General features: G+C 68.9%; 103 protein-coding genes and 4 tRNA genes (1 of these 107 running past the window's edge). 48 read left to right on the top strand and 59 right to left on the bottom strand.

The features are described from left to right. The 3 genes in view from secD to ABZV40_RS18230 are tightly spaced (at most 13 nt apart) and all read left to right on the top strand, a layout consistent with a single transcriptional unit that may run on beyond the window. Nucleotides 1–2,048: the 3' portion of a protein translocase subunit SecD gene (secD, locus tag ABZV40_RS18240; protein WP_355442285.1), read on the top strand. It extends 73 nt beyond the left edge of the window; 2,048 of the gene's 2,121 nt are visible here — the last part of the coding sequence; its start codon lies beyond the left edge, outside the window; the stop codon is at nucleotides 2,046–2,048. A 10-nt stretch (nucleotides 2,049–2,058) separates the two neighbouring features. Then, on the top strand, nucleotides 2,059–2,430 hold the full coding sequence (locus tag ABZV40_RS18235) for a VOC family protein (protein WP_355442282.1): 372 nt from the start codon (nucleotides 2,059–2,061) through the stop codon (nucleotides 2,428–2,430). A 13-nt stretch (nucleotides 2,431–2,443) separates the two neighbouring features. Further along, complete coding sequence (locus ABZV40_RS18230) at nucleotides 2,444–3,607, top strand: lactate 2-monooxygenase (RefSeq protein WP_355442279.1); 1,164 nt, start codon at nucleotides 2,444–2,446, stop codon at nucleotides 3,605–3,607. Here the strand turns inward: ABZV40_RS18230 and ABZV40_RS18225 are convergent. The 4 genes from ABZV40_RS18225 to ABZV40_RS18210 are packed head-to-tail and all read right to left on the bottom strand — an operon-like array spanning nucleotide 3,604 to nucleotide 6,680. After that, the gene (locus ABZV40_RS18225; RefSeq protein ID WP_355442276.1) at nucleotides 3,604–4,380 is read right to left on the bottom strand and encodes an ESX secretion-associated protein EspG; all 777 of its coding nucleotides are present in this window, start codon (nucleotides 4,378–4,380) and stop codon (nucleotides 3,604–3,606) included. The genes ABZV40_RS18230 and ABZV40_RS18225 overlap by 4 nt on opposite strands. A gap of 9 nt (nucleotides 4,381–4,389) precedes the next feature. Continuing rightward, nucleotides 4,390–5,643, bottom strand: a complete 1,254-nt coding sequence (locus ABZV40_RS18220; protein ID WP_355442273.1) for a PPE domain-containing protein — start codon at nucleotides 5,641–5,643, stop codon at nucleotides 4,390–4,392. A gap of 40 nt (nucleotides 5,644–5,683) precedes the next feature. Then, the gene (locus tag ABZV40_RS18215) at nucleotides 5,684–6,259 is read right to left on the bottom strand and encodes a DUF3558 domain-containing protein (RefSeq protein ID WP_355442270.1); all 576 of its coding nucleotides are present in this window, start codon (nucleotides 6,257–6,259) and stop codon (nucleotides 5,684–5,686) included. Nucleotides 6,260–6,275: 16 nt separating this feature from the next. Then, entirely contained in the window at nucleotides 6,276–6,680 is a 405-nt protein-coding gene (locus ABZV40_RS18210) for a hypothetical protein (RefSeq protein ID WP_355442267.1), read from the bottom strand. Between the two features lie 148 nt (nucleotides 6,681–6,828). On the opposite strand from ABZV40_RS18210, the gene ABZV40_RS18205 reads away from it, so the two are divergent. Beyond that, the gene (locus ABZV40_RS18205) at nucleotides 6,829–7,650 is read left to right on the top strand and encodes a hypothetical protein (RefSeq protein WP_355442264.1); all 822 of its coding nucleotides are present in this window, start codon (nucleotides 6,829–6,831) and stop codon (nucleotides 7,648–7,650) included. Here ABZV40_RS18205 and ABZV40_RS18200 read toward each other — a convergent pair. Next, nucleotides 7,632–8,273 (bottom strand): helix-turn-helix domain-containing protein, encoded by a 642-nt coding sequence (locus ABZV40_RS18200; protein WP_355442261.1) that lies wholly within the window; start codon nucleotides 8,271–8,273, stop codon nucleotides 7,632–7,634. The two genes, ABZV40_RS18205 and ABZV40_RS18200, sit on opposite strands and share 19 nt — an antisense overlap. Nucleotides 8,274–8,309: 36 nt before the next feature. Between ABZV40_RS18200 and ABZV40_RS18195 the strand changes: the two genes are divergently transcribed. Next, nucleotides 8,310–8,531: a hypothetical protein gene (locus tag ABZV40_RS18195; RefSeq protein WP_355442258.1), complete on the top strand. Its 222-nt coding sequence runs from the start codon at nucleotides 8,310–8,312 to the stop codon at nucleotides 8,529–8,531. A 57-nt stretch (nucleotides 8,532–8,588) separates the two neighbouring features. Here the strand turns inward: ABZV40_RS18195 and ABZV40_RS18190 are convergent. The 3 genes from ABZV40_RS18190 to ABZV40_RS18180 form a co-directional block, all read right to left on the bottom strand. Then, nucleotides 8,589–8,660 (bottom strand) — tRNA-Val (locus ABZV40_RS18190). Nucleotides 8,661–8,711: 51 nt separating this feature from the next. After that, nucleotides 8,712–10,079 carry a carbohydrate-binding protein gene (locus ABZV40_RS18185; protein ID WP_355442256.1) on the bottom strand — a complete coding sequence of 456 codons (1,368 nt, stop codon included), beginning with the start codon at nucleotides 10,077–10,079 and terminating at the stop codon, nucleotides 8,712–8,714. A gap of 124 nt (nucleotides 10,080–10,203) precedes the next feature. Then, a complete protein-coding gene (locus ABZV40_RS18180) occupies nucleotides 10,204–11,847 on the bottom strand; it encodes a bifunctional 3'-5' exonuclease/DNA polymerase (protein ID WP_355442253.1) in 1,644 nt (547 codons plus the stop codon). 182 nt (nucleotides 11,848–12,029) lie between these two features. On the opposite strand from ABZV40_RS18180, the gene ABZV40_RS18175 reads away from it, so the two are divergent. Then, nucleotides 12,030–14,453 (top strand): hypothetical protein, encoded by a 2,424-nt coding sequence (locus tag ABZV40_RS18175; RefSeq protein WP_355442250.1) that lies wholly within the window; start codon nucleotides 12,030–12,032, stop codon nucleotides 14,451–14,453. Here ABZV40_RS18175 and ABZV40_RS18170 read toward each other — a convergent pair. Next, nucleotides 14,440–15,363, bottom strand: coding sequence for a proline dehydrogenase family protein (locus ABZV40_RS18170; RefSeq protein WP_355442247.1), 924 nt, complete (start codon nucleotides 15,361–15,363; stop codon nucleotides 14,440–14,442). The genes ABZV40_RS18175 and ABZV40_RS18170 overlap by 14 nt on opposite strands. Nucleotides 15,364–15,451: 88 nt before the next feature. After that, nucleotides 15,452–17,077: an L-glutamate gamma-semialdehyde dehydrogenase gene (gene pruA / locus ABZV40_RS18165; protein WP_355442245.1), complete on the bottom strand. Its 1,626-nt coding sequence runs from the start codon at nucleotides 17,075–17,077 to the stop codon at nucleotides 15,452–15,454. 127 nt (nucleotides 17,078–17,204) lie between these two features. Here pruA and ABZV40_RS18160 point away from each other — a divergent pair, with 127 nt between their 5' ends. Next, nucleotides 17,205–18,713: a helix-turn-helix domain-containing protein gene (locus tag ABZV40_RS18160; protein ID WP_355442242.1), complete on the top strand. Its 1,509-nt coding sequence runs from the start codon at nucleotides 17,205–17,207 to the stop codon at nucleotides 18,711–18,713. Here ABZV40_RS18160 and yidC read toward each other — a convergent pair. The 8 genes from yidC to ABZV40_RS18120 form a co-directional block, all read right to left on the bottom strand. Further along, complete coding sequence (gene yidC, locus ABZV40_RS18155; RefSeq protein WP_355442239.1) at nucleotides 18,695–19,312, bottom strand: membrane protein insertase YidC; 618 nt, start codon at nucleotides 19,310–19,312, stop codon at nucleotides 18,695–18,697. The two genes, ABZV40_RS18160 and yidC, sit on opposite strands and share 19 nt — an antisense overlap. A gap of 39 nt (nucleotides 19,313–19,351) precedes the next feature. Beyond that, on the bottom strand, nucleotides 19,352–19,636 hold the full coding sequence (locus ABZV40_RS18150) for a DUF6412 domain-containing protein (RefSeq protein WP_355442236.1): 285 nt from the start codon (nucleotides 19,634–19,636) through the stop codon (nucleotides 19,352–19,354). A gap of 10 nt (nucleotides 19,637–19,646) precedes the next feature. Continuing rightward, nucleotides 19,647–20,354, bottom strand: coding sequence for a hypothetical protein (locus tag ABZV40_RS18145; RefSeq protein WP_355442233.1), 708 nt, complete (start codon nucleotides 20,352–20,354; stop codon nucleotides 19,647–19,649). After that, nucleotides 20,351–20,896 (bottom strand): RNA polymerase sigma factor, encoded by a 546-nt coding sequence (locus tag ABZV40_RS18140; protein ID WP_355442230.1) that lies wholly within the window; start codon nucleotides 20,894–20,896, stop codon nucleotides 20,351–20,353. Before ABZV40_RS18140 ends, ABZV40_RS18145 begins: the two co-directional genes overlap by 4 nt. A 46-nt stretch (nucleotides 20,897–20,942) precedes the next feature. Then, nucleotides 20,943–21,560 (bottom strand): uridine kinase, encoded by a 618-nt coding sequence (locus tag ABZV40_RS18135; RefSeq protein ID WP_355442228.1) that lies wholly within the window; start codon nucleotides 21,558–21,560, stop codon nucleotides 20,943–20,945. Beyond that, nucleotides 21,527–22,069, bottom strand: coding sequence for a DUF402 domain-containing protein (locus tag ABZV40_RS18130; RefSeq protein WP_355442225.1), 543 nt, complete (start codon nucleotides 22,067–22,069; stop codon nucleotides 21,527–21,529). The genes ABZV40_RS18135 and ABZV40_RS18130 overlap by 34 nt, the downstream gene beginning before the upstream one ends. Next, nucleotides 22,047–23,315: an NAD(P)/FAD-dependent oxidoreductase gene (locus ABZV40_RS18125; RefSeq protein WP_355442222.1), complete on the bottom strand. Its 1,269-nt coding sequence runs from the start codon at nucleotides 23,313–23,315 to the stop codon at nucleotides 22,047–22,049. Before ABZV40_RS18125 ends, ABZV40_RS18130 begins: the two co-directional genes overlap by 23 nt. A gap of 79 nt (nucleotides 23,316–23,394) precedes the next feature. Further along, nucleotides 23,395–24,768 (bottom strand): GAF domain-containing protein, encoded by a 1,374-nt coding sequence (locus ABZV40_RS18120; RefSeq protein ID WP_355442219.1) that lies wholly within the window; start codon nucleotides 24,766–24,768, stop codon nucleotides 23,395–23,397. 179 nt (nucleotides 24,769–24,947) lie between these two features. Between ABZV40_RS18120 and ABZV40_RS18115 the strand changes: the two genes are divergently transcribed. Beyond that, entirely contained in the window at nucleotides 24,948–26,285 is a 1,338-nt protein-coding gene (locus ABZV40_RS18115) for an aldehyde dehydrogenase family protein (RefSeq protein ID WP_355442216.1), read from the top strand. Here the strand turns inward: ABZV40_RS18115 and ABZV40_RS18110 are convergent, their stop codons facing one another. Both ABZV40_RS18110 and ABZV40_RS18105 read right to left on the bottom strand, forming a co-directional pair. Then, nucleotides 26,286–27,788 (bottom strand): beta-N-acetylhexosaminidase, encoded by a 1,503-nt coding sequence (locus ABZV40_RS18110; protein WP_355442213.1) that lies wholly within the window; start codon nucleotides 27,786–27,788, stop codon nucleotides 26,286–26,288. Nucleotides 27,789–27,981: 193 nt separating this feature from the next. Further along, the gene (locus ABZV40_RS18105; RefSeq protein WP_355442210.1) at nucleotides 27,982–29,454 is read right to left on the bottom strand and encodes a CYTH and CHAD domain-containing protein; all 1,473 of its coding nucleotides are present in this window, start codon (nucleotides 29,452–29,454) and stop codon (nucleotides 27,982–27,984) included. A gap of 153 nt (nucleotides 29,455–29,607) precedes the next feature. Between ABZV40_RS18105 and ABZV40_RS18100 the strand changes: the two genes are divergently transcribed. Continuing rightward, entirely contained in the window at nucleotides 29,608–30,417 is an 810-nt protein-coding gene (locus tag ABZV40_RS18100; RefSeq protein WP_355442207.1) for a hypothetical protein, read from the top strand. A 39-nt stretch (nucleotides 30,418–30,456) separates the two neighbouring features. Then, the gene (locus tag ABZV40_RS18095) at nucleotides 30,457–30,768 is read left to right on the top strand and encodes a metalloregulator ArsR/SmtB family transcription factor (protein ID WP_355442204.1); all 312 of its coding nucleotides are present in this window, start codon (nucleotides 30,457–30,459) and stop codon (nucleotides 30,766–30,768) included. Nucleotide 30,769: 1 nt separating this feature from the next. Here the strand turns inward: ABZV40_RS18095 and ABZV40_RS18090 are convergent, their stop codons facing one another. Both ABZV40_RS18090 and ABZV40_RS18085 read right to left on the bottom strand, forming a co-directional pair. Further along, entirely contained in the window at nucleotides 30,770–32,305 is a 1,536-nt protein-coding gene (locus ABZV40_RS18090; RefSeq protein WP_355442201.1) for an amidohydrolase, read from the bottom strand. Then, entirely contained in the window at nucleotides 32,302–33,570 is a 1,269-nt protein-coding gene (locus ABZV40_RS18085) for a SidA/IucD/PvdA family monooxygenase (RefSeq protein ID WP_355442199.1), read from the bottom strand. Before ABZV40_RS18085 ends, ABZV40_RS18090 begins: the two co-directional genes overlap by 4 nt. A 93-nt stretch (nucleotides 33,571–33,663) precedes the next feature. Between ABZV40_RS18085 and ABZV40_RS18080 the strand changes: the two genes are divergently transcribed. Beyond that, nucleotides 33,664–34,611 (top strand): methionyl-tRNA formyltransferase, encoded by a 948-nt coding sequence (locus ABZV40_RS18080; protein WP_355442196.1) that lies wholly within the window; start codon nucleotides 33,664–33,666, stop codon nucleotides 34,609–34,611. Nucleotides 34,612–34,674: 63 nt separating this feature from the next. Beyond that, the gene (locus ABZV40_RS18075; RefSeq protein ID WP_355442193.1) at nucleotides 34,675–35,322 is read left to right on the top strand and encodes an HNH endonuclease family protein; all 648 of its coding nucleotides are present in this window, start codon (nucleotides 34,675–34,677) and stop codon (nucleotides 35,320–35,322) included. Here ABZV40_RS18075 and ABZV40_RS18070 read toward each other — a convergent pair. Next, nucleotides 35,267–36,034, bottom strand: coding sequence for a class I SAM-dependent methyltransferase (locus tag ABZV40_RS18070; protein WP_355442190.1), 768 nt, complete (start codon nucleotides 36,032–36,034; stop codon nucleotides 35,267–35,269). The two genes, ABZV40_RS18075 and ABZV40_RS18070, sit on opposite strands and share 56 nt — an antisense overlap. Nucleotides 36,035–36,135: 101 nt before the next feature. Beyond that, nucleotides 36,136–36,816 (bottom strand): hypothetical protein, encoded by a 681-nt coding sequence (locus ABZV40_RS18065; RefSeq protein ID WP_355442187.1) that lies wholly within the window; start codon nucleotides 36,814–36,816, stop codon nucleotides 36,136–36,138. Between the two features lie 327 nt (nucleotides 36,817–37,143). Here ABZV40_RS18065 and ABZV40_RS18060 point away from each other — a divergent pair, with 327 nt between their 5' ends. Further along, nucleotides 37,144–37,353 carry a hypothetical protein gene (locus ABZV40_RS18060; RefSeq protein WP_355442184.1) on the top strand — a complete coding sequence of 70 codons (210 nt, stop codon included), beginning with the start codon at nucleotides 37,144–37,146 and terminating at the stop codon, nucleotides 37,351–37,353. Here ABZV40_RS18060 and ABZV40_RS18055 read toward each other — a convergent pair. After that, a complete protein-coding gene (locus ABZV40_RS18055) occupies nucleotides 37,350–37,619 on the bottom strand; it encodes a DUF2277 domain-containing protein (RefSeq protein ID WP_109640747.1) in 270 nt (89 codons plus the stop codon). The genes ABZV40_RS18060 and ABZV40_RS18055 overlap by 4 nt on opposite strands. 7 nt (nucleotides 37,620–37,626) lie before the next feature. Beyond that, nucleotides 37,627–38,187, bottom strand: a complete 561-nt coding sequence (locus tag ABZV40_RS18050; RefSeq protein ID WP_355442181.1) for a helix-turn-helix domain-containing protein — start codon at nucleotides 38,185–38,187, stop codon at nucleotides 37,627–37,629. Between the two features lie 50 nt (nucleotides 38,188–38,237). Here ABZV40_RS18050 and ABZV40_RS18045 point away from each other — a divergent pair, with 50 nt between their 5' ends. Next, nucleotides 38,238–39,044 carry an NAD(P)/FAD-dependent oxidoreductase gene (locus ABZV40_RS18045; protein WP_355442178.1) on the top strand — a complete coding sequence of 269 codons (807 nt, stop codon included), beginning with the start codon at nucleotides 38,238–38,240 and terminating at the stop codon, nucleotides 39,042–39,044. A 33-nt stretch (nucleotides 39,045–39,077) separates the two neighbouring features. Here ABZV40_RS18045 and ABZV40_RS18040 read toward each other — a convergent pair whose 3' ends face one another. From ABZV40_RS18040 to ABZV40_RS18030, 3 genes are read right to left on the bottom strand one after another with little or no spacing between them, the layout of a single operon-like run. Further along, a complete protein-coding gene (locus ABZV40_RS18040) occupies nucleotides 39,078–39,602 on the bottom strand; it encodes a dihydrofolate reductase family protein (protein ID WP_355442175.1) in 525 nt (174 codons plus the stop codon). After that, nucleotides 39,599–41,377, bottom strand: coding sequence for a HAMP domain-containing sensor histidine kinase (locus ABZV40_RS18035; protein WP_355442172.1), 1,779 nt, complete (start codon nucleotides 41,375–41,377; stop codon nucleotides 39,599–39,601). Before ABZV40_RS18035 ends, ABZV40_RS18040 begins: the two co-directional genes overlap by 4 nt. Further along, nucleotides 41,374–42,039, bottom strand: a complete 666-nt coding sequence (locus ABZV40_RS18030; RefSeq protein ID WP_355442170.1) for a response regulator transcription factor — start codon at nucleotides 42,037–42,039, stop codon at nucleotides 41,374–41,376. The genes ABZV40_RS18035 and ABZV40_RS18030 overlap by 4 nt, the downstream gene beginning before the upstream one ends. A 79-nt stretch (nucleotides 42,040–42,118) precedes the next feature. On the opposite strand from ABZV40_RS18030, the gene ABZV40_RS18025 reads away from it, so the two are divergent. Then, on the top strand, nucleotides 42,119–42,901 hold the full coding sequence (locus ABZV40_RS18025) for a DUF3152 domain-containing protein (protein ID WP_355442167.1): 783 nt from the start codon (nucleotides 42,119–42,121) through the stop codon (nucleotides 42,899–42,901). On the opposite strand, the gene ABZV40_RS18020 is transcribed toward ABZV40_RS18025, so the two are convergent. Then, nucleotides 42,849–43,487 carry a class I SAM-dependent methyltransferase gene (locus ABZV40_RS18020; RefSeq protein ID WP_355442164.1) on the bottom strand — a complete coding sequence of 213 codons (639 nt, stop codon included), beginning with the start codon at nucleotides 43,485–43,487 and terminating at the stop codon, nucleotides 42,849–42,851. The two genes, ABZV40_RS18025 and ABZV40_RS18020, sit on opposite strands and share 53 nt — an antisense overlap. A 79-nt stretch (nucleotides 43,488–43,566) precedes the next feature. Between ABZV40_RS18020 and ABZV40_RS18015 the strand changes: the two genes are divergently transcribed. Then, a complete protein-coding gene (locus ABZV40_RS18015; RefSeq protein WP_355442161.1) occupies nucleotides 43,567–44,133 on the top strand; it encodes a TetR/AcrR family transcriptional regulator in 567 nt (188 codons plus the stop codon). A 1,549-nt stretch (nucleotides 44,134–45,682) separates the two neighbouring features. Here the strand turns inward: ABZV40_RS18015 and ABZV40_RS18010 are convergent. Both ABZV40_RS18010 and ABZV40_RS18005 read right to left on the bottom strand, forming a co-directional pair. After that, nucleotides 45,683–45,755 (bottom strand) — tRNA-Arg (locus ABZV40_RS18010). A gap of 127 nt (nucleotides 45,756–45,882) precedes the next feature. Next, the gene (locus ABZV40_RS18005; protein WP_355442158.1) at nucleotides 45,883–46,962 is read right to left on the bottom strand and encodes a LacI family DNA-binding transcriptional regulator; all 1,080 of its coding nucleotides are present in this window, start codon (nucleotides 46,960–46,962) and stop codon (nucleotides 45,883–45,885) included. Between the two features lie 73 nt (nucleotides 46,963–47,035). On the opposite strand from ABZV40_RS18005, the gene ABZV40_RS18000 reads away from it, so the two are divergent. Then, nucleotides 47,036–48,208, top strand: a complete 1,173-nt coding sequence (locus tag ABZV40_RS18000; protein ID WP_355442155.1) for an MFS transporter — start codon at nucleotides 47,036–47,038, stop codon at nucleotides 48,206–48,208. Nucleotides 48,209–48,218: 10 nt separating this feature from the next. Beyond that, nucleotides 48,219–50,150 (top strand): cytochrome c oxidase assembly protein, encoded by a 1,932-nt coding sequence (locus ABZV40_RS17995; protein ID WP_355442152.1) that lies wholly within the window; start codon nucleotides 48,219–48,221, stop codon nucleotides 50,148–50,150. Here ABZV40_RS17995 and ABZV40_RS17990 read toward each other — a convergent pair. From ABZV40_RS17990 to ABZV40_RS17980, 3 genes are read right to left on the bottom strand one after another with little or no spacing between them, the layout of a single operon-like run. After that, a complete protein-coding gene (locus ABZV40_RS17990; protein WP_355442150.1) occupies nucleotides 50,147–50,944 on the bottom strand; it encodes an ABC transporter permease in 798 nt (265 codons plus the stop codon). The genes ABZV40_RS17995 and ABZV40_RS17990 overlap by 4 nt on opposite strands. 8 nt (nucleotides 50,945–50,952) lie before the next feature. Then, nucleotides 50,953–51,876: an ATP-binding cassette domain-containing protein gene (locus tag ABZV40_RS17985; RefSeq protein WP_355442148.1), complete on the bottom strand. Its 924-nt coding sequence runs from the start codon at nucleotides 51,874–51,876 to the stop codon at nucleotides 50,953–50,955. Further along, nucleotides 51,869–52,483: a TetR/AcrR family transcriptional regulator gene (locus tag ABZV40_RS17980; RefSeq protein ID WP_355442145.1), complete on the bottom strand. Its 615-nt coding sequence runs from the start codon at nucleotides 52,481–52,483 to the stop codon at nucleotides 51,869–51,871. Before ABZV40_RS17980 ends, ABZV40_RS17985 begins: the two co-directional genes overlap by 8 nt. A 253-nt stretch (nucleotides 52,484–52,736) precedes the next feature. Between ABZV40_RS17980 and ssb the strand changes: the two genes are divergently transcribed. The 4 genes from ssb to ABZV40_RS17960 all read left to right on the top strand — a co-directional run bounded on the left by ssb (nucleotide 52,737) and on the right by ABZV40_RS17960 (nucleotide 64,192). Then, nucleotides 52,737–53,132, top strand: a complete 396-nt coding sequence (gene ssb, locus ABZV40_RS17975) for a single-stranded DNA-binding protein (RefSeq protein WP_355442142.1) — start codon at nucleotides 52,737–52,739, stop codon at nucleotides 53,130–53,132. A 270-nt stretch (nucleotides 53,133–53,402) separates the two neighbouring features. Further along, on the top strand, nucleotides 53,403–55,079 hold the full coding sequence (gene ettA, locus ABZV40_RS17970; RefSeq protein ID WP_355442139.1) for an energy-dependent translational throttle protein EttA: 1,677 nt from the start codon (nucleotides 53,403–53,405) through the stop codon (nucleotides 55,077–55,079). A gap of 18 nt (nucleotides 55,080–55,097) precedes the next feature. Then, a complete protein-coding gene (locus ABZV40_RS17965; protein ID WP_355442136.1) occupies nucleotides 55,098–58,976 on the top strand; it encodes a hypothetical protein in 3,879 nt (1,292 codons plus the stop codon). Between the two features lie 272 nt (nucleotides 58,977–59,248). Continuing rightward, the gene (locus tag ABZV40_RS17960) at nucleotides 59,249–64,192 is read left to right on the top strand and encodes an NAD-glutamate dehydrogenase (RefSeq protein ID WP_355442134.1); all 4,944 of its coding nucleotides are present in this window, start codon (nucleotides 59,249–59,251) and stop codon (nucleotides 64,190–64,192) included. A gap of 20 nt (nucleotides 64,193–64,212) precedes the next feature. Here ABZV40_RS17960 and ABZV40_RS17955 read toward each other — a convergent pair whose 3' ends face one another. Further along, nucleotides 64,213–64,710 (bottom strand): DUF2975 domain-containing protein, encoded by a 498-nt coding sequence (locus ABZV40_RS17955; protein ID WP_355442131.1) that lies wholly within the window; start codon nucleotides 64,708–64,710, stop codon nucleotides 64,213–64,215. A gap of 85 nt (nucleotides 64,711–64,795) precedes the next feature. On the opposite strand from ABZV40_RS17955, the gene ABZV40_RS17950 reads away from it, so the two are divergent. From ABZV40_RS17950 to ABZV40_RS17940, 3 genes are all read left to right on the top strand, one after another. Further along, nucleotides 64,796–65,224: a thioesterase family protein gene (locus ABZV40_RS17950; protein ID WP_355442128.1), complete on the top strand. Its 429-nt coding sequence runs from the start codon at nucleotides 64,796–64,798 to the stop codon at nucleotides 65,222–65,224. Continuing rightward, the gene (locus tag ABZV40_RS17945) at nucleotides 65,217–65,843 is read left to right on the top strand and encodes a hypothetical protein (protein ID WP_355442412.1); all 627 of its coding nucleotides are present in this window, start codon (nucleotides 65,217–65,219) and stop codon (nucleotides 65,841–65,843) included. The genes ABZV40_RS17950 and ABZV40_RS17945 overlap by 8 nt, the downstream gene beginning before the upstream one ends. A 75-nt stretch (nucleotides 65,844–65,918) precedes the next feature. Further along, nucleotides 65,919–67,052 carry a low temperature requirement protein A gene (locus ABZV40_RS17940; protein ID WP_355442125.1) on the top strand — a complete coding sequence of 378 codons (1,134 nt, stop codon included), beginning with the start codon at nucleotides 65,919–65,921 and terminating at the stop codon, nucleotides 67,050–67,052. A 77-nt stretch (nucleotides 67,053–67,129) separates the two neighbouring features. Here ABZV40_RS17940 and ABZV40_RS17935 read toward each other — a convergent pair whose 3' ends face one another. The 4 genes from ABZV40_RS17935 to ABZV40_RS17920 form a co-directional block, all read right to left on the bottom strand. After that, the gene (locus tag ABZV40_RS17935) at nucleotides 67,130–68,722 is read right to left on the bottom strand and encodes a glycoside hydrolase family 13 protein (RefSeq protein WP_355442122.1); all 1,593 of its coding nucleotides are present in this window, start codon (nucleotides 68,720–68,722) and stop codon (nucleotides 67,130–67,132) included. Nucleotides 68,723–68,779: 57 nt separating this feature from the next. Beyond that, nucleotides 68,780–69,163 (bottom strand): globin, encoded by a 384-nt coding sequence (locus ABZV40_RS17930; RefSeq protein WP_355442120.1) that lies wholly within the window; start codon nucleotides 69,161–69,163, stop codon nucleotides 68,780–68,782. A 76-nt stretch (nucleotides 69,164–69,239) separates the two neighbouring features. After that, entirely contained in the window at nucleotides 69,240–70,070 is an 831-nt protein-coding gene (locus tag ABZV40_RS17925) for a mechanosensitive ion channel family protein (RefSeq protein ID WP_355442409.1), read from the bottom strand. 95 nt (nucleotides 70,071–70,165) lie between these two features. Further along, on the bottom strand, nucleotides 70,166–72,262 hold the full coding sequence (locus ABZV40_RS17920; RefSeq protein ID WP_355442118.1) for a prolyl oligopeptidase family serine peptidase: 2,097 nt from the start codon (nucleotides 72,260–72,262) through the stop codon (nucleotides 70,166–70,168). Between the two features lie 151 nt (nucleotides 72,263–72,413). Here ABZV40_RS17920 and ABZV40_RS17915 point away from each other — a divergent pair, with 151 nt between their 5' ends. Further along, nucleotides 72,414–73,082 (top strand): HNH endonuclease, encoded by a 669-nt coding sequence (locus tag ABZV40_RS17915; protein ID WP_355442116.1) that lies wholly within the window; start codon nucleotides 72,414–72,416, stop codon nucleotides 73,080–73,082. A gap of 17 nt (nucleotides 73,083–73,099) precedes the next feature. Here the strand turns inward: ABZV40_RS17915 and ABZV40_RS17910 are convergent, their stop codons facing one another. After that, nucleotides 73,100–73,603 (bottom strand): DUF2345 domain-containing protein, encoded by a 504-nt coding sequence (locus ABZV40_RS17910; RefSeq protein WP_355442407.1) that lies wholly within the window; start codon nucleotides 73,601–73,603, stop codon nucleotides 73,100–73,102. A gap of 228 nt (nucleotides 73,604–73,831) precedes the next feature. Here ABZV40_RS17910 and ABZV40_RS17905 point away from each other — a divergent pair, with 228 nt between their 5' ends. From ABZV40_RS17905 to ABZV40_RS17895, 3 genes are read left to right on the top strand one after another with little or no spacing between them, the layout of a single operon-like run. Further along, on the top strand, nucleotides 73,832–75,022 hold the full coding sequence (locus ABZV40_RS17905) for an MFS transporter (protein WP_355442113.1): 1,191 nt from the start codon (nucleotides 73,832–73,834) through the stop codon (nucleotides 75,020–75,022). Nucleotides 75,023–75,042: 20 nt separating this feature from the next. Further along, nucleotides 75,043–75,288, top strand: a complete 246-nt coding sequence (locus ABZV40_RS17900) for a hypothetical protein (protein WP_355442110.1) — start codon at nucleotides 75,043–75,045, stop codon at nucleotides 75,286–75,288. Beyond that, nucleotides 75,275–75,754, top strand: coding sequence for a DUF5130 family protein (locus tag ABZV40_RS17895; RefSeq protein WP_355442107.1), 480 nt, complete (start codon nucleotides 75,275–75,277; stop codon nucleotides 75,752–75,754). The genes ABZV40_RS17900 and ABZV40_RS17895 overlap by 14 nt, the downstream gene beginning before the upstream one ends. Nucleotide 75,755: 1 nt before the next feature. Here ABZV40_RS17895 and ABZV40_RS17890 read toward each other — a convergent pair whose 3' ends face one another. The 3 genes from ABZV40_RS17890 to pepN all read right to left on the bottom strand — a co-directional run bounded on the left by ABZV40_RS17890 (nucleotide 75,756) and on the right by pepN (nucleotide 80,786). Further along, complete coding sequence (locus ABZV40_RS17890; protein ID WP_355442104.1) at nucleotides 75,756–76,421, bottom strand: GNAT family N-acetyltransferase; 666 nt, start codon at nucleotides 76,419–76,421, stop codon at nucleotides 75,756–75,758. Beyond that, nucleotides 76,418–78,151 (bottom strand): GNAT family N-acetyltransferase, encoded by a 1,734-nt coding sequence (locus tag ABZV40_RS17885; RefSeq protein ID WP_355442101.1) that lies wholly within the window; start codon nucleotides 78,149–78,151, stop codon nucleotides 76,418–76,420. Before ABZV40_RS17885 ends, ABZV40_RS17890 begins: the two co-directional genes overlap by 4 nt. A 73-nt stretch (nucleotides 78,152–78,224) precedes the next feature. Next, on the bottom strand, nucleotides 78,225–80,786 hold the full coding sequence (pepN, locus tag ABZV40_RS17880) for an aminopeptidase N (protein ID WP_355442098.1): 2,562 nt from the start codon (nucleotides 80,784–80,786) through the stop codon (nucleotides 78,225–78,227). Between the two features lie 163 nt (nucleotides 80,787–80,949). Here pepN and ABZV40_RS17875 point away from each other — a divergent pair, with 163 nt between their 5' ends. The 5 genes from ABZV40_RS17875 to ABZV40_RS17855 all read left to right on the top strand — a co-directional run bounded on the left by ABZV40_RS17875 (nucleotide 80,950) and on the right by ABZV40_RS17855 (nucleotide 86,053). After that, on the top strand, nucleotides 80,950–81,558 hold the full coding sequence (locus ABZV40_RS17875; RefSeq protein WP_355442095.1) for a DsbA family protein: 609 nt from the start codon (nucleotides 80,950–80,952) through the stop codon (nucleotides 81,556–81,558). 37 nt (nucleotides 81,559–81,595) lie between these two features. Further along, nucleotides 81,596–82,441, top strand: a complete 846-nt coding sequence (locus tag ABZV40_RS17870; RefSeq protein ID WP_355442092.1) for a DNA-3-methyladenine glycosylase 2 family protein — start codon at nucleotides 81,596–81,598, stop codon at nucleotides 82,439–82,441. A gap of 181 nt (nucleotides 82,442–82,622) precedes the next feature. After that, the gene (locus ABZV40_RS17865) at nucleotides 82,623–83,975 is read left to right on the top strand and encodes an aldehyde dehydrogenase family protein (RefSeq protein ID WP_355442089.1); all 1,353 of its coding nucleotides are present in this window, start codon (nucleotides 82,623–82,625) and stop codon (nucleotides 83,973–83,975) included. Nucleotides 83,976–84,017: 42 nt separating this feature from the next. Continuing rightward, the gene (locus ABZV40_RS17860; RefSeq protein ID WP_355442086.1) at nucleotides 84,018–85,232 is read left to right on the top strand and encodes a GNAT family N-acetyltransferase; all 1,215 of its coding nucleotides are present in this window, start codon (nucleotides 84,018–84,020) and stop codon (nucleotides 85,230–85,232) included. Nucleotides 85,233–85,288: 56 nt separating this feature from the next. Next, a complete protein-coding gene (locus tag ABZV40_RS17855; protein WP_355442084.1) occupies nucleotides 85,289–86,053 on the top strand; it encodes a hypothetical protein in 765 nt (254 codons plus the stop codon). A 65-nt stretch (nucleotides 86,054–86,118) separates the two neighbouring features. On the opposite strand, the gene ABZV40_RS17850 is transcribed toward ABZV40_RS17855, so the two are convergent. Together ABZV40_RS17850 and ABZV40_RS17845 are read right to left on the bottom strand one after the other, a co-directional pair. Next, nucleotides 86,119–86,919 (bottom strand): zinc finger domain-containing protein, encoded by an 801-nt coding sequence (locus ABZV40_RS17850; protein WP_355442081.1) that lies wholly within the window; start codon nucleotides 86,917–86,919, stop codon nucleotides 86,119–86,121. Beyond that, nucleotides 86,912–87,364, bottom strand: coding sequence for a ribose-5-phosphate isomerase (locus tag ABZV40_RS17845; RefSeq protein ID WP_355442078.1), 453 nt, complete (start codon nucleotides 87,362–87,364; stop codon nucleotides 86,912–86,914). Before ABZV40_RS17845 ends, ABZV40_RS17850 begins: the two co-directional genes overlap by 8 nt. Before the next feature lie 26 nt (nucleotides 87,365–87,390). Between ABZV40_RS17845 and ABZV40_RS17840 the strand changes: the two genes are divergently transcribed. Beyond that, a complete protein-coding gene (locus tag ABZV40_RS17840; protein ID WP_355442076.1) occupies nucleotides 87,391–88,050 on the top strand; it encodes a 2-phosphosulfolactate phosphatase in 660 nt (219 codons plus the stop codon). Next, the gene (locus tag ABZV40_RS17835; protein WP_355442073.1) at nucleotides 88,047–88,697 is read left to right on the top strand and encodes an MBL fold metallo-hydrolase; all 651 of its coding nucleotides are present in this window, start codon (nucleotides 88,047–88,049) and stop codon (nucleotides 88,695–88,697) included. Before ABZV40_RS17840 ends, ABZV40_RS17835 begins: the two co-directional genes overlap by 4 nt. Here the strand turns inward: ABZV40_RS17835 and ABZV40_RS17830 are convergent. The 3 genes from ABZV40_RS17830 to ABZV40_RS17820 all read right to left on the bottom strand — a co-directional run bounded on the left by ABZV40_RS17830 (nucleotide 88,678) and on the right by ABZV40_RS17820 (nucleotide 89,880). Next, nucleotides 88,678–89,025, bottom strand: coding sequence for a histidine triad nucleotide-binding protein (locus ABZV40_RS17830; protein WP_355442070.1), 348 nt, complete (start codon nucleotides 89,023–89,025; stop codon nucleotides 88,678–88,680). The two genes, ABZV40_RS17835 and ABZV40_RS17830, sit on opposite strands and share 20 nt — an antisense overlap. Before the next feature lie 220 nt (nucleotides 89,026–89,245). Then, complete coding sequence (locus ABZV40_RS17825; RefSeq protein ID WP_355442068.1) at nucleotides 89,246–89,581, bottom strand: VOC family protein; 336 nt, start codon at nucleotides 89,579–89,581, stop codon at nucleotides 89,246–89,248. After that, nucleotides 89,578–89,880, bottom strand: coding sequence for a helix-turn-helix domain-containing protein (locus ABZV40_RS17820; RefSeq protein WP_355442065.1), 303 nt, complete (start codon nucleotides 89,878–89,880; stop codon nucleotides 89,578–89,580). The genes ABZV40_RS17825 and ABZV40_RS17820 overlap by 4 nt, the downstream gene beginning before the upstream one ends. A 57-nt stretch (nucleotides 89,881–89,937) precedes the next feature. Between ABZV40_RS17820 and ABZV40_RS17815 the strand changes: the two genes are divergently transcribed. Further along, complete coding sequence (locus tag ABZV40_RS17815) at nucleotides 89,938–90,492, top strand: NAD(P)H-binding protein (RefSeq protein ID WP_355442062.1); 555 nt, start codon at nucleotides 89,938–89,940, stop codon at nucleotides 90,490–90,492. 608 nt (nucleotides 90,493–91,100) lie between these two features. On the opposite strand, the gene ABZV40_RS17810 is transcribed toward ABZV40_RS17815, so the two are convergent. Further along, nucleotides 91,101–91,171: transfer RNA gene (locus ABZV40_RS17810), tRNA-Gly, on the bottom strand. 63 nt (nucleotides 91,172–91,234) lie between these two features. Here ABZV40_RS17810 and ABZV40_RS17805 point away from each other — a divergent pair. Beyond that, nucleotides 91,235–91,308 (top strand) — tRNA-Pro (locus ABZV40_RS17805). Here the strand turns inward: ABZV40_RS17805 and ABZV40_RS17800 are convergent. Continuing rightward, the gene (locus ABZV40_RS17800; RefSeq protein ID WP_355442060.1) at nucleotides 91,290–91,868 is read right to left on the bottom strand and encodes a hypothetical protein; all 579 of its coding nucleotides are present in this window, start codon (nucleotides 91,866–91,868) and stop codon (nucleotides 91,290–91,292) included. The two genes, ABZV40_RS17805 and ABZV40_RS17800, sit on opposite strands and share 19 nt — an antisense overlap. A 114-nt stretch (nucleotides 91,869–91,982) precedes the next feature. Here ABZV40_RS17800 and ABZV40_RS17795 point away from each other — a divergent pair, with 114 nt between their 5' ends. Beyond that, complete coding sequence (locus tag ABZV40_RS17795) at nucleotides 91,983–93,749, top strand: hypothetical protein (RefSeq protein ID WP_355442058.1); 1,767 nt, start codon at nucleotides 91,983–91,985, stop codon at nucleotides 93,747–93,749. Between the two features lie 60 nt (nucleotides 93,750–93,809). Here the strand turns inward: ABZV40_RS17795 and ABZV40_RS17790 are convergent, their stop codons facing one another. Continuing rightward, complete coding sequence (locus ABZV40_RS17790) at nucleotides 93,810–94,754, bottom strand: ABC transporter substrate-binding protein (protein ID WP_355442056.1); 945 nt, start codon at nucleotides 94,752–94,754, stop codon at nucleotides 93,810–93,812. Between the two features lie 363 nt (nucleotides 94,755–95,117). On the opposite strand from ABZV40_RS17790, the gene ABZV40_RS17785 reads away from it, so the two are divergent. The 3 genes from ABZV40_RS17785 to ABZV40_RS17775 are packed head-to-tail and all read left to right on the top strand — an operon-like array spanning nucleotide 95,118 to nucleotide 98,943. Next, complete coding sequence (locus ABZV40_RS17785) at nucleotides 95,118–96,035, top strand: betaine/proline/choline family ABC transporter ATP-binding protein (protein ID WP_355442054.1); 918 nt, start codon at nucleotides 95,118–95,120, stop codon at nucleotides 96,033–96,035. A 1-nt stretch (nucleotide 96,036) separates the two neighbouring features. Beyond that, on the top strand, nucleotides 96,037–97,977 hold the full coding sequence (locus tag ABZV40_RS17780; RefSeq protein WP_355442051.1) for an ABC transporter permease subunit: 1,941 nt from the start codon (nucleotides 96,037–96,039) through the stop codon (nucleotides 97,975–97,977). A gap of 12 nt (nucleotides 97,978–97,989) precedes the next feature. Continuing rightward, the gene (locus ABZV40_RS17775) at nucleotides 97,990–98,943 is read left to right on the top strand and encodes an ABC transporter substrate-binding protein (RefSeq protein WP_355442048.1); all 954 of its coding nucleotides are present in this window, start codon (nucleotides 97,990–97,992) and stop codon (nucleotides 98,941–98,943) included. A gap of 126 nt (nucleotides 98,944–99,069) precedes the next feature. On the opposite strand, the gene ABZV40_RS17770 is transcribed toward ABZV40_RS17775, so the two are convergent. From ABZV40_RS17770 to ABZV40_RS17745, 6 genes are all read right to left on the bottom strand, one after another. Beyond that, nucleotides 99,070–99,246, bottom strand: a complete 177-nt coding sequence (locus tag ABZV40_RS17770) for a hypothetical protein (RefSeq protein ID WP_158102606.1) — start codon at nucleotides 99,244–99,246, stop codon at nucleotides 99,070–99,072. 238 nt (nucleotides 99,247–99,484) lie between these two features. Next, entirely contained in the window at nucleotides 99,485–102,394 is a 2,910-nt protein-coding gene (locus tag ABZV40_RS17765; RefSeq protein WP_355442045.1) for a glycoside hydrolase family 38 C-terminal domain-containing protein, read from the bottom strand. Between the two features lie 4 nt (nucleotides 102,395–102,398). After that, the gene (locus tag ABZV40_RS17760) at nucleotides 102,399–103,517 is read right to left on the bottom strand and encodes a cellulase family glycosylhydrolase (protein WP_355442042.1); all 1,119 of its coding nucleotides are present in this window, start codon (nucleotides 103,515–103,517) and stop codon (nucleotides 102,399–102,401) included. Between the two features lie 4 nt (nucleotides 103,518–103,521). Continuing rightward, nucleotides 103,522–104,328 carry a carbohydrate ABC transporter permease gene (locus tag ABZV40_RS17755; RefSeq protein WP_355442039.1) on the bottom strand — a complete coding sequence of 269 codons (807 nt, stop codon included), beginning with the start codon at nucleotides 104,326–104,328 and terminating at the stop codon, nucleotides 103,522–103,524. Further along, nucleotides 104,325–105,194: a sugar ABC transporter permease gene (locus ABZV40_RS17750; RefSeq protein ID WP_355442036.1), complete on the bottom strand. Its 870-nt coding sequence runs from the start codon at nucleotides 105,192–105,194 to the stop codon at nucleotides 104,325–104,327. The genes ABZV40_RS17755 and ABZV40_RS17750 overlap by 4 nt, the downstream gene beginning before the upstream one ends. Then, nucleotides 105,191–106,456 (bottom strand): sugar ABC transporter substrate-binding protein, encoded by a 1,266-nt coding sequence (locus tag ABZV40_RS17745; protein ID WP_355442033.1) that lies wholly within the window; start codon nucleotides 106,454–106,456, stop codon nucleotides 105,191–105,193. The genes ABZV40_RS17750 and ABZV40_RS17745 overlap by 4 nt, the downstream gene beginning before the upstream one ends. Nucleotides 106,457–106,575: 119 nt before the next feature. Between ABZV40_RS17745 and ABZV40_RS17740 the strand changes: the two genes are divergently transcribed. Continuing rightward, complete coding sequence (locus ABZV40_RS17740) at nucleotides 106,576–107,559, top strand: LacI family DNA-binding transcriptional regulator (protein ID WP_355442030.1); 984 nt, start codon at nucleotides 106,576–106,578, stop codon at nucleotides 107,557–107,559. Between the two features lie 76 nt (nucleotides 107,560–107,635). On the opposite strand, the gene ABZV40_RS17735 is transcribed toward ABZV40_RS17740, so the two are convergent. Continuing rightward, a complete protein-coding gene (locus ABZV40_RS17735; RefSeq protein WP_355442028.1) occupies nucleotides 107,636–108,535 on the bottom strand; it encodes a LysR family transcriptional regulator in 900 nt (299 codons plus the stop codon). Nucleotides 108,536–109,108: 573 nt separating this feature from the next. Between ABZV40_RS17735 and tig the strand changes: the two genes are divergently transcribed. From tig to ABZV40_RS17710, 5 genes are all read left to right on the top strand, one after another. Then, nucleotides 109,109–110,458 (top strand): trigger factor, encoded by a 1,350-nt coding sequence (gene tig, locus ABZV40_RS17730; protein ID WP_355442025.1) that lies wholly within the window; start codon nucleotides 109,109–109,111, stop codon nucleotides 110,456–110,458. A gap of 186 nt (nucleotides 110,459–110,644) precedes the next feature. After that, nucleotides 110,645–111,229: an ATP-dependent Clp protease proteolytic subunit gene (locus ABZV40_RS17725; RefSeq protein WP_189258933.1), complete on the top strand. Its 585-nt coding sequence runs from the start codon at nucleotides 110,645–110,647 to the stop codon at nucleotides 111,227–111,229. A 19-nt stretch (nucleotides 111,230–111,248) separates the two neighbouring features. Next, nucleotides 111,249–111,878, top strand: coding sequence for an ATP-dependent Clp protease proteolytic subunit (locus ABZV40_RS17720; RefSeq protein ID WP_030468157.1), 630 nt, complete (start codon nucleotides 111,249–111,251; stop codon nucleotides 111,876–111,878). A 333-nt stretch (nucleotides 111,879–112,211) separates the two neighbouring features. Continuing rightward, nucleotides 112,212–113,492, top strand: a complete 1,281-nt coding sequence (gene clpX, locus ABZV40_RS17715; protein ID WP_355442022.1) for an ATP-dependent Clp protease ATP-binding subunit ClpX — start codon at nucleotides 112,212–112,214, stop codon at nucleotides 113,490–113,492. A gap of 72 nt (nucleotides 113,493–113,564) precedes the next feature. Continuing rightward, nucleotides 113,565–114,143, top strand: coding sequence for an alpha/beta fold hydrolase (locus tag ABZV40_RS17710; RefSeq protein WP_355442019.1), 579 nt, complete (start codon nucleotides 113,565–113,567; stop codon nucleotides 114,141–114,143). The last annotated feature ends 129 nt before the right edge of the window (nucleotides 114,144–114,272 follow it).

Raw genomic sequence — 114,272 nt, 5'->3', positions numbered from 1 at the left:
GACTCGACCTCCGCGGCGGCACCCAGATCGTCCTGGAGGCCAAGGGCGACTCCGACGCCGCCGACCGTTCGCTCGAAGTCCTGCGCCGCCGGGTCGACGCGCTCGGCGTCGCCGAACCGGTCATCGCCCGCTCCGGCGAGAACCGCATCGTCGTGGAGCTCCCCGGCGTGCAGGACCCCGCCGAAGCCGTGCAGGTCCTCGGCCGCACCGCCCAGCTCACCGTGCAGCGCAACAACGAGACCGTCCTGACCGGCGAAGGCATCTCGGACGCGTCCGCCGTCCGCAACCCGCAGGGCGCGGGCTTCGTCGTGAACATCCAGTTCCGCGGCGACGCTCCGGGCAAGTGGCAGAAGGTGACCGGTGAGGCGGCCTGCGAGCCGTCCGGCACGCCCGGCCGTCAGATCGCGTTCGTGCTGGACGGCAAACCGATCTCGTCCCCGGAGGTCAGCCTCGACACGCCGTGCGGCGGCGGCCAGGCGGGCGGCGCCACCACGATCACCGGACGGTTCTCCCAGGCAGAGGCCGGGGAGCTGGCCCTGGTGATCCGCTCCGGCGCGTTGCCGGTACCGGTCCAGGTGATCGAACAGCGCACCGTCGGCGCGACGCTGGGTGCGGAGGCGATCGAGGCCAGCACCAGGGCCGCGATCATCGGCATCGCGCTGACCTCGGTGTTCCTCGTCGTCGCGTACCGGCTCGCCGGGTTCCTCGCCGTCGTCGCCCTGGTCGGTTACGCGGGCGTCGCCTACGCGGGCCTGCTGGCCGTGGGCGCGACGCTGACGTTGCCCGGTCTGGCCGGGTTCGTGCTGGCGATCGGCATGGCGGTCGACGCCAACGTGCTGATCTTCGAACGGGCGCGCGAGGAGTACGCCCGGAAACCGAACCTGCGCCGTGCCGCGGAGGGCGGCTTCCGCGGGGCGCTGAGCGCGATCGCCGACTCGAACGTCACGACCCTGCTGGCCGCGGGACTGCTGTTCTGGCTGGCCACCGGCCCGGTGCGCGGCTTCGGCGTCACGCTCACCATCGGTGTGCTGGCGTCGATGTTCAGCGCACTGGTGTTGTCGCGCGTGCTGGTGCTGTGGGTGCTGGGCACGCGGTTCGTGGCCAAGCGCCCGCGGTTGAGCGGCCTGCACACGCTGGGCTGGGTGCGGCAGCGCCTGTCCGTCGTCCTCTACCGGCGGCCGTCGTTGTGGCTGATCAGCGCCGGTGCCGTGGTGCTCGTCGCCATCACCGGGCTGTTCGTGCGCGGCCTGAACCTGGGCGTCGAGTTCACCGGCGGCCGCATGCTCGACTTCACCACCGGCGGTGCCGTCGACCCCGGCCGCGTACGCACCGCGCTGGCCGACGCGGGCTTCCCGGACGTCGTCGTGTCGTCGTCGGGCCACGAGATCTCGTTGCGCACCGGCCCGATCGACGACGCCCAGTCGTCCCGGATCGGCGCGGCCGTGAACGCGGCCGTCGACGGCGGCGCCCGCCAGTCGAGCAACGAGCTGATCGGCCCGTCGCTGTCGTCGGAGCTGCGCCGCAACGCGGTGATCGGCCTGGCCATCGCCGTGGCCGCGCAGCTGGGCTACCTGGCGGTGCGGTTCGACTGGCGCCTCGGCGTGGCGACCGTGGCCGCGCTGCTCAGCGACGTCCTGGTGCTGATCGGTGTGTTCGCGTGGCTCGGCAACACCGCGGACGGCGTCTTCCTCGCCGCGCTGCTGACCGTGATCGGCTACTCGGTCAACGACTCCGTGGTGGTCTTCGACCGGCTGCGCTCGCTGCGCGGCTCCCGGTTGAAGGCCCCGTACCCGGACGTGGTGTCGGGAGCCGTCGTGGAAACCGTGCCGCGCACCGTGAACACCGGCATCGGCGTGCTCTTCGTGCTGTCGGCGCTGCTGGTCCTCGGCGACGGGTCACTCGCCAACTTCGCGACGGCGTTGCTGATCGGCCTCGTCGCCGGCACCGCGTCCACAGTGGTCACCGCCGCACCGGTGGCGATCTGGCTGGAGTCCCACCGGCCGCGCAAAGCAGTTTCGAAGAAGCGCCCGGTGGGAGCGCGGGCCTAGCGTTGCCCGCATGATCACTCACACGCACTCGATCACGATCAACGTCCGCGACCTCGACGAGGCGGTCGCGTTCTACGTCGACGTGCTGGGCTGGGAGAAGCGACAGGACAGCAACGAGGCGGGCATGCGCTGGCTGACCGTCGCCCCTCCCGGCGCCCAGACGGCATTCGCGCTGTCGGTGAACGACTCGCCCAACGTGTCGTTCGCGACGGGCTGCGGCATCTCGCTGATCACCGACGACATCGACGGCGACGTCACCGCGTTCGAACAGAAGGGAGTGCAGGTCAAGGCGGCACCGGAGACCATGCCGTGGGGTGACCGGGCCACCTGGTTCAGCGACCCGTTCGGCAACGAGTTCTTCCTCGTGCAGCCCGCTTCGTAGCAAGCTGAGCGGCATGACCTCATTCGCCGCGTACCAGAACGAGATCTACCTGCAGGGGCTCGGCGGCGCGGTGCCGCCGTTCACCACCGACCCGGACGCGCTGGAGCAGTCCGCGCGAGACCGGCTGGGACCGGGCCCGTTCTGGTACGTGGCGGGAGGTGCCGGCTCCGGTGCCACCGTGCGGGCCAACCGCGAGGCGTTCGACCGGGTGCGAATCGTGCCGCGGATGCTCACCAACGCGACCGAACGGCACCTCGGCGTCTCCGTGCTCGGCACCGGCCTGCCCGCCCCGGTGCTGCTCGCACCCGTTGGCGTGCAATCGATCCTGCACCCGGACGGCGAACTGGCGACCGCACGTGCCGCCGCCGAGCTCGGTGTGCCGATGGTGCTGTCGACGGCCTCCTCGCACACCATCGAGGAGGTCGCCGAGGCCTCCGGCGACGGCCCGCGCTGGTACCAGCTGTACTGGCCCAACGACCCGGACGTGTGCGCGTCGCTGCTGGAGCGGGCGCGCAAGGCCGGGTACACCGCGCTGGTCGTCACGCTCGACACGTGGACCCTGGCGTGGCGCCCGCACGATCTCGACCAGGCGTACCTGCCGTTCCTGCGCGGGGTGGGCACGGCGATCCCGTTCAGCGACCCGGTCTTCCGCGCCGGCCTGCAGAAGTCGCCGGAGGAGGACCTGCCGATGGCGATCCTGCGGTGGGTGCAGCTGTTCACCGGCACCGACAAGTCGTGGGAGCAGCTGGCGTTCCTGCGCGAGCACTGGGACGGACCGATCGTCCTCAAAGGAATCCAGCACGCGGACGACGCGCGCAAGGCCGTCGAGTCCGGAATGGACGGAGTCGTCGTGTCGAACCACGGCGGCCGCCAGGTCGACGGCGCGGTCGGGTCGCTGGACGTGCTGCCGTCGATCGTCGAGGCGGTGGGGGAGCAGGTCGACGTGCTGTTCGACTCCGGCATCCGCACCGGCGCGGACATCGTGAAGGCGCTGGCGCTGGGCGCCAAGGCCGTGATGGTCGGACGCCCGTACGCGTACGGGCTGGCGCACGGAGGCCAGGTCGGGGTGCGGCACGTGCTGCGCAGCCTGCTCGCGGACTTCGACCTGACGCTCGGGCTGTCGGGGCACCGCAGCCCGGCCGAGCTGAGCCCGGACGCGCTGCGGTTCGTTCCCTAGGGCATCGTCGCGGTCATCCGCGCGAGCATGCCGAAGTCGGCCGGCTGCACCCGCAGCCAGCCCTGGTCCCTCGCCGCGAGGTAGCGCCCGCTCGGCGTGTCGATGAACGTGAGCGGGTTGGCGCAGCGCTGCTTGCGGCCGAGATGGTCGCGCTTGGCCGAGTAGACCTGGCCACCACCGGTGCGCGGCTCGCTCATGATCTGCTTGAGCTGCGCGACCAGCTGGTCGTTCGGTGTGCTGGTCGGACGGCTCTGCTGCAGGAAGGAGCCGGTGTCCTCGTAGGACCGCGGCTTCTGCTTCAACGCGTCCTCCGGCAGCGTGATCGGGCTGCCCTTGCCGGCCGGCACCGGCGGCAGCGCGCCGACCAGCGCCTGCGGTGCCTCGTCCGGCCGCACCGGTTCCAGCACGAACTGCTGGTCCTGCGTCAGCACGATCCGCAGCGCGTCCTGACCGTTCGACACGACCAGGACGCTCTGCTGCGGGCCGTCCTTCAGGCTGAAGAACGCCCAGTACTCCACCCCGGCCTCGACCACGAGCCGCAGCGCGGCGGCCAGGTCCGGGTGGATCTGGCCACCGCGCGCCAGCCCGTACTGCTCCAGCTGCGCCCACGCCGTGCGCTGCAACCGTTCGAGCTCGCTCAGGTCACCCGACTCGAGGAGGTCCTCGTCGAAGTCGACCTGGGTGAGCAACGCCCGGTGCAGCGACGGCAGGCCCGCCGCCTGCCACGCCTGGTAGAGCGCCGTGACGGGAATGGCGACCTTGGTTCTCAGCACCATTCCCCCTTATCCGCCGATGACCGGCGGAGCCACCATCGTGCCGTCACCGAAGATGTCCTCGGTCTCCTGCAGGTACGACGCGGACTTGTGTTCCTTGTCCTCGTCCCCCTCACCCTTGGCGCCGTGGCCCATGCCCCCGGCACCCATACCGGCAGCGCCACCACGACCCGCCGCACCCCCGGCCCCCGCGGGCCCGAAGCCGCCGGCACCGCCGCGCCCCTGCTCACTGACACCGGCCGCGCCACCGAACCCGCTGCCCATGCCGCCCGGCCCACCGGCCCGAGCCGCCGCGGCACCACCGAGGCCACCCGCACCGCCGCCCATGCCACCACCGCGACCGCCCGCGCCACCGCCACCGCCGCCGGGCCCGCCGAGGCCTCGTCCACCGGGCCCTCCCGGCCCACCGGGACGGTTGCGCGGATCGTTGGGGTTGAGCCGGCCGCGGTTGCGCGGGTCGTTCGGGTTGTTCGGATCCCACCGGCCACCGGGCGGGATGGCGGTGTCGCCGGGAGGCCGGTTGCGCGGGTCGCTCGGGTCGCTGCCGGGAGGCGGGTTGCCGGGGGTGGGAGCGCCCGGCTCCATCCACGACGGGTTGGTGTTGTCGCTCGGTGGCTTCCACCCGGACAGGTTGGTGTTGTCACCCGGCCTGCTCGTGCCGGGAGGCTGGCTGGTGCCGGGCGGCGTGTAGCCGTCCGACGTCCCGGGCTTGTCGACCTTGCTGATGTTCTTCTGACCGGTGCCCTGCTCCTGCATGCCCGCGTCGCTCGCGTCCGGCGAGATGAACGTCGGCATGCTGCTGGTGCTCGCGGTGACGGCGTCCCCGTACTGGGTGAACGCCCGCATGTTGGCCTCACTGACCTGCTGGTTCTTCTCGACCGCCTTGTCGTAGTCGGTGTCCCAGGGCCACACGTCGTTGAGGAACGGCTTGTCGGGGACCTCGGGCGGCTTCTGCATCGCGTACTTGGCGTTGACGTACGCCTCACCGATCGAGTCCGCAGTCCTGCCGGCATCACTGGCGGACTGCCCGGTCACGTCTGCCCAGGTGGCAAGTGGTGAGGTCTTGCTGCGCGCGGTGTCGGCGGCTGCGCCCTCCCAGGACGCGCCAGAGTCGCTCACGGCCTTGTTGATCAGGTCGGCGACCTGTGTGTGGCCTGCTGACAGATCGCGCCAAGCCTGTGCGGTCGGCGCCGTGCTCTGGCTCGGGCCCTTGCCGGACTCGAACCACTTGTAGACAGTTTCACCGCCCGCGAAGGGAAGCACGGCAAAGCCTGTGATGTTCGGCTCATCCCCAGCCATCTCGCTACCCCTTCAGGTTGCTGATGATCAATTGTGCGACCCTCTCGCCTTCCGGGCAGGCCTTCTTGGTCGCGCGCTCGTCCGCAGCTGTGGAGACCTGGATCGTGACCGAATCGGTCTTGGAAGCCTGGAGAGACGTCAGACAACCGGTCGACGCATCGGTTCGGTCAGTGGAGATGACGCGAACCCCATCGATCTTCTTGTCAGTGAAGACCGGGTTGTCCTTGACGTTGCTGACCATCGCGTCGAAGTCCTTGCCTTGGGTCACAGCGATGACGTAGCCCGAGTTCTTGATCACGTCCTGGCCTCGCCAGGTGCAGTTGGGGCCGAGCTCGCCGGCCCCCTTGACCGGTGCGCGCACAGAGCCGAGTGTGCTCACCTGGGCAGCCGTGAGGATGCTGCACGGGTCGGCCACGTACTTCGCGATGCTGAGACCCGGACCAGAACTGCCGCTGGGGGGCTCGCTGCTGGTCTTTCCGGTGCCGGACGCGGGCGGCGTCGTGGGGGTCCCACCGGTCTTGTTGTCAGAGCAGCCCGCCAGAGCGCCGAGAGCAAGCACGGCGGTGAGCAGGACAGTCATGCGCTTCAAGATCGTGTCAGCCCTTCATCGCGGTCTTCGCCGCCTCGTCGGTGCCCCGGTACTCGGCCAGGGCCTTTTCGATGTTCTTGACGGTCTGTTCCAGCGCCTTCTGGGCTGCGTCGTTCGCCCAGAGGTAGCCACCGGGGTCTCCGCCCGCCGTTTTGCGCATGGAGAGCGTCGCGTAGCCGCTGTACGGGTCGGGGCCTGGAGTGCCGGCGTACTGGATTTCGCCGCTCTTCTCCCTCAGCTCCATCAACCGCTCGATCGCGGCCTTGAGGCCGTCGATCATCTTCTGGGCTTGGTCAGGATCGACGCTGAACTTCGCGGTACCCGCGCCACCGGCTCCAGCAGCGACCGCACCCGCCACGGCACCCGCTGCCGCGCCCGTGGCCCAAGGCACCACTGCGTCGAACATCAGCATCTTGGCCAGCTCCCCTCAGAACTCCACACCCCTGTTGGAGGATTTTCGCATAGGACCGGTTCCATCTGCGGGTGAACGAGTGACCCCGACCTGGTCACATGGCCGTTTCGTGCAAGACCGCGCACCGTCACCGGCCTAGGTTCGAGGCATGATCGAACGAGCGCGGAACTTCATCTGGCACAACGCCCGCACGCTGGAACAACGCTGGTTCGAGCACGCCTTCGACGGCGGCTCGGCACAGGCCGTGGTCCAGGCCGTGCTGGCCTATCGCAACGACGACGGCGGCTACGGGTACGCCCTCGAACCGGACCACCGCGGGCCCACCAGCCAGCCGCTGCACGCCCTGCGCGCGCTGCAGATGTTCGGCGAGGTCGGCGCGCCCGAGGCCGCCGGGTCCGTCGTGACCTGGCTCGAGAACACCTGCCCGGACGGGTCGGTGCCGTTCGGCCTGTCCACCTCGAAGGACCACCCCAAAGCACCGTGGGTCGAAGCCGACGACCAGGGCGGACTGCTCCTCACCGCCCAGATCGCCGCCGCCCTCTACGCGCTGGGCATCAGCGGCCCGTGGCTCGACAAGGCGACCGAGTACTGCTGGCGGAAGATCGACGAGCTCACCGAGACGCACCCGTACGAGCTCCGCGCCGCGGTGATGTTCCTGGACGAGGTGCCCGACCGGAAGCGCGCGGAACTGGCCGCCGAGAAGCTGAAGCACCTGACCCCGCACACGTACGAGGAAGACGAGGGCCTGGCCATGCACCACTACGCGGCCAAGCCCGCCGGTCTCGCCCGCGCCTGGTACACCGACGACGAGTTCGACAAGGGCCTCGACGAGCTCCAGCACGGTCAGCAAGCAGACGGCGGCTGGAACTTCGGCTTCCCCGCCTTCACCCCGATCACGCACTTCGAATGGCGGTCCATCGCCACCATCGACGCGTTGTTGACGTTGCGGCGTTACGGCCGGATCAGCTGACCGAGCGGCACTCCGGCGAGCGAGCGCACCTCGCGGGCCAGATGCGCCTGGTCGGCGTACCCGGCCTCGGCGGCGACTGCGGCGAACGGCAGGCCGTCCCACGCCAGGCGCACCGCGGCGTCGAACCGCAGCACCCGCTGCAGCACCTTCGGCGGGTACCCGAACGCGTCCAGGCACCGCCGCCGCAGCTGCCGTGAGCTGAGGCCGATCTCCCAGGCCGCGGAAGTCACGTCTCCGGACCGCAGCAGGGAAACCGTCGCGGCCAGCGCCGGATCCACGACCACCCGCGAGGCGCAGAACGACACCATGTCCGAGAACGACGTCAGCCGAACGCCGGGAACGAGCTCGGACAACGGCACCCGCAGGTCCCGGACGGCGTGCGCGGGCACCCCGAACACCGACGGGAACGCGCCGGGCGGCAGCCGCACGCCGTACAACGTGCCCGGTGCGACGGTGGCGAGCTGGGCTTGTGTGTCCGGCCCGGCCACGAACAGCGCGCCGGTGGCCGGAGTCCACATCAGATCCGTGCACCCGTCCGGCACCACGCGCTGCACGGTCGGTGAAGTGACCGTGCGCGTCCACAGGCAGACCAGGCCCGCGGGTGCGGGACGTTCGGCGTACACGGACCCATCATCGCAACCAGTGGCAAGCTGATCTTCATGAAGCGAACCCTGACCACGGCCGTGGTCGCTCTCGGCGTGCTGGTGGCCGGTGCGGGCACGGCGTCCGCGCAGGATCCCTACGCCAAGTACCCCACCGAGTCCGCCTGCCGGACCGCGGGCTTCCAGTACGTGTTGTCCGGCAAGGCTTTCCGCTACGAATGCTCCGGTCCGCACGCGGCCGGCCCGGCGAGCCAGAAGTGGTGGCTCTACCTCATCTGAGTGGAAAAGCCGGAAGCCCTGCCCCTCGTGATGAGGAGCAGGGCTTCCGCGTGCCGATGGACGATACTGGGATTGAACCAGTGACCCCTACCGTGTCAAGGTAGTGCTCTCCCGCTGAGCTAATCGTCCGCGTGGGACGAGATTCTAGCCCAGACGCCCGCACCACCGCGCATCCAGGGGTCAGGTTCCGAACTTCACCCAGTTCACGCTCACGTACGGCGCCGGCTGTCCCGAGGTGAACGTCATGTACACGTCGTGCACCCCGCTGATGTCCGAGATGTTGGCGGGAACGGTTCTCCACGCGTCCCACCCGCCGGTGTTGCCGACCGCGAACGTGCCCGCCGGCGCCGCCGTCCGCGAGTCCAGCCGGACCTCGACCAGCCCGCTCACGCCACTGCCGGCGCCAGAGGCCACGCGGGCGTAGAACTGCCGTGCCGGACCCGAGCCGAAGTCGACGCCGGAGAACTTCAGGTAGCCGCCGTTCGCGATCTGGTGCACGCCCGAACCGCCTTCGGCCGGTCCCACCGTCCCGCCGGAACGCTCGGACGCGTTCTCCGCCTGCAGCTCGGAGTAGGCCGAACCGCCGCCACCGGGCGGAGGAGTGGTTGTGGTCGGCGGTGTGCCGCCAGCCGTGTAGACGGCCACGTAGTCCACGACCAGCGAGTGACCGGACTGGGTGGCCGCGACAGGGGTCGGCTGGTTGTTGTTGAGCGCGTTCGGGAACGCGCCGCCCATCGCCAGGTTCAGCAGGATGAAGTACCCGGCGTGCGACGTCATCTGGTTCCACACGGTCGCGCCGACGCGGGCCTGGGTGACCTGGTGGAACGACTGGCCGTCGACGAACCACGTGAACGTCTTCGCGGCGTCGTCCCACTCGAAGCGGTAGGTGTGGAAGGCGGACTGGCAGGACGCGCCGGGGCACGCCCGCGAGTTGCCGATGCCGGTGAACTCGCCGCAGGCACCGCCGGGCGCGACGTCGCAGTGCAGCACGCCCCAGACGCTGTTGATGCCGTTGACGTTCTCCATGATGTCGAACTCGCCGATGCCCGGCCAGTTCCAGTAGTTGCCGCGGTACGGCGAACCGAGCGCCCAGAACGCGGGCCAGTAGCCCAGCGCGGCCTCGCCGGTGACGTCCGGCATCTGGATGCGGCCCTCGATGGCGAGCTTGCCGCCCGGCGCCGGCTTGAAGTTCGAGCGCTGGGTCTCGATGCGCGACGACGTCCAGTTGCCCGCGCTGTCCTTCAGCGCGGTGATGCGCAGGTTGCCCGCGCCGTCGAGGCGGATGTTCTGCGTGTTGTTCGTGTAGTTCTGGATCTCGCCGGTGCCCCAGTTCGCGGGACCGCCGGGGTAGGCGTGACCGAGGTCGAAGATCCAGTCGGAGCTCGACGGCAGCGATCCGTTCGGGCCGTTGAAGTCGTCACCCCACACCTGCGTCCATCCCGATGCAGGGGGTGGGATCGAAGCGTTGGCGGACATGGCGGCGATCGCCAGGGGTACCGCGGCAAGAAGAGCTGTCGTGGCCGCGAGGACGCGGCGGCGTGGCTTCATGCGCGAGTGACCTCCTTGTCACGGGTGCAGTCCATTTATGAGAGCGCTCTCACAAGGTCTGGACAAGCGGCCAATCGGAGTAACGACCCAAAACGCAGCAGGTCGTGCCACGTCTCGTTTGGACTTATTTGGCGTCGGCGTAGCACGTGACGGGCACGGCGTTCATCGGGAACCGCACGGCCGTGTCCCCGAACAGCAGCCGCGTGGCCTCGCGCCCGGCGTCCGCGATCGCCTGGATCACGGCGCCGGCGTCCTCGCGCGGGCAGTGCACGAGCACCTCGTCGTGCTGGAAGAACACCAGGTGCGCGTCAGTCGGCAACCGGTTGCGCAGCACGCCCAGCAACGCCGCCGTCCAGTCCGCCGCGCTGCCCTGCACGACGAAGTTGCGCGTGAACCGCCCCCAGTTGCGCGCCGCCTGCCGCGACGAGCTCGACACCTCGCCGGAGTCGTCCGCACCGCCGGTCAGCTCGCGCCACGCCTCGGACGGCGCGGGCGAGGTGCGCCCGAGCCGCGTGCGCACCATCCGGCCCTGTTCACCGGCCTGCGCCGCCGCCTCCACGTACCCGACGGCCTGCGGAAACCTCTTGCGCAGCACGGCGAGCAGCGGTCCCGCCTCGCCGGACGTGCCGCCGTACATGGCCGACAGCATCGCGATCTTCGCGCGCGGCCGCTCACCCTTGAACGAGTCCGCGGCCAGCGCGGAGTACAGGTCGTCGTCCCCGCACACCTCGATCAACCGCTGATCGCCTGACAGCGCAGCCAGAATCCGCGGTTCGAGCTGCGACGCGTCCGCCGCCACGAGACACCAGCCGTCGTCCGCGAGCACGGCTTTGCGCATCAGCCGCGGGATCTGCAGCGCCGCACCGCCTCGCGACGCCCACCGCCCCGACACCACGCCACCCACGACGTAGTCCGGCCGGAACCTCCCGTCCCGCACCCACGCGTCGAGCCACGTCCAGCCGTGCGCCACCCACAGCCGCGCACGCTCTTTGTACTCCAGCAACGGTTCCACGGCCGGATGGTCGATCTTCTTCAACACCCACCGCCGCGCCGACGGCACGTCGATGCCTTCGCGCGCAAAGGCCCGCACGATGCTCGCGGGCGCGTCCGGGTTGACCTCCTTGCCGCCGAACGCGTCCCGGATCTGGTCCGCCAAGGCCTGCAACAACTTCGGCCGCACGCCCGGCGCCGTGCGCGGCCCGAGCATCTCCTCCAGGATCTCGTTGTGCACGTCCGCCCGCCACGGCAGGCCGTGAAAGGTCATCTCCGCCGCCACCAGCGCCGACGCCGACTCGGCCGCGATCAGCAGGCCCAGCGCCGGATTCCGTTGCTGCGCCCGGTAAACCAGCGACAGCGCCGCCAGCTCATCGGTGTCGCCGGGCAACCGCGTGGGCTCCGGCTCGAACAACGTCAGCTCGACGTCCTTCTTGCGCGGCCCCAGATCCGCGGGCGCGGGCAGCCCCAGCTCGCGCGCCAGCGCCGCCGCGAGCTCGCGCGGCTCCCGGTGCCGTCCGTCCGCCCCGAGCAGCAACCCCTCGGTCAGGTGCAGGTCCCAGCACCAGTCGACCCGAACCCCGGCGGTCAGCAGCGCGGGGTAGATCTCGGCCGTGTCCGCCCACACCCACCGCGGTCTGTGGGCGCGCTCCAGCGACGCGACGGCGGAGGCCAGTGACGGAGCTGCCATCGGCGGGCCGGCGGGCGTCCCGTCGTCGTGCAGCTTCTGCCACCGCCCGGCACCGTCCGCTTCCGGGACGAGGGCGACCAGCACACCCAGATTGTGCAACGCAGGTCTGACACTTTCAGTCCAGGCTGAAGCCGAGCGGTCGCAGGAGCGCCTAACGGTTGGAGGATCTCCAAGCCAGTCAGCAAAGGAGTGAAGGAAAAACGGGAAAATTCCCCGATGGTGTGGTCTTGCTACCCCTGGCCTGATCGCCAGCCGACTATGAGGCTGTGGATCGAGCACTCAGCGTCGCCGCACTGCTGGACCCCACCCGTCAGGTGGTCCCCTTTCACGGCAGAGAATCCGAGCTGCACGCACTCACGCAGTGGCGCGACAGCCCCGCGCCCCGGGCGTCCCTGCTGCTGCACGCACCCGCCGGCGCGGGCAAGACCCGGCTGCTCCAGCACTTCCGGACCGAGCACTGGGACGACGACGCGCACGGCAGGCTGCTGCTGATCGACGACGCCGACCGCCTCACCTGGAACGACATCTTCCTGCGGCTGCAGGACACGCTCCGGCACGGACCGGCGCGCACGCGCGTGCTGCTGGCGGCGAGGACCACGGGCTGGTGGTGGTCCTCGACGCGCCAGCGCATCGCGGACTTCGACCACGAGGTCACCGCGCTGGAGCTCGCACCGAGCCTCGACGACCGCGCCGGGTCGTTCACCCTGGCCTGCCAGTGCTTCGCCAAGCAGCTCAACGTGACGGCGCCGGACGAGCCGCCGCCGAACATCGCCGACGAGACCGTCCTGGACCTGCACCTGGCCGCGCTGACGACGGTGCACGGCGACCCGTGCGACGTGAACCGCACCCAGCTCGTCCGCCAGCTCCTCAAGCGCGACAACGGCCCCAAGAGCGGCCGTGTCGCCGAGGACCACCTCGCCGTCGCGACCCCGGACACCCCCGACCCGGACCTGCTGGCCCGTGCCGCGCAACGCTGGCCGCACCTGCGCCCCGAGCTCGACGAGCTGATCGACGCCGACCCGGAGATCGTGCTCGACATGGCCCGCGACAGCCTGCGCATCGCCGTCGAGCTCGGCTCGTTCACCACCCTGGAGCACATCGCCCGGCAGGTCTTCCGCGACGAGCGGTTCGCCACCGACGCGATCCCCGCCATGCTCACCAGGCGTCTCATCGACCGCGCCCAGGACACCCTCGAACGCGCCGAGATGTACGGGATGCTCAGCGCCCGCACGGCACTCTGCGGCCTGCGGGAGGAAGCCGTCGAAGCCTCGCGCAACGAGGTCGAGTGCTACCGCGAGCTGGCTGAGCAGGACCGCGAGAACCGCCCGCTGCTCGCGGACTCGCTGGGAGACCTCGGCCTGCGGCTCATCGCCGTGCACCGGACCGCCGAGGTGCTCAGGGTCTCCGAGGAGGCGATCCGGCTCTGGCACGAGATCGCGATCGACGACCCGGAGACCATCCCGCAGCTCGCCTCGGCGCTGGAGCAGATCAGCTACCGCTACCAGGCCCTCGGCATGGCGGAGGCGTCGATGGACGCCATCAGCCGCGCGACCCTGATGTACCAGGAGCTGGCGAAGACGCACCCGGCGTTGTTCCGCGTCGACTTCGCCAGGGTCGCGGCCACGGTGGCCCGCAGGTACCACGCGGAGGGCGAGAACACCTACGCCGCCGACTCCATGCAGCTCTCGATCGCGAACTGGCGCATCCTCGCCCAGGAGGACCCGCGCTACGAACCGGAACTGGCCCGCAACCTCGCCGTGGCGGGCACCATGCTCGTCGAGCTCCGCCGTGCCGAGGCCGCGAACGAGACCCTCAAGGAGGCCGTCGAGGTCTTCCGCCGGCTCGCCGTGGTGAACCCGCAGACGTTCCAGCCGGAGCTGGCGGACGCGCTGATGCGGCACAGCCAGGCGTTGCACGAGCTGTGCGAGGATCCGGACGCCAAGCACACCGCGCAGGAAGCCGTGATGCTGTGGCGCGAGAACGGGGACAAGAAGGGCCTCGGCACGGCGTTGCTCAACGTCGTCAAGGTCGCCCACGACTTCGACGCCGAGCTGCTCGCCGCGCGGGAAGCCGTTGAGGTGTACCGGGAACTGGCCGCGGAGAACACCGTCTGGCACCAGGTCGACCTCGCGATCGCCCTCGCGGCGCTGACCGAGCAGCAGCTGATCCAGGACGACGTCGACCAGGCGCTGACCAGCGCGACGGAGGTGTTCGACATCGTGCGGCGGCTGCCGTCGCAGCTCGTCGACTTCTTCGGCGCCAAGCTCGCGGTCGCCATGCAGCCCATGACGTCCACGCTGTCCGAAATGGAGTACCACGCCCACGCGCTGGAGTCGTCCGAGCTGATGGTCGACATCTGGCGGGCGCTCAGGGACAAGTCGCCGGGCGCGTACATCGGGGCGATCCAGCAGCACGCGTGCAAGCTCCGCGGTGCGGAACGACGGGTGGAGGCCAGGAACACCGCGCACACCGCCGTCGTCCTGTGGCACCTGTCGGGCAAGGACCTCGACCGGGAGGTCGGGTACGCCGACGCGCTCACGATCTACGCACGGCTGTGCGCGGAGACGAAGCACGAGCTGCAGAAAGCACTCCGGCTCACCCACCGCGCGGTGCAGATCATGCGCGAGGCGGGTGAGCCGGTGAAGCTGGAGTTCGCCCTCGAAACGGTCGAGGCGCTCAGCTCGTCGTGAGCAGCGACCGGACGAAGAACGCCACGTTGGCCGGACGCTCCGCCAGACGACGCATGAAGTAGCCGTACCACTCGTCGCCGTACGGGACGTACACGCGCATCCGGTTGCCCTCGGCCGCGATCCGGCGCTGCTCCTCGGGCCGGATGCCGTACAGCATCTGGAACTCGTAGGAGTCCTTCGGCCGGGCCGAGGCCAGGTCGGCGGCGATCGCGATCAGGCGCGGGTCGTGTGAGGCCACCATCGGGTAGCCCTGGCCCTCCACGAGCACCTTGAGGCACCGCACGTACGACAGGTCGACGTCGTGCTTGTCCTGGTACGCAACGGAAGCAGGCTCCTGGTAGGCGCCCTTGCACAGCCGCACGCGCGAGCCGCTGTACGCGAGGTCGCGGCAGTCCTGCTCGGTGCGGCGCAGGTAGGCCTGCAGCACCGCGCCGACCCACGGGAAGTCCACCCGCAGCTCCCGCAGGATGCCCAGCGTGGAGTCCGTGGTGGTGTGGTCCTCCATGTCCAGCGTCACGGTCGTGCCGACGACCGCGGCCGCCGAGCAGATGCGCCGGGCGTTCTCCAGCGCGATCTTCTCGCCGTCCACCGGCAGCGACTGGCCGACGGCCGACAGCTTGACCGACACCTCGGCGCCCTCGGTGAGCCCGTGCGACTCCAGCCGCGCCAGCAGCGTCAGGTACGCCTCGACGGTGTCGTTGGCCTGCGACTCCTCGACGGTGTCCTCACCGAGGTGGTCCAGCGTCACGAGCCGGCCGTCGCCGAGCACCTCGGCGGTCGCGCGGATGGCGGCATCGACGTCGTCACCGGCGACGAACCGCTCGACGACGGGCCGGGTCAGCGGCGTCGACTCGACGAACTTGCGCGCGCCCGCACTCCGGGACGCCGCAAGAAGACTGGATCGCAACATCGTTCACGTCCTAGGGGTGTGGTGGATGAAGGGCGCCTTGTTCCACTTGTGGTGGATGAAGGCGCCCTTCATCCAGGGCGGGCCGGGTCTAGCCCTGGTGCGGGTGGAGGTGGGTGGTGGGCGCCGCGAAGGTCTCCTTGATGGAGCGCGGGCTGACCCAGCGGAGCAGGTTGTGCACCGACCCCGCCTTGTCGTTCGTGCCGGACGCGCGGCCGCCGCCGAACGGCTGCTGGCCCACGACGGCACCGGTCGGCTTGTCGTTGACGTAGAAGTTGCCGGCGGCGAACCGCAGCTCCTCCATCGCGTGCGCCACGGCGGCGCGGTCACGGGCGATGATCGAGCCGGTCAGACCGTACGGCGCCGCGCTCTCCATCTGCTTGAGCACGGTGTCGTAGTCGGCGTCGTCGAAGACGTGCACCGCGAGCACCGGACCGAAGAACTCGGTGGTGAACACGGAGTTCGACGGGTCGGAGCCGAGCAGCACGGTCGGGCGGACGAAGAAGCCGTCCGAGTCGTCCGCGGTGCCGCCGGCCGCGATCTCCAGCGACGAGTCGGCCCGCGCGGCCTGCAGCACGCCCGACAGCTTGTCGAACGAGCGGCGGTCGATCACCGCGCCGCCGAAGTTCGAGAAGTCGGTGACGTCGCCGTAGGTCAGCGCCTCGACCTCGGCCAGGAACCGGTCCTTGATCTTGTTCCACACCGAGCGCGGCACGTAGGCGCGCGACGCGGCGGAGCACTTCTGGCCCTGGTACTCGAACGCACCGCGGATCAGCGCGACGCGCAGCACGTCCGGGTCTGCCGACGGGTGCGCGAGCACGAAGTCCTTGCCGCCGGTCTCGCCGACGATCCGCGGGTAGGAGCGGTAGCCGGCGATGTTCGCGCCGACCTGGGCCCACAGCTTCTGGAACGTCGCGGTGGAGCCGGTGAAGTGGATGCCCGCGAGGTCGGGGGAGTTCAGCGCCACCTCGGACACGGCCAGGCCGTCACCGGGCAGCAGGTTGATCACACCGGGCGGCATGCCCGCCTCTTCCAGCAGCCGCATGGTGAGGTGCGCGGCGAACGACTGGGTCGGCGACGGCTTCCACAGCACCACGTTGCCCATCAGCGCGGGAGCGGTCGGCAGGTTGCCGGCGATCGCGGTGAAGTTGAACGGCGTGATCGCGTAGACGAAGCCCTCCAGCGGACGGTGGTCCGTGCGGTTCCACACGCCGGGGGAGGAGATCGGCTGCTCGGCCAGCAGGTTGCGGGCGAACTGCACGTTGAAGCGCCAGAAGTCGATCAGCTCGCACGCGGAGTCGATCTCGGCCTGGATCGCCGTCTTCGACTGGCCGAGCATCGTCGCGGCGTTGAGGGTCTGCCGCCACGGTCCGGAGAGCAGGTCGGCGGCACGCAGCAGGACGGCCGCGCGGTCGTCGAACGACATCGCGCGCCACGCCGGGGCGGCCTCGCGGGCCGCGCGCAGGGCGTCCTGGGTGTCCTGCTGGGTCGCGCCGGCCAGGGTGCCGAGGACCGAGCGGTGGTTGTGCGGCTGGACGACGTCGAACCGCGCGCCGCCACCCATGCGCTGCTCGCCACCGATGGTCAGCGTCAGCTCAAGCGGCTCCTTCTGCAGCTCGGCCAGCTTGGCCTGCAGTTCGGCGCGCTCCGGGGTACCGGGGGCGTACTGCAGCACCGGCTCGTTGACCGGGGCGGGAACCTGGGTGACAGCGTCCACTCGTCAACTCCTCTTCGAGACGTGGGTGCCCAAACCGTAAGTCCGCACGACCTGGCCTCCTTTGTGCAACAGGCCAAAATTCACCACGTCAGATGTACGATCGAACAGTGTTGAATGCCCTTCAGCTATGAGCCTCCGGCACATCCTGATCGCGCTCGGCGATCCACTCGTCGAACTGCAGGTCGCCCCCAACGGCCTGGAGGTCGACGTGCGCGACGTCGTGATCATGGATCCGGACGACTCGCCGGACGTGGCGGCCGGGGACTTCGCCCTCGTCATCGGCGCTCGTGGCCGCGCCGCACTGCCGCTGATCAGGGCCGCAGGGCGGGCGAAGGCCGCGGCCGTGGCGGTCAAGGAGTCGTCCCAGGCGCTCGAACAGGCCGCGATCGACGCGGGTGTGGCGTTGCTCGAAGTCCGCCCCGAGGTCCGCTGGGGGCATCTGGAGTCGCTCGCCAAGGGCGTGCTGACGACCACGACCGACGACGGCGAGGTCCTCGGTGACCTGTTCGCGTTGGCGCAAACGATTGCGACCCTGACCGGCGGCATCGTCAGCATCGAGGACACCGCCAGCCGCGTGCTCGCCTACTCCCGCTCGTCCGACGAGGTCGACGAACTGCGCCGGCTGTCGATCCTCGGCCGTCAGGGGCCTGAGCCGTACCTCAAGATGCTGCGAGAGTGGGGCGTCTACAACCTGCTGCGCTCCTCGGAGGAGGTCGTCCGCATCGACGAACGGCCCGAGCTCGGCATCCGCCGCCGCATCGCCGTCGGCATCCACGCGGGCGCCCAGCCGCTCGGCACGATCTGGGTGCAGGAGGGCGACCAGCCCCTCAACGACCAGGCCGAACGCGCGTTGCTCGGCGCCGCCCGCGTCACCGCGCCGCACCTGATCCAGCAGCGCAACCAGCCCACGTCGAGGTTCCGCGAGAACCTGCTCGCCGCGCTGCTCACCGGCCGGATGGACGCGGCCACCGCGGCCGGCCAGATCGGCGCGGACCCGTCCAAGCCCGCCGCGGTCGTGGTGTTCGCGCTTCGCGGCGGCGAGGGCGACCGCAGCGAGCACGAGCTGCGCCGAGCCGAGATGACCGGACTCATCTCGGTGCACGCGGCGGCGTACCGGCGCAGCGCGCTGGTGAGCGAGTCCGGTGGCCGCACCTACGTGTTGCTCCCGGACCTCGCCCCGAACGCGCAGCTCCTGAACCTGACCCGAGAAATCGTGCACACGGCTCGGCGGCACCTGCACACGCCCGTCCAGGCCGCGGTCGGTTCAACCGTGTCCACATTGGACGACGTGCGGATCTCCCGCCAGGAAGCCGAACGCGTGCTGGACGCGATGGCCCGCGACCTCGACGCCGAGGTCGCGACGCTGGCCGACGTCCGGTCCCAGGTGCTGGTGAGCGAGATTCTCGCGCTGCTGCAGGACAACCCCCGCATCCGCGACCCGCGGATCGACGCACTCGACCCCGAGCTCGCGAAGTCGTTGCTGGCCTACCTGGACGCGCTGGGTGACGTGCGGGCCGCCGCGGAACGGCTGCACGTCCACCCGAACACGTTGCGGTACCGGCTCAGGCGGATCGACCTCGACCTGGACGACCCGCTCGTCCGGCTCATCGCCCAGCTTCAGCTCAGGATGCGGTAGAGCAACGCCCGTTCCGCGATCGTCCACGTCGTCGTGGTGAGCAGGTAGAGCCCCGCGGCCAGCGGCAGGTACGCCGCGACCAGGATCGTCATGAACGGCATCACCTTGATCAGCCCGCTCATGAAGCCCGGCGTTGGAGTCGTCGTCATCCGGGACTGTTGCCAGCGCACGGTCAGATACGCGACCACGGCGAGCAGGCCGAACAGCACGAAGAAGATCCAGTTGAAAGTGCTCAAGAAATGAGCACTTAGCGGAAGGCCCAGAAAAGTACCCTCCAGAAGAGGGCTGGGAGTCGTGGCGACGCGGTACATGATCATGAAGAAGGGCATCGTCGCGAGCATCGGCAGCATGCCCGCGAACATCGAGACGCCGTTGGCCTTGTAGACCTTCTGCGACTCCTCCGAGAACCGCATCAGGTCCTTGCCGTACTTCTTCTGCAGCTTCTGGATCTCCGGGGCGAGCTCGGCCTTGGCCTTCTCGCCCTTCACGGCCGCGCGGGCCAGCGGGTGCAGCAGCAACCGCACCGCCATGGTGAACAGCACGATGGCGAGCGCGGGCATGCCGAAGCTCGCCAGGGCAGCGCCCAGGTCAGCGAACAAGGGATCTTTCTCCGTCTTGAGTTGGGGATGAGCGGGACGTCAGAACGTCCCGCATCCCGGTGCTCGAGGACGGGGCCTGCCTGCGGCGTCGGGGTTGCGCAGCCGCAGCTGAGCTGATCGTTGGGCTCGTTCCCGGATCGAGAGCGACCGCGCTGGTGCCACCGACAGCGGCACCAGCGAGACGATCACGATCAACGCGAGGGCGAGCGCGGTCACCGCCGCGACCACCTCGGTCGGTGACGAGAACAACGTGAAGGCGTAGAGGGCGGGCAGGAAGACCGCGAGCACCAGCAGTGCTCGGTTCCTGTTCTCCGGCCGCCACATGCCTTGCAGACTACCGACTCGGGAGAGGTTCTGTACCCAGCACGTTGCCCGCGTGGTCGTACAACGTGACGAGCGTCGCGTCCTCCCTGCTGGGCCACCACGCCAGGATCCAGCCCTTGCCGATGGTCGCGGTCACCTTCAGCCCGTCCTTGGTGCCGATGAGGACCTTCCCGACCTTCGGGCTCACCATGCCGCTCAGGATGCGCACGGGTTTGCTCCCGTCCCGCTGCGAGTGCAGGCTCGCCCCGAAGGAACGGAACAGCTCGTCGCCGAGCGGTTCGAACCCCTTCGCCGTTCCGGACCCGGCGAGGCCGTGGCCGTCCGGGGTGTGGAGGCACTCCATCTGTGCCTCCGGGCCGGTGAACAGCACCAGCGTCATGCTTCCTCGCTGGTCGACGACCGACACCTCGGTGGGCGTCGCCGGGGCGTTCGGCATGGTCGTGTGATGCTCGCCGAGCATCTCGCGGCAGTCGGCGATCGCGGCTTCGGTGTCCGCGCCGGGTGCTCGCGGCTCGGCGGTCCACGACGCGTAGGCGTTCGGGTTCGTCGGCGTCCACAGCACCAGCGTCGTCACAACCGCCGCGACGAGAGCGGTCGCGGGCACGGCGAACCGCCACCAGCGACGGAACGGCTTCGTGCTGATCTCGTTCACCAGAGCGTCCTTGCGGACCTGCAGCCGCATCGGGTCGAGCTGCGGAAGGTCAGGACTGATGTTCACAACGCCTCCTCAACCAATGCGCCGCGGACCGTCCGCTGCGCACGAGCGAGTCGGGACTTCACCGTGCCGACCGGGATGCCGAGCAACTCGGCGATCTGCGCCTGGCTCAGGTCGGACCACGCGGACATCTCCAGCACCTCCCGGTCCCCGGCGGGCAGCTTCTCCAGTTCCGCGATCACCGCCCTGGTCCTGGCCTCCGCGTCCACCCGCCGCGCCACGTCGTCGGCGTGGTCGTCGTCCGCGTGATGCGGCGGCACCTTGCCGAGCGCGGCTTTGTACCGCGTTCTCGACCGTTGGTGGTTGCGGGTGACACCGAGCGCGACGCTGTACAACCACGGCAGCAGTGACCCCTCGACGACCACTGACGTGCGTTTGCGCCACGTCTCCATGAAAACGACGGACACCAGATCCTCGGCCACCGCCCACGTGCCGGTGCGGCGCAGGCAGTAGGCGAACACGGCCTGGGCGTGGCGTTCGAACAGCCGCCCGAACGCCTCCCCGTTGCCGGCCCGGACCTGCCCCCGGAGTTCTTCGTCGGCCACGGACCCTCCTCTCTGCCCCGTCTACGTCCGCGGCGGGCAGAGCGGTTCACGACTCGACCAGACCTGGCCGATCCGGGTGGTCGTAGCGCACGAAGAGGTCCGCCTGAGGTTCGTAGTCGTCGAACGCGGGCAGCGTCCACTGCTCAGCGGTCTTGCGTTTCAAGGCGCCGGGGGAGAGCCACAGGTGGACCGTGAGCTCGGCAGGCAGCCAGCGGTCCAGCAACAAGGTGCCGTCCACGAGCACCACGCCGTTCTCCGGCACGTCCACGTACTCGGCACGGCTGGCGCGGTCGGTGGCGGCGTTCCACAACGACGGCAGCACCTTGCCGTCCAGGGCGGGATCGAGCACCTCGCGTTGCAGGCCGTGGAAGTCGAACCAGTCGTGCCGGTACGAGTACGGGTCGGTGCGGCCGTGTTCCAGCCGCACCGACGCCGGCCGCAGGAAGTCCTCAGTGGACACCCGCTGCACCGCACGGCCCAAGGCGCGCAACGGTTCCACGAGCGCGTCCGCGAGCTTGCCCGGTTCGGCGGCGGGTGCGCCGTCGATCAGCACCCGCACCCGGCCCGGCTGCGCCGAGACGCGGCCGACGATCTCGGCGACGAGCGTGCCGAACGTGAGCGGACGGACTTTCAAGGCTTCCAGTCCGCCCAGGCGGTGTCCCACCAGATGTCACCGGACGCCAGCATCTTCTCGATCTTGACGCCCTCCGCGCGGATCGCCTCGGCCTCCTGTGCGGAGTACTTGCCCGACGCCACCTGCTCCTCGAACTCGTCGAGGTCGCGCTGCTCCCACGTGCCGTCCGGCGCCAGCGTGTAGTCCAGCGCGTGGTCGAGCGTCTCGAACCCGTCGTCGGTGCGGCGGTAGGGCGCCTGCAGGTTCAGGTAGTAGTTGCCGAACACCCGGTCGTCGCCCTTCCAGAACAGGTCGACGGAGTAGGCGTCCTGCGGCCGGTGCAGCATGAGCTTGCCGTGACCGCGCCAGAACCCGCGGTCGGGCTTGTCCCACGGGTGCGGGTGGTGGTGGTCGGGATAGGTGAGCCGGGTGCCGGGTTCCACGAACACCGCGAGCAGCCCCGGCTCGTCGACGACCACCCTGGTCGGCATCTCGGACCAGACCTTGCCGTGCAGCACTTCCCGCCGCACGACCACCTCACCCGGCGTGAACCACCTCATGCGCCGAATCTACGTGATCACGGCGCGCGGCGTCGGTGGCCAGCATCTTCCGCTTGAGCGCGGGCACGGCGTTCGTGACGCGCAGGAACGTCCGCAGGAACGCCAGCACGATCCGGCCGATCACGGGCTTGTGGATCGCGCCGTTGCCGTCCATCTGCTCACGTGAGGCCAGCACCGCCTCGAAGCCGTACTTGATCATCTCCTGCTCGTACTCGGAGATCGCCTGGACGACGTCCTTGCCGTGGTGGGCCTCGGTGAGCTTGCGGCACAGCAGTTCCGCGTCGCGCAGCGCGGTGTTCGCGCCGATGCCGCGGCCCGGCGTCATCAGGTGCACCGAGTCGCCGATCAGCGTGACGTTGCTCGACTTCCACGGCTGCAGCGGCTCGGACGTGCGGACCTTGATCTGGAACACCGTCTCCGGGTCGGCCCGCCGGAAGAGCTCGCGCAGGTTCGGGTGGAACTTCGGCGTCAGGTCGAGGACGACCTGCTTGAGCTGCTCCTGGTCCAGGCCCTTCAGCTCGGGGAACTTGTCGTGTGAGGCCGCGTAACCCCACATGATGTAGTCGTCCTCGACGTCCTTGGCGTCGAACCGCATCACGTGGACGATCACGAACGCCCCCTTCGGCCCGTACAGCAGCGTTATGCCGCCGTCGGCCTTCGGCGGCAGCAGCTTCGCGTTCTCCGGCGTGAGCGGCAGCTTGCCCGCGATCGTCGTGATGCCGGTGTCGACGATCTTGGCGTGCGGCAGGTACTGCCTGCGGACCTTCGACTGCGCGCCGTCCGCGCCGATCAGCACGTCACCGGTGTCGGACGTGCCGTCGTCGAAGAACGCCGTGACCGAGCCGTCGTCGTTGCGGCTGAAGTGGGTGAACGTCTTGTCGAACCGGACGACGTCCTCCAGGCCGTTCAGCAACGCCGTGCGCATCGCGATGCGGCTGACCGACTTCTCGCTGCGGGTGTCGTCGAGCTGCTCTGGCAGTTCCCCGACCAGCAGCTCCTTGTACTTCTCGGTCCGCATGTTGATCCGCACCGGCGGCCGGGCGGTGGTGCGGACGAACTCGGCGAACACGTCCGCGGGCAGGCAGCTGTGCAGCGCCTTGCTGCCGTCCGGGCTGATCCCGACCCGGTAGCCGATCAACATGCTGCGCGGCGTGCGGTCGCGTTCGAACAACGCCACGTCCACGCCGGCCTTCTTCAGCCCGTGCGCCAGGCACAGGCCACCGGTCCCCGCTCCGATGATGAGCACCCTTAATTCTTTCTTGGGCATGACTACCCCCTCAACTAAGTCTCTTAGTGAGGAAGATATTCAGCTGACGAGACTCTTGTCAATCGTCCTGGTTGAGTCTCCTGAGGCGCGCCGAGCCGATCGCACGCCTGACGTCGTCGGCCGGAAGCAGCCTGACCAGCTGTTCCAGTGCCTCGGCGTCGTGCTCGCCGGAGTCGGTCTGGGTGAACTTCCACAGCGCGTTCGCGTCGCCCCGCGACAGGACGGCCTTGCGCACACCGGTCGCGAGGTCGTCCCGCTCGGCCAGCACGACGGGTGCTTCGGAGCGGCGCAGCAAGGAGCCGCGGTACCTGCACGCGGCCAGCGGCACGTCACCCTCCTGGAGCGCGGCCCGCACCGCGAGGAAGTCGGCCTCGACGTCCGCGGTGAGCCGGTAGGGCCTGGTCGACAGCACGTCGGCACCCAGCTGGGCGCGCAACCGGTGCAGCTCGGCGCGCACGGTCGTGGGGTTGCCGCGCTCGCCGTAGAGCCGCAGCGCGAGCTGGTCGGCGGACAGCCTGCCGTGCAACGCCAACGCGCAGAGGATCTCCGCGTGCCGCAACGAGATCGGTACCTCGCGCCCGTCCAGCACGACCTTGGGCTCCGGCAGCAGGAACGACAGCGACAGCACCGACCGCCGCACGTGCCGTTGCCGCGGGACCCTCAGCAGGTAGCCCTGGGCCAGGGTTTCCAGCACCGCTTCGCGGCCGTCCGGCAGCAGGAGGCGATCGCGGGAGACGTCGACGCGGGACGGCAGCAGCCCGTACGGCTCGACCGCGACGACCCGTCCGGTGGGGCTGAGCAGCGCGCCCGGCTCGCCTCTGAGGGCGATCAGGTGCCGCATGTTGCGCGCCCGCAGCTCCTCGTCCTGCGCGTGCATCCTGGCGAGCATCTCCGACTCGGCGAGCCGCGCCGACGCCGACACCAGCGCCACCATCGACGGGTGCACGGTCTCGATCGGGCCGCTCAGGTCGACCACCCCGATCGTCGTGCCGGTGTCGGGGTCGCGGATCGGGCTCGCCGCGCAGGTCCAGCGGTGGTAGGTCCGCACGAGGTGCTCGGCCGAGTGAACCGTGACGGGTGAGTTGGTCGCCAGCGCGGTCCCCATGCCGTTCGTGCCGGCCGCGTCCTCCGACCAGAGCGTTCCCTCGGCCAGGCCGACGTGCTCCGCGCTGGTGCGGGTGTGGTGGTCGCCCTCGCACCAGAGGATGTGGCCCTGCGCGTCCGCGACGATCATGATGTGCTTGGCCTCCTGCGCGAAGCCGAGCAGGGTCTCGCGCAGCAGGGGCAACGTCGGGTGCAGCGGATGCCGCTCCCGCAGGTCGGGCAGCTCGTCGGCGCCGAACACCGTGGGGGCCGTGTGCAGGTCGGGATCCACGTTGGCGGCGAGTGACCGTTGCCACGACGCGGAGATGACTGAGCGTGGCGAATCCACCGTGCGGGTACCACTCAACACGGCTTCTCTTACCCGACTCAGCAACAGTGCGTGTTGCACGGGGTCGTGGGCCACTGATCCATCCACGGCTTGCAACGAGCATGCAACGTTCTGCCGCTTACTTTCTCATTTCCCCCACCAGAGCAAGTCGGCGGGCCAGTCATCAGCGGGAGTCGAGAATGACGCAGTACGCGGCACCGGGTCAGCCCGGCAGCGTGGTCGCGTACCGGCCGAGGTACGACCACTTCATCGGCGGCGACTACGTGCCGCCCGTCTCCGGCGCGTACGTCGAGAACGTCACGCCGGTGACCGGTGAGGTCTTCACGGAGGTCGCGCGCGGCACGGACGCCGATCGTGCGCGTGCGCTGCACGCGGCCAGCGGTGCCGCACGCGCGTGGGGGAGCACCACGGCACGAGAGCGCGCCACGGTCCTGTGCGAGGTGGCCGACCGGGTGGAGGAGCACGCGACCGAGCTCGCGGTCGCCGAGACGTGGGACAACGGCAAGCCGGTCCGCGAGGCCCTGGTCGCCGACGTGCCGCTGCTGATCGAGCAGTTCCGGCAGTTCGCCGCGGTCATCCGCGCCGAGGCGGGCGAGGTCGAGCAGCTCGGCCGCAACACCTGCGACTACCGCTCGTTCCAGCCGCTCGGCGTGGTGCACGAACGGCTCCCGTGGACGTTCCCGCTGCTGAACGCGGCCCGCGTGCTCGCACCCGCGCTGGCCGCCGGCAACGCCGTGGTGCTCGAGCCCGCCCTGCAGACGCCGGCGTCGATCCACGTGCTGCTGGGCGTGATCGCCGACCTGCTGCCGCCCGGCGTGGTGAACGTGGTCACCGGGTCCGGCGACCACCCGGTGCGCTCCGGCCGTTGCCCCAACATCTTCTTCGCCGACGTCACCGCGCAACACGACGGCTTCCTGGACAAGGCGCTGGAAGGCTTCGCGATGTTCGCGGCCAACCAGGGCGAGGTCTGCACGGCCCCGTCCCGCGCGTTGATCCAGACCGCGGTCTACGAGGAGCTGCTGCACCTGGCGACCGCGCGCACCCAGCAGCTGCGGTTGGGCGACCCGCTCGACACCGACACGATGGTCGGCGCGGTGGTGTCGCTGGACCAGCGCGACCGGGTGCTCGCGTACGTCGAGCGCGGCAAGGCCGAGGGCGCGCGGCTGGTCACCGGCGGCGAGGCCTCCGGCCACTACGTCCAGCCCACGATCTTCGAGGGTGATCACCGCTCCGCCGTGTTCGCCGACGAGGTGCTCGGCCCGATCGTCTCCGTGACGAGGTTCGACGACCGCGCCGACGCGGTGAAGATCGCCAACGAGGCCACCGCCCAGCTCGGTGCCGGCGTCTGGTGCCGGGATGTCGCGCTGGCGCACAACGTCGGCCAGGAACTGCGCGCCGAACGGGTGTGGGTGAACAACTACTACGCGTACTCGGCGAACACCGCGGTGCTCGCCGAGTACCGGCGCGTGAAGCACCTGCTGGTCAGCTACTCCGACCGGGCGCAGGGCTACTTCTGATCACTTCTTCCAGGGCACCTGGCTGCTCGCGTAGTAGTTGATGCCCTGGACCTTCCAGCGCGGGGCCTGCGCGCCCAGGCGCGGCGCGAACCGGTCCCAGTTGTGCGTGGCGGCCGCCGCCCACCCGAGCTCGGCGGCCACCGCGAGGCGCGGGAACGCCATGTACTCGATGTCGGCGGACGTCCTGATGGTCTCCGTCCACAGTGGAGCCTCAACACCCCTGACGGAGGCTTCGCCCACCCCGTCGAGGTAGGCGCCGGGGTTCCAGTTGTAGGAGTCCTTGACCTCGATGAGCCCGGCCCAGTCCTGGCCGAGCTTGGTGTTCTTGTTGTACTTCATGTCGAGGTAGATCCGGTTGGCCGGCGACATCAGGATCTCGTTGCCCCGCTGCGCCGCCGCGGCCACGTTGGCGTCGGACGTCTCCGTGCCCCAGAACTGCGGGACGAGCGTGGTGTCCTTGGTGGTCTTGATGAACTCGTGCCAGCCGGTGGTCGTCTTGCCGTACTTCTTGACGATCGGCAGCACGCGGTTCATGAACTTCACGAAGTCCGCGTCCGACGTGGAGTGGGCCTCGTCACCGCCGATGTGGAAGTACTGGCCGGGCGTGATCGCCGAGACCTCCCTGACCACGTCGTCGACGAACTTGTAGGTGATGTCCTTGCTGATGCAGAGGCTGGAGAAGCCCACGTCGGTGCCGGTGTAGAGGGGCCGCTTCCTGCCGTCGCAGTTCAGTTCGGCGTAGCTCGCCAGGGCGGCGTTGGTGTGGCCCGGCATGTCGAACTCCGGAATCACCGTGATGCCGCGGTTCGCCGCGTACGCGACCAGGTCCTCGTACTGCTCCTGGGTGTAGTGGAGCTGGCCCTTGCGGCCGCCCACCTCGGTGCTGCCGCCGATCCTGGTCAGGTCCGGCCAGCTCTTGATCTCCAGCCGCCAGCCCTGGTCGTCACTCAGGTGGAGGTGGAAGTAGTTGATCTTGTAGGCGGCGATCTGGTCGAGGTAGCGCTTGACCTGGTCCGGGGTGAAGAAGTGCCGTGCCACGTCGAGCATGGCGCCGCGGTGCTGGTACCTCGGGTGGTCGAGGATGCTGGCGCCGCTGACCGTCCACGGTCCTGGCTGCCTGGTCTTGGCCTCTGCCTTGGGCGGGAGGAGCTGGCGGAGGGTCGCGATGCCGTTGAAGTGGCCCGCCGCGGAGTTCGCCCGGATGATCACCTGTTTCGGGGTGACGTCCAGCTGGTAGCCCTCTTCGCCGGTTTTCGGGTCGGCGTTGTCCAGCAGGACGATGCCGTCGCCGGTCACCTCGTCGGTGATCGGGAGTGCGTAGCCCGTGGACGGGCGGAGGATCGACGCCAGCAGCTCCGCGGGCTTGCGGGCGGTGCCCGTGCCGAGCTGGATCTTGGCGGTCGCGGTGAGACTGAACGTGATGTCCGCGCGGGGCTGGACCTGGACCGGTTGGGGGACCAGCTCCTGCAGCGGGGTCGCGGCTTGGGCGGTGGGTCCGGTCACCAGCACTCCCGATGCGGCGATCACCAGCGCTGTGAGTGCTGAGCGCACTCGTTTTGATGTCACGCCATCCTCCAGGCAAGGGGGAACCTCGTGGTGGCGGCGAGGGTTCACGGTGTCAGCGGGTGGTCGCGGCTGTCAAGGTTCAGACCAATGTGGGCGGGCTCGCAACGTGGGCTCGCAACAGAGCCCGGTCCTACAGGTGTTCCTTGCTCAGCTTGCGCCACAGGGCTGGGAGCTCTGCTTCCGCTTTGTGGGCCAGCTCCACTTCCTGGCCGTAGAGCAGGCCGAACGTGAAGCCGTTCTCGTCACCCCGGCCCAGGTCGAGGAGGACGGGGCGGGCCACCACCGAGTCCTGGTGTTCGCCGAGGAGGGTTTGGACGTCCTTGGCGCGCTTGCGGAGCTTCTCGGCGTGCTTGCCGAGGGCGGGCTCGGCCACCTCGGCCGAGTAGCGGAGGCGTTTCGCGGCCTTGCGGGCCTCGTGCAGCGCTTCGTCGCCCTCGGAGGTGGCAAGAGCGGCCTCGATGCGGACGTCCAGGCGGTGCCTCGCTTTTTCGACCAGGCGGGGCAGGACGTCCTTCGCCTTGCCGGACGCGAGAGCGGTGAGAGGCGGGGAGGCGAGGAGGGCGTCGATCGAGTTGAGCAGCGCGAAGTAGCGCTTGCCGTCCAGGGCGGCGACGGAGGCCTGGTGGGCCTTGGCTTCCAGCGGGGCGAAGTGGCGGGTCAGGCGGGCGGCCACGTCGCCGAGGGCGAGTTCGACCGGAAGCGCGTGGAGGGCGTTCTCGAAGCGCGTGCGGAGGACTTCCAGGTCGCGGGAGGTGCCGAGGACGGTGGCCAGCCACTTCAGTTCGTCGGTGAGGGTGCGGGTGGCTTCGCGGTCGACGACCTTGCCGTAGGCCTGGAGGGCCGAGCGCATGCGTCGGGTGGCCACGCGCATCTGGTGGACGGCGTCGGTCTCGTTGCGGCGGACTCGCGGGTCCTGGTTCTGGAGGGCGGCTCGTTGTTCGTGGAGGTAGGCGAGGACCACTTCGCCTGCGGTGGGCTTTTTGCCGAGGGTGGGGATGGCGTCTCGTTTCACGCCGATCACCTGGGAGAGCTTGGACTTCGACGAGGAAGGGGTGATGCCTGCTTCGCCGAGGTGTTGTTCCACGGTGTCCAGGAGGGCGCGGTCGCCGCCTTCGCCCAGTTCGACCTCGATCTCGCGCCACGAGGTCGTGGTGGTGGAGGAGCCCATGGTCTGGGCGGTGACCACGTCGTCGACGACTTCGGCGAGGAGTTCGCCGTTGCCGTTGGTGAGTTGCCAGCGGCGGCGGTTGGTGCGGATTTCGGCGATCGGGCCCAGCCCTGAGCCTCGGGTGTGGGCGCGGACCAGGGAGGAGAGGTCCTTGGGCGGGGTCTTCACCGCTCGGCCCAGTGGCACGCGCACTTCCTGGCGGGAGTCCTCGCCTGCCGGGAGTTTCAGGTGCCAGCCCTCGTCCTCGCCGCCCACCCGGCGGCGCAGGGTCACGCCGGCGCGGGCCAGGCGGTAGTCGTCCGTGTCGAAGTACGTGGCTTCGAGGTCGAACTCCTCCGGGCCGGTCGCCACGCCGGTGATCTCGGTCAGGTCCGGCAGGCTCGCGTCCGATGGTGCCTCGTACTTGCGTTCGGTCTCAGTAACTGAGGTCGCCATGCACTAGTCATACCTCGTTTCGCCGCAGTTCACCCACCGTGGTGACGGTGCGTGAGGGGTGGTTGCCACGGCCGGGCGGAATCCCGGTCTCGAATGCGTGCAATCAGTGGTGATCGCCTTGGCGGTGTCCGCGGTGTCCGGTTCGCTGGTCGCGTGCCCACGGAGAAGGAACGGCTCGACGTGGTCGAGCCGCAGGTCGCCACGTTGATCAGTCACGTCGGTCAGCTCGCGGCGGAGCTGGAACGCGTCACCGCCCGGCTGACGGTGCTGGAACGGCGGTTGTCGGGGGCCGGGGACGGGCCGCTGGTGGATCTCGACGCGGTGGCCGGGGACATCGCGCCGCTGGTCGAGGCGTTGCGCAAGGCGTGGGACGCCGAGCAGGAGATCCTCGCCGACCCGGCTCGGGTGGAGCTGAAGCAGGAGGTGCTGGAGTTCGAGGGGCTCAAGGCCCGGCGGGACGACGCGCGGTCCAAGCTGGACGGTGGGCGGGTGCCGCGGTTCGAACGGGACGCGCTCTCGCACGAGGTACGGCAGATGGAGTGGCTGATCAACGCCAACGAGGCGAGCGCCAAGCGGGCCGCCGAGCGGTTGGCGGCCGACGAGGACGCCACCGCCGAGGAGTGGCGGACCGAGGCGGTGCTCGCCGGGGACAAGGCCCGCGGGGAGATCAAGGACGCGGCCGCGCGACGCATCTCCGAGGCGCTCGGGCAGTACGCGCGGATGCCCGTGTGGTTCCGGGTGGGGCTCGGGGAGATTCCGACGCCGGACCCGTCGTTCTGGCTGGAGTCGGCGATCGCCGTGCTCGCGTACCGGCTGGAGTACGGGGTGACCGACGCGGTGTCGCCGCTCGGCACACCGCCCTCGGCGTCGAGCGGGTGCCAGAACTGGGTGCGCCGCACGAACGTCCACGCGGACATCACGGACCGGCTCACGACGCTGGCCGCCACGTTCCACCTGCAGTAGTCTTTCTGCAACCGAGCGGTTGCAGGAGGATCGGGAGAAGTGAGTCAGGTCGACGACGTGCTGGCCGCGCTCGCGGATCCGATGCGACGCAGGGTGCTCGACCTGGTGGCCGCGCGCGGGCCGATCTCGGCGTCGGCGCTCGCGACCGAGCTGCCGGTCAGCCGCCAGGCCGTCGTGAAGCACCTCGCCGTGCTGGAGAAGGCCGAGCTGGTGGCGTCCGAGCGGGCCGGTCGGGAGAACAACTTCTCCGTCCGGTCCGGTGCGCTGGACGCCACCGCCACGTGGATGGCCTCACTGGCTTCCCAGTGGGACCGCAGGCTGGCCGCGATCAAGAAGATCGCCGAGGGGTAGTTCAACGCTGAGGCATGAGGGTGCCGCCGACCATCGTGGCCAGCACCGGGATGTCCGCGATCGCGTCGCTCGTGCGCGGGTCGTCGCCCAGCACCACGAGGTCGGCGAGCTTGCCGGGCGTGAGGCTGCCCAGCACGTGCTCCTTGCGGCACGCGTAGGCGCTGCCCAGCGTGTATGCGCGGATCGCCTCCTCCGCGGTGATCGCCTCGTCCGGTCCGACCGCCCGGCCACCCGACGAACGCCGCCGCACCATGAACTCGATGGCGCGCAACGGCGCACCGTTCGCGACCGGCCGGTCCGAGCTGCCCGCGACGGTGATCCCGCGGTCGAGGAACGACCGCCCGCGGTACAGCCAGGGTGCGCGCTCCGCACCCATGATCTCGCTGTAGTCGTCGCCGTACGACCAGAGGAACGTCGGCTGGACGACCGGGATCAGCCCGAGGTCCGCGATCCGTTCGAGCTGGTCGGGCCGCACGAGACCACAGTGTTCGATCCGGTGCCGTGCGTCGGCGCGCGGTCGTTGCCGTTGCGCCTGCGCCACCGCGTCCAGGGTGAAGTCGATCGCGCGGTCGCCGATCGCGTGGATCGCGAGCTGCCACCCGGCGTGGTGGCCGTCGACGATCGCCGCCCGCATGAACTCCTCGGACTCGGCGAGCTGCCCCACGTTCTGGCTGTCCACATACGGTTCGGACAACGCGGCCGTGCGCGCGATCATGCCGCCGTCGGTCCACAGCTTCATCGCACCGATCGACAGCATGTCGTCGCCGAACCCGGTGTGCAGGCCGAGGTCGATCGCGCGCGGGATCCCGTCCGCCGGGTCCGCGGCGACGTCGTGCAGCACGTACGCGGACACCATGAGCTGCACCCGGATCGGCAGCCCGGCTCGTTGGTACGCGGCCGCTTCCAGCGGGCTGCTGGCGATCAGTCCCGCGCCGATGCCCGCCTCCGCACACATCGTCACGCCTTCGCTCAGCACCTGCCGTGCGCTCTCGTGCAGTTCGGCGGTGATCTCCGCAAGCGAGTGCGGCAGCCGCAACGACCGCGCGGCCAGCTGCTCGTTCTCGGTCAGCCAGCCGTCACCGGAGATCCCGGGGAGCTGGTTCAGCACCGCGGAGTTCACGACGCACGCGTGCCCGGAGATGTCCGCGAGGTAGAGCGGCCGATCGCCGGTGACCGGGTCGAGGTCGGCGGCCGTCAGCGGCCGGTCCATGATCCGCCGGTCGTAACCGGACGCCTCGATCCAGCCCTCACCCGGCGCGTTCCTCAGCCGTTCGAGGATCTGGGTGACGGTGGTCAGGCCGGTGACGTCGATGGTCCGGCGTTGGCGGCCGTTCCACGCGAGGTGCGTGTGCGCGTCGATGAAACCGGGCAGCACCACGGCGTTGCCGAGGTCGACGGTCTCGGCCGCCGGCAGGTCCGCGACCTGTTCGTCCAGCCCGGCGATGCGGCCCTGCCAGATGCCGATCGTGTGCGCGGCGGGGCGGGCCGGGTCCATCGTGAGGGCCCGGCAGCCCGTCAGCTTCAGGTCGAGTCTCATGCCGTCGCGAGGATCGGCACCGGTGTGTTGGTCAGCACGGCACTGTTGGTCAGCACAGAAGCCAGGATCTCACCTGACCGCACCGCGACGTTGGACAGAAGTGACGACGTGATGCCGTGCGAGTGCTCGGTACCGCCTTGCAGATAGATGCCACCGCGCAACAACGACTGCACGCGGTAGTCCCGTCCCACGACCAGACGACCGTTCTCGTCCCGTGCACAGGTCTCGTCCAGTGCGCCGAGAACCGGCGCGGCCTCGTCGTAACCGGTCGCGAGCAGCACGAGGTCGGCGTCGAGGAGCTCCTGCTCGCCGGTCACGAGCGACTGGATCACCGCACGGGCGCCGGACGCGCTCTCCTCGACCGCGACGAGGCGGGTCAGGTTCATCATCTTCAGCCGCTGCCTGCCGAGGACCTTCTCCTGGTACACGGTGCGGTAGAGCTGCGCGATGAGGTCGACGTCGACCACCGAGTAGTTGGTGTTGCGGTGGTAGTCCATCAAGCGCTGCTTCACGGCGTCCGGTGCGTCGTAGTAGTGGTCGACGGCCTCGGGGTCGAAGATGCGGTTCGCGAACGAGCTGTCGTCCGCGGGGGAGTAGCCGTAGCGCGAGAAAACCGAGCACACCTCGGCGTTCGGGAACTCGCGGTGCAGGTACGCCACGGCCTCCGCGGCACTCTGCCCGGCGCCCACGACGACGCAGCGCTTCGGGTCGGCCAGCTCGCCGACGCGGTGCAGGAACTCGCTGTTGTGCCACACGCGGTCCGACAGCTCGACGCCGTCCGGCACGGCCGGCCGCAGTCCGGTGGCGAAGACCAGGTTCCGTGCGTGGTACACGTCACCCGTGGCCGTGGTCACCTCGAACAGGTCGTCCTGGATCGCTGCCACGCCAACGGCTTCCGTGCCGTAGGTGACGAGGTCGTCGACCTGGGCGGCGGCCCATTCGAAGTAGTCGTGGAACTCGACCCGCAGTGGGAAGAGGTTCTTGTGGTTCACGAAGTCGATCAGCCGGCCGCGGTCGCGCAGGTAGCAGAGGAACGAGAAGCGGCTGGCCGGGTTGCGCATCGTGACCAGGTCCTTGAGGAACGACACCTGCATGGTGGCGTCGTCGAGCAGCATGCCCCGATGCCAGCCGAACGTGTCCTGACGTTCGAGAAACACCGCGGTGACAGGGGTTTCGGCCTGCTCGTTGTGCTCGGTGAGAGCGATGGCGAGCGCCAGGTTCGAGGGGCCGAACCCGATGCCGACGATGTCGTAGATCGGATGCATGAGCACCTAACTTAGGGAAGCCTAAGCTTGCTTTGCAAGCCCTTGGTTAGGTTAGCCTGACCGTATCGCAGTCGACTAGAGGAGGGCACCCCCATGCGGGTCGTCATGTTCGGGTTCCAGACCTGGGGTCATCGCACCCTGCAGGCACTTTTGGCGTCCGAGCACGAGGTCGTCCTGGTGGTGACCCATCCCAGGGGTGAGGGGGCGTACGAGAAGATCTGGAGCGATTCCGTCGAGGACCTGGCCCGCGAGAACGGCGTCGAGGTCGTCGTCCGCGAGCGCCCGGAGGACCAGGAGCTGCTCGACAAGCTGAAGTCCGTCGACCCGGACGTGATCGTCGCCTGCAACTGGCGGACCTGGATCCCGCCGCAGGTCTTCGCGTTGCCCAAGCACGGCACGTTGAACGTGCACGACTCGTTGCTGCCGAAGTACGCGGGCTTCTCTCCGTTGATCTGGGCGCTGCTCAACGACGAGAAGGAGGTCGGCGTGACGGCGCACATGATGGACGAGACGCTCGACGCCGGCGACATCGTGCTGCAGCGCTCGGTCCCGGTCGGCCCGCGCGACACGACGGCCGACCTCTTCGCCAAGACGCTGGAGCTCTTCGGCCCGATCACCGTCGACGGTCTCGCCGAGATCGCCTCCGGCCGCACGGACTTCGTGAAGCAGGACCGTGCACAGGCCTCGTTCTTCCACAAGCGCGCCGAGGAGGACCTGCGGATCGACTGGACGTGGACCGCGGAGGAGCTGGACCGGCTGGTGCGAGCGCAGTGCGCGCCGTACCCGAGCGCGTTCTGCTTCCACCGCGGCGAGCGACTGGAGATCATCGAGGCGGACGTCTCGGAAGCCGTCTACGGCGGCACTCCCGGCCGGATCTTCTACCGCGAGGGCGACGGCGTGGCGGTCGTCGCGGGCGCCGAGGCCCGCCGCGGTCGCAGCAAGGCGTTGCTGGTCAAGAAGGTCCGCACCGCAGACGGGGTCGAGCTCAAGGCGCACGAGTACTTCAAGGCGATGGGCGGCTACCTGACCTCGCGTCCGTAACAGTGACATGCCGATCCCGGGCCGGGTGACCGGTCCGTGATCGGCATGACCGATCATGAGCGCATGAATCGCGCGGCGGTGACGTCACTGGTGGTCTTCGTGCTGCTCGTGGCCGTGGGCTGGTACCTGTCGAACCATCAGTCCTCCCAGCAGAATCCGTCGACGCCCGCGCCGACCGGGCCTGCGCCGACGGGGTCGAAGGACCTCGAAAGCCTCAAGATCGCGCCGGAGGGCAAGATGGCCGGCTACAGCCGCGACCGCTTCCCGCACTGGGCCTCGCAGGGAAACTCCTGCGACACCAGGGAGCTCGTGCTGCAGCGTCAGGGCACCGACGTGAAGTCGGACAAGGACTGCAAGATCCTCTCCGGCACCTGGAACAGCCCCTACGACAACGTGGTGATCAAGAACGCCGCTGACGTCGACATCGACCACATGGTGCCGCTCGCGGAGGCCTGGCGGTCCGGCGCGGACAAGTGGACCGACGACGAGCGCAAGGCGTTCGCCAACGACCTCGGCGGCATCCAGCTGCACGCCGTGACCGCGAAGTCCAACCGCGCCAAGGGCGACCAGGACCCGGCCAAGTGGAAGCCGCCGGCCGAGTCCTACTGGTGCACCTACGCCCAGTACTGGATCTCGGTGAAGATCACGTACAAGCTCACCGCGGACCAGGCCGAGCACGACGCGCTGGCCACGATGCTGGCCCGGTGCTGATCACCGCAACGGTGATCGGCTCGAGGTAGGTGTCGGCACGCAGCGCCCGGCGGAGCTTCTCCCGGAACAGCGGGCGGTCCTGCGGTGCCGGCAGAGTCTCCGGCGACATCGCGGAGAACAGGCTGCCCGCCAGCTCTTCGACGGTGTGCTCGTGGGTGTGGCTGATCGTCCACTCGTGCGGCGTGTACCCGGCGGCCTCCAGTGCGGCCGCGTACCGGCGGCGCGCACCGGCGTCCGTCCCGCAGTCGGCGGTCACCGGACGGCCGAACCACTCCTCCAGCACCTTCCGGATCGCCGGGTGCTGGAGCCACAGGGGCGTGCCGTTCGCGATGATCGCGAACGTCGCCGTGTCCGCGTCGCGGAACAGCTTCTCGTGATCCATCCAGTGCAGCGCCTGCCCGACCACGATCGCGTCGAACCGGCCGAGTCCCGGCACGTCCGCGTCCGACCCCAGGCGCCACTCGACCTTGGGGCGCCTCGGCCCGTGCGCGAGCATGTCAGGCTCCGGATCGACCGCGACCACGCTCCCGACGTGCGCCGACAGCGGCACGGCGAGCTGGCCGGTGCCGCACCCGAGGTCGAGCACCCGGTGCTCCCCGGTGAGCCCGAGCTCCTGGACCAGCGCGCCGATCACCGGCGGCGGGTAACCGGGACGGAACTTCGCGTAGTAATCAGCTACTTCGCCGCTGAAACCGAGTCCGGTCGTGCTCATGGCTTCGACACTGCCCGAGTCGGCACACCCGTGCCGGGAACTCCGCCGGCAGCAGAACGACACGGCCCGACCCCCCCGGACGGGCCGCGTCGCCCGCCGTCCTAGACGGCGCGCACCGACTCGAACAGCCCGGACAGCTGCCAGTGCGTCACGTACCCCATGGCCTCGGCCGCGATCAGGACGTCGAGCTTGCCGAGGTTCGTCCGCGCCGGCATCTGGTACGCCTTGCCCCGCCGCGCGTCGAGCACCATCGGCGTCGCCCCCGGCAGCGTCTCGTCGATCGTGTGCTGCAGGATCCGCAGTCCGACGTTCGCCGCCTCCCTGGTCAGCGGCACCTCCTTGGTGTGGACGAGCACCGCGTAGGTGGACCCGTCCTTCTTGCGCAGCCCCAGGTGCGGCCGGACCTTCAGGGTGAGGTCGCCGACCCGGTAGGTCGCCGGTTCGACCGGCACCCCGGTGGCCCTGAACGACGCGAGCCACGGCAGGAACCCGTCGGCGATCTCCTCGAACGCCCGCGGCTGCCCCGTGCGGTTGGCGTTGAGGATCGCCTTCTTCAGCTCCAGCTCAGGTTCGGTCGAGTTGACCGCTCGGCGCATGGCGTCGCGGATCGGGTTGTAGAACCCGCACACCTTGGGGTCGTCGGTCAGGTACATCCCCCGCTGCTCCGACACGATGTTGATGCGTCCACGCTGGCCGCTCATGACGTACTCGGTGAACGACAGTGCGGTGACGCTGACGTTGTTGTCCGGCAACGCTTTCTCCCCTCGTACCGCTCTCTTCACCTGACGTTAGCCGAGGGGTCTGACAAAAACGGCGCTGCTCCAAACGGTGTAACGACTACCGAGAGTTGAGCGATTACTTCGGTAAGTGCCACTCACAGTGGTGGCCTGGGCCTCATTCGGTAAACGGACGGTGACGCACTGGCAGCCGATCACGCCGATGACCGCTCGTCTGCCGTTCGGCGATGCTCACGCAACGCTCACCGCACGACGAGCGGAAGTAACCCTCCGTAGAAGATCAACTCAGGAGAATGGGTCCAGCAGGAGTAATCGCGGTGAGGGAGTGAGATGGCGGTCAAGGCGGAGCGTTCACCCGATAGAGCGGGTGACGTGAAGGTTCCGCGGCAGCCGATGGCGTGGCTCGTCCACCCTGCTCACTGGCCGCACGCCCTGCAGCTGACGGTCATCTGGGTGCTGATCGCGCTGCTGCTGTGGGCCATCGCCGTCACGCTCGGCCCCGACCAGGCGTTCATCGTCGGTTCCGCGGGTGTCGCGGCCAAGCTGATCTGCATGTACCTGGACACCCGCGTCCGCAACTAACGTCCGTAGCGCTCTGCCGCGCGTGCTTTCGCCTTCGCGGCCTCGACCTCGCGGTCCTTCGGTGGCGCCGTCGTCACCAACGCGTCGAGCAGCTCCTGGGTGGCCGCGGCGACGGCGGCGACCGCCTTGTCGAACGCGGCCTGGTTCGCCGCCGACGGTTTCGCCGCCCCGCTCACCTTCCGCACGTACTGCAGCGCCGCGGCCTGCACCTCGTCGGAGGTCGCCGGCGGTTCGAAGTTGTGGAGCACCCGGATGTTTCGGCACATGGCTCCACTATGACCTGTTCGGTGGCGCGGCGCGGGTGTGGATGCGTTCTCCCTGCTTGCCGAACAGGCTGATGATCTCGGCGGGGTTGCCGTCGGCGCTGCTGAGCGCGTGCGGCTGCCGGCAGTCGAACTCCGCGACCTCGCCGGCGCGCAGCACGACCTCCTTGTCGCCGAGCCGCAGTCGGATCCGCCCGCTCAGCACGTAGAACCACTCGTAGCCCTCGTGCACGCGCGGCTCGTGCAGCACGGGGTCCTTGATGATCATTTTCCAGGCCTGCAGCGGCCCGATCGACCTGGTCAGCGGGATGCCGACGCGGCCGTGGTCCAGTTCGCGCGGCTTCATCACGACCCGCGGATCGCCCACCTCCGGTGCGCCCACGAGGTCGTCCAGCGACACCTGGTACGTGCGCGACAACGGCAGCAGCAGCTCCAGCGTCGGCTTGCGCTGGTCGGTCTCCAGCCTGGACAGCGTCGACTTCGAGATGCCCGTCATCTCGGACAACGTCGCCAGCGTCAGGTCGTGCTCGGCCCGCAACGCGGCGAGCCGTTGCCCCACGGTTGTTGCCATAACAGCAACTTACTTTGCCAAAACCGGACTGTCGACCGCACCCTCGGACCATGAACTGCGAAGTGGTGATCATCGGTGGGGGAGCGGCCGGGTTGAGTGCCGCCCTGATGCTGACCAGGGCGCGCCGGAGCGTGCTCGTGGTCGACGGTGCCGAGCCGCGCAACAAGCCGGCCGCGCACATGCACAACTACCTCTCTCGTGACGGGCTCTCGCCGTTGGACCTGCTCAAGCACGGTCGCGCCGAGGTCGAGGGGTACGGCGGAGAGATCGTCAACGACACCGTCCGCGGCGTCACGAAGGTCGATGACGGGTTCGCGGTCGAGCTCTCCGGCCGTGTCGTCACGGCGAAACGGTTGCTGGTCGCGACCGGTCTAGTCGACGAGGTGCCGGATCTCCTGCGCGAGCGGTGGGGCCGTGACGTCTTCAGCTGCCCGTACTGCCACGGCTACGAGGTCCGCGACCAGAAGCTCGTCGTGTTCGGCGACGAGATGAAGGTCGCGCTGGTCCGGCAGTGGTCCGCCGACGTCACGCACGTTCAGTCGGTGGACGGCATCGAGGTGGAGAACGACCGGCTGGTCGCGGTCATCTCCGGCGGCGAACGGGTGCCTGCCGACGCGCTCGTGTACTCGGCGCCGGTGAAGCCGCGTGACGAACTCCTGCTCGCGTTGGGTGCCGAGACCGAGGAAACGCCCGTCGGTCCGTTCGTGCGCACGGACGCCAAGGGACGCACCAGCGTGCCGGGCGTTTACGCGGCGGGCAACGTCACGGACCCCGCGGCCATCGTGATCGTCGCCGCCGCGCAGGGCGCCCAGGCGGCCGGAATGATCAACATGGACCTGGTCAACGCCAGTTCTTGATCAGCGCCTGTCTTTGATCAGCGCCTGTCTTGATCAGCGCTGGTACCTGAGCATCACAACTCTGCCGTCGAACACCTTCGACTCGGCGAGCTCGAGGTCGAAGCGCTTGGGGTGGGAGAAGACGGGCTTGCCGCCGCCGAGCACGACCGGGTGGACGAAGATCAGGTACTCGTCGATCATGTCCCGCTCGGTCAGGCTCGCGGCCAGCGCCGACCCGCCGAAGAGGATCATCCGCTCGTCCGGCAGGTCCGCGGGGTCGTTGAACACGCGGGTGTTCCAGCCGGCCTCGGTGAGCGTCCGCGACACCACGGCCTTGGGCGACTCCCGCCAGATCGGCGCGTACCGCAGCGTGTGCTCGGACTGGTCGAGCTGCTCGGCCTGGGGCCAGAAGAACGACATCATGTCCCAGACCCTGCGCCCGTACAGCAGCGTGTCGGCCTGGCCGGAGAGCTCCAGCGAGTGATCGGACATCTCCGGACCCATCAGCGGCCAGTCGAACTCGCCGTTCGGGCCCTCGATGAAACCGTCCGCGGACTGGTGGACGAAGTGCGTGATCACGACTGCCTCCCGTGGTTTTGCGAAGGTGGACCGTCGTGCTCCGGAAAACTCATCGGAAGGCTGATCCGGAACGTCGAACCCTCGTTCAGCGTGCTGGTCACCGACACCGTGCCGCCGTGCGCCTCGACCAGGTGCCGGGTGATCGCGAGCCCGAGCCCGCTGCCGCCGGTGGTGCGGCTGCGGGACTTGTCCGCGCGCCAGAACCGGTCGAACACGTGCGGCAGGTCCTCCGGCGCGATGCCGGTGCCGGTGTCGCGCACTTCGAGGACGGCGTCGTCCTCGTCCTGGTACAGCCTCACGACGACCTCGCCTCCGGGCGGGGTGTAACGCACGGCGTTGGCGACGAGGTTGCCGAGCGCCTGCCGCAGCCGCACCGGGTCCGCCGTGGCGTGGACCGGTGCGGTTTCGGCGCGCAGCAGGATCTCGCGGTTCTGCTGGGCGTTGACGACCTGGTCCACCACGTCGTCGAGCGCGATCGGCTCGGGGTGGAGCCTGAGGGTGCCCGCGTCGGCCTGGGCGAGGTCGTGCAGGTCGTCCACGAGCCGTTGCAGCAGAAGGGATTCCTCCAGCAGCATGTCGATCAGGTGCGGGTCGGGTTGGGCCAGACCGTCCTGGGTCGCCTCCAGCCAGCCGGTGATGTTGCCCAACGGCGTGCGCAGCTCGTGCGCGACGTCGCTGACCATCGCCTGCCGCTGCCGTTCGGTCTCGGCGAGCTTCTCGGACATCGCGTTGAACGACTTGGCCAGCTCGCCGATCTCGCCCGCGCCACCGTCCACCCGCGCGGTGCGGTCGCCCTCCGCGGTGCGCTTGGTGGCGGCGGTGAGCGCGCGGATCGGCCGCACGAGCTGCGTCGCGGTGAGCCAGGACGCGAACCCGGCGAGCGCGAGAATTCCCAGCGCCACCAACGTGATCCGGTTCGCGCCGGTCGTGGACAGGTCGATCGACAGCGGCTCGCCACCGGTCGGCTCGGTGATGAACGCGTGTGCGTACGGCGCCACCCACGGCCGCAACTGCTCCCGGCGGGCGTTGTCCATGCACTCGACGATCGGCGGGTCCTGGTACTGGACGGCCAGCACCTCCCAGTCCAGCGAGACGGTCCTGTCCTTCGGCGGGGTCAGGTACTTCTCGGGCAACCGGCTCACGCACCCGCTGAACAGCTGGTAGAGCTCTGCGTACGCGGCCTTCTCGGTCAGCGTCAGCTGGTAGAGCCGGTTGCCGACCTCGCAGTCCTCCCAGACCGACAGCTTGCCCGGTTCGTCGGTCGCGAGCCGCGGCCTGCCGTTGGGCGCCTCCACGACGGTGATCTTGTTGTTGCACTGGAGCAGCTGGTCCGCGTACGCGCGCAACGTCCGGTGCTCCTCGCCGGTCAACCGGAACGGCCCGACCGCCCGCGGATCGATCTTGCCCGCGCCCGGCTTCAGCCACGAGTCGACGTTCAGCGGGTCGACGGACACCTTCGGGTTGACGGGCAGCGGTGGCGAGCCGGCGTTGCCGGTGTCGAGCAACTTCTTGCCGTCGCGGTCCGTCAGCGCGATGCGCCGGTTGAACCGCTGCGCCAAACGGTCCACATCGGACTTCGCCTCCGCCCAGGTCCGGTGCGTCGCCGCGAGGTTGAGCAGCTCGTCGTAGATCTGCGCGTCGGTCGCGAGCGCCTCACCCTGCTCCTGCCGGATCGCACCGGTGGTGGCCTGGCTCGCGAGCCACGCGGTCAGGGCGATCGAACAGGCCGCGATCACCACGGAGAACAGGAAGAACCGGACCAGCAGGCTTTTCATACGAGCTTGTACCCGATGCCGTAGACGGTGAGGAGCCGTTCCGGCCGCCGCGGGTCCCGCTCGATCTTGCGGCGCAGCTTCATCATGTGCACGTCGACCGTCCGTGCCGTGATGAACCCGTCCTCCAGCAGCTGCTCGCGCGTGAACACCCGCTGCGGCTGAGCGGCCATCCGCGCCAGCAACCGGAACTCCGCCGGCGTGAGGTTCACCAGCTCGTCCTTGATCCGCACCTCGTGCCTGACGGGGTCGACGACCAGGTCACCGACCTTGAGCACGGTCGCGTTCGTCTCCCGGGCGCGCCCGGTCCTGCGCAGGATCGTCCGCACCCGAGCCACCATCTGCCGCGGCCGGAACGGTTTGGTGATGTAGTCGTCCGCGCCCAGGTCGAAGCCGAGCAGCACGTCGTCCTCAGTTGACCGCGCGGTCAGCAACACGATCGGCACGTCCGACTCGGTCCTGATCGCCCGCATCACGTCAATGCCGTCCACCAACGGCATCATCACGTCCAGCACCAACAGGTCCGGATTCCGCCGCCGCGTCTCGTCGATCGCCGCCCGCCCGTCGTGCACGACCACCACGGAATGCCCGTCGTGCTCGAGGTACCGGCGCACGAGCTCCGCCTGGTGAACGTTGTCCTCGGCGACGAGGATGTGGGCACACACGTCCGCAGTATGCAGGCCTTCACGACAGTCAAGCGGGACGTAAACAGGTTCTTCATCAGTTCCGGCGAGCGTTGCCGTCATGAAGGTGCACCTGGTCCTGGCGTCCGTCGCACTCACCACACTGCTGCTCACGACGTCCCAGCTCGCAGGCGAATCGTCCCCGGCGGCCGCCCCGACCTCGACTCCGCCGCCGTCCGCGGCGTCGTCGTCTTCTGCGGCCCCACCGCCTCCGCCGCGGGTGTACACCTCCAGCGCGGACCTGCCGGACGGCCCGGCCTTCCCCACCTCCGGGGCCGCCACCTTTCACGTCGTTCCCGGCTCAGGCCCGGCCGCCGGCACGGGCCCGCTGCGCACTTACGCCGTCGAGGTCGAAGACGGCGTCACGGTCGACGAACAATCCTTCGCGTCGTTCGTCGACGCCACACTCGCCGACCCGCACGGCTGGACCGCGAAGGGCGAGCGCGCCGTACAACGCGTGGACGGCCCTGCGTCGCTGCACATCAGGCTGACCTCACAACAAACCGCACGTGCCGTCTGCGGCTACGAAATCCCGGTCGACGTCTCGTGCCGCAACGGCAACCTCGTCTTCCTCAGCGCCGCCCGCTGGTTCCGCGGCGCCGTCGCCTACCTGCCCGACCTGACCGCGTACCGGCAGTACATGGTGAACCACGAGGTGGGCCACGCCTTCGGCCAGCCCCACCGCCCGTGCGGCGCGACGGGCGCCCCGGCCCCGGTGATGATGCAGCAGACGTTCAGCGTGTCCAACGACGAGATCGTCCACATCACCAACGGAGTTCCGCAGGGCACCGTCATCCCGCAGGACGGCAAGGTGTGCACGCCGAACCCGTGGCCGTATCCGTGACCTTCCTGGCCACGACCACCGCCGTCGTCTCACCCTCGACCCGGAACACCGGCTCCACCCGCTCGAACACCCGCCGCAACTCGACCACGACATCGGCCCCGCTGAACCCCGCGACCCGGCGGTAGGCCGCCCGCAGGAACCTGGTCGCCCGCGTCTTCTTGGCCAGCCGCACGTCGAACACGAACAGCCGCCCACCCGGTTTCAGCGCGTCCGCGGCGTTCGCAACCGCCGCCGGCACGTCCGGCATGGCGCTGAACGCCCCCAACGCCACCGCCGCGTCGAACTCCGCAGCCCCGTGATCGGTGTCGCACGCATCAGCCTGGCGCACCTCGACGTTCGGCCACCTCCGCGCCCGCTTCCTGGCCACTGCCACCATCCGCGGACTGACGTCCATCGCGACCACACGCCCTTGCGCCCCAACGGCTTGCGCGAGCGCCGGCAGCAACGCCCCGGTGCCGCACCCGATGTCGAGCACCGCCTCGCCCGGCCGCAACGCCAGCTCGTCGATCGCGAGCCGGTTGAGCGTCCCGGAGAACCGGTCGAGCACCCGGTAGTAGGTGAGCGCGGCAAAGTCCCAAAGCTGCATGGCATCCCCCTCTTTTGCAATGCGAACGCATCGTAACCTGGCTGTGCGTAGAATGCAATGCGATCGCATTGGAGTAGACGTGCCGAAGCAGGTAGACCACGACGAACGCCGCCGCGAAATCGGCGATGCCGTGTGCCGGGTGATGGCCGCCCGAGGCCTGGACGCCGTGAGCCTGCGCCACGTGGCCGCCGAGGCAGGCGTGTCCATGGGCCGCGTCCAGCACTACTTCGCGACCAAGGACGACATGCTCCTGTTCGCGTTCCGCCAGATCAGCGACCGCGTGGCCCAACGACTGGGCGCGGTGCGCTCCGACGACCCGCGAACCCACCTGCGCGCCTTGCTCCTGGAACTCCTGCCGCTGACCCCAGCGGCCCGCGCGGAGGCCCCCGTCCTCGCCGCCTTCCTGGCCCATGCGGTCGTCGAGCCGCGCCTGGCCGAGCCCTTGCGCGAGGGCGGCCCGCGGATGACGGCGTTCGTGGCAAGCCTCATCGCCCAGGTGCGTCCCGACGGTGACGCGGAACGGGACGCGATGGCGCTGCTGGCGTTCGTCGACGGCCTGATGCTGCAGATGCTGACCGGCCAAGTGGACGCAAGTGCGGCGGTGGAGCTTGTAGATCATCAACTGGATCGTGTGTTCACAACCTGACGGCATGGACGTGAACACGAGACTGCTGCGGTACTTCGCCGCCATCGGCGAGAAGGGCAACCCCACGCGCGAACGCAGCCGGGCTGGCAGGCCAAAAGTGAGGCCGCTGACCCGGTCTTGCAGGTCAACGGCGACTTTCCCGGCTAGCGCCCCCCCGAAGGCCTTCTGCCAGTCCATGGCGGACATGCTGTCGACGGCGTCGGTACTCGACAGGTGTCCCGGACCCCACGATCCGGGACACCTGTCCGTTTACCCGTGTTCCACCAGTCGTGTCACCGACGTCGTCCCTGACAACGCGTCCATTGCCCTGAGCCGGCGGCAGGCCAACGCCGACTCCGGACTGGATGCCGTGATTGGACAACCAGGTCGGCATGTCCTCGACTGGCCCACCACTGGTGAGGAGATGGAGGCACTACGATCGGCTTGCGCCGGATCGAGCCTGCGCAGGCGTTGTCAACGCTCAGCACTCCACGTTCACCAGTTTTGCCAGAGTGTTAGATGGGAAAGACCTGCTGTCCCAGGCCCAGAGATGTACGCGGCTGCCGTTTTCGAAGTAGATCGTGAAAGGGTTGCCGTGTGACTGGGCCCAGCCGAAATAGTCGTTGAGGCCACTCCACCCGCATTTCTCGATGTTCCAGGTGTCTCCGGTCGCCTTGGAGACGCAGGCCCTACCGTAGTCACATTTGTTCGACCAGTATTGGGGTTGAACGTCGGCTGCGGAAGCCACGCCGGGGCCGCCGACAAGCGCCGTCATCCCCAGAACGGCGGCCAGCGCCGCACGACCCGTGAACCTTGTGATCGAACGCGATTGCGTACCAGACAAAACCGTTCCCCCAGTTTCGAAACAAGAACGTCATGGCGAATGTGGACACTGCATCCGCGACGGTCACCGACGTGGCACCCGGTACGGCACCAGCGTTCCAGACCTGCATTGCTCGAGACTTTCACGAAGGTTGCGTGGCGGTCGAGAGTTGTCCGAGCAGGGCGCGGTCCCTGCTCGCACCGTGGTCACCTGCATACGGAAGTGGTGAAGTGCGTGGGGAACCCACGGCAACGACATCAGAAGATGAGTTCTCAGGTGATGTTTTCAGTCTCAAGGGTGACTGGAACCGCCAAGCGCCCCCAGCCCTTGACGGCCTTTACTCTGTCATGAGTGCCACGTTGTGTCAATTGCTCTGGCTGTATTTAGTGGGCGTTTAGCGCGGCAGTCTTCAATTTTGGTAGGATTCGCGGCCCAGTGAGAACTGTTTTCCGTGTAGCGGAACGTGGCGCCTTCTGGCGCGATGCTGATCGTGCCCAGTGGCTCCCGCGTGACTCCGACCCTGATCGTCGCCGGCTACGGCTTGTCGACGATGCTCCTTGTTGTGCTCACGCTCCGCTTGTGCGGGGAGGGCGGACCGGGTGTCGCACTCGCGTTCGTCGACGGCCTCGGGATCACTCTCCTGTTGCGACCCCTTGGCCTCACGTGTGGCTTCACAAACGGGGATTGACATCGAGAACGAAGAAGGCCTCTGACCTGTCGATGCAGGTCAGAGGCCGTTCTGTGGAGCGCCCCCGGCAGGATTCGAACCTGCGACCTCGGGATTAGAAGTCCCTCGCTCTCTCCACTGAGCTACGGAGGCTTGAGGAGACCAGGCGGCCACGATGTGTGGTCGCCGGAGCCCCCACCGGACACATCGTCCGGAGTCGATCGTCTGTTTCTGCCCTACGTCCGAACGGGTGATAAAAACGCCCTAAACGTGACGCGTATCACTTCGACGGGGCCGTGGAGGCTCTCTGAATGAGCGAGACGTCGAGTCTGGTTGGCCGGGGCGGTCTGCCTCCGGCCAGTAATTTCAGGGCCAGTTCGCCTGCGCGGCGGCCCTTGTCGGCCAGGGGTTGACGGACAGTAGTCAACGGCGGGTCGCTGTAGGCCGCTTCGGGGACGTCGTCGAAGCCGACGACGGAGACGTCGCCGGGGACGGTCAGGCCCAGATCGCGGGCCGCCTGCAGGCAGCCGAAGGCCAGTTGGTCCGACGCGCACAGCAGTGCGCTCGGGCGCGGCGTGCGGGTGAGGAGCCACCGCGCGCCGAGACGTCCGAGTTCGCGATCACTGCCGCGGGTCTCCCACACCGGAACATTGTCCGGTTTCACCCCGGCTTTTTCCAAAGTGTCGAGGTAGCCGCCCAGTCGGTCTCGGCTCACGCGGAACGGCACGTCCGAACGGCGCTCGGGGGACACGGGTCCGGATGCTCCGTCCGGGCGCAGTGCGAACATCAGCACGCCGAAACGGGTGTGGCCCAGGCTGAGCAGGTGTGACGCGGCCAGCGACGCGCCGACGGCGTCCTGCACCTCCACCCGCGCCGAGTCCGGCAGCACCGGCTGGTCGATCACGACCAGGGGGAGTCGGCGGGCCGCGACCGCGTCCAGTGCGGGGGCGGAGTCCGGCAGCGAGTAGGCCACCATCACGTCCGCTTGCGCGCGCGCCACGATCGAGGGGCGTGGACCGCCGGTGGAGTCGCCGGGCATCAGGACCAAGCTGTGGTCGTGGCCGTCCACGGTCGAGGCCAGGCCGTCGAGCACGATCGACAGCGCCGGATCGGAGAACGCGCCGGACAGGCCCTGCGGCAGCATGAAGCCCACGGCCGCTGACGAGCGTGTGGCCAGTGAGCGGGCAACGGGATCTGGGCCTGCATAGCCCAGAGAGCGCGCCGTCTCGAGGATGCGTTCGCGCAATGACGACGACAGCTGGTCGGGCCGGTTGTACGCGTTCGACACCGTGGCCCTGGAAACCCCGACCGCGGCGGCGACGGTGTCCAGCGTCGGCCTGCGTCGGCGATCGGAGTCCACGGACAGCATCGTAGGCGAGAGATCGGACCCAAACCGCTGGCACGACTGAAGCGCTTCAGTCATGCTGGGAGGCATGTCCCCACGCCTGGCCACGTTCGTCGTCTTCCTGTTGAACGGCGCCGTCTTCGGCACCTGGGCCGCCCGCGTGCCCGCACTCGCCGAGCAGGTCGGCGCCGAACCCGGCAGCCTCGGGCTGGCACTGCTCGGAGGCAGCGTCGGCCTGGCCCTGACGGCACCGTTGGCGGCACGGATCTGTGCTGTTCACGGGTCGCGCAAGGTGCTGATAGCGAGCAGCCTCCTCAGTCCGCTCCTTCTGCCCGTGCTCGCGTTGTCGCGGTCACCGGTGCAGCTCGGGCTGATCCTCATCGCGCTGGGGGCGAGCGTCGCCGCGTTGGACGTGTCGATGAACATCGCCGCGGTCGTCGTCGTCCGCGATCTGCAACGGCCGTTGATGCCGCAGTTCCACGCGGGCTTCAGCTTCGGCGGCCTCTTCGGGTCGTTGGGCAGCGCCGCCGCCGCTCAGGCGCACTGGACGCCCATGCAGCACTTCCTCACGGCAGCACTGGCCGGCGTCGTCGTTACGGCGCTCATCGCGAAGAGCGTCCCCGGAGGATTAGGGGAGCGCCATAGGGAAGAGGTCACCGAGCGCACCAATGTGCTCAAGAGCCCGGTCCTCTGGCTGTTGGCGAGCATCGCGCTGTGCAGTGCAATCGCGGAAGGGGCGGCGGCGGACTGGTCGGCGTTGTTCATGGTGCGTGAACGCGGTATGGGTGACGCGGCGGGTGCATACGCCTATGCGGGCTTCTCCGTCGCGATGGCGCTTGCACGGTGGTTCGGCGAACCGATCCAACGCGCGCTCGGCCCGCACCGCCTCCTCGCCACGGGCGGCGGTCTCGCGGCAACGGGCCTGACGCTCGCGGTCGCGGTGCCGTTGCCGGCGGCCGGCTACCTCGGGTTCGGCCTGGCCGGTCTGGGGCTGGCGTTCTCGTTCCCCGTGGTCATGGACCTCGCCAGCGACACCGGCAAACGTGCGGACGGCAGCGGCGGCGAACGCGAGCTGGGACTCGTGACGACGATCGCCTACACGGGGTTCCTCGCGGGGCCGCCGATCGTCGGCGGGCTGGCGCACGTGAGCTCTCTGGTGGTGTCCCTCGGGTTCGTGGCGCTGGTCACCGCGCTGATCATCCCGGCGACCTGGATGGCGAGGCGCCAACGTCTCACACGGCGCGTTTCCCGAGGGTCGTAGGCTCCTGGACGTGGCAATTGAACGCTCCACCAGAACGGGACTGGTGCCCCTCGTCGTCATCGGCTTCGCGGTGGCGGCACTCGCCGCCGTCGGGCTGAGCGCGCTCTCGGGCAACCCTCCGGCTGGGCTGTTGGTCGTGCGGGTGCTGACCGAGACCGGCGCGGTGGTGACCATCGGCTCGTTGCTGCTGGCGGCGTTCCTCGTGCCACCGCAGAAGTCCGGCACTCTCGCAGCCGACGGCTACGCCGCGATGCGCACAGCCGGGTGGTTTGCGCTCGTGTGGCTCGTGGGCGCTGTGCTGTCCGTGCCGTTCAACACGGCGGCTGCGATCGACCGGCCGGTCGACTCGTTCACCTTCAGGCAGATGATCGCGACGGCGATGCTGCTGGAGCAGTCGAAGGCGTGGATGCTGACGGCGATCATCGTGGCCTTGCTCGCGCTGGGCTGCCGTCTGGTGCTGTCGTGGGGATGGACGGCGGTCCTGCTGTTCCTGGCTGTCTTCGCGCTGGTGCCGGTCGCGGTCACCGGCCACTCGTCGTCGGGCGGCTCGCACGACATGGCGACGAACAGTCTGCTGTTCCACCTCATCGCCGCCGTGTTGTGGGTCGGTGGCCTCATCGCGTTGCTCGCGCACGGCAGGCGTGGCGGTGCTCATCTGCCCCTCGCCGCCGCGCGGTTCTCCAGGCTGGCGCTGGTCTGCTGGATCGTCATGGCCGTCTCGGGTGTGGTGAACGCGCTCGTGCGCGTCACACCGGTCGACCTCGTGACGTCGACCTACGGCTGGCTGACGCTCGGCAAGGTGGCCTGTCTGCTGCTGCTCGGCGCGTTCGGCTACTTCCAGCGCGAACGCGGGGTGAAGGGCGTCGCCGACGGCAGGCCGCAGGCGTTGCTCAAGCTCGCGGGCCTCGAAGTCCTGCTGATGATGTTCACCATCGGGCTCGCCGTGGCGCTGGCCCGCACGCCTCCGCCGAGTGGCACCCTCGAACTGCCCAGCCGCACGGAGATCGCCATCGGCTACGACCTCGACGGGCCTCCGACGCTGGCGCGCATCCTGTTCGACTGGCGGTTCGACCTGATCTACGGCACGGTCGCGCTGGCGCTCGCCCTGTTCTACGTGCTGGGCGTGCGCAGGCTCGTCAAGCGCGGTGACACCTGGCCGGTCGGCCGGACCGCCGCGTGGTTGTGCGGCTGTTTCGCGCTGCTCTTCGCGACGTCGTCGGGCATGGGCCGGTACTCGCCGGCGATGTTCAGCGTCCACATGGAAGCGCACATGGTGTTGTCCATGCTGACGCCGATCCTGTTCGTCCTGGGCGGACCGGTCACGCTGGCGTTGCGCGCGTTGCCGGTCAACAAGGAGGTGCCGGGGCCACGAGAGTGGGTGCTGGCGTTCGTGCACTCACCGGTCGCGCGTGTGCTGACGAACCCCTTTGTGGCGCTGGCGTTGTTCGTCGGTTCGTTCTACGCCCTGTACTTCTCGGGGCTGTTCGCGGTCGCGTTGTCGTTCCACTGGGCGCACCTCGCGATGAACGCCCACTTCATCCTCGCCGGGTACGTCTTCTACTGGCCGGTGATCGGCGTGGACCCCGCACCGAACAAGCTGCCGCCGCTCGGCCGGTTGGGGCTCTTGTTCGCGTCGATTCCGTTTCACGCGTTCTTCGGTGTCGTGCTGATGAGCTCGCAGACGGTCATCGGCGAACAGTTCTACCGCGGGCTGGCGTTGCCGTGGGTGCAGAACCTGTTGGAGGACCAGCGACTCGGCGGCGGCATCGCGTGGGCGGCGGGGGAGGTCCCGTTGCTGGTGGTGATGGTCGCCCTGCTCGCGCAGTGGGCGCGGCAGGACACCCGCGAGGCCAAGCGGTTGGACCGCAAGGCCGACGCCGATGGCGACGCCGACCTCGAGGCCTACAACGCGATGCTCCGGAAGATGGCCGGAAAGGACTAGATCGACAGCGGCCGGCGGAACCCGCGGATCGCCATGAACGCGCCGACGACCGCGATCGCGCCGCTCGTGACCAGCGCGCCGACCACTCCGGTGACCGGGTGGGCGAGCGCCAGGCTGCGGGCGGCGTCGACCGCGTAGGTCAGCGGGTTGATCTTGGCGATCGCCTGCAGCCAGCCGGGCAGACCGCCCACCGGCACGAACGCGCTGGACGCGAACATCAGCGGGAACATCGCCAGGAAGCCGACGGTCTGCATCAGCTCCGCCTTGCGCACCCAGGCGGCGATCGCGATGAACACCCAGCTCAGCGCCCATCCGACGACCAGCGCGAGGCCGAGCGCGGCAAGCGTGCCGAGCATGCCGCCGTCGGGCCTGAACCCGAACACCAGCACGCCGAACGTGATCATCAGCAGCAGCTGGAACGCGGTCCGCACGGCGTCGGACAGGTTGCGCGCCAGCAGAACCGTGCTCGGGCGGATGGGCAGTGAACGGAACCGTGCGAGCACACCGTTCGACATGTCCTGCACGAGTCCGATGCCGGATGCGAGAGAGGACTGCATCGCGGTGTTCACGAGGATCGCCGGCAGCAGGAAGTTGATGTAGGTCATGCCCGGCGGGAAGTTCGCCGTCGACGTGATGCTGCTGAAGATCTGGCTGAACAGCGTCAGCATGATCAACGGCTGCAGCACGCTGAAGAAGACGAGTGCGGGCGTGCGCAACAACGCTCTGAGTGAACGGCCGGTCAGCACGAGAACCTGTGTCGGGTAGCTGCTTCCGTGCCAGGTCAAGGTCGCCATGGTTCCCCCTAGTTCGCGGCGAGAGTGAGGTAGACGTCGTCCAAAGTGGGCTCGGCGAGGCCGATTTCGTGCGCCTCCAAGCCGTTGTCGTCCAACGCGCGCACGACCGTTGCGAGGTCGCGTGACGCGTTGACGGGCGTGGTGAGCGTGAGGCCCTCGGCGACGGGGTGGAGCCCCACCGCGTTGATGGCTTTCAGCGCCGTGTCCACATCGGACGCCGAGTCGAGCGTGACGGTCACCGTGCGCTGGCCGACCTGCGCCTTGAGCTCGGCCGAGGTGCCGGACGCGACGACCTTGCCGTGGGACAGCACGGTGATCGTGTCGGCGAGCCGGTCGGCCTCGTCCAGGTACTGCGTCGTGAGCAGCACGGTGGTGCCGTCGGCGACGAGCTTCTCGACGATCTCCCACATCGCCAGGCGGCTGGCCGGGTCGAGACCGGTGGTCGGCTCGTCCAGGAACAGCACCTCGGGGCTGCCGACCAGGCTGGCGGCGAGGTCGAGACGGCGCCGCATGCCGCCGGAGTAGGTCTTGGCGTTGCGCTTGGCGGCGTCGGTGAGGTCGAACTGCTCCAGCAGGTCGTCGGCGCGCTGGTGGGCCTGCTTGCGGCTGGCGCCGAGCAGGCGGGCGATCAGCACGAGGTTGTCGTGGCCGCTGAGCTGCTCGTCCACGGCGGCGAACTGGCCGGTCAGGCCGATTCTGCTGCGGACCTCGTGGCTCTGCTTCACGACGTCGAACCCGGCGACCCGCGCGCTGCCACCGGAGGGCGGCAGCATCGTGGTGAGGATGTTGACGAGTGTGGTCTTGCCGGCGCCGTTGTGGCCCAGAAGGCCGAGAACGGAACCCTTCTTCGCAGCGACGCTGACGCCGTCGAGGGCGTGCACGTCACCGAACCTCTTGCTCACCTCGGTGGCTTCGATCATGAGCTCAGACATGTGCTCCCCCTGATTTGAGTGCTCCGTGCAGGAACAGTTCGACGAGCTGCGGAGCTTCGACGGTCGTGTCGCCGAAACCCTTGCCCTGCAGGCGGTTGGTGAAGACGAAACCGAGCAGCAGGCGGGCGGCGTGCTCGGCGGTCGTGCGCATCTCGGCGTCACCGAAGATCCCCGCGACGGCGTTGGAGATCCGCTGCATGCCGACGGGCGGACCCTTGTGCTTCTCGTGGTCGTCCTGGCTGGGCTGCCAGCCGGACTCGCGCAGGGCGCCCATGACGCCCCACATGCGGTCGAGGTAGCCGAGCACCGACTCGACCGCCACGACCAGACGTTCCTCCAACGGCAGGTCTGCCGGGATCGCGCTGATGGCGGCGACTTCGTCGTCGGAGAGCAGCGCTCGCTGGATCACCGCGTTGAGCAGCTCGGCCTTGTCCTTGAAGACGCGGAACACCGTGCCTTCCGCGATGCCGGCCGCGGTGGCGATCTGGCTGGTGGTGACGTTCGCGCCGGTCTTCACGACGAGCGGCAGCGTGGCCTGGACGATCGCTTCACGGCGATCTTCCGGGCTCATCGCGGGGGCGCGGCGGCGGCGTGGTTCCTCTGACACGTCCGCAACTGTATGAGTGAGTCCTCACTCATGTCAATGAGTGGGCGCTCACTCACTCGCCTGGCTCGAGTGCCGCCCTAGCACACAGGTCCGACAATTTCGCGGTTCGAGGCGCTTCAAGATCGCGACCTGTCCACAACCCGCGAGTAATCCACAGATCCCCGTCCACCCCGCCCGCCCGACCCCCTCCCCGGAGCAACCTGGACCGGCACCCCGCAACCCTGGAGGCGAACCGATGTCCTGGAATTCCACCGTGATCACCGTTGTTGGCACTGTCACCAGCGACGTCACGTACAAGCACGGCGAGGACGGCAAGACGAACGCGTACTTCCGCGTCGTGTCCACCGAGCGCCGCTACAACACGTCGATCGGCGACTGGGAGGACGGCGAGTCGGTGTGGCTGGGCGTCTCGTGCTGGCGCAAGCTCGCCGACAGCGTGAAGACCACGCTGTCCAAAGGTGATCCGGTGATCGTCCAGGGCAAGCTGCGCATGCGTTATTACGAGCAGGACAACGTCAAGCGATCATCGGTCAGCCTCGACGCGTTGCACGTCGGGTTGGACTTGAGCCGGGTGCAGTCACTGGGCTCGGCTCCGGTCGTTGAACCGCGGGTCGGGGAAGATCTCGCCGAGGAAGCCGTCCCGTTCTAGTTCGTTCCTGCGCCGTTCGGGGCAAACGAACACCGGGAGTTCCCGAACCCGCCCGATCCGGCAGCGCCGCCGGTGAAGATGTACGCACTGCGATCCACGAAGGAGGGAAGCTCGTAGGTCGGGGCCGCTGAGGACCGATCGCCGAGGGTCGTTCACGTTCGAATGGAACGGGCTGGTCACCAAGCCGCGTGACGCTCGTTCCGAGGGTGAACGCGCGCTTGTCGGCGACCGAGGTCAGGAGCCTCTGAGCACCGCTCTACGATCGCCGCCATGGCCGAGTTCATCTACACCATGAAAAAGGTGCGCAAGGCGCACGGTGACAAGGTCATCCTCGATGACGTCACGATCATGTTCTACCCCGGCGCGAAGATCGGTGTGGTCGGTCCCAACGGCGCCGGCAAGTCGAGCGTGCTCAAGATCATGGCGGGGTTGGACACACCGGGCAACGGTGAGGCCTACCTGTCCCCCGGTTACACGGTGGGCATCCTCCAGCAGGAACCGCCGCTCAACGAGGAGAAGACCGTCCTCGGCAACGTCCAGGAGGGCCTGGGCGAGATCAAGGTGAAGCTCGACCGCTTCAACGAGATCGCCGAGCTGATGGCGACCGACTACTCCGACGAGCTGATGGAGGAGATGGGCAAGCTCCAGGAGGAGCTCGACCACGCGAACGCGTGGGACCTCGACTCCCAGCTGGAGCAGGCGATGGACGCCCTGCGCTGCCCGCCGCCGGACGCCGACGTCACCAAGCTCTCCGGTGGTGAGCGCCGCCGTGTCGCGCTGTGCAAGCTGCTGCTGAGCAAGCCCGACCTGCTGCTGCTCGACGAGCCCACCAACCACCTGGACGCGGAGAGCGTCCTGTGGCTGGAGCAGCACCTCGCGCAGTACCCCGGCGCCGTGCTCGCCGTGACCCACGACCGGTACTTCCTCGACAACCTGGCCGAGTGGATCCTCGAGCTCGACCGCGGCAAGGCCCACCCCTACGAGGGCAACTACTCCACCTACCTGGAGAAGAAGGCCGAGCGCCTCGCGGTGCAGGGCAAGAAGGACCAGAAGCTGCAGAAGCGCCTCAAGGACGAGCTGGAGTGGGTGCGCTCCGGCGCCAAGGCCCGCCAGGCCAAGTCGAAGGCGCGTCTCGACCGCTACGAGGAGATGGCGGCCGAGGCGGAGAAGACCCGCAAGCTCGACTTCGAGGAGATCCAGATCCCGCCGGGCCCGCGTCTGGGCAACGTCGTGGTCGAGGTCGACAAGCTGAAGAAGGGCTTCGGCGAGCGGGTGCTGATCGACAACCTGTCGTTCACCTTGCCGCGCAACGGCATCGTCGGCGTCATCGGCCCGAACGGCGTCGGCAAGACGACGCTGTTCAAGACCATCGTCGGTCTCGAGCAGCCCGACGCCGGCACCGTGAAGGTCGGCGAGACGGTGCTGCTGTCGTACGTCGACCAGAACCGCGGCGGCATCGACCCGAAGAAGAACGTGTGGGAGGTCGTGTCCGGCGGACTCGACTACATCCACGTCGGCAACGTCGAGATGCCGTCGCGCGCGTACGTCAGCGCGTTCGGCTTCAAGGGCCCGGACCAGCAGAAGCCCGCGGGCGTGCTGTCCGGTGGTGAGCGCAACCGCCTGAACCTCGCGCTCACGCTCAAGCAGGGCGGAAACCTGATCCTGCTGGACGAGCCGACGAACGACCTCGACGTCGAGACCCTGGGCTCGCTGGAGAACGCTCTCGAGCAGTTCCCCGGCTGCGCCGTCGTGATCTCCCACGACCGGTGGTTCCTCGACCGCGTCGCCACGCACATCCTCGCGTGGGAAGGCACGGACGAGAACCCGTCGCAGTGGTACTGGTTCGAGGGCAACTTCGAAGGTTACGAAAAGAACAAGATCGAGCGCCTGGGTGCCGAAGCGGCCCGTCCGCACCGTGTCACGTATCGCAAGTTGACACGGGACTGAGAGGGCAACGGCGACGTCGTGGCGGCGAGGGGCGAGACGCAGGCGGACGTCGAGGTGAGCACGCTGGTCGTGCCCGCCTGGCGGCTGCGTTGGCGAGCACCGGAGCTCGCTCTGGTGCTGGGTGAGCGCGCACTTGCGCTCGCCTCCGCCCGTCATGACGAAGCCGACCGGCTCCGCGCCGAGTCGTTGGTGGTCTTCGCGGGCAACCGCGTGGGCCGCGGCGTCCGCATCGCCGACCGGGCGATCGACGCGCTGAAGGCGGCCGAGGCCGCCGGTGAGCACGAGACCGCGTGGCTGCTGCGGGTGGAACTCGCGGCGTGCGCGCGGTCCGTGGGCGCGCCGCTGACGGGCTTCGCCGCGGTGACGCCCGTGCTGGAAGCGCCGGACGTGCCCGCGGAGCTGCGAGCTTCCGCTCTGGTGCAGGCCAGCGAATGCCTGGTCACGGTCGGCCGCGGCGACGAGCCCACCAGGGCGCTCGCCGAGGCGGACCAGCTCTACGTCGCCGACACGACGCTCGACGAGGACACCCGCCTGCTCCTGCGCGGCCTGATCCGCGCGGTCCAGGCAGCCCAGCACCGTCGCTGGGGCGACATCGCGGCCGCCATCGGTACCGCACGGGAAGGCCTCGACCTGCTCGGCAGGTTCGCCGACCCGTCGGCGGACAGCGGCCAGGGCGTCGGCCGGCTCACGCTGGAGCTGGTGCTGTCGCTCATGGACGCCAACCGACTCCTCGACGCGAGCGAAGTCGGCGCCCCGTTGCTCGACCGTCCGGTGCGCGCTCCGTCCGCCTCCACCACGGGCTGGTTGCGCCTCGCTCTCGCGACGCGCGTCCACCTCCCCGCTGGCCGCGTCGCGCTCGCCCGCGAAATGCTGCGCGACGCCGCGGCCAGCGCCGAACGCCACCAGCTCGACACCCTTCTCGCGGAAAGCCTGCTCGCGCTCGCGCATGTGCACGAGGTGTCCGGCGAGCTGGCCGACGCGCTGACGAACCTGCGCTCCGCCCACGCCGCCGAACGCCGCAGGGCCCGCGCCGTCTACGCGGTGCGCGCCCGCCTCGCCGCCGAGTTCTCCGGCGTCCACCGCCAGCCCGCCGATCTGCACCAGCAGCTGGCGAGCCTGCTCCGCCCGGTCGAGGGCATGCAGGTGGTGACCGACGGCGTGCTGTCCGCCGCCCTGAAGCAACAACTGCGCCAGTGGCGCCCGGTCCAGGTCCGCAAGGGCGACGGCCTGAAGGTCAAGCGCGTGCGCCGAGCTGCCGAAGACATGACCGTGGAGGGTCTGTCCGCGGCACGCCAACATGCCGCCGATCGCTGGCGCATGGTCCAGCCGTTCGGCGAGCCCGACGACAAAACCCCGGAACCCTTGGAACTCCCACCCCCACCCCAGCCTTCTTCCGACCGCACCGTCCCGGCCTCCGGCCTGATCGCCTCGGCAGGCGCCATGGTGAGCGGCCGCCGCCGCGCGGCCCGCGTGGCCGCGGGCGAGATCGACGAGGACCAGCCCACCACCCCCGCCGAGCCGTCCACCGCCCCTGAGCCGCAGCTCACGCCGGACCAGGAACGCAAGCGCAAGGTCGAACAGCAGCTGATGGAGCTGCAGCGCGAGGCCCGCCGCCAGATCGAGGCCGAACGCCAGGCCCGCGCCGAACAACGCGCCCAGGCAGAACGCGAAGCCGCCGAGGAGGCCGCCCGCCAGGCCGCCGCCCGCGAGCAAGCGGCCCGCGAGGAGGCCGCGCGCCAAGCTCTCGCCCGTGAGGAAGCCGCGCGGCAGGCCGCCGCCCGTGAGGAGGCCGCGCGGCAGGAAGCCGCCCGCCAGGCCGCTGAACGAGAAGCCGCCGAACGCGAAGCCGCAGCCCGTGAGGTGGCAGCCCGTGAAGCGCCCGCCCGCGAAGAAGCGCCGAGATCCCAGCCGGAAAGCGTCCTGGACATGCTCAAGGCCCAGGGCCTGCGCGCAGGCGGCCGCCGCCGAGCCCCGGACGCCGAAACTTCCGCGGACTCCCCGTCGTGGCGGGTGGAACCTCCGTCCCGCCTGCGCCAGGACGACACCCCGCAATCCCCGGCGGCGCAGAGCTACTACGCCGGCGCGGACCAGGAGTCCCCGAACTACTCCGCCGACCCGAGCGCCGGGGAACGAGCGTCCCGCCCAGGCCTGTCCGCGGCGTTCAACCGCGCCCCGGCGGCCCCCGACTTCGGCCCGCACCTGGACGACCCGGCCCCGGCCTACCCGCTGTACACCCCGGCCGCGGGCTTCCCGGCAGCCCCGGCCGATCCCGACGAGCGCAAGCTCCCGGACGGCGACTACAGCGGCGTCGACTTCAACGCCTCCCGCTGGTCGACGGCGTCGATCCCGACACCGCCCACTCCCGCGGAGCACCCGGACCCGAAACCCGACCCGGACCCGGAGCCCAAGCCGCTCCCGCCCATCCCGGACCCGATCCCGTCGGTGCCCACCCCCGACGAGATCCCGCAGCCGCCGGAGCCGGACCTGCTGTCGAGCACGTTCCTGAGCTCCGCGGACGTGGAACCGGAGGACGACACCTCGAACCTCCCCACCACCCCGGTCCGCGTGAACCCGCTCCAGGACCAGCCGGGCTTCGGCAGCCCGGCCGGTCCGGGCACGCAGCAGGGGTTCGGCACTCAAACCGGGTTCGGCACGCAGCCGAGTTTTGGGAATCAGACCGGTTTCGGCAGCCAGCCGACCTTCGGCACCCAGGCGAACTTCGGCACGCAGCCGACCTTCGGCACCCAACCCGACCCGTCCACGCCGGTCGGTCCGGCGAGCGACACCGGATTCGGCCGGCCCGCCACCACCAGCACACCCGACCAGGAGAGCAAGCCGGATCCGGCGGGGTGGGCCAACTTCGAGATCGGGCCGGACTTCGACGTCGACCCGATCGTGCGGATGTCGACGGGCCCGACGGCCGACCCGGCCACCCGGCCCGACTACGCCGAACCGTCAGGCCCGGGCACCTCGTCGCAGCCCACCGCCACGCCCGCCGACTCCAGCCCCGGTGCGGACTTCGGCCCGGGCAGGCCATCCGAGTCCGGCGGCCTCGTCGAGTTCGGCTCGGCCATGTTCTCCGGCTCCGGCACCGGTACGGGGTTCGGCTCAGGCACGCCGTCCGACCCCGGCGCCGCAGCCGGGTCCGGATCGGCCGCGTCCTCCGACTCCGGCACGGACTTCCGCTTCGGCGAGGACATGTCGGCTGGTTCCGGCGCTGCCACGTCCGCTCATTCCGGTGCTGGGACCGACTCGCCGGGTTCTGCCACCCAGCCCGCCTCCACGCCGCAGTACGACTTCTTCGCCACGGAGCCGGAGCAGGCTGTCCAGCAGGACTCCGCGCAGCTCGGCGCCGACCAACCCTCCACGGCCGAGGACGAGGCCGGCGCGCGGACAGGGCGACCGAGCAGCCGGCGCAAGCCGAGCGACCTGAGTCTCGCCGACCTGCTCGCGGAAGCGCTCGTCGCCTACGAGACCGGGCGCCGTTCGGACGAGGAGCGGTTCGAGGCCGCCGACCTGGCTGTTCCGGAGCTGTCCGGCGCGTCGGACCAGAACGCCGAAACCCCGCGGCCGGAGAACACGGACTCGGTCTTCAACCCCGGGCCAGAGCCCGGAGCTGACTCCCTCTTTCGGACCGGTGAGTCCTTCGGTTCGCCGACCTGGGCATCGGAGTTCGCGCCGACGCCGAGCTCGCCGCACGAACCAGCACCGGACGCGCGGCCCGCGGATTCCTACTTCCTTCCGGAACAGCCGTCTGCGACGCCGCCGGGTCCGGAGACCCCGGAGGAGAAGACCGGGCCGATCGTTCCGGTCGGCGCGCCGGACAGCGAGACCACCGGGCCCATCCGTCCCGTGACGGGGGACGGTCCTCCCGGTTGGACGCTGCCCGGAGTGTGAGGTCCGGCACGTGCGAGCGTGCCGTTTTCCCGGTTCGGCGATCGCCGGGCCCATGATCGGATGTGTCGCAGGACAAGCCTGGTCGCCCTCGGGGCGGCCGGGTGCGTCCACGATGCGGAATGCGTTGGAACCACTGATGATGTGACTCGATTCAGCCCTCGATTCAGTGGTCCGTCAGTGCCCCTCCCGTTGCCGGTGACGGCCACCTGCCCATCTAGGGTGGGGTCGGACCCGGCACACAGAGGTGCCGGATAGCGTGGAGTCGCCTGAAGATGACCTCGACTGGAGCCCCGACCCGTATCGACGACGCCTCCGCGGCCCCGACCGCGGACGGTGGAAGTCGACCGGCCAGTCCTGAGCAGGTCCGTGACGAGCTGATCGAACGGGCCGCCGCCAATGCCCCCGAACTCGCTGATCTGATCCGCCTCTTCTACCGGCACGTGCCCGCCGAGGAAGTCAACGAAGACGACCCGGTGGACCTGGTCGGAGCGGTGCGGTCGAACTACGAGCTTGCCGCGAGCCGCGTTCCCGGACGCGCCGCCGTGCGCATTCTCAACCCGACACGGGCCACCGACGGGTGGCAGTGTCCGGTCACCGTGGTCCAGGTGGTGACGGACGACATGCCGTACCTCGTGGACTCGGTCGCTTCCGAGCTCACCCGTGGTGGCGTGCAGGTGCAGCGCGTTGTGCACCCCATCGTCGTCGTGCGCCGTGACCCGGTGACCGGTGAGCGCATCGAGGTGTTGCCCACCGCCGACCCGGCCGATCCGCCCGCCGACGCACTGGCGGAGTCGTGGATGAACATCGAGGTCGACCTCCTCACGGACCCCGATCGGGCCCGTGAGCTGGAGACCCGGCTGCTGACGGTGCTGACCGACGTCCGCGAGGTCGTCGAGGACACCGATCGCATGATCACCACGGCGACGCAGCTCGCGGAGCAGCTGGAGAAGGACTCGTCCGAGGCCACCACGGACGCCGCGAAGCTGCTCAGGTGGCTCGCGGACGGGCATTTCACGTTCATGGGCTACCGGCAGTACGAGCTGGTGCAGGAGGACGGCGAACCGGCGCTGCGGGCGGTGCTCGCGAGTGGTCTCGGCGTGCTGCGCCAGGACAGCCTCGCCGCGCGCAGCCTCACGGCGGGACCGGACAACGGCGCGCAGGCGCTCAGCCCCGAGCTGCTCGTGCTGACGCAGGCGAGTGCGCAGAGCAGCGTGCACCGCAGCGTCTACCCCTACTACGTGGGCGTGAAGACCTTCGACTCCGAGGGCAAGGTCTCCGGCGAGCACCGGTTCCTCGGCATCTTCAGCACCACGGCGCTGCACGAGGACGTGCTCGACATCCCGGTGATCGAGCGCCGGGTGCGCGACGTGATCCACCGGGCCGGCTTCCCGCTGCAGTCCTACTCGGGACAGCGGATGCTCGAGGTGATCCAGAACTACCCGCGCACCGAGCTGTTCTCGGTCGACGCGGACACGCTCTACCAGACCACGACGGGTGTCATCGCCCTCGCGGAACGGCGGCGGTTGCGGCTGTTCCTGCGGCGCGACCCGTACGGCCGCTTCTTCTCGTGCCTGGTCTACCTGCCGCGCGACCGCTACACGACGACGAGCCGCCTCGCGATGCAGGAGGTGCTGCTCGCCGAGCTCGGCGGCCTGAACCTCGAGTACAGCGCGCGGATCGGCGAGTCGGCGCTCGCCCGCGTGCACTTCATGGTGCACACGGACCCGTCGCGCACGCTGGAGCCGGACACCAACGCGATCCAGCAGAAGCTCGCCGAGGCCGTCCGCAGCTGGGACGACCGCATGGTCGAGGCCGTCGTCGGCGACAGCTTCGAGCTGGGTGCCGAGTCGGCGACTGAGCAGGGCCAGCGGTTCGCGTCGGTCTTCCCGGAGGCCTACAAGGAGGACTTCCCGGCGAGCACCGGCCTCGAGGACTACCGGCGCATCGAGGCGCTCGCCGAGGGCGACCTCGACATGGTGTTCTACGTGCCGGAGAACGCCGAGGCGGGGGAGCGGCGGTTCAAGCTCTTCGTGACCGGCGACGGCATCACGTTGTCCGACGTGCTGCCGATGCTGCAGCGCATGGGCGTGATCGTGGTCGACGAGCGGCCGTACGAGATCGCGCGCGAGGACGGCGTGCAGTGCTGGATCTACGACTTCGGCCTGCGCATCGACCAGAAGTCGCTCGAACAGCTGTCGGAGTCCGACCTCGAGAACGTGCGGGTGCGGTTCCAGGACGCGTTCGCCGCCGTCTGGCGCGGTGAGGCCGAGGTCGACCGCTTCAACTCGCTGGTGCTGCAGGCCGGGCTCACCTGGCAGCAGGCCGCGATGCTGCGCGCGTACGCGAAGTACCTGCGGCAGGCGGGCACGCCGTACTCCCAGGACTACATCGAGGACGCGGTGCTCGGTCACACGAGCGTGGCGATCGCGCTGGTCGCGTTGTTCGAGGCCCGGTTCGACCCGCGGCTCGACGACCACACGCGCGCCGACCGCACCGAGACGATGGCCACCGAGATCGGCAAGCTGATCGACGACGTGACGAGCCTCGACGCGGACCGGATCCTGCGCAGCCTGCTCACGCTGATCAACGCCACGCTGCGGACGAACTACTTCTTCCGCGACGCCGACGGCAACGCCCGGCCGTACCTGTCGGTCAAGCTCGACCCGCAGGCGATCCCGGACCTGCCGCTGCCGCGGCCGAAGTTCGAGATCTTCGTGTACTCGCCGCGCGTCGAGGGCGTGCACCTGCGGTTCGGCTCGGTCGCACGCGGTGGTCTGCGCTGGTCGGACCGTCGCGAGGACTTCCGCACGGAGATCCTCGGCCTGGTCAAGGCGCAGGCGGTCAAGAACGCGGTGATCGTGCCGGTCGGTGCCAAGGGCGGCTTCGTCGTCAAGCGTCCGATCCCGGCGACCGGTGACCCCGGCATCGACCGCGAGAACTTCATGTCCGAGGGCATCGCCTGCTACAAGATGTTCATCTCGGGCCTGCTCGACCTCACCGACAACCTGATCAACAACGAGGTCGTGCCCGCGCCGCAGGTCGTGCGCTACGACGGCGACGACACGTACCTGGTCGTGGCCGCGGACAAGGGCACCGCGACGTTCTCCGACATCGCCAACGGCGTGAGCCAGAGCTACGGCTTCTGGCTGGGCGACGCGTTCGCCTCCGGTGGCTCGATCGGCTACGACCACAAGGCCATGGGCATCACGGCCAAGGGCGCGTGGGAGAGCGTGAAGCGGTCGTTCCGCGAGCTCGGCCTGGACACGCAGACCGAGGAGTTCACCGTCGTCGGCATCGGCGACATGTCCGGTGACGTGTTCGGCAACGGCATGATGCTGTCCGAGCACATCCGGCTCGTGGCCGCGTTCGACCACCGGCACATCTTCATCGACCCGAACCCGGTCGCGGCGACGTCGTTCGCCGAGCGCGTGCGGCTGTTCAACGTGCCGCGCTCGTCGTGGGACGACTACGACCGCTCGCTGATCAGCGAGGGCGGTGGCATCTTCCCGCTCACGGCGAAGTCGATCCCGATCTCCGAGCAGGCCCGCGTCGCGCTGGGGCTGCCCGAGGGCGTGGAGAAGCTGTCGCCGCCGGAGCTGAAGAAGGCCATCCTGCTCGCGCCGGTCGACCTGCTCTGGAACGGCGGCATCGGCACCTACGTCAAGGCGTCGACCGAGTCGCACGCCGACGTCGGCGACAAGGCCAACGACGCGATTCGCGTCAACGGCGCCGACCTGCGGGTCAAGGTCGTCGGCGAGGGAGGCAACCTCGGCCTCACCCAGCGCGGCCGCATCGAGTTCGCGCGCACCGGCGGCAAGGTCAACACCGACGCGCTCGACAACTCCGCCGGTGTCGACTGCTCCGACCACGAGGTCAACATCAAGATCCTGCTGGACCACCTGGTCCGGGAGGGGTCGCTGGAGCAGCAGCAGCGCAACGAGGTCCTCGGCGAGATGACCGACGAGGTCGGCGAGCTCGTGCTGGCCGACAACTACTCGCAGAACAACGTCCTCGGCGTCAGCCGGGCGCACGCCGTCCCGATGCTCTCGGTGCACGCGCGTCTGGTCGCGGACCTCGAGGAGCGCGGTGCTCTCGACCGTCAGCTGGAGGCGCTGCCGAGCGCGGCGGAGTTCAAGGCGCTGGAGAAGAACGGTCAGGGCCTCACCTCGCCGGAGCTCGCCACGCTGCTCGCGTTCACCAAGCTCACGTTGAAGGAAGAGCTGCTCGCGAGCGACATCCCGACGATCGACACGTTCAAGAACAAGCTGCCGGACTACTTCCCGACGCTGCTGCGCGAACGTTTCGGCGCGGCCATCCCGAACCACCCGCTGGCGAAGCAGATCATCACGACGGTGGTCGTCAACGAGGTGGTCGACGGCGGTGGCGTGTCCTACGCGTTCCGCCTGGCCGAGGAGATGAGCGCGTCGGCGACCGACGCGGTCCGCGCCTACGCCGTGGTCACCGAGGTCTTCGACCTGCGGACGATCTGGCGTGAGATCCAGGAGCTGGACAACGTGGTGGCGACGGAGGTCCAGGACAACATGGTCCTGGAGACCCGCCGGCTGCTCGACCGCGCGTCGCGCTGGCTGCTGTCGAACCGGCCGCAGCCGATCGCTGTGGGCTCGACCATCAACCGCTTCCGCAAGGTGGTCTCCGAGCTCAGCCCGTCTGCCCTGGACCTGTTGCAGGGCAAGGAGTACGACGTGGTCGCCGGCAAGGCGGACCGCTACGTCGAACAGGGCGTCCCGGCGGAGCTGGCCCGCAAGGTCGCGGCGCTGCTGTACATGTACGGCCTGCTCGACGTCACCGAGATCGCCGAGCTGGCCGAACGCGAGATCGGCCCGGCCGGTGGCATGGGTCCTGAGCGCTCGCACCGGGAGACCGCCGAGCTGTACTTCGCGCTGTCCGACCACCTCGACATCGACCACATGCTGGACTCGGTGACGAGCCTGGAACGCGGCAACCGCTGGCACGCCCTGGCCCGCCTGGCTCTCCGCGACGACTTCTACTCGTCGCTGCGGGCCATCACCCTCGACGTGCTGAGGGCGAGCGACCTGGACGACACGGCGAGCGAGAAGATCACCAAGTGGGAGCAGGCCAACGCCTCCCGCCTGGCTCGTTCGCGCGGTGCGCTGGAGGAGATCAACCGGGTGCACCAGCTGGACCTGGCCACCCTGTCCGTCGCCGCACGTCAGGTGCGGAGCATGGTCAGGTAGTGCGGAAGAGCTGGAGCAGGTCAGACGACCTGCTCCAGCTCGGCCCGCTGCATGATCGCGTCACGGTGCCAGTGCCGCACGATCAGCAGCATCAACGCGAGAACGCCCGCCACGAGGGTGGCGGCACCGCTGCCCATCCACAGGCCGAGGAGCTCCATGCCGTCGTAAGGCGTGGGGATGTCGGTGTAGAAGACGTAGCCGCACAGCGATCCGAGCACGGCGGTCGCGGCCGTGACCGCGCCGATCGCGATGTTGGTCCACGCAAGCGCTCCGGGCTCGAACACCGTGCCCTTGCCCGCCCGGTGCAGCAGGCCGCACAACGCCACCAGCAGGACCTGGCAACACACGACGAAGACGATCGCGAACGTCACGAACGGCACCCGCACGGACTCGTAGGGCGGGAAGAACGCGACCTCGTCCGCCGCCGTCGTCGGAATCACCACGACCTGCGCGTACAACCCGCAGAGGAACGCGATGGCGAGCACGGCCTGCAGGCAGATCACGAGTACGCGAAACATAGATCGAGTATCGAGAGCTGGTTATCGACTTTCAATCGGCTGGCGTGGAGATCCTGTGAAGGTTCGCGGGCGGTAGGGTCCCTGCATGGGTGTCTTCGTCACTGGTGTGCGGCCGCGATGGTCGGACATGGATGCGTTCGGTCACGTCAACCACGCGAACACGGTGACGTTGCTGGAAGAGGCCCGCATCGAGCTGCTCTTCACCGAGGCCGCCCGCCACGGCGTGAAGGAGATGGCCGAGGGCATGGTCGTGGCGAAGCTGTTCGTCGACTACCTCGCGCCGATCGTGTTCACCGGCGAGGAGATCCTCGTCGAGATGTCCGTGCGCGAGCTGAAGTCCGCGTCGTTCACGCTGGACTACGTGGTGCGCAGCAAGGGAACGGGTAGCCCGGTGGTGACCAGGGCGGAGACGCTGATGGTGCCCTACAACGTGACGACCGCGCGGCCACGTCGGTTGACCGAGGCCGAGCGCGACTTTCTCGCCGGGTGGCGGGCAGGGGGTAATGGTGCCTGAGCTGGTGCTGGCCGACGCGGCCGAGAGAGACGACCTCGGGGCGTTCGCCGCGCGGGCGGTGCGGTTGGACGGGCAGTCCGTGGTGCGGCTGCGCAACCGCAACTCCGAGCTGCTGGACGCGTGGGTGGCCACGCCGTTCGACACGCTCGCCACGCGAACCGTTGCGGGACAGGCGAATCCGGCCGATGTCACGGTGTCGGGCTCGGAGCTGCTGACCGGGCTCGCGGTGATGCGGGACGAACGCATCGATCCCGGGCCCGCCAAGGACCTGATGTGGCGTTCGGCCCTGCCGCCCGCGGAGGGCTGGCTGCTGGTCGACAGGCTGCCCGTCGAGGTCGTGGCGAAGCTCGCGGACGAAGGTGTCGCCGTGGCGCGGGAGAACACCGGCCCGCACGGCACACCGCCCGCCTCGTTGCTCGACCAGACGGTGCTCACGGTCAGCGGGTCCGGGTTGGACGTGAAGATCCCGCTGCGGTGCCTGTTCGCGTTGTCGGGCATGGGTTTCCTCGGCGAGGACGGCGAGGTGCGGGTGACCGCGACGGACTCGTGGCTGCGGATCGACGCCAAGTTCGGCGCAGTGGTCCGGCGCCGTCACTCGATGCTCCCGCTGATCGTGTGACCTCCAGTTAACTGAAGGTTCTCCTTTGGCGAATTAGCTGCGCCGCAAGCGGATGCGCGTGGCACGATGTCGCGCGTGTCCGCCGAAACCTCCGAGACAGTCGTCGGGGAGACAGCCGAGCCCGAGTACCGGGTCTCGACGCTGGAGCTCTTCTTCGACCTGGTCTTCGTCTTCACGATCACGCAGCTGACCAGCACGCTGGCCGCCGACACCTCGCCGCTGGGGTTCGCCAGGGTCGTGATCGTGCTGTCCGTGATCCTCTGGATCTACCTGGGGTACCTCTGGCTCACCAACACGGTGCCGCCGAACACGACGTCCCGCCGGCTGCTGATCATGGCCGGCATGGGTGGGTTCCTGGTCATCGCGCTGGCGATTCCCAACGCCTTCGGCGCCGCCGGGGTCGCGTTCGGGCTCGGCTACCTGATCGTGAACCTGGTGCACTCCGGGCTGTACATCTCGGCAGGTGGACCGGGCTCGGCGAAGGCGATGGCCGCGCAGGCGCCGTTCAACATCGGGTCGGCGGTCCTCATCTTCGCCGGTGGTTTCCTGCCCAGCACGTGGCGAGCGGTGGCGTGGGTCGCGGCCGTGGTGATCATGGTCGCGGCGCCGTACCTGAACCGGCGGCACGGGGAGTTCCGCATCAGGCCGGCGCACTTCGTGGAGCGGCACGGCCTGGTGGTCATCGTGGCGCTCGGCGAATCGGTCATCGCGATCGGCATCGGCGCGGCGGGGCTGCCGCTCAACCTTCAGCTCGTCGTGGCCTCGTTGCTCGGCCTGACGCTCGTCTACCAGCTCTGGTGGTGCTACTTCGGCCACGAGCAGGACGTGCGCGCTGAACACAGCCTCCAGAGCATGACGCCGGCAGAACGCGCGAAGGCCGCCCTGTCCGCGTTCGGCTGGGCGCACGCGCCGATCCTGCTCGGCATCGTGGTGATCGCGGTCGGCGTGAAGAAGACGATCGGGCACGCCACCGAGCACCTGCACCTCAGCGGAGCGCTCGCGCTGGGCGGTGGCGCGGCGCTCTTCCTGCTGGGTGAGATCTACTTCCGCGCGCAGCTGAAGATCGGTACCAACACGTGGCGGATCATCGCTTTGCTCGCCGCGCTGGCGACGGTGCCCATCGGGCTGTGGCTGGCCATCGCCCAGGTGGCCGCGCTTGTCGCCGTTTTCGGCGCTTTGCTGGCGGTCGAGGCCAAGCTACGAGCCTGACGCGCACGCTGACGCAGGGGTACCCCCTGACTGGGAACCCCTGCGTTTCAACGTACTCAGCGGGTCTGACAGTCCGCTCAGACCAGCCAGACCGCGGTGTCCGGCGGCAGCTGGTCGCCGTCCATCGGACCGGACGACAGCAGCACCTGACCGGGCGGCAGCGGCACGGACGCCCCGGACGTGTTCAACGCGCAGATCAGCCCGCCACCCTTGCGGCGGAACGCGAAGCAGCCCGCCGGAGCGCCGTACCACTCCAGCTCGTCGCCGGAGAAGGCGGCGTTGGTCTTCCGGTGCTCCAGCGCCTCCCGGTACAGCGACAGCATCGAACCGGGGTCCTCCAGCTGGGCTTCCGCCGTGAGGTGGTCCCACTCGTTCGGCTGGGGGAGCCAGGTGTTGACCGCCGAGGAGAAGCCGAACGGCGGCGTGGTGCCTTCCCACGGGATCGGCACGCGGCAGCCGTCGCGGCCGCGCTCGGTGTGGCCGGAGCGTTCCCACGTCGGGTCCTGCAGGGCCCAGTCGGGCAGCTCCACGTTCGGCAGGCCGAGCTCTTCGCCGTTGTAGAGGTAGATCACGCCCGGCAGCGCCAGCTCGACCAGCGTCATCGCGCGGGCCCGCTGCTCGCCCAGCGCACCGCCGCCGTAGCGCGTCACGTGCCGCACGACGTCGTGGTTCGAGAGCGTCCACGTGGCGGGTGAGCCGGTCAGCGCCACGGCGCCCAGCGAGTGCTCGATCGCCGAACGGACGGCGTCGGCGTCGAAGTTGGCCTCGACCAGGCGGAAGTTGAAGCCCAGGTGCAGCTCGTCGGGGCGGACGTAGGCGGCGAACCGTTCGTCGTCCTTCACCCAGATCTCGCCGACGGCCATCGTGCCGGGGTAGCCGTCCATGACCTTGCGGATCATGCGGTGGATCTCGTGCACGCCGTCGTTGTCGAACCGCGGGTCGTGCGCGTCGTCGGACAGCACGCCCGGCACCTGGGCCCGGATCTCCATGTCCGGCAGGCCTTCGGGCTTGGCCATGCCGTGCGCCACGTCGATGCGGAAGCCGTCGACGCCGCGGTCCAGCCAGAACCGCAGCGTCTGCTCCAGGTCGGCGCGGACCTCCGGGTGGTCCCAGTTGAGGTCGGGCTGCTCCGGCGCGAACAGGTGCAGGTACCACTGGCCGTCGGGCACGCGGGTCCAGGCGGGGCCGCCGAAGACGGACACCCAGTTGTTCGGCGGCTGCGAGCCGTCGAAACCGCGGCCCTCGCGGAAGATGTAGCGCGACCGCTCCATGCTGCCGGGGCCGGCCTGCAGGGCCTCCTGGAACCACTCGTGCAGGTCGCTCGTGTGGTTCGGGACCAGGTCGACGGTCACGCGGATGTTGTGCTCGTGGGCGTCCGCGACCAGCCGGTCGAACGCGGCCAGGTCACCGAACAGCGGGTCGACGTCGCGCGGATCGGCCACGTCGTAGCCGTGGTCGGCCATGGGGGAGCGGTAGAACGGGGTGAGCCACAGGGCGTCGACACCGAGCAGTTCCAGGTAGCCGAGGCGGGACCGGATGCCGTCGAGGTCGCCGACGCCATCGCCGTTGGAGTCGGCGAAGGAGCGCACGTAGACCTGGTAGAAGACGGCGTCACGCCACCAGACTGACTCTTCGGCGATCTCGGGGGTGAGGTCGGAGGATCGTCGCACGGGGGGTCATCCTGCCATTCGTCTCGCTGCGAAAGGACCCGATCGGGTGATGGTCGATCAAGACCAGCTGTTCATCAGGCTGTTCGCGGCCATCTCCAGGTAGTCCCAGAGCTGCTTGCGGTGGGACTCGTCCAAGCCGGCCTCGTCGACGGCGATCCGCATGCAGCGCAGCCACGCGTCGCGTTCGATGGGCCCGATCTTGAACGGCACGTGGCGCATCCGCAGCCTCGGGTGGCCCCTGTTCTCCGAGTAGGTGTGGGGTCCACCCCAGTACTGCATCAGGAACAGTCGCAGCCGCTCCTCCGCAGGTCCGAGGTCCTCCTCCGGGTACAGGGGCAGGAGGATCTCGTCGGCCTTCACCTCTTTGTAGAAGCGCGCGACGATGCGGTGGAACGTCTCCTCGCCACCGACCTGTTCGAAGAAGCTCACGGGGTTGCCCACACAACCATCCTGACTCACGCGGGCCACCGCGTGCAGGGCGCCCCGGCGATTGGCCGTCTCGAATGGGTGTTCGACCTCACTTGGCCGTGAAGCCGGCTTCCTCCAGAGCGGGCATGAGCTGCGCACGGAGGTTGCGCTGGACCGCCCACTGGCGGCCGGGCCGCGTCTTCACGGTCACCCGCAGCGTGATGTTGTCCGGTGTGAACTTCTCCACACCGAGCACCTCGGGCTTGGCCGTGATGTCCGACTTGACCGGATCCATCTCGGCGACCTCGGCGACCTTGCGCTCCAGCACCTTGGTCGCCTCGGCGAGGTTGGCGCCGTAGCTCAGCGGCAGGTCGACGACCGCGACCGCGAAGCCCTGCGACGAGTTGCCGACGCGCAGGATCTCGCCGTTGCGGACGTACCAGACGGTGCCGCTCGTGTCGCGGATCGTGGTGGTGCGCAGCGCGACCGCCTCGACGGTGCCGGTGATGGACGGGCCGAGGTCCACGACGTCGCCGACGCCGTACTGGTCCTCGAGCAGCATGAACATGCCGGACAGGAAGTCCTTCACCAGGTTCTGGGCACCGAAACCGATGGCGACGCCCAGGATGCCCGCCGAGGTCAGCACGGGCGTGATGTCCATCCCGACCACGATCATGATCTCCAGGAACGCGATTCCGAAGATCATGAGCGTGACGAGCGACTTCAGCACCGAGCCGATCGTCTTCGCGCGCTGCTCGCGGCGCTCGGAGACCAGGTTCCCGAGCGCCTGCGGAGCGCGTTCGCGCAGCGGCTTGAGCAGGCCCGGCTTCTTGCCCTCCCTGCCCGGCGTGGTGATCCGGTCGATGACCTTGCGCAGCACGGCCCTCAGCACGAAGGCCACGATCAGGATCAGGACGATCTTGATCGCGCCCGCGATGATCGCGGGACCGTGCTGTGCGAAGAAGTCGACCGCCTGGGCGGTCTTGTTCGCGGCGTCATCCACGGGACTCTGCGCCAACACGTGGTCGTGCCCTCCTACAACTCCATGCCGGTGGCATTCGCGAGAAACGTCAGCTGGTCCACGGCGAGAGCGACCGTCCGGCTGACCGATCGGCCCGCGTGACCCACTTCGGTCTCGCGCCTGATCAGCACGGGGTGCTTGGCCGGATCACTGGTCGAAGCGTGCTGCAGTGCCGCGCACATCTTCCGGGCGTGGTTGGGGTCCACACGAGAATCCGACTCGAACACCGTGAACAACACGGAAGGGTACTCAACATCGGCTTCGACCCGGTGGTACGGAGAGTAGGACAACAGCCAGCCGAGCTCCTCGGAAACGCTTGCGCTGCCGTACTCCTCGGCCCACAACCGCCCGAGCAGGAACTTCTCGTAGCGCACCATGTCGAGCAGTGGCGCTGAGCACACCACGGCCGCGTACAGCTCGGGGCGCTGGGTGAGCGCGGCGCCGACGAGCAGCCCGCCGTTCGAGCCGCCCATGATCGCGAGCTGCTGGGGCGTGGTCCACCCGTCCCGGATCAACCGCTCGGCGGCGGCGTGGAAGTCGTCGAACACGTTCTGCTTGTTGGCGCGCATGCCGGCGATGTGCCACTCCTCGCCTTCCTCGTCGCCACCGCGCAACGACACGTGCACCCACACGCCGCCCGCTTCGACCCACGCCAGCGTGGTCGCGCTGTAGCCGGGGCCGCGGCCGATCGCGAAGCCGCCGTAGCCGGTGAGCAGCGCGGGACGCGGCAGGTCGGGCTTCTGCTCGCCGCTCACCACGAACATGCGGACCGTCGTGCCGTCCTTGGACGTGTACGCGACCTGCTGCGTCGTCACCGCGGGCAGCTCGACGCGACCGGGTGCGGCCTCGTGCAGCACGGTCTCGCCCGAGGTTTTCGAGAAGCGGAACACCGACTGCGGCGTCACGAAGTCCGTCCACCCGAACCACACCGTGTCCTGGTCGTGGTCGGTGGCGGCGTCCACAACGGACATGCCGTGCAGCGAACCCGTGCCCGGCAGCGGGATTTCCTGCTGGTGCGCGCCGGTCGCGGCGTCGTGCAGGTGCAGCTCGGACACCGCGTGCCGGGTGCGCAGAACGACCAGGTCGCCGTTCAGCCAGCGCACGCCGTCCAGCACGGAGTCCTGCTCCTCGCTGATCAGCTCGGTCCACTCGGTGGGGTTCGCCGGGTCGGCCACGCAGAGACGTTGCCGGGGAGCGTTGTGGTTGGTGTGCAGGTACAGCCTGCCGTCACGGGCGACGAAAGCCGAGCACTGCACGCCGGCCTCGGTCAGGATCACCGGCTTGAGCGCGCCGTCGCCGTGCAGGTCCGCGATCCACACGGAGTCGTGCTTCATCGTGGTGGGCGCGCCGCTCACGACCAGCCAGCGGCCGTCGTGCGAGACGTTCAGCGTGTAGTAGAAGGTGTGCGCCTGGCCGTCGCCGTGGACGTTGAGGTCGGTCTCCGGGTCCGTGCCGACGCGGTGGCGCCACACGCGGCGGTGGAACAGCTTCTCGTCCTCGGGCAGCAGCGCCGGGTCGAGCTGGCGCACGTAGAAGAACTCCTCGCCGCCAGGAAGCCAGCCGATCGCGGAGTAGCGGCACCTGTCGATCGGGCCCTCGATGAGCTCGCCCGAGTCGACGTCGACGACGTGCAGCAGCGAGTGCTCGTCGCCGCCGACCGACACCTGGTACGCGAGTCGCTTGCCTTCGAGGCTCGGGGACCAGCTGTCGAGGGTCGTGCGGCCCGACGGGTCGAGCGCGCTCACGTCGAGCAGCACGCGTTCGGTGCCGTCGGTCTCGCGCACCATGACGACGGGGTGGTCCTGCTCGGGGCCGCGGCGGGTGAAGAAGGCCCTGCCCGCGCGCCAGGCCGGCGTGGAGACCGAACCCGTGCGCATCAGCTCCTTCAGCCTCGCGTCGAGGCGAGCGCGGCCGGGCATCGCGTCCAGCCAGGAGCGGGCGAGCACGTCCTGCGCCTGCGACCACGCCTCGGTGCGGGGATCGCTCGTGTCCTCGAGCCAGCGGTACGGGTCGGCGACCTCACGACCGTGGATCTGCTCGACGAGGTTTAGCCGCTCGGCGATCGGGTAGGTGATCGTCGCAGGCAGTGGTGTGGAAGGGGCCTCTGTCACCTTGTCAAGGGTAGCGGGCGATGAAAACCATCTCCGATAGGGAGCTGGTTCACCCCCGGTTTGATCACACATCCATGACGCGTCACTTATCACACGTGATTTTTTGCTGGTAAGTGTGGTCTCCTATGGCTGAACCGGTGGAGGTGGTCGCGTGCCAGACCGACAACCGACCCCTATCGGCGCCTCGCAAGCGGGCGAGACGGCGTCGACGGTCCCCCCATGCCGAAATCAGCCCGAGCTGCGGGCGGTGCCGGATGGAGATCGAGACGGGGGAGGTTCCGGTCCGACGCCGGCGGTTTTCCCCTGGGGAAGACGCAAAGTCCTGTTGCTGAACGCCACGTTCGAGCCGCTCACGGCCCTGTCACTGCGCCGGGCGGTCGTGCTGGTGGTGTGCGGCAAGGCCGAAGTCGTGCACGGAGACGCCTCCGGGCTGGTGCTGCACTCGTCGAAGTCCGAGGTGCTCGTGCCGTCCGTGATCCGGCTGAGCACCTACGTTCGCGTTCCCTATCGCGGTCGCGTGCCGATGACCCGTGCCGGGCTCATGCACCGCGACCGTTATCGCTGCGCCTACTGCGGCGGGCGGGCCGAGACCATCGACCACGTCGTGCCTCGCTCGCGTGGCGGACCTCACACCTGGACCAACTGCGTCGCCTGCTGCGCGAAGTGCAACCACCGCAAGGCGGACAAGCTGCTGTCCGAACTGGGGTGGCGGCTGCGCGTCGTGCCCGCGGCGCCGCGTGGACCTCACTGGCGGCTGCTCGCCGGGGTGGCCGAGGCTGATCCGCAGTGGTTGCCGTACCTGGGTGAACCCGCGGCCTGATCTGCCTTCGGGGTGGGTCAGGCCGCGAGGCTGAAGTCGTTCTGGCGTGCCGTGATGCGCACGCTGTCGTCGTGCGCGGTGATCCGCACGGAGTCGTCCATCGTGATGCGCACCGAGTCGTCGCGCTGGGCGGTGATGCGGACGCTGTCGTCCATGGTGATGCGGACGCTGTCGTCCTGAGCCGTGATGCGGACCGAGTCGTCCATCGTGATGCGGACCGAGTCCTCACGCGCCGTGATCCTGACCGAGTCCTGCTGAGCGGTGATCCGAACGGAGTCCTCACGGGCTGTAATACGCACCGAATCGGACATGGTGATCCTGACCGAATCGCTCGCGGTGATGCGGACCGAGTCTGCCATCGTGATGCGCACCGAGTCTGCGGCAGTGATGCGCACCGAATCGGCCGCCGTGATCCGAACGGAGTCACGCGCCGTGATGCGAACGGAGTCACTTGCCGTAATACGCACTGAATCGTCCTTGTACTTCGGAAGAGTGACGGACAGGGCCTGGGGGCGGGTCATCGTGAACATTTTGTGTCCTCCAGGACGCTCGGTACGGCTGCGCAAGAGCCGTATAGGTGAAAAGCTAAGAGGTGGGTGTTCCGGGAACAAGACCCCAAACCGGCACCCGTTCGCATCCGACCGGGTGAGGCCTGACCGGGTGTAACCGCTGCGCCGCACGAGAGCACTCATTGCCTCTACTGGCCGGTATGGACACGCTCTGTAGCGTTCAAAACGATGGAACGTGACATGCGTCATACCCCCGGAGGTGTGCGCGGACGCGGTTTCCGGGCCCTCACCGCAGCCTGGGCGGTGTCGCTCGTCGGGGACGGCGTGCGCATCGTCGCGTTGCCGTTGTTCACCGCCGCGAGCACGCGCGATCCGCTCGCCGCGTCCGCCGTGGCCGTCGCCGCGACGCTGCCGTGGCTGCTCGTCGCGTTGCCGGCCGGCGCGTTCGTGGACCGCTGGAAACCGCGAACAGTCGTCGTGGTGGCGCATTGGCTGCGCGCCGGGGTGACCGGACTGCTCGCCCTCGCCGTCCACACCGGACAGGCGACGGTCGTCGTCCTGTGCGCCACGGCTTTCGTGCTGACCTCCGCCGAGACGTTCGCGGACGCGGCGTCGCAGGTGCTGCTGGTCGAGCTGGCGGGCCCGGACGAGCTGGAGGCGGCGAACGGCAGGTTCGTCGCGGTCGAGACGGTCGGCATGGACCTCGCGGGCCCGCTGGCCGCCGCCGTGCTGTTCTGGTGGGCGCCCGCGGCCTGTTTCGCGCTGGACGCGGCGTCGTTCGTGGCCGCGGCGGTGCTGGTGTCCCGCGTGCCAGACGTTGCTCCGGAACGATCGGGCGGTGATCTCCGCGGACGGCTGGCGGAGGGCGCGCGGTTGCTCGTGCGGACCCCTGGCCTGCGGTCACTGGTAGTTGCCGTGGCAATCACAGCTGTCTGTGCGGCCGCGGTCAACGCCATGCTGGCGCTCTACTCCATCCAGGTGCTGGGCCTCGCCGAACCGGTGGTTCCCGGCCTGGTCGTGTGCATGGCGGCCGGTGCTCTGCTAGGCGCCTGGCTGTCGCCGCGGCTCGCGTCGCGGTGGGGCGCCGGTCCGGTGATGGTCGGGTTCCTGGCGCTGCTGGGCGCGGCGTTCGCGTTGTTCGGCCTGGTGCCGCGGCTGGTGGTCGCGGTGGCCGCGTGCGTGCTGTTCGGCGTGGCGTCCGCGGGCTGGAACGTGCTGTCCGCGACCCGCCGGCAACGCCTCACGCCAGGCTCGATGATGGGCCGCGTGACGAGCGCCTACCGGGTGCTCGCGTGGGGCCTGTCGCCGCTGGGCGCGGGCCTCGCCGGACCGCTCGCGTCGGTGACTTCACTGGGCGCTGTCTACGTCGTGGCGGGCACGATCGTGGGATTGACCGCGATCACGCTGGCCCGGCCGCTCACGCGCGGCTGAGTTCGGCTACCGTACCCGCCGTGACCATCGTGGAGACCGTCCTCGTCTTCGCGCTGATCCCGCTGGCTCTGTACAGCGTGATCATGCTGCTGACGTTGAGGCCCAAGGCCACCCGGATTCCCCGGTACCGGCCCGGCCAGGAGTGGGGCTACGCCCCGGTGTGGTGGAGCGCGAACCCTGCCGGGTTGAGCTCGGACCACCACAGCACCGCCGAGCCCGCCACCTCGGGCTCGACCGCCAAGGGAGGCGCCCGTGGCAACTGGTAAGGCGATCGAGGCCGTCGACCCGTCGACGCTGCCCGTCGGCGCGGTCGTGACGAACAGCGGCCGCGTGTCGGCCGCGAAGATGTACGAGCCGCACGCCCCGGAGCTGCCGTTCACGCCGACCCAGCTCGCGCAGCTGGACGAGGCGCTGACCCTCTCCAGCCGCGCCACGGGCCTGGACTTCAGCGTGTACCTGGGCGAGCTGGGCGCGTCGTCGCGCGAGCGCGCCGAGGAGCTGCACGCCTCCACCGACCGTCCGGCGCACCACGTCCTCGTGGCCGTGTCGCCGGGTGAGCGCGTCGTCGAGATCGTGACGGGCGAGGAGTCGCACCGCCGCCTCCCCGACCGCGGCGCCAAGCTCGCCGTGATGAGCATGGTGGCGTCCTTCAAGGAGGGCGACCTCGCGGGCGGCCTCGTGTCGGGCCTGCGCATGCTGACCGACCAGGCGGGCAACGCACCGCGTTCCTGACTCAGGTTGTCGGCAGGCCCTCGGCTTCCCGGCCGGGGGCCTGCGCGTTTCGTGCCACGACGAGGTCGGAGATCTTCTCCCAGCCGAGGCTGCGGTAGAGGTGCACGCCGTCGGTGGACGAGAACAGCAGCCCCGTTTTCGCGCCGTCCTTCAGCGCTTCCCGCACCAGCGTGCCCATCACGACGCTGCCGAGCCCGCGCCGCCGGTGCGCCTCCGCCGTGCCGATACGGTGCGCGACAGCGTCCTCGCCCACCACGGCCATGAGCCCGCTCGCCGCCTCCTCGCCGTCCTTGAGCACCTGAACGCCGATGACCGGAGTTCTCCGCACCTCGACGACGTAGCCCGCGGGCGGTTCCGGTGCCGGGTGGCCGGCGAGGGTGCGCCGCATGAACGTCTCGTCCGGCCGGGCCACGACCAGCCCGGCGGCCTCGATCTCCGCGGCCACCTTCCGCGGTGCGTGCGTCAACACGCTGAGCCAGTTCGGTTCCGCTGTGGCGGCGACGACCCCGGCCACTGCGGTGACGTCGTCCTCGTCGGTGACGATCCACTCGTACTGCCGGCGCGACCGGTTCACGTGCACGACGAGGTGACCGTCGCGGTGCTCGGAAGTCAGTCCGTCGGCCGCGATCCAGCCGCGGTGCCAACGCTCGACAAGTTCCCCGATCATGCTTCCCCCATCGTGTTGCACGCGATCACGACATCCGAAATCGTTGTCCAGCCCAGTTTCCGGTACAGGTGCAGGCCGTCCTCGCTCGCGAACAACAGCCCCTCCACGGCGCCCGCGTCGACCGCCTCCCGCGCCAGCACGCCCATCACCACGCTGCCGAGCCCGCGCCGCCGATGTTCGGGCGAGGTCCGGATGCGGTGCGGCACAGCGTCTTCCCCCACCACGGCGATCAACCCGCCCGCGGCCTCTTCGTCGTCGAAGGTCACCACGACCTCGATCACGTCGCCGCGCGTCACCGTCACTTTGTAGCCCTCAGGGGCTTGCGGCGCCGGGTGATCCGCGAGCGCACGCCGCATGAACGTCTCCCGCGACTGCAGCTGAAGTCCCGAGCCGGTCAGCAGCGCGGTGACCTCGTCCGGGGCGGTCGTCGGCACGGTGATCCAGTCTTCTTCCTCCAGGTGCGTCACGTGCCAGGCCACCTCGCCGTCGTCGGGGAGAACGTGTTCGGCTTGTCTGCCAGGCTGGTTCACCAGCACGACCGTCGCGTCGCCGAAGGGGTTCGCCGACAGACCGGCTGCCGTGGTCCAGCCGGTGGTCCACCGGTCCACGAGCTCGCCGAGTTCCAGGCGCCGGTTCAGCTCCGGCACGCAGTCCACGGTGGACGACTTCAGTTCCACGGTGACGTCGTAGCGGTGCAACAACCTCAGGATCGACACGAAGTAGCCGCGGATCGCGCCGTGAGCCACCTGAGCGTCGTTCCACACCAGGGTGAAGCCGGGCTCCACACCCCAGCCGCCGCCGAGGCAGTCCTTGAACGCCATGTACTCCCGGCCGAAGTAGCCGCCCGGTCCGACCAGTGCCTCGCTCATCGCGAGGTGCAGGCCGGGCTCGTCCGTGACGTACCGGCCGTCGAGCTCGTACACGGCGGCCCGGCCTCCGGTGTGCTTGCGCGCCCGGTAGGTGAGGTCGGCCCAGGCCCTGCGCCCGTCCGTGTCGAACCGGCCCCAGAGGTTGCGCTCGGACGGCACGCCCTCGCGCCACAGATCCCACACCGCCCGCGCCGAGGGAGCCGGGCGCTCACGCCAGTCCGGAGGGGTGGTCGTGGGCCGTTGGTCGAGCACGACGTCGAAAAGCCCGTCACCCAGCGTGGACGGTGTCACCGAGGCGACGTCCAGCGTGATCGGCACGACGGCCATGATCCGGCCGTGGCGGTCGAGTGCGTGCAGCCCCTCTCCGCACGCCCAGCCACGCTTGTGCCACTTCGACTGTTCCCGGATGCCCTCGGGATCGTCGACACCGATCAGCGTCACCGGCGGCCATTCGTGGCCGGGCCAGGGCCGGGGAAAGCCGTCGACCGCTCGGCAGTCACCCACCCGCACGTGGTTCTGGGAGAGGATGTGCCGCGGCACCGGTCCGCAGGCAGGACCGTCCTCGCACAGACGCGCCGCGGCACTGGCGACGACGTCCACCAGATCCCCATCCGGCAGCGTGCCGTGCACGACCAGTCCGGTGAGGTCCCACCACTGCGATTCGTCACCTTCGGCCACTTCGAGCTGGTAGTCGCCGGAGAGGGCCGCGAACTCGGGTGGACAGCCTCGAAGCACGAGGCGCTCGCGTTCGACCGGCACGGGGTCGCTGAACAACCCGTCGACGTCGACAGCGCGCGCCAGGACGTCCGTGACCTCCTCGCTGTCTTCGGTCGAGTACCAACGCACAACCTCGTAGCGCACACGTCCCCCCGTGGAAACGGGAAGGCCCCGTGCCGCCATCAAAGCGACACGGGGCCTTCACCGCCAAGCGAATTCAGGAGCGGTCGAACTCCTGCGCGGCCAGGGCGCGCACGATGCCCGCACGTCCCTCGGACACCAGGCGGCGCAACGCCGGCGGGTGCTCGTCCGCGAGCCACGCGTCCGCGGCCTCCACAGTGGACCGGGCGATCGCCCAGGCGGGGAACATCCCGACCACCATGGACTGCGCGCGCTCGGACGTACGGCGGTCCCACACGCCCTTCACGTCGGCGAAGTAGCGCTCGACGTACGGCGCGAGCAGCTCCTTCTGGCCGGGGTGCGAGATGCCCGCGATGATCGCCTCGCTGACCGCGTTCGGCAGCTCGTCGTCGTTCACCGCGCGGTCCCAGGCCTCGTCCTTGGCCTCGACCGTCGGGCGCAGCGCACGGGCCTGCTGCGCGCGGCGGTGGCCGGTGGAGGTCGGGTCGCGCTCCTCCTCGGCGTTGATCTCCGGCAGGTCCGCCTTGCCGTGGGCCACGAGGGCCTGCAGCAGGCGCCAGCGCAGGTCGGTGTCGACGTCCAGGCCCTCCAGCACGGCCGAACCGTCGTACCAGCCGCGCAGCACGTCCAAAGTGGACTCGTCCAGCACCGAGGAGGCCAGGGCGTTCACGAACGCCAGCTGGTGGTCCGATCCCGGCTCGGCGGACCGCGCCAGCTCCAGGGTCTTGGCGACGAACCGGCGCCAGCCCTCGGCGCGCCACGAGTCGTCCGCGTAGGACGACAGCGAGGTCTGGGCCTGCAGCAGAAGCCGTTGCACGACACCGACCTCGGACTCGGCGTGCAGACCGCCGAGCACCAGGTTCACGAAGTCGCGGGCCTTCAGCTCGGCCTCGCGGGTCATCTCCCACGCGGCCGACCAGCACAGCGTGCGCGGCAGCGGCTCGGCGATGTCGGAGATGTGGTCGATCAGCCCGGCCAGCGAGTCCGGGTCGAGGCGCATCGTGCAGTACGTGAGGTCGTCGTCGTTGACCAGCACGATCTTGCCGCGGTGCACGCCGACGAGCTCCGGCACCTCGGTGCGGTCACCCGTGACGTCCAGTTCGTGCCGGTGCGTGCGAACCAGCTTGCCCGAGCCGTCGTCGTCGTAGATGCCCACGGCGATGCGGTGCGTGCGCAGCTCGCCGGCACCCGGACGCGCGCCGCCCTGCAGCACGGCGAACTCGGTGAAGCGGCCGTCGGCGTCAACGGTGAACTTGGGACGCAAGAGGTTCAGGCCGGTCGTCTCCAGCCACTGCGCGCTCCACCACGACAGGTCGCGGCCGGACGCCTCCTCCAGCGCGCCGAGCAGGTCGGCCAGGGTCGCGTTGCCCCACGCGTGCTTGGCGAAGTAGACCCGCAGGCCCTCCAGGAAGTTCTCCAGCCCGACGTACGCGACGAGCTGCTTCAGCACGGAAGCGCCCTTGGCGTAGGTGATGCCGTCGAAGTTGACCTCGACCGCCTGCAGGTCGGAGATGTCCGCGGCGACCGGGTGCGTCGAGGGCAGCTGGTCCTGCCGGTACGCCCACGACTTCTCGATCTTCGCGAACGTCGTCCACGCCTGGCGGTACTCGGTGGCCTCGGCCTGCGCGAGCACGGACGCCCAGGTGGCGAACGACTCGTTCAGCCACAGGTCGTCCCACCAGCGCATCGTCACCAGGTCGCCGAACCACATGTGCGCCATCTCGTGCAGCACGGTCTCGGCGCGCCGTTCGTAGAGGTAGCGGGTGACGCGGCTGCGGAAGACGTAGTCCTCCAGGAACGTGACGCAGCCCGCGTTCTCCATCGCGCCCGCGTTGAACTCCGGCACGAAGCACTGGTCGTACTTGCCGAACGGGTACTGCACCCCGAACGCCTTGTGGAAGAACCCGAAGCCCTGCTTGGTCTCGGTGAACAGCCGCTCGGCGTCCATGTGCGGGGCGAGCGAGGCGCGGCAGTAGATGCCGAGCGGAATCCGGAAGTCGCCCTCCACGAACTCGTCGCGCCACTCCGCGTACGGGCCCGCGACCAGCGCCACGATGTAGGTCGACATCGGCTTGGTGGTGGCGAACGTGTGCACGTCCGCGCCGCCTTCGCCGCCCTCGGTGGCGATGATCTCGCCGTTCGAGATGACCTTCCAGTCGTGCGGCGCCGTCACCTTCATCGAGTAGACGGACTTCAGGTCGGGCTGGTCGAAGCACGCGAACATGCGCTTGGCGTCCGCGGTCTCGAACTGCGAGTACAGGTACACGCCGCCGTCGACCGGGTCGACGAACCGGTGCAGGCCCTCGCCGGTGTTCATGTACCGGCAGTCGGCCTCGACGGTGAGCTCGTTGGTCTCCGCGAGGTCCGGCAGGGTGATGCCGTCCTCCTCGCGGTAGGAGGAGACGTCGAGCTCGCTGCCGTTGAGCACAGCGCGGTGCACGGTCGCCGCCACGATGTCGATCCACGAGGAAGCACCCGGAGTCCGGCTGCGGAACACCACGGTGGTGGTGGAGCGGAACGTGTCCGTACCCGGCTTTCCGCCGCCGTCGGTCAGGTCCAGCTCGATCCGGTAGGACTCCACTTCCAGCAGCTCAGCACGTTCCTGAGCCTGGTCGCGGGTGAGGTTGGGCGCGGCCACTGGTCACCTCGTCTGCCGCGCGTGTGGTTACGCGCTGACGTCGTCGGGAATGGTTATGACTCCCGCATCCAATCACGGAACGGGCGCGCGGGAAGAGATGAGAGGGTGATCTCGTTGGGCTGATGGGGCGATAACCCCACCTACCGTGACTGAAGGGGCACTCATGGCTGAGAAGGCCAAGGTCGACTTCTACTTCGACCCTCTTTGTCCGTTCGCCTGGATCACCTCCCGGTGGATCCTCGAGGTGGAGAAGGTCCGCGACATCGACCTGAGCTTCCACGTCATGAGCCTTTCCGTGCTGAACGAGGGTCGCGACCTGCCCGAGCAGTACAAGGAGCTCATGACCAAGGGCTGGGGTCCCGTCCGCGTCGCGATCGCCGCCGAGCAGAAGTTCGGCAACGACGTGCTGCCGCGGCTCTACACCGCGATGGGCACCCGGATCCACAACGAGGGCAACAAGGACTTCGACGAGATCATCAAGCTCGCGCTGGCCGACGCCGAACTGCCCGCCGAGCTCGCCGAGGCCGCCACCTCGACCGAGTACGACGAGGAGCTGCGGGCCTCGCACCACCGCGGCATGGACCCGGTCGGCATGGACGTCGGCACCCCGACGATCCACATCGACGGTGTCGCGTTCTTCGGGCCGGTGCTGACGAAGATCCCGCGGGGCGAGGAGGCGGGCACGATCTTCGACGGCGCCCGCATGCTGGCCGGCTTCCCGTACTTCTTCGAGCTCAAGCGCACCAGGACGGGCGAGCTGGACTTCAGCTGACGATTTTTGTCGGTGGTGCTCGCTACCGTTTTGAGACATGGCACACCACCGCATCGAAATCGCAGTTCAGGGCCCCTGGTCGCTGGCGACGTCCCGGCTGTTCTGGGAGGGCTTCACCCCGTCCGCGTTGCCTGCGCGCAAGGGCGAGGCGCTGCAGTCGACGTTCCTGGTCGAGGGCGAGTGGCGCCGTGCTTCGGTCTCCGTGACCCAGCGCGGCGCCACTGCCGTTCTCACGCTGTCCGGAGCGGGTGACCTCGACCTGGCGGCGGCCCAGGTCTGCCGGTTCCTGGCGCTCGACGTCGACGGGCGGGCCTGGCCCGACGTGGGCGCGCGTGACCCGGTGATCGCCGCGGCCCAGGCGGAACTGCCCGGCTTACGCCCGTGCGGGTTCTACTCACCGTACGAGGCGGCGGCGTGGTCGGTGCTGTCGCAGCGCACCAGCATGGCGCAGGCGGCGCAGGTGAAGGCGCGGCTGTCCGTCGACGGGGTGTTCCCGGCGCCCGCCGTGCTGCGATCGATGGATTTCGACCTGCCCGGCCGCAAGCCCGAGTACCTGCGGGCCGTGGCCGAGGCCGCGCTCGACGGTCTGCTGGACGCGGTGACGTTGCGCGCGATGAAGCCGGCCGCGGCCGTGCTGGCGGTGCAGCAGGTCAGGGGACTGGGCCCGTTCGCGGCCGAGCTGGTCGTGTTGCGCGGCGCGAACGCTCCGGACGCCGTGCCGCACAACGAGGCCAGGCTCACCGACGAGGTCGCGCACCGGTACGGCAGGCCGCTGGCCGAGGTCTCCGAGGCGTGGCGGCCGTACCGGACGTGGGCGGCCGTGCACCTCCGGGTGCTGCGGGAGCGGCGGTTGGGAGGTGTGATGGCAGCTGCGGGCCGCTGAGCGCCGCCGGGTCGGCGAGATCGCTGCTTTGCGCTGCGTGGCTCACGCTGTCGCCTCGCCACCGCCGTCCTCCCTGCCCACTCCTCGCTCCCCGCCCCTCTCGGACGTGACCCCCGCCAGCTGATGTGACAGGCTGATCCGTTGTCAGCTGATTGGTGTCACATCCGCCTGGAGGGCTCTCGTGATCGAGGTCGTCAACCCCGCCACCGAGGAAGTCATCGGCACGCTCGCCGAAGGCACACCGGCCGACGTCGACACGGCCGTGGCCGCAGCGGTGGCCGCCTTCCCGGCGTGGTCGCAGACCTCGGTGGACGAGCGGTCGAAGGTCGTCCGGGCGATCATCGACGGGCTGGGGGAGCGCTCCGACGAGCTCGCACGGACCATGACGGCCGAGATGGGCACGCCCATCACGTTCAGCCAGAAGGTGCAGGTCGCGAACCCCGTCGCCATCGCGGAGGGGGTCGCGGACGTGCTGGAGCGCGGCTACTTCGAGCCGGAGGAGATCGGCAACTCGCTGATCTTCCGCGAACCGATCGGGGTCGTCGCCGCCATCACGCCGTGGAACTTCCCGCTGCAGCAGATGGTGGCCAAGGTCGTGCCGGCGCTCGCCGCGGGCAACACCGTGGTGCTCAAGCCGAGCGAGCTGGCGCCGAAGACCGCCGACCTGCTCGCGGAGATCATCGCCGCGACCACTCCGGAGGGCGTGTTCCACCTCGTCCACGGCACCGGACCGGTCGTCGGTGAGGCGCTCGCGGCGCACCCGGACGTGGACATGGTGTCGTTCACCGGGTCCACGCGTGCCGGGCGGCGGGTGTCGGCGGTGGCGTCCGAGACGGTCAAGCGGGTCGCGCTGGAGCTGGGCGGCAAGTCGGCGTGCATCGTGCTCGACGACGCGGACTTCGGGCGTGCGGTGAAGATCGCGGTCGCCAACGCGTTCATGAACAACGGTCAGGCGTGCAGCGCCTGGACGCGGTTGCTCGTGCCCGCGGACCGGCACGACGAGGCCGTTCAGCTGGCTGCCGCGGCGGCGAGCAAGTACACGCCGGCCGATCCGGGCGACCCGTCGGCGCGCATCGGGCCGGCGGTGTCGAAGGCGCAGCGCGACCGCGTCGTCGGGTACATCCGCAAGGGTGTCGAGGAAGGTGCGCAGCTGGCCGCCGGTGGGCCGGAAGCGCCGCTGCCCCAGGGGTTCTACGTCGCGCCGACGGTGTTCGGTGGCGTCACGCCGCAGATGACGATCGCCCAGGAGGAGATCTTCGGGCCGGTCCTGTCGGTCATGCCGTACGTGGACGAGGACGACGCGGTGCGCATCGCGAACTCCACGATCTACGGCCTGGCGGGCGGTGTGTTCTCCGCCGACACCGAACGGGCGATGCGGGTGGCGAAGCGGCTGCGCACCGGCCAGGTCGACATCAACGCGGCCGCGTTCAACACGAGCGCGCCGTTCGGCGGCTACCGCCAGTCGGGCAACGGCCGGGAGTTCGGCAGGTTCGGCCTGGACGAGTTCTGCGAGATCAAGTCGATCCAGCGGTAATTGTGCTGCGGCGACGGCCGGGGGCGGCGTATCACTAGCTCCATGGCCGACTCATCGCTGAGCATCAGGACCATGGACGAGTCCGACCTCCCCGAGTTCTCGCGGGTGATGGCGTGGGCGTTCCTCGGTGACCCCCGAGGCGTGGACAGCAAGTGGCTCAAGGTCCTCGAACGCGACCGGGCGCACGCGGTCTGCGACGGTGCCGAGATCATCGGTACGGCGGGGATCCTGACCAGGGAGATCACCGTCCCCGGCGGTCTGCAGGCACCTGTCGGCGCGGTGACCGTCGTGACGGTCAAACCGGGCCACCGGCGGCGGGGCGTCGCGTCGTTGCTGATGAAGACGCAGCTGCACGGCATGCACGAGTCGGGGGAGCCGCTCGCGATCCTCTGGGCGTCGGAGGGCTCGATCTACCGCCGGTTCGGCTACGGCGAGCTCGCCACCAGCATCAACCGGATGACGATGCCGACCCGGATGGCGTTCCACCCCGGCGTCTCGGTGAGCGACACGCGGATCCGGCAGGTGACTCGCGAGGAGGCGCTGCCGTTCATGCGCGAGGTGCACGACCGGGTGCGGCGCACGCGGGTCGGCTGGCTGAGCCGCGTAGAGGCGACGTGGGACGTTCAGCTCGCCGACGGCGAGGTCGACCGCGACGGCCTGACCTCCTTCCGATACTGCCTGCACCCCGAGGGGTACGTGGTGTTCCGGGTCAAGGGCGGCCGCAGCCCGCGCGGGCCGGTCGACGAGCTGCACGTGAAGGAGCTGGTGTGCGAGACCGAGCAGGCGTACGTCGACCTGTACCGGTTCCTGCTGGACATCGACCTGGCGGCGGAGATCTCCTTCTACACCGCCACCGACGACCCGATCCTGCACATGGTCGACAACCCGCGGCAGGTGAGCCGCGACCTCGGCGACGCGCTGTGGCTGCGGATCGTCGACCTCGACCGGGCTCTGCCGCTGCGGCGTTATTCGTCCGATGTGGACACCGTGCTCGCCGTCGAGGACTCCTTCTGCCCGTGGAACACCGGCCGTTGGCGCTTCACGGTGAAGGGCGGGGAAGCGGTGGTCACCCGCACCGAGGACCCGGCGGACGTGTCGCTCGACATCGCGTCGCTCGGCAGCGCTTACCTCGGCGGGGTAAGGCTTTCCGTGCTCAGGCGGGCACACCGCGTGGTTGAGCACACGCCAGGACATGTGGACGCGCTGACGATGGCGTTCCTCAGTGCGTATGAGCCGCATTGCCCTGAGGTGTTCTGACGGAACTACGGCCAACGTCCACTCGTTGACGGTTTACCGGGTGTGGGAGGTAAGCCGTGGGCACCATCGTGTGGGTGGTTGTACTCGTTCTGCTGATCGCAGGCGTGTTCTACCTGGTCAGCCAGAGCAACGCGCGCAAGGCGCGCGAGCTCGACGACGCCAAGGCGGAGGCCCGCCGGTGGGTCGAGCGGCTGGGCGGTCAGGTGATGAGCCTCACTGGTTCGAACGCCGCGTCCACGCAGGCGCTGGCCGACGCGTCCGAGCGCTTCACCGCCGCCGGGTCGCAGATGGAGCAGGTGCGCACGATCCCGCAGGCGCGGCTGGTCACCGAGACCGCGATGGAGGGTCTGCACTACGTCCGCGCCGCGCGTGAGGCGATGGGCATGGACCCCGGTCCCGCGCTGCCCGAGAACCCGGGCCAGAAGCAGGCGGGTGCCGTCAGCGAGGACCGCCAGGTCACCGTCGAGGGCCACCAGTACGCCGCGTCGCCGCACTCCGGTGCCGGCACGCCCTACTACTACCCCGGTGGCATGGTCGCCGGACGTCCGGTGCCGCGTGGCTGGTACTCCGAGCCGTGGTGGAAGCCCGCGCTCGTGGCCGGTGCTTGGGGCGTTGGCACGTTCTTGCTGATGGACGCCATGTTCTCCGGCATGCACGGCATCGGTGACTACGGCATGGGTGCCGCGGACTTCGGCGGAGACACGGTCGGTGACTTCGGTGGTGGCGACTTCGGTGGCGACTTCGGCGGTGACTTCGGTGGCGCCGACATGGGCGACTCCGGCGGCTTCGACTTCGGCGACATGGGCGGTTTCGACTTCTGACCGGTTAAGTGCTCATCAAATGAGCACTTTCCAGCCGGACCCGAACCCCCACCGACCGAAAATTCTCAGGGCTGGCAGACCGGGCACCAGAAGAGGTTGCGGGCCGCCAGCTCCGCGGTGAGGATCTCGGTGCCGCAGACCAGGCACGGCTCCCCGGCACGGCGGTAGACGTACACCTCACCGCCGTGCCGATCCACGCGTGGCGCACGGCCCATGGCGCGCGGCATGTGCTCGGGGCGGACGGTGTTGATCTGCCCGACCTTCACGCCGTCCTTCATCAGCACGACGAGGTCGTCCCACAGCGCGTCCCAGAGCTCGCGGCTGACCTTGTTGCCGACCAGCAGCGGGTTCACGTTGTGCCGGAAGAGGACTTCGGCGCGGTAGACGTTGCCGACGCCCGCGAGGACCTTCTGGTCCATCAACAGCACGGCCAGCGGCTGCTTCGACCGGATGATCCGCTCGTAGGCGCGATCAGGATCGGCGTCCTTGCGCAACGGATCCGGTCCGAGCCGCGCGCGGATCGCCTTGGCCTCGTCGGAGTTGAGCACCTCGCACGCCGTCGGGCCGCGCAGGTCGGTCCAGTGCGTCTCGCCGACCATGCGCATGCGAACCTGGCCGACAGGCAGCAGGACGGGCAGCGGCGACTCGGTGAACGTGCCGTACAAACCGAGGTGCACGTGCACGATCGCGTCGGGGCCGTAGACGTGGAACAGGTGCTTGCCGTGCGCCTCGGCGCGAACGAGCTTGCGTCCGTCCACAAGGGACGCGGAGAAGCGGCCCTGTGGACTGGTGACGGACACCGGCTTGCCCGCGTAACGGCGCTGGTGCAGCCGCGCGAGCCGGTGCAGCGTGTGACCCTCAGGCACGCTTGCTCTCGTAGTCTCCGACCTGGTCGATGCGGCGCTGGTGCCTGGCATCGCCGGAGAACTCGGTCTTGAGGAACGCCGAGACGATCTCGGTCGCCTCCTCGGTGGTGTGCTGGCGGGCACCGATGCCGACGAGGTTGGCGTCGTTGTGCTGGCGGGCGAGCTGGGCGGTGTCGACGTTCCACGCCAGTGCCGCGCGGGCGCCCTTCACCTTGTTCGCGGCGATCTGCTCGCCGTTGCCGGAGCCGCCGATCACCACGCCGAGGCTGCCGGGATTGGCGACGACCTGCTCGGCGGCGTCGATGCAGAACGACGGGTAGTCGTCGAGGGCGTCGTACTCGTGGGCGCCGACATCGACGACCTCGTAGCCCTGCTCCTTGAGAGCCGTGATCAGGTGGGACTTCAGCTCGAAGCCCGCGTGGTCTGCTGCCAGATAAACGTGCACGTCCGGAGTCTGACACGCTGGGGGACATGTTTGCTCAGGAGGGGTACCGGCTGAAGCTGGAGTGGGGGCCTGAGGGCGTCGACGTGCTGCGGGACTGCGACGTGCTGGTCGTGGTGGACGTGCTGTCGTTCACGACCTCGGTCGACCTGGTGGTCGGCAACGGGGGCCAGGTCCGGCCGTCGCGCTGGAAGCCGCGGAACGGCACGTTGCGACCAGCGTCACTCGTCGACGCGACGGGGCTGGTGGAGCTGCCGTCGCCGAACGGGTCGAACCTGTGCGCGCTGGCCGCCGAGACCGGCGCGCACGTGCTCGCGGCCTGTCTGCGCAACGCCGCGGCGGTGGCGAAGCGGGCGCAGGAACTGGGCGGGACGATCGGCGTCGTCCCCGGTGGCGAGCGGTGGGGCCTCAACATGACGGGAGTGGGGGAGACGTTCGGTCCGCTGCGGCCGTGCGTCGAGGACTACCTGGGCGCGGGCGCTGTGCTGGCCGAGCTCTCCGGTTCCGCCTCGCCCGAGGCGGAACTCGCGGTGACGGCGTTCCGCAACACCGATGTGGCGGCTGCCGTGAGGGCGTGCGGATCCGGGCAGGAGCTGATCGCACACGGGCACGCGGCGGACGTGGAGCTGGCGGTGCAAATCGGGGTCAGCGAGGCGGTGCCGGTGCTGGTCGACGGGGTGCTCAGGTGATCGAGATCGCCGACGGGGTGTTCATCAAGCGGCACAGCGAGCTCGACCTCACGCTCGGGCTCATCACCGGATCCGGTGACTCGCTGCTCGTGGACTCCGGGATGGACCCGGCGCTCGCCGCCGAGCTGGGTTCTTCAGGGCTGTGTTCACCGGGGTCGGGTCCCTCGCGGATCGTGTTGACGCACAACCACTTCGACCACGTGCTGGCGACCGAGGCGTTCCTGCCGTGCGAGGTGTGGGCGCACGAGGACTGCGTGATCGACGAGTCGCTGCTCGAGAACCGTGCCGTGTACTACCCGGAGCCGTTCGAGGGCACGTTGATCGCGCCCACGCACACGTTCCGCGACACCGTCACGCTGGACGTCGGCGGGCGCAGGGTCGACCTGCACCACTTCGGTCCCGCGCACACCTCGCACGACGTGGTCGTGCACGTGCCGGACGCCGGGGTGGTGTTCGCGGGTGACCTCGTCGAGGAGGGCGCGGAGGCCCAGGCGGGAACGGATGCGACGCCGTCGAACTGGCGGCACGTCCTGGACCTGATGCTGGAGCTGGACCCGCGGATCGTCGTGCCGGGCCACGGCAACCCGGTCGACGCTCAGTTCGTCCGGGAGATGGCGATCCCCGCCCTTAACCCGGAGGCCAGGTGAGGCCTCGGCCGCCCAGGACGTGGCAGTGCACGTGGAAGACGGTCTGGCCGCCGTCCTTGCCGGTGTTGAACACCAGCCGGTAGCCGGACTCGTCGATGCCCTCGGCCTTGGCGACCTGGTGCGCGGTGGCGAGGATCTGCCCCGCGAGCACCGGGTCGACGTCGCCGACGGCCCGGTGGTGCTCCTTGGGGATCACCAGCACGTGGGTGGGCGCCTTGGGGTCGATGTCGCGGAACGCGAGCGTCGTGTCGGTCTCCGCCACGACGCTCGCCGGGATCTCACCGGCGACGATGCGGCAGAACAGGCAATCGGGAGCGCTGTCGGTCACACCGGCACGGTAGTCGGCCGGGGCCATCAGCACGGTATTGGGCCCGTTGGGCTCTGTCGTTCTTCCCCGCCGGGGATGAATCATGGCTGGGTGAAGGGCGCCAAACTGCTGGTCATCGTTCGGTGCCTCATCAGCTTCGCGATCGGCGTGCTGCTCGTGATCCTCGCGATCCGCTTCGGTGAGGCCCTGTGGCGCGCGGTCCAGTAGACCTTGATCTTCCTCAGTGGACGAAACAGAACTCGTTGCCCTCGGGGTCGCGCATCACCTGGAAGCTGCCCTGCTCGTCCGTGACGACCACTCCTTCGCGGGTGGCGCCGAGGTTCACCGCCTTCACGACGGCGGCCTCGATGTCGTCGACCTCGAAGTCGAGGTGCAGCCGGTTCTTGACGTCCCTGCGCTCGGGCACCGGCTGGAACGACATGCGCGGGCAGCCGGGCGGTTCGACGTGGGCCCAGCCGTGGGCGCGCTCGACGGGTTCGCCGCCGAGCAACTCGGCCCAGAACCGCACGAGGCGTGCGGGGTCGTTGCTGTCGACGACGATCTGCTCCAGCCTCACGTCTTCACCAGGTTCTCTCGTGCCCACTCGCAGCAGAGGTCGAGCAGCCCCAGCAGCTTGCGCCCTTGCTCGGTCAGCTCGTACTCGACGCGTGGCGGGTTCTCGTCGTACTCGGTGCGCGTGACTGTGCCTTCGCGCTCCATCGCCCGCAACGTCTCGGTGAGCACTTTGGCCGTCACCACCGGCATCTCCGCGCGCAGCTCCGTGAACCGCCTGCGGCCGCCGTGCAGTCCTCGCAACACGTGCGCGGTCCACTTGTCACCGATGCGGTACGGGAGTTCTCCGTGTTCGCATTTCACCTGCTCACCCCCGATATCGTTGCGGAAACCGGACACCCGCACCCTACCTTCGCGCTCATGGCGAAGATCGTTGTTTTCGGTGCGTACGGACAGGCGGGCCGCGAGATCGCGGCGGTGGCCCAAGCGCGTGGCCACGAGGTCACGAAGATCGGCCGGGACCCCGGCGTGCAGGCGGCCGCGGAGGTGGCGGCGGGCTACGACGTCGCGGTGAGCGCGGTGGTCGACCTGTCGCGTGATCCGGCGGAGTTCTACACCGAGGCGGCACGTGCCCTGGTGGCGTCCGGTGCCGGCCGGATCATCGTGGTCGGCGTCTACCCGCTCCTGGAGACCGCTCCGGGCGTGCGAGCGGTGGACTCGGCCGACTTCCCGCCCGAGCACCGCCCGTTCTGCCTCGGCCACGCGGCCGGCGTGCAGGTGCTGGCGGACTCCGCCGCGGACTGGCTGGTGATCAGCCCGGTGGGCATGTTCGGCGGCACCCCCACCGGCCGCTACCGCCTGGGCGAGGTGAACCCGTCCGACGAACTGACCTACCAGGACTTCGCCCTGGCCGTCCTGGACGAACTGGAACACCCCACCCACCACCGAACCCAACTGGGCATCTCCTCAGCCTGACCCAAACCCACACCCTGACAACACGGCCCGCCGCGACACCCCGAACGAGCACAGCGGTAACAGCCCGGTGTGGCGGCGGTGGTGTCCCGCAACGCTGGCCGGCAGCGTTGCGCCGCCCCGGCACGGCGTCACAACCCCGCCCGCCACCAATCGAAATCCGCAGCCAGCCCAAGTCTGGCCAACCACATGCCCCACACCCCAAGGCGACCCACCCAAGGTGACGCACCGCCCAAGGCGCCCACTCACCCAAGGTCATTCCCCCAAAGGCGACCCGCCCGCCAATGGTGACCTGCCCACTGAAGGTGGCTCCCCCAAAGTGACCCCATCGAAGGCGACTCGCCCGCCAATGGTGACTGCCCACTGAAGGTGGCTCCCCCAAGGTGCCCCCATCGAAGGCGACTCGCCCGCCAATGGTGACTGCCCACTGAAGGTGGCTCCCCCAAGGTGCCCCCACCGAAGGCGACCCACCCGCCAAACGTGTGACCCAACTCATATGGGGGTCCGGGGGCAGGCCCCCGGCTGGGGTCTGGGGGGCTCGGCCCCCAGATAAAAGACGAGAGGCCGACGGTGTCTGCGCTCTCCGCAGACACTCGTCGACCTCGGCCGCGAGCGGGCGACGGGAATCGAACCCGCGTAGCTAGTTTGGAAGACTAGGGCTCTACCATTGAGCTACGCCCGCGTTGCCGCCCCTGGTAGGGGCTGCGGTCAATACCTTAGCGGAGGGCGGTAAGCTTGTTCCAACCGGGGCGTGGCGCAGTTTGGTAGCGCACCCGCTTTGGGAGCGGGGGGTCGCAGGTTCAAATCCTGTCGCCCCGATCGGTTGGCGAAACCCGTGGCGACTTGCGCTGCGGGTTTTCGCATTTCAGAGCGTCTGGGGCGTCGGATGGCGGCTGGACCAGGCGGTGAGCACCTCGGCGACGTGGGTGGCGTCTGCACGGGTGGTCGGCGCCGTCGAGTGACAAGAATGACTTCGGGTGGCGGGCTGCCTCGAAGATGATGCGCGCGTTGTCGATGCCGACCAGGTCGTCTTGTGATGAGTGCATGACGAGCAGGGCGCGGTCGAGGCCTGCGGGGCCCGCGGTTTGGTCCTGGTGCTTGATGTCGTGCAGGAACTCGTGGGGGATGCGGAAGGGTCGTCCGGCGAGCTGCACTTCGGCGATGTCACGGGCTTCGATTTCGGCTGTAGCCGGGCCGAGCGGGTGTTGGACGTGGGTGGTTTCGGGGATGCGGGTGGCGGCGGCCAGCGAGTGTCCGATGAGGACGCTCGGAGCGCCGATGGTGTCGCGGAGGGCGGCGACGCCGCGGTCGGCGAGTTCGCGGGAGATGCGGGTGGCGGCGACCGAGTCCTTGCCGCAGGTGAAGCAGTGGGCGAACACCGGGGTTGCCTTGACGTTTTCTGCGGTCAGTTCGAGGGCGGCCGGGCCAGCGGCTGACCGTGGTTGCCCGCGAAGACGGCTTTCCGGTCGTCCAGGACCTCTATGGTGCGTCACGTGCGCTACCAGTACCTCGACGCCCGGCTGCGGGAGGCTTTCGACGACGCGGGGCTCGACCGCGGGCAGCGGGCGTTGCTGCAGGGCGTGTTGCGGGCGCTTGATCCCGATGCGCATCTCGGCGAGCACGTGGCGGGTCTCAACAGCGCGTTTCTGGCGGTGACGCGGGCGCAGACCGCGCTCGACAGTCATGCGACCGAGGATCAGCCGCGGTGGAACCTGTTGCGGCGCATCGTCACCACGTCGCTGGCGTGCGTCGACGCCGCCAGGCCCGCGTATGCGCTCGGTGGTGCCAGGGAGCTGAAGGAGGCGCGGCGGACGCTGCTGGCGGTCGACGCGGCCATTGCGGCGGACGGGCAGAGGTTCGATCGTCAGGTCGCGGCCGCGGCGGCGAGGGAGCTGGATCCGCAGGCGTTGGAGGCAGCGGTCAAGCAGTGGATCACTCCACTGTGGAACGGAGTGGAGCTTCCGCTGCGCGCCAGGATGATCGCGGAGGTGGCGGTCGTCGTGGCGGTGCACGGCCGGGACGGCAGGCATCTGCGCACCGACCTGTTGCGGTGGCTCAAGAAGCCCGCGGATCTGCACGAGGTGCTCTGGCCGCAGCCGCGCAGGCACGTGGTGGCGCTGGTGGTGCGCGGTGCGCGGGTGCTGCGGCATTTGGAGGAGCTGTTGCCGCAGGCCAGGCAGGAGCCGTTGCACCGCAACAGGTTGCCGAAGGACGACTTCCTCAAGGACGCGGTGGACGGCTCGTCGGTGCTGGTGCGGCTGCCGGTCAGCGCGGCGGACGCGCACACGGCGGCGTTGCTCGGCAGGCGGGTTCTCGGCGAGGTGCTCGACCAGTACGCGGCGGGGGAGCGGCTCACGGAGCTGAACATCGCGCCGCTGTGGCAGGTCAGCGGTCCGACCGGACGTGTCACGCGCGGTACCGAGCATCAGCGCACGCTCAACAACGCCTATCCGCTCACCGCGTACTGGCCTGCCGAGCTGCGCAGTGCGATGCGGGTGGCGAACCTGGCCAGGCAGGTTCAGGCGAGCAGGGCGCCGATGGCCAGTGCGGGGCTCGCGTGGAGTGCGCTGGAGGCGACCGGTCTTGATCCGAGCAGGATCGGCTGGCTGGCGAAGGCGTGCGCGCTGCAGATGTTGCGGCAGCACCTGGTCAGCCTGCACGTGGTCGTGACCAATCACGACAGCCGGTTGCGCGTGGAGCTCGATGCGCACGTTCCGACGACCGGGGTGAAGCACCACCTGAAGTCCGTGGATGCGTGGCTGGAGGTGCTGGTCCCGCACAACCGCCCGAAAGGACAGCTCAAGGCCGCGCAGGACGCCGTCACGGCGCTGGCCGAGAACGAGGGCGGGCTGGTGCGGGACCTGGTCGAGCTCTGGCGGGCCAGGCTCGCCGACTCCCGTGCGCTCGCGCGCTGGTTGCGGGAGCAGGAGGACACCGCCGCGGCGGTGCTGGAATGGCTCTACGTCACGCGGAACCTGGCGTTCCACGCCGGCCGGTTCGCGACACCCGTCGACGAGCTGACGGCTCAGGCCGGTCAGGCCGTCGCGGATCTGACGCTCGAGTTCCTCGGGAACTGGCGAACCGTGGAAAGGCAGCGGGGCGAGCCCGAGACGGCAGTAGTGGAGATCTACCGCAGGCTCGCCCAGCGTTACGACCAGCTGGAGGCCCGGCTCAGGCGAGCCGGGTCCGTCCGCAGGCTCAGCGTCGAGGACATCTCCGGCCCCGACGAGAAGTGGTGGTCAAGGGTTGTGAGCAGCTAGTGGGGCGTCGCGGAAGGTGGGCGAGGCGATTCACGCCCAGCAGGGCGCCTCGCGGCACCGTTAGGGCTTGGCCTTGGTGAGCCAGTCCTCGACGCGGTCGGGGTTGGCCTCGACCCACCGCTTCGCCGCCTCGTCGGGCGACATCTTGTACTTCGCGATGAACGACGCGACCGTGTCCTGCTCGTCGTTGCTCCACTGGAAGTTCTGCACGAGCCTGGCCGCGGGGCCGCCCTTGTCCATGAACTTCTTCGAAGCGATCTTGTCGAGCTCGTAGCGCGGGTAGTCGCAGGCGACCTTGGCCGCGTCCGCGTCGCAGCCGGCCTTGTACTCGGGCAGGTCGACCTTGACCAGTTCGATGTCGAGGTGCAGCCACTGCGGTTCGAAGAAGTAGCCGATCAGTGCGGTCTTCTTCTCCTCGGCCTGGCGGAACGCCTTGATCAGCGCCTGCTCGCTGCCCGCGTAGACGACCTTGTAGTTGAGGCCCAGGTTCTTCACCAGTGCCTCGTCGTTGGTCACGTACGAGGGGTCGCCGTCGAGCACCTGGCCCTTGCCGTCGGACTGCGACGTCTTGAACATGTCCGCGTACTTGTTGAGGTTCTGCCAGTTCGTGATGTCCGGGTAGGTCTTCTTCATCCACGGCGGCACGTACCAGCCGATCACGCCCTTGTTGCCGGACGGGCCGATCCGCACGGCGGTGCGCTTCTCGTCGATGTACTTCTGCTTGAGGTCCTCGTGACCCCAGTTCTCCAGGATCACGTCGATCTCGCCGGAGTCGAGGCCCTGCCAGGCGGTCTGCTCGTCGACTTCCTTCTTCGTCACCTTGCAACCGAGCCGCTTCTCGGCCAGGTACGCGACGACGGCCGCGTTGGCCTCGTAGCCGACCCACGGGTTGACCGCGAGGGTGACGGAGCCACAGGGTTCGGTCGGTCCTGCCGAGCCGGAGCGGGGTGCCGACGACGACGTCGATCCGCTGCCGCAACCGGCAATTGTCAACACGAGCGTCATTGCCAGAGCGATTCTGGGGGCTTGCACGAACAGCTCCTCGTCGAGGGGACAGCGGTGCAGAGGACCGCTCAGTTCAGCTTTTCCCGTTCGATCGACGGCAGTCAAGTCATGGGATGATTGGTTGTCCACAAAGGAGCGAATTTGTATCGGCCCTTGACCGTATCCGTGCGAGGGTCGATGCTGTCGCGCATCGAGAAACGTTGTGCGCAGTCCGCAACAGCCCGCAAGAGTTCCGCAACAGGTTCGGAGTGGTTTGGCGTGGATCCCGTGATTTCGGTCAGGGACCTGTGGAAGGTGTTCGGTCCCAACGCGTCTCAAGTGGTGGCATCGAGCGAGCTGAAATCGTTGTCACGGTCGGAGCTGATGGACCGCACTGGTTCGGTCGCCGCTGTGCGCGGAGTGGACTTCGAGGTTGCTCCGGGTGAGATGTTCGTGGTCATGGGCCTGTCCGGCTCCGGCAAGTCCACACTGGTCCGTTGTCTGACGAGGTTGGTGGAACCGACCTCGGGCACGATCGTGTTCGAAGGCGAGAACATTCTCGCGGCGGACGCCAAACGTCTGCGCGACCTGCGCAGGAACAAGTTCTCCATGGTGTTCCAGCACTTCGGGTTGCTGCCGCACCGGACCGTCGCGGACAACGTCGGTTACGGGTTGGAAATCCGCGGGGTACCGCGGGCGAAACGTGGAGAGCGGTCGCAGGAAGTGATCGATCTTGTAGGTCTGACGGGCTACGAGAAGTCCTATCCGGATCAGCTGTCCGGCGGTATGCAACAGCGCGTCGGCCTTGCTCGTGCGCTCGCCGGTGATCCGGATGTTTTGTTCTTCGATGAACCTTTCTCGGCGCTCGACCCGTTGATCCGCCGCGACATGCAGTCCGAGGTCATCAGGCTGCACCGCGAGGTCGGCAAGACGATGGTCTTCATCACCCACGACCTGAGCGAGGCGCTCAAGCTGGGCGACCGGATCCTGATCATGCGTGACGGCCAGGTCGTGCAGGTCGGCACCGGTGACGAGCTGGTCGGCGCGCCCGCGGACGACTACGTGCGCGACTTCGTGAAGGACGTGCCGCGTTCGCACGTGCTGACGTTGAAGTGGATCATGCGGCCGCCGCGTCCCGACGACGAGCTGGACGGTCCGGAGCTCTCGCCGGAGACCGTGGTGCGCGAGGCCGTGCGCAGCGTGCTCAGCGCCGACAAGCCGGTGAAGGTCGTGCGGGACGGCGAACTGCTCGGCGTGGTGGCGGACGAGGAGATCCTCGGGGTCGTCGCCGGGGAGGCGTGAGATGGTCGCCGTCGCCGCCCCGCGGCAGCTGCCTCGACTGTGGCATCGGTACAAGCAGGCGCTCGTGGTCGGCGGGATCGTGCTCGCCTGGCTCGTGCTGTGGCTGGTGCTGCGCAACTTCGGGACGTTGCCGCTGGACGCGTCCGAGCTGACCCCGCTGCACCGGTGGATCAACAGCGTCAACGACGCGGTCGGCGCGTCCAGGAACTCGAACCCGGTGTTCCTGTACTTCTTCAACGAGATCCGGCTCGTCATCGACGAGTTCGTGACGTTCGTGCAGGCGTTGATCGCGCAGCCGTCGTTCGGCCGGCCGGTGCCGGTGATCGGCTGGCTCGGCGTGGTCGGGATCGCGGGTTTCGTCAGTCTCGTGGTCGCCGGGTGGCGGGTCGCGTTGCTGGCCGTCGCGGGCTTCGTGTCCCTGGGGTTGCAGGGTCTGTGGCAGGAGAGCATGGACACGCTCTCGCTGACGCTGGCCGCGGTCGTGATCTCGTTGCTGTTCGGCATTCCGCTGGGCATCTGGGCCGGACTGTCCGATCGGGCCAACCGGGTCATGCAGCCGGTGCTCGACTTCATGCAGACCATGCCGACGTTCGTCTACCTGGCACCGCTGACGTTGTTCTTCCTGATCGGCCCGGCGTCGGCCACGATCGCGACGCTCGTCTACGCCGCGCCGCCGGCGATCCGGATCACCGCGCACGCGATCCGCTCGGTGCCGCACAACACCGTCGAGGCGTCGGAGTCGCTCGGCGCGACGCGCGGGCAGACGCTGGTCAAGGTGCTGCTGCCGTCCGCGCGCAAGACCATCGTGCTCGGCGTCAACCAGACGATCATGGCTGCTCTGTCGATGGTGACGATCGCCGCGCTGATCGACGCGCCGGGTCTGGGCAAGACGGTCGTGAAGGCGTTGCAGACGCTCGACGTCGGCACGGCGTTCAACGCCGGTCTGGCGATCGTGGTGCTGGCGATCGTGCTGGACCGCGTGACCACCGCCGCGACCGAACGGCGCACGCTGCCGCGCTGGGCGTTGTTCGGTGGTCTCGGCGTCACCGCCGTCACCGTCTACTTCTCCTACACCTACCTGTGGGCGGCGGAGTTCCCGGCGGACGTGGAGTTCGGCAGCTCGATCCGCAAGGGCGCGACCTCCGTGACGGAGTGGGCGCAGGACTCGCTGCCGTTCATCACCGGTGGTTTCAAGGATTTCGTCACGTTCGCGTTGATCAACCCGCTGCAGGCGCTGCTGGCCGAGTCGCCGTGGTTCCTGGTGGCGCTGGTGATCGTCGTGCTGTCGTTCCTGATCGGTGGTGCCCGGTCCGCGATCGTGTCCGCCGTGTGCGTCGGTCTGCTGGTCGCGACCGGTCTGTGGCAGGACTCGATGATCACGCTGGCGTCCACTCTGGTCGCCACGATCATGGTGATGGTCCTCGGTGTCGTGGTCGGCGTGTGGATGGGGCGCAGCAGGCGGGCGGATCGGCTCATCCGGCCGATCCTCGACGCGGGTCAGGTCATGCCGGCGTTCGTGTACCTGGTGCCGTTCCTCGCGCTGTTCGCCGCCACCAGGTTCACGGCGATCATCGCGGCCGTGGTGTTCGCGGCGCCGGTCGCCATCAAGATCATCGCGGACGGTGTGCGGGCCGTCTCGCCCGCGACGGTGGAGGCGTCCACGGCGCTGGGGTCCAGCTCGTGGCAGACGATCGTGAAGGTGCAGCTGCCGATGGCGCGCGGAGCGTTGACGCTCGCCGCCAACCAGGGGCTGATCTACGTGCTCTCGATGGTCGTCGTCGGCGGCCTCGTGGGCGCCGGTGCGCTCGGCTACGACGTGGTGGCCGGTTTCTCGCAGAGCAATCTGTACGGCAAGGGGCTCGCGGCCGGCGTGGCGATCGTCGTGCTGGGCGTGATGCTCGACCGCCTCACCCAGGCGGCCGCCAAGCGGTGGACCAACTAGGAGGTTGTGGAAGTGGCAAGGCACAGCGTGCTGGGAGCAGTGCTCGTGGGAGCGCTTGCGCTGGCCGGTTGCGGTGGCGCCAAGGTCGGCGACTCTTCATCGGGTGCGGCCGGCGACTGCGGCACGTTCAACCTCGCGGTCAACCCGTGGGTCGGTTACGAGGCGAACGCGGCGGTGCTCGCGTACGTGGCCGAGAAGGAGCTCAAGTGCAAGGTCACCAAGAAGGAGCTCAAGGAAGAGGTGGCCTGGCAGGGCTTCGGCACCGGTGAGGTCGACGCCGTCGTCGAGAACTGGGGCCACGACGACCTGCGCAAGAAGTACATCGACGAGCAGAAGACCGCGGTGAGCGCGGGCTCGACGGGCGTGAAGGGGCAGATCGGCTGGTACGTGCCGCCGTGGCTCGCCAAGGAGCACCCCGACATCCTGGACTGGAACAACCTCAACAAGTACGCGGACCAGTTCAAGACGTCCGAGTCCGGCGACAAGGGCCAGCTGCTCGACGGCGACCCGTCGTTCGTGACCAACGACGAGGCTCTGGTGAAGAACCTGAACCTCAACTACAAGGTCGTCTACGGCGGCAGTGAGACCGCGTTGATCCAGGCCTTCCGCCAGGCGGAGAAGGACAAGAAGTGGGTCATCGGCTACTTCTACTCGCCGCAGTGGCTGCTCAACGAGGTCAAGCTGGAGAAGGTGAAGCTGCCCGAGTACAAGGCGGGCTGTGACGCCGACGCGGAGAAGGTCGCCTGCGACTACCCGGACTACGACCTCGACAAGATCGTGTCCAAGAAGTTCGCCGACGCGAACGGCCCGGCGTACAACCTGGTCAAGAACTTCAAGTGGACCAACCAGGACCAGAACACCGTGGCGAAGTACATCGCCGAGGACAAGATGAAGCCGGAGGACGCGGCCAAGAAGTGGGTCGAGGCCAACGCCGACAAGATCAAGGCGTGGACGGCCAAGGCCTGAGTCAGCCGGTAAGGCCCAGCAAGGGCTTGTAAGGGGTCTCGTAAGGCTTCGTCAGGGCTTGTGGGCTGAACGGTCGTAGGGGTGGTTCCTGGACGAGAGGAACCACCCCTACGACTACCCCCGGCATCACGCAGCCTGTTGTCCGTTGGGGACCTCAGGCTCGTGCCGATGCGTCATGCGGTGCCACCACGACCGCGGCTTGCCGCCGTTGCGGTAGAACTCCTGGACGCGGCGGGCGTCCTCCCGCAGGGCAGCCTGCCGGTAGTCCATCTCCGCCTTGATCGCCTCGGGCGTCCACTCCATCTGACTCACTCCTCAGTTCGTTTTCCGACGAGGATGAGAGTGCTGCTGAGGGGTGGCCCCGGGCATCGGAAGATCACCTAAGGCTGGGCCGCGAGACCCCTTACTCCGGCATCCGGTCGCACCGTCGTGCCGGTACCTCAGGTTGGCGGCGACCTTGAACGTAGCCTTGCCCCGCGCCCCTAGGCCGCGTCGAAGCCGTCGTCGGCCGGTTGCCTCGCCCCGATTCGCGTCGATCGGCCTACCGCGTGAACCGCAGGGTGATCACCTGGAACGGGCGCAGCACGAGCTCCTCCGACGCGTCGGCCAGGGGCCGTTCCAGCAGGTCCGTCTCCTGGATGCCCCGGTAGGAGAAGGACGGGCGGACGGACGCGCGGGCACGGCCGCCGTGGGCCTCGTAGAGCCGGACGACGACGTCACCTGACCGGTCGTCGGCCAGTTTCACGGCCTCGACCCGCACCGCCGGGTTGTCGGTGCGCACCAGCGGTTGCGGTGCGGTGGACCCGCGGACGGTCCGCGGCGGCAGGTTGATGCGGTACCCGGCGTCGATGGCCTCCGGGATGCCCGCACCGACCACGAGGGCGTACCGGAAGCGGTGTTCGCCCTGGTCGGTCTCCGGGTCGGGGAACCTCGGCGCGCGCAGCAGCGACAGCCGGACGGTCGTGGTGGTGCCGCCGTCCTCGCGGGTCGTGCGGGTGACCTCGTGGCCGTAGGTGGAGTCGTTGACCACCGCGACGCCGTAGCCGGGTTCGCCGACGTGCAGGAAGCGGTGGGCGCAGATCTCGAACTTCGCGGCCTCCCACGAGGTGTTGGTGTGCACGGGGCGGTGCAGGTGGCCGAACTGGGTCTCGGCCGTGGAGACCTCGGCGCGCAGGTCGAGCGGGAAGGCGATCTTGAGCAGCTTCTCGCGTTCCTGCCAGTCGACCTCGGTGTCGAAGTCGACCTGCTTGGCGCCCTGGCGCAGCCGGATGGTCTGGGTGAGCTGTGAGTCGCCGAACGTCGCCCGCACGACGACACCGTCCTGCACGTCGACGCGCTCGGACGGGATCAGGTCTGCCTTCCAGTTGCGGTAGAACGGATCGATGTCCCAGGCGTCCCACTGGTTCGGGTTGTCGCGGTGCAGCTGCGGCAGGCCGGCGAACCCGTGCGGCGGCAGGACCTCGCGGTCGTTCTCCAGGTCCAGTACGGACAGCACGATGCCGTCCTCGTCGACGATGACGCGCAACCGTCCGTTGTCGAGCACGCCGTTTTCCGGCGCCACGAACGGTTGTGGTGCGTCGCCGCCGAGGACGTCGAACGTCAGCTCGTCCTCGCCGTCGCCCTTGATCGCGTCGATGGCCTTCGCGGTGATGGCCTTCAGTTCGGTGGCGACCTTCGCGTAGGTGGCTTCGGCCTCGCGGTGCACCCAGGCGATCGAGCTGCCCGGCAGGATGTCGTGGAACTGGTGCAGCAGCACGGTCTTCCACAACCGGTCGAGCTCGTCGTAGGGGTAGTCGTGGCCGTGGAGCGCTGCCGCGGTGGCCCAGTGCTCGGCCTCGCGCAGCAGGTGTTCGCCGCGGCGGTTGCCCTGCTTGGTCTTGGCCTGGGTGGTGTAGGTGGCGCGGTGCTTCTCCAGGTACAGCTCACCCGCCCACACCGGTGCGTCCGGGTACTCGTCCTGCGCGGCCTGGAAGAAGTCGCGCGGCGGTTCGACCTTCACCGTCGGCGAGCCTTCGAGGTCCGCGACGCGGTGCGCGGTCTCCATCATCTCGCGGGTGGGGCCGCCACCGCCGTCGCCGTAGCCGAACGGGACCAGCGACCGGGAGGCCTTGGCGTGCTCGGCGAACTGGCGGGACGCCCGTGCCAGCTCCTCGCCGCTCAGCGACGAGTTGTAGGTGTCGACCGGAGGGAAGTGCGTGAAGATCCGGGTGCCGTCGATGCCCTCCCACCAGAACGTGTGGTGCGGGAACCGGTTGATCTGGTTCCACGACAGCTTCTGGGTGAGGAACCAGCGCGAGCCGCTCAGCTTGATCAGCTGGGGGAGTGCGGCGCTGTAGCCGAACGAGTCCGGCAGCCAGACCTCCTCGGTCTCCACGCCGAAGTGGTCCAGGAAGAAGCGCTTGCCGTGCACGAGCTGGCGGGCCATCGCCTCGCCGCCGGGCATGTTCGTGTCCGACTCGACCCACATGCCGCCGACCGGCACGAACTGTCCACTTCGGACCTTCTCGCGGATCCGGTCCCAGACGTGCGGGTGGTGGTCCTTCATCCACGCGTACTGCTGCGCCTGCGAGCACGCGAAGTAGAAGTCCGGATAGGCGTCCATCAGCCTGGTGACGTTGGAGAACGTGCGTGCGCACTTGCGGACGGTTTCGCGCAGCGGCCACAGCCAGGCGGAGTCGATGTGCGCGTGGCCGATCGCGGAGACCTTGTGCGCGGAGGCCGTGGCGGGCAACGAGAGCACTCCGACGAGCTCTTCGCGGGCCAGGTCGGCGGTGGCGGCGACGTCGTTGAGGTCGAGCGCGTCCATCGCCCGGTCGAGCGCGTGCAGGATCTTGTGCCGGCGCGGGTCGTGGTCCGGCAGCTCCTTCATCAGGCCCTGGAGCACCTCGATGTCGAGCATCAGGTGCCAGACCTGCGGCTGGAACACCGCGAGTTCGGCCTTGACGATCCGGTACAGCGGTTCGGTGCCCGCCGTTTCCTTGTCGCCCAGCGGGGTCGGCAGGAACGGGTGGAAGTCGAGGATCGTCGGGTTGCCGGCGGCTTCCAGGTAGTAGTGGACCTTTTCGCCATCGACGGGCAGGTAGGTGTTGCGCGGTTCGATGCCTTTGACGGGCACACCGTTCGCCGTGTACGCGAGGCCCTCGGACTGGAAGCCGGGGCCGGGATGGGTGAAGCCGAGATCCAGCACGACCTCGACCTGCCTGCCCTGCCACGCCTGGGGGACTTCGCCGGTGAGCCGGAACCAGCTGGTGCTCCACGGCGCGCCCCAGGCGTCGCCGACGCTCGCCGGTTCGTAGGTGGCTTCGATCGCTTCGGCGACCGGGACCGGCTCGTCCGGCACGTGCCACACGGCCAGGTCCAGCGGCGCGGTCTCGCCGTAGATCGCCGGGCGGATGCGTTCCTTCAGCGTGCGGTTGAGTCGCTCTTCCAGCAGCGCGCGTTCGTCGTGCACTTGGTCACCCCAGTTCGATCGAGGCCCGCACGCCGTCGCGTGCGAGGGTCATCCACTCTTCGAAGAAAGCTCCGCCCGGTCCCCACGAGGGCCGGTCCCCGTGCAGCTCGACCGGGGTGCGCTCGGCCGGTGCGGGTGTTGCCTCGCGCACGATCCTGGCGATCGCCTCCCCGAGCGGTTTGACCTCGCGGTCCGTCGTCAACAGGCCCAACTCGTACTCGCGTTCGGGGAAGTCCACCAGCGCACGGTCGACGTCGTGCGAGCACCACCACGTGACGCCCCACAGGTTCGAGCAGGTCAGCACGTTCGCAAGCGTTTGCTCGGCGAACTGCGGGGCCTGCTCGGCGCTGATCTCCGGCTGGGCGGCACCGACCTCCTGCAGCCACACCGGCCGGTTCGGGTCCTTCGCGTGCGCCTTGGCCAGTTCGACGAGGTACTCGGCGTGATGGACGCTCTCGGGGGAGAGCGGTCCGTAGCGCTGTGCCGTGCCGTTGAAGACCCACGAGTGCACAGTGGTCATCGCGCCCTTGTTCGCCGCGTGCTCGGGCAGGAACTCGTGCTCGCTCTCGTACCAGACGGCGTCGTACTCCGAGTGCACGTGCGCGTGGTGCGGTGCGGCCGCGGCGCACTCGGTGAGGAGGGCGTCGAGCCACTCACCGGCCTGCCGGGGTGTGCACGGGTTCGACTCGGTGAGCAGGTTGACCTCGTTGCCCAGGGTGAAGCCGAGGAAGTTCGGCTTGTCCCGCAGCGCCTCGGCCAGCGTGCGGAGGTAGAGCTTCTGGCCGCTGATCACGTCGGGGTCGGTGAAGATGTTGCGCCGGTGCCAGGTCTGCACCCACGACGGGTAGAAGTCGAAGCTCGACAGGTGGCCCTGCAGCACGTCGACCTGCACGTCCAGGCCGGTCTCGCGGGCCGCGTCGAGCAGCTGGGCGAGCTGCTCGACGGCCTTCGGCCGGACGAGGCCGCGGTTGGGCTGGAACACCGGCCACAGCGGGAAGACCCGCACGTGGTCGAGGCCCAGCCCGGCGATGGACTCGAAGTCGGCTTTGACGTCGTCGATGGCGAAGTCGAGCCAGTGGTGGAACCAGCCGGTCGACGGGGTGTAGTTCACACCGAAACGCACTTGGTCATCCCTTGATCGCGCCTTCTCCGACTCCGCGGAAGAAGTGCTTCTGCAGCAACAGGAACAGCAGGATCAGCGGGAGGACGGCGATGATCGTGCCCGCCGCCACCAGCCGCTGGTTCTGCACGAACGTGCCCTGGAGGTAGGCCAGGCCGATCGTGAGCGTGTACTTCTCCTGGTCGCTGAGCACCACGAGCGGCCAGAGGAAGTCGTCCCAGCTGAACATGAACGAGAACAGCGCCACCACGACCAGCGTGCCCTTCACCGACGGCAGCGCGAGGCGGGTGAACCGCTGCCACGCGTTGGCGCCGTCGATGACCGCGGCCTCCTCGACCTCGGCGGGGAGCGCGAGGAAGGCGTTGCGCAGCAGCAGGACGTTGAGCGCGGCGATCGAGCCGGGCAGCACGACGCCGGTGAGCGTGTCGGTGAGCCCGAGTCCGCGCATCACCAGGAACAGCGAGATGAGAATGGCCTCGAACGGCACCAGGATGCTGCCGGCGAAGATCACGGCCGCGAGCTTGCGGCCGCGGAACCTGAGCCGTGCCAGGGCATAACCGGCCATCGCCGCGCCCAGGCAGTTGGCGACGACGTTGACGCTCGCCACGCCGAGCGAGTTGAGCGCGAACGTCCAGACCGGTACGACGTCGGCGACGGCCGCGTAGTTGCTGAACGTGGGGTCGTCCGGGATGAAGTCGGGGACGAAGACGTCCTCGTCCGGCCCCTTGATGCTGGTGGCGAACTGCCACAGGAACGGCCCGATGCTGATCGCGAGGATGCTCAGGAGTCCCAGGTAGCGGAGGGCGAGCTTCACAGCTGGTCCTCCCTGCGGTTGAGCTTGAGGGTGATCAGCAGCAGTCCCAGCAGGATCACGAACAGCACGAGGCTCAGCGCCGAGGCGTACCCGACCTCGCCGGTGAGGCCGCGGCCGACCGACTGGATGAGCATCACCATCGTGGTGCTCGCCCCGCCCGGTCCGCCGGTGCCGCCCGACAGCAGGTAGATCTCGGAGAACACGCGGAACCCGTTGACCGCGCTCAGCGCCGCGATGAGCACCATCGTCGGCCGGAGTGCGGGCACGGTGACGGACCAGAAGCGGCGCACCGGTCCCGCGCCGTCGACCATCGCGGCCTCGTGCAGTTCCTTCGGCACGTTCGCGAGCGCGGCCAGGTAGATCACCATGTAGTAGCCGAGCCCGCGCCAGACCGTCACGAGCATCGAGCTGAAGAGCAGCAGGGTGGAGTCGGTCAGGAACGGAATCCTGGTGCCGCCCAACGCTTCCACGACGCTGTTCACCAGGCCGCGGCTGTCCAGCAGCCACGTCCAGATGAGCCCGACCACGACCGCGGACGCGATGACGGGCGTGAAGAACGCCGTGCGGAAGATCCCGATGCCCGGCACCACCTCCCGCGCCAGCATCGCGATCAGCAACGGCAACAGCACCAGTGGCGGCACGACGCACACCATGTAGAGCAGGCTGTTGCGCGCGGCCACCCAGAACTTCGGGTCACCGGCCATGCGCACGAAGTTGTCCACACCGGTGAACTGGCCGCCGCCGAGCGCGCTCGCGTCGGTGAACGAGAGCACGACCATGTTCAGGAACGGGAAGATCGTGAACATCAGGCAGACGGCCAGTCCTGGCAACAGGAACAGCCACGGCGTGTAGGGCCGGTGAGTCACTTGAGGAGCCTGTTGCACTCGGCGACGGCGTCGTCGAGGGCCTGCTTCGGCGACTTCTTGCCGAGCATGGCGTCGGCCAGCTGCTGCAGCAGGGCTTCGCGCATCTGGTCGCTGAACTGCACCGGCGTGTAGTTCACCGCGGTCTTGAGCTGCTTGGCCGCCGCGACGCGCACGCGTGCCTCGTCGGTGCCGTCCTCGGTGGTGAAGTACGGGTCGTCGCCGCCCTTGGAGGTGCTCGGGAAGATCGAGGCGAGCTTGGCGAACTTCACCTGGTTCTCGGCGTTGGTGACGAACCGGCCGAACGCCAGTGCCGTCGCCTGGTTCTTGCTGCTCTTCGGCACGCTCACGCCGTGCAGGAACATGTTGGCGCTGCCCGTGTTCGTGATGGGCTTGGCGATGCCGATGTTCGCGTAGAGGCTCGGTGCGTCGGTCTTGAACTTGCCGAGGTCGTAGGCGCTGCCGGGGTTGAGCGCGGTCTGCTGCGCCATGAACTTCGCGCCGGCGCCGGTGTAGTTCTGCGTGAGCGCCTCGGGGATGAGCGCGCCCGCGTCGTACATCCGTTTGTAGCTCTCGACGAACTCGACGCCCTTGGGCTCGTTGAAGGTGAACTTGTCGTTGTCGAACACCTTCACGCCGTAGAGCCCGAAGTCCGCGATGCTCGGGGTCTGGCCGAGCATCGCGATCTTCTTCTCGGCGAGCTTGAGCGCCTGCTCCTCCAGCTCCTTGAAGTTCGTCGGCGGCTTGTTCGGGTCGAGGCCCGCCTGCTGGAAGAGCGCCTTGTTGTAGAAGATCGGCCCGGTGTTGAGGTACCAGGGGAAGCCGTAGCAGCCGCCCTTGCCGGGGATCTCGAACGCCTGCCAGGCGTTGCCGAGGTACTCGGGCTCGGCCTCCTCGAGCGCCTGGTCGAGGTCGACGAGCTGACCTGCCTTGGCGAGCGGGAAGCTGAGGTCGGGCGGCACGTTGATGACGTCGGGCAGGCTGCCCGCGCTCGCGTCGGCCATGACCTTGGCCAGGTACCCGTCCGCGGGCTGGTCGACCCACTTCACCGAGGTGCCCTGGTGCTGCTTCTGGAACGCGTCGATGACGCCGTTGACGTAGTCGGTGTACTTGGGCTTGAGCGACCACGTCTGGAACGTGATCTCGCCGGTGACCTGCCCGCTCGCGGACGAGTTGCTCGCGGTGCCGCCCGACAGACCGCAGCCCGCTGCGGACCCCGCGACGGGGAGGGCCACCAGGCCCGCGAGGAACGTGCGCCTCTTCATTGACACCCACCTCCTTGGTCGCGGACCCTAGCTAAACCGGTTTACCTGCGGCTAGCCTCCGGACGTCTTGTTGTCCTGTTCCGGACAGGACGCGGTTGCCGTTGCGGGAAGGGCGTTGAGTGAAGAGGCCGACCATCAAGGACATCGCGGCCGCGGCCGGGGTGTCGAAGGGGGCGGTGTCGCTCGCCCTGAACGGCCGGTCCGGGGTCTCCGAGGCGACCCGAGCCCGTGTGCTGGAGGTGGCGTCGACCCTCGGCTACCGGCCTTCGGTCACGGCCCGCGCATTGTCGTCCGCCTCGGCCGACGCGGTGGGGCTGGTGCTGGTGCGGCCGCCGCGAGCGCTGGGGGACGAGGCGTTCTTCTTCCAGCTGATCGCCGGGATGCAGTCCGAGATGTCGTCGGCGTTGCTGCTGCAGGTGGTGGGGTCGCGGGCCGAGGAGATCGAGCTCTACCGGCGGTGGTGGGCCGAGCACCGGGTCGACGGCGTGTTCCTCGTGGATCTGCTGGTGTCGGATCCTCGGGTCGAGCTGATGTCCTCGCTCGGGCTGCCGGCGGTGGTCGTGGGCGGGGCCGGGCATCACGGGTCGCTGGCTTCGGTGTGGGCCGACGACCACGCGGCCATGACTTCCGTGGTGGAATACCTGAAGTCGTTGGGGCATCGGCGGATTGCTCGGGTGACCGGGTTGTCGTCGTTGTTGCACACCGTGCGCCGGGATGCCGCGTTCGTTTCGTCCGTTGTGGACGGTGTGATCGTGGCCGGGGACTACACGGCCGAGTCCGGGGCTGCCGCCACTCGGGAGTTGCTGGGTTCCGATGCGGTGCCCACCGCGATCGTTTACGACAACGACGTCATGGCGGTGGCGGGGGCCGAGGTGGCGGCTTCGCTGGGGGTTTCGGTGCCTTCGGAGTTGTCGATCGTGGCTTGGGACGACTCGGTGCTGTGCCAGCACGGGCGGCTGACCGCGTTGTCCCGGGACACGTTCGCGTTCGGGGCACGGGCGGCTCGGGCCTTGCTGGCGGTGTTGGAGGGGGCCGCGCCGGTGGACGTCGAGGACGTCTTGCCCGAGTTGGTGGTTCGGGGGAGTACGGGGCCGGTTGCGTAGGTGCTCGCGGTGTGTGGGGTGGTCCCGTCACGAGTCGTAGGCTCGCTGCGGGACCACCCCACGGGGCCGCACGGGGTCAGGTCAGGGAGGCGACCTGGTCGCTCACCACCTGGGCCGCGGCGGAGACGAGGGCCGTTACCGCCGGGTTCGTCGAGTTGTCCTGGCGCCAGCCGAACTGCGTGTAGACGCGGAAAGTCGGGGACCAGGGCAAGCGGACCAACCTGCCGTCGGCGAGTTCGTTGGCGACGGTGACCTCCGGCATGAGGGCGATGCCGAGGCCTGCGGCGACTGCGCGTTTGGCGGCGTCCACGGAGTCGAGCTCCAGGACCGGGGCGCGGGTGTCGTCGAAGCCGAGGGAGTTTTCGAAGAGCTCGTGGTAGGAGGCGCCGTTCTCGGCCCGGATCAGGGTGCTGCTCGTCAGGTCGTCCTCGGTGAGGGACTGGCGTTGGGTGAGCACGTGGTTCGGGCCCGCGACCATGACGAGGGGCTCGGGGCACAGGACGGTGGTTTCGAGGCCCTCGCGGGGTTCGATGGCGCCGATGAAGAAGGCGCAGTCGAGGGCACCGTCGCGGACCGAGTTCAGGTTGTTCAGGGTGTTGCGCGAGTGCAGCGACAGTTGGACGGACGGGTAGCGCCAGCACATGTATTCGATGAGCGGTAGCAGACGGTAGTCGGTCAAACTCTGTGCGGAGCCGATGACGAGTTTGCCGTGCGGCTCCCCGTTCATCGTTATGGCTTTTCGGGCCTTTTCGGTGAGGTTGATGATGTTTCGTGCGAACGGGAGCAGTTCTACGCCCGCGGACGTCATCTGGATACCGCGCGGGAGGCGGCGGAAAAGGACGACCCCGAGGGCCTCCTCCAGGGCCTTGATGCGGGTGGTGATGGTCGGCTGCGAGCAATTGAGCGTGGCTGCGGCCTTGGTGAAGCTGCCGGTCTGTACCACGGTTGTGAACGCGAGAAGCTGGCGTGTCTCCATCAGGCGGATCCTCGGAGTAAAACGGTGCGACGACTTTTTCTCGTTCGTTCCCGTGGTCCTGTTACGCATGGTGCGGGCGTAGCAACGCTACCTGTCACCCGCGCGCGGGTGATTAGTGCTAACGGAGTCATCTTGATCGGTCGGGAATCGTGGTTGCGGCCGAAAGAGTGAAATTGTGAAGACCGGTTTGACGGGCCGTAGTTGAACGACTCTTTTCCGTGAAGCCTTTCGCCGCGCGAACAAGAACGCTGTCGTGCGGAGGGGGTGGCCGGTTCCGTGAAGACGCGGCAGGCTCGGGTGTCCGAGCCGTCAGGCTCACGGGAGGCGCGTCGCCATCGCGGTTGTCGACGGTGACGACCCTGCTGCGCCTGGCCGTCGGAGAACGCGTGGGGGACCGCGGACCGGCCGTCCCGCCCGGGCGAAACCGGGCAGGTCCGACGGTCCCGTTCGGTTGTGGAGGACGGGGTGGCGGCGGTCACAGCGCGGCTCTCGCCTAGACTCGCTGGGAATCCGGGCGCCTGCTGAGGCGGTACCGGCTGTCTGCACGTTCTTGTTCGTTACGAGGAGTCCACGTTGAAGAGCACCGTCGAGCACCTGAGCCCGACGAGGGTCCGGATCAACGTCGAGGTGCCGTTCGACGAGCTCAAGTCGAACTTCGACCAGGCGTACCGGAAGCTCGCGAAGCAGGTTCGCATCCCCGGTTTCCGTCCGGGCAAGGCCCCGGCCAAGGTGCTGGAGAGCCGCATCGGCCGCGCCCCGGTCCTGGACGAGGTCATCCAGGAGGCCATCCCGGCGAAGTACCTGGAGGCGGTGTCCGCCGGTGAGGTGCGCACGCTCGGCCGCCCCGACTTCGAGGTGACCAAGATCGAGGACGGCGAGACGCTCGAGTTCACCGCCGAGGTCGACGTTCGTCCCGAGATCACCGTGCCCGCGTTCGGCGAGCTGGAGGTCACGGTCGACGAGCAGGAGGTCACCGACGAGGACGTGACCACGCAGCTCGACGAGCTCCGCGCCCGCTTCGGCACCCTGACCGGCGTCAGCCGCCCGGCGGAGACCGGTGACTTCGTCATCGTCGACCTGTCCGCCACGGTCGACGGCGAGGAGGTCGAGGAGGCGCGCACCAGCGGCCTGTCCTACGAGATCGGCTCCGGTCAGCTCGTCGAGGGCATCGACGAGGCTCTCGTCGGCGCGTCCGAGGGTGAGACCAAGACGTTCAACACCACGCTGGTCGCCGGCGAGCACCAGGGCCGCGAGGCCGAGGTCACCGTCGTGCTGAACACCGTCAAGGAGCGTCAGCTCCCCGAGCTCGACGACGAGTTCGCGCAGCTCGCCAGCGAGTTCGACACGCTCGACGAGCTCAAGGAAGACCTGCGCACCCGCCTGGGCCGGGTCAAGAAGATGCAGCAGGGCGTCCAGGCCCGCGACAAGGTCCTCGAGGCGCTGCTGGAGACCACCGAGGTCCCGCTGCCCGAGGGCATCGTCCAGGGCGAGATCGACGCCCGCAAGCACGACGCCGTGCACGCGTTCGACCACGACGAGGCCAAGTTCGCCGAGTGGCTGACCGAGCAGGGTCAGACCGAGGAGGAGTTCGACGCCGAGCTGCGCAAGGCCGCCGAGCAGGCCGTCAAGACGCAGCTGGTGCTCGACTCGATCGCCGACGCCGAGCAGGTCACGGTGTCCGACGGCGAGCTGACCGAGCGGATCATCTACCAGGCCCAGCGCTTCGGCATCAGCCCCGACGAGTACGTCAAGCGCGCCCAGCAGTCGGGACAGCTCGGCGCGATCTTCGCCGACGTCCGCCGCGGCAAGGCGCTCGCGAGCGTCGTGCGCCAGGCTTCGGTGAGCGACACGTCCGGCCAGAAGCTGGACCTCGACGAGCTCTTCGGTGAGACCAAGTCCGATGAGGACAACGCGGGCGAGTGATCCAGGCTGCTCTCCCGCCAGCGGGTGAGCGCCGAAAATACTGCCTAGAGCGAACGCGGGCGGTGTCGGGCATCTGACGCCGCCCGCCTTCGTTAAGGTCGGTCGCAGAGAGTTTTCGCATCCAGATTCGTTCCACCTGGAGTTAGGCAGGCAGACGTGACGCAGCACTCCTTCCCGACCCCCGAGATGCGGTCGGCCACCGCCGGGATGAACCTCAACGACTCGGTGTACGAGCGGCTGCTCCGCGAGCGGATCATCGTCCTGGGATCGCAGGTCGAAGAGGGCATCGCCAACCAGATCACCGCTCAGCTGCTGCTGCTGGCCGCTGAGGACCCCGAGAAGGACATCACCCTCTACATCAACTCGCCGGGTGGCTCCGTCACGGCGGGTATGGCCATCTACGACACGATGCAGCTCATCGAGCCGGACGTGGCCACGTACGCCATGGGTCTCGCGGCCTCGATGGGGCAGTTCCTGCTCTCCGCGGGTGCCCCCGGCAAGCGCCACGCGCTCCCGCACGCGCGCATCCTCATGCACCAGCCGTCGGCCGGTGTCGGCGGTACGGCCGCGGACATCGCGATCCAGGCGGACATGCTGACGCGCACCAAGCGCGAGATGGCGGAGCTCATCGCCGAGCACACCGGCCAGCCGGTCGAGCGGATCATCCAGGACTCGGACCGCGACCGCTGGTTCACCGCGCAGGAGGCGCTGGAGTACGGCTTTGTCGACAAGGTCGTCACCCGCCCCCAGTCGGTGCGTTCGGGCAACTAGAAGCTGAGGAGATCTCGAAGTGAGCCAGTTCCACATGCCTCAGTCGCGGTACGTGCTGCCCTCGTTCGTCGAGCGCACCAGCTACGGCATGAAGGAGTCGAACCCGTACAACAAGCTGTTCGAGGAGCGCATCATCTTCCTCGGCGTGCAGGTTGACGACGCCTCGGCCAACGACGTCATGGCGCAGCTGCTGGTGCTCGAGTCCGAGGACCCGGACCGCGACATCCTGATGTACATCAACTCGCCGGGTGGCTCGTTCACCTCGCTGATGGCCATCTACGACACCATGCAGTTCGTGCGCCCGGACATCCAGACGTACTGCCTCGGCCAGGCCGCCTCGGCCGCCGCGGTGCTGCTGGCCGCCGGCACGCCCGGCAAGCGCCACGCGCTGCCGAACGCGCGAATCCTGATCCACCAGCCTTCGATGGAGGGCGCGTACGGTCAGGTGTCCGACCTGGAGATCCAGTCGAACGAGATCCAGCGCGTGCGCCGCCTGATGGAGTCCACCCTCGCGCGGCACACGAACCGGACGGCAGAGGAGGTCCGCGAGAGCATCGAGCGCGACCGGATCCTCACGGCCGACGAGGCCAAGGAGTACGGCATCGTCGACTCCGTCCTGCCCTACCGCAAGCTCTCTGCCAAGTCTTGACGTTCGGTGGAGGGGGTGAGGCGTGCTCGCGAAGAGCGCTCGCCTCGCCCCCACGGCCCGGTGTTCGTCTGGGGGACACCCCAGACCCCGGGTCGCTGCCCACGGCTTGGGAAACCCCATGCCGTGGGCATCAGCCGCCCACCCGACACGCCGATGTGACCGGTTAACTGGCCTGATCGGCGCGTCGGGGGGACGCTGGTCCTCCCCTGAAACGGGGTAGGCCAGGTACCGTCAGGAGAACGGGCTCAGCACCCACAGCCAGTGGGACTGCCACAGCAAGTCAGCAGGCGCACTACAGCAGGTGTGCGCCGGAGGGGACATAGGTCAGCGGTCATGGCGCGTATCGGTGACGGCGGCGACTTGCTGAAGTGCTCTTTCTGCGGAAAGAGCCAGAAGCAGGTGAAGAAACTCATCGCCGGCCCCGGCGTCTACATCTGCGATGAGTGCATCGATCTCTGCAACGAGATCATCGAGGAGGAGCTGGCGGAAGCCGGCGACGTGAAGCTCGACGAGCTGCCGAAGCCCGCCGAGATCCACGAGTTCCTCGACCAGTACGTCATCGGCCAGTCCGAGGCGAAGCGGACCCTCTCGGTCGCCGTCTACAACCACTACAAGCGCATCCAGGCGGGCGACCGCGGGCGCGAGGGTCGGGACGACGGCGTCGAGCTCGCGAAGTCGAACATCCTGATGCTGGGCCCCACGGGCTGCGGCAAGACCTACCTCGCGCAGACACTCGCGAAGATGCTGAACGTGCCGTTCGCCATCGCCGACGCGACCGCGCTGACGGAGGCCGGGTACGTCGGTGAGGACGTCGAGAACATCCTCCTGAAGCTCATCCAGGCCGCCGACTACGACGTGAAGCGCGCCGAGACGGGCATCATCTACATCGACGAGGTCGACAAGATCGCTCGAAAGAGTGAAAACCCGTCGATCACGCGCGACGTGTCCGGTGAGGGCGTCCAGCAGGCGCTGCTCAAGATCCTGGAGGGCACGACGGCGTCGGTGCCCCCGCAGGGCGGCCGCAAGCACCCGCACCAGGAGTTCATCCAGATCGACACGACGAACGTGCTGTTCATCGTGGCCGGCGCCTTCGCGGGCCTGGAGAAGATCATTCAGGACCGCGTGGGCAAGCGCGGCCTGGGCTTCGGTGCCGAGGTGCGGAGCAAGGCCGAGGTGGACGCGGCGGACTACTTCGCCGACTCCATGCCGGAGGACCTGATCAAGTTCGGCCTGATCCCCGAGTTCATCGGGCGTCTGCCGATGGTCGCCTCCGTCACGAACCTCGACAAGCCGTCCCTGGTGCAGATCCTCACCGAGCCGAAGAACGCGCTGGTCAAGCAGTACCAGAAGCTCTTCGAGATGGACGGCGTGGAGCTGGAGTTCACCAAGACCGCGCTCGAAGCGGTCGCCGACCAGGCGATCCTGCGCGGAACCGGTGCCCGGGGCTTGCGCGCGATCATGGAAGAGGTCCTGCTCCCGGTGATGTACGACATCCCGAGCCGCACGGACGTCGCCAAGGTCGTGATCACCGAGCAGACGGTGAAGGAGAACGTGAACCCGACGATCGTGGCCCGGCAGCCCTCGCGCCGGGAACGGCGGGAGAAGTCGGCGTAGCGTGCTCGCGAGCTGTTCCGGAAGGGCGCCGGTGATCACACCGGCGCCCTTTCGGCGTTCTAAGGTGGAGACATGTCGCTGCCTCACGTGCTCATCCTCCACGGCTGGACCGGCTCCGGCCCCGACCACTGGCAGAGCTGGCTCGCCCGCACGGTCTCCGAGCACGGCGGCCTCGCGGACATGCCGCACTTCAGCGACCCGGACCAGCCCGACCTGACCACGTGGCTGCGTGAGCTCGACACCCACCTCGAAGCGGCGCCGAAGGACCGCGAACGGGTCGTCCTCGCCCACTCGCTCGGCTGCTACCTGTGGCTGCACCACGCCGCCCGCCAGGACATCGGCCACGTGGACCGCGTGCTGCTCGTGGCCCCGCCCGCCCTGAACTACCCCGAGCCGGCCATCAAGTCGTTCTTCCCGGCCCCGCTCGACCCCGCCGGCCTGCGCCGCGCCGCCACCGACACCCGCCTCGTCGTGGGCGAGGGCGACCCGTACTGCTCGATGCAGGAGTCCAAGCAGCTGGCCGAGGCGTTGCGGATCGAGGTCGACGTGCTGCCGGGTGCGGCGCACATCAACACCGACGCGGGCTACGGGGAGTGGCCGTCGGTGCTGAAGTGGGTGCGGTCGAAGACGGCGCCGCTCTCACCGCGCTAAGCGGCTTGCCGGCGGTCTTGTCCCCGTAACCCGCCTGCCGGTCAGTTACGTGGATGAAGGGCGCCTTCCTCCACCTGGTGTGGATGAAGGCGCCCGTCATCCACCACACCAGACGGCGAGTTGCGGACA

This window comes from Lentzea sp. NPDC004782, assembly GCF_040609115.1.
GTDB lineage: Bacteria > Actinomycetota > Actinomycetes > Mycobacteriales > Pseudonocardiaceae > Lentzea.
This window is presented reverse-complemented; position numbering and strand designations above follow the sequence as displayed.

Coding starts and splice junctions, on each gene's coding strand:
- ABZV40_RS18130 (WP_355442225.1), bottom strand. CDS start 22,069: ATGAGGTGGTTCACGCCGGGTGAGGTGGTCGTGCGGCGGGAAGTGCTG.
- ABZV40_RS17955 (WP_355442131.1), bottom strand. CDS start 64,710: ATGTTTCGCGTACTCGTGATCTGCCTGCAGGCCGTGCTCGCCATCGCG.
- ABZV40_RS18085 (WP_355442199.1), bottom strand. CDS start 33,570: ATGCATCCGATCTACGACATCGTCGGCATCGGGTTCGGCCCCTCGAAC.
- ABZV40_RS17875 (WP_355442095.1), top strand. CDS start 80,950: ATGGCTGAGAAGGCCAAGGTCGACTTCTACTTCGACCCTCTTTGTCCG.
- ABZV40_RS18070 (WP_355442190.1), bottom strand. CDS start 36,034: ATGAGCACGACCGGACTCGGTTTCAGCGGCGAAGTAGCTGATTACTAC.
- ABZV40_RS18055 (WP_109640747.1), bottom strand. CDS start 37,619: ATGTGCCGAAACATCCGGGTGCTCCACAACTTCGAACCGCCGGCGACC.
- ABZV40_RS18080 (WP_355442196.1), top strand. CDS start 33,664: ATGCGGGTCGTCATGTTCGGGTTCCAGACCTGGGGTCATCGCACCCTG.
- ABZV40_RS17950 (WP_355442128.1), top strand. CDS start 64,796: ATGGGTGTCTTCGTCACTGGTGTGCGGCCGCGATGGTCGGACATGGAT.
- ABZV40_RS18115 (WP_355442216.1), top strand. CDS start 24,948: ATGACGCAGTACGCGGCACCGGGTCAGCCCGGCAGCGTGGTCGCGTAC.
- ABZV40_RS18020 (WP_355442164.1), bottom strand. CDS start 43,487: ATGCAGCTTTGGGACTTTGCCGCGCTCACCTACTACCGGGTGCTCGAC.
- ABZV40_RS18170 (WP_355442247.1), bottom strand. CDS start 15,363: ATGTTGCGATCCAGTCTTCTTGCGGCGTCCCGGAGTGCGGGCGCGCGC.
- ABZV40_RS18090 (WP_355442201.1), bottom strand. CDS start 32,305: ATGAGACTCGACCTGAAGCTGACGGGCTGCCGGGCCCTCACGATGGAC.
- ABZV40_RS18215 (WP_355442270.1), bottom strand. CDS start 6,259: ATGACTGTCCTGCTCACCGCCGTGCTTGCTCTCGGCGCTCTGGCGGGC.
- ABZV40_RS17910 (WP_355442407.1), bottom strand. CDS start 73,603: ATGACCCGCCCCCAGGCCCTGTCCGTCACTCTTCCGAAGTACAAGGAC.
- ABZV40_RS17815 (WP_355442062.1), top strand. CDS start 89,938: ATGGCGAAGATCGTTGTTTTCGGTGCGTACGGACAGGCGGGCCGCGAG.
- ABZV40_RS18150 (WP_355442236.1), bottom strand. CDS start 19,636: ATGTGGCGGCCGGAGAACAGGAACCGAGCACTGCTGGTGCTCGCGGTC.
- ABZV40_RS17735 (WP_355442028.1), bottom strand. CDS start 108,535: ATGGAGACACGCCAGCTTCTCGCGTTCACAACCGTGGTACAGACCGGC.
- ABZV40_RS18235 (WP_355442282.1), top strand. CDS start 2,059: ATGATCACTCACACGCACTCGATCACGATCAACGTCCGCGACCTCGAC.
- ABZV40_RS18205 (WP_355442264.1), top strand. CDS start 6,829: ATGATCGAACGAGCGCGGAACTTCATCTGGCACAACGCCCGCACGCTG.
- ABZV40_RS17870 (WP_355442092.1), top strand. CDS start 81,596: ATGGCACACCACCGCATCGAAATCGCAGTTCAGGGCCCCTGGTCGCTG.
- ABZV40_RS18050 (WP_355442181.1), bottom strand. CDS start 38,187: ATGGCAACAACCGTGGGGCAACGGCTCGCCGCGTTGCGGGCCGAGCAC.
- ABZV40_RS17905 (WP_355442113.1), top strand. CDS start 73,832: ATGCGTCATACCCCCGGAGGTGTGCGCGGACGCGGTTTCCGGGCCCTC.
- ABZV40_RS18045 (WP_355442178.1), top strand. CDS start 38,238: ATGAACTGCGAAGTGGTGATCATCGGTGGGGGAGCGGCCGGGTTGAGT.
- ABZV40_RS17990 (WP_355442150.1), bottom strand. CDS start 50,944: ATGGCGACCTTGACCTGGCACGGAAGCAGCTACCCGACACAGGTTCTC.
- ABZV40_RS17780 (WP_355442051.1), top strand. CDS start 96,037: ATGGTCGCCGTCGCCGCCCCGCGGCAGCTGCCTCGACTGTGGCATCGG.
- ABZV40_RS18195 (WP_355442258.1), top strand. CDS start 8,310: ATGAAGCGAACCCTGACCACGGCCGTGGTCGCTCTCGGCGTGCTGGTG.
- ABZV40_RS18160 (WP_355442242.1), top strand. CDS start 17,205: ATGAGCCTCCGGCACATCCTGATCGCGCTCGGCGATCCACTCGTCGAA.
- ABZV40_RS17770 (WP_158102606.1), bottom strand. CDS start 99,246: ATGGAGTGGACGCCCGAGGCGATCAAGGCGGAGATGGACTACCGGCAG.
- ABZV40_RS17890 (WP_355442104.1), bottom strand. CDS start 76,421: ATGATCGGGGAACTTGTCGAGCGTTGGCACCGCGGCTGGATCGCGGCC.
- ABZV40_RS17785 (WP_355442054.1), top strand. CDS start 95,118: ATGGACCGCACTGGTTCGGTCGCCGCTGTGCGCGGAGTGGACTTCGAG.
- ABZV40_RS17960 (WP_355442134.1), top strand. CDS start 59,249: ATGACCTCGACTGGAGCCCCGACCCGTATCGACGACGCCTCCGCGGCC.
- ABZV40_RS18230 (WP_355442279.1), top strand. CDS start 2,444: ATGACCTCATTCGCCGCGTACCAGAACGAGATCTACCTGCAGGGGCTC.
- ABZV40_RS17710 (WP_355442019.1), top strand. CDS start 113,565: ATGTCGCTGCCTCACGTGCTCATCCTCCACGGCTGGACCGGCTCCGGC.
- ABZV40_RS17725 (WP_189258933.1), top strand. CDS start 110,645: ATGCGGTCGGCCACCGCCGGGATGAACCTCAACGACTCGGTGTACGAG.
- ABZV40_RS18025 (WP_355442167.1), top strand. CDS start 42,119: ATGAAGGTGCACCTGGTCCTGGCGTCCGTCGCACTCACCACACTGCTG.
- ettA (WP_355442139.1), top strand. CDS start 53,403: ATGGCCGAGTTCATCTACACCATGAAAAAGGTGCGCAAGGCGCACGGT.
- ABZV40_RS18210 (WP_355442267.1), bottom strand. CDS start 6,680: ATGCTGATGTTCGACGCAGTGGTGCCTTGGGCCACGGGCGCGGCAGCG.
- ABZV40_RS18075 (WP_355442193.1), top strand. CDS start 34,675: ATGAATCGCGCGGCGGTGACGTCACTGGTGGTCTTCGTGCTGCTCGTG.
- ABZV40_RS17840 (WP_355442076.1), top strand. CDS start 87,391: ATGTTTGCTCAGGAGGGGTACCGGCTGAAGCTGGAGTGGGGGCCTGAG.
- ABZV40_RS18000 (WP_355442155.1), top strand. CDS start 47,036: ATGTCCCCACGCCTGGCCACGTTCGTCGTCTTCCTGTTGAACGGCGCC.
- ABZV40_RS18105 (WP_355442210.1), bottom strand. CDS start 29,454: ATGGCGACCTCAGTTACTGAGACCGAACGCAAGTACGAGGCACCATCG.
- clpX (WP_355442022.1), top strand. CDS start 112,212: ATGGCGCGTATCGGTGACGGCGGCGACTTGCTGAAGTGCTCTTTCTGC.
- ABZV40_RS18185 (WP_355442256.1), bottom strand. CDS start 10,079: ATGAAGCCACGCCGCCGCGTCCTCGCGGCCACGACAGCTCTTCTTGCC.
- ABZV40_RS17860 (WP_355442086.1), top strand. CDS start 84,018: ATGGCCGACTCATCGCTGAGCATCAGGACCATGGACGAGTCCGACCTC.
- ABZV40_RS17745 (WP_355442033.1), bottom strand. CDS start 106,456: ATGAAGAGGCGCACGTTCCTCGCGGGCCTGGTGGCCCTCCCCGTCGCG.
- ABZV40_RS18035 (WP_355442172.1), bottom strand. CDS start 41,377: ATGAAAAGCCTGCTGGTCCGGTTCTTCCTGTTCTCCGTGGTGATCGCG.
- ABZV40_RS17985 (WP_355442148.1), bottom strand. CDS start 51,876: ATGTCTGAGCTCATGATCGAAGCCACCGAGGTGAGCAAGAGGTTCGGT.
- ABZV40_RS17790 (WP_355442056.1), bottom strand. CDS start 94,754: ATGACGCTCGTGTTGACAATTGCCGGTTGCGGCAGCGGATCGACGTCG.